Below are 115,343 nucleotides of genomic sequence, written 5' to 3' on the forward strand. Positions count from 1 at the left end.
CGTCTGGGCGAAGGTGCGCCAGGTCTCGGCCGGGAGCAGGGTCAGGTTGCGGGTGGTGCCGGCCGAGTCGGCCAGGCGGCCGGCGGCGCGGCGGGAGGCGTCGCTGTAGGCGTAGATGGCCGAGCGGAGGTCGGTGCAGACGCGGTCGAGGTCGGGCCAGCGGGTGAGGATCGTGGTGTGCAGGCTCTGGGCCCGGCGGGCGATCTCCTCGGTGCCCCACAACTTGGGGGCCTGTTCGCGCAGTTCCTCGATGGTGCCGGTGGTCAGGGTCACGAGTTCGAGGGCCCACAGGCGGAAGGCGCGGGCCAGCATGTCGGCCGAGCGGCGGGCCTGTTCCATCGTGGTGCGGGGGCCGGCGACCGTGAGGTCTTCGAGGGCGAGCAGGCGGTGCATCTCGCTCTGGCCGCCGTCGTCCATCATGCGGCGGATGAACATCAGGCCGACGACGGAGGTGAACGACGCCCGGTAGCGCAGCTGGTTGGGCTTGGGGAACACCTCGCGGATCGCGCCGAGGCCGCGCAGCACGCGGAGCCGGTTCTCGAACTGCTCGACCGGATGGGCGCGGCACGCGTGGCGCATCTGCTCGTGGGTCAGCCACTCCTCGCCCGCCTCGGCGAACGCCGCGAACAGGGTCTCGGCGATGTCGACCAGGGCGGGGTCGTCGACGACGGCGCCGCTGTCGCGGGCCAGCGCGGCGAACATGCGGCGGTAGGTGACCAGCACCGCCTCGTCGGACAGCGCCGAGTCGAGCGTCTCGGGTAGCACGCGCCCCACCGTAGGGCACCCCTCCGACATTCCGTGTTCCTAGGATCGTTCCGTGAACGATCCATGGCCGAGACGGGCCGCCGCGCAGTTGTTCGACCGGCCCCGCACGACCGTGCCGGAGCTGGTGCGCGCGCTCCTGGCCGTACAGGCGCAGGATTCGAAGGCGGCGGCGCTGGCGCTGCGCGCCCGGGGCACCGGGTTCACCAGAGCGGATGTCGAACAGGCCATCCGGGCCAAGGAGATCGTCCGCGCCTGGGGGCCGCGCGGCACGCTGCACCTGATCGCCGCCGACGACCTGCCCTGGCTGCTCTCCCTCACCCGGCCCTCGACGGCCACCATCGCCCGGCGTCTCACGCAGCTCGGCGTCACCGGCGACGACCTGGCCGGGCGGGTCGAGAAGGCCACCTACGGGCAGGGCCCGCTCACCAAGGCCGAGCTCGGCGAGCGGCTGCGGGCCGAGGGGCAGGCGATCATCCATCTGGCCGCGCTGGCGGCCGAGCGGGGGCGGCTGGTGCTCGGGCCCGACAAGGGCGGCAAGGCGACCTACGTGCACGCCGCCGACTGGCTGGGCGCGCCGATCGCCTTCGAGCCCGATCGGGACAAGGCTCTCAAGGAGCTCGGGACGCGCTACGCACGGGCGCACGCCCCGGCCACGCCCGAGGACCTCGCCTACTGGTCGGGGGTGAGCCTGAAAGAGGCGCGGCGGGCGCATCAGGACGTACCGGAGAAAGAGCCGTGGGAAGGCACCCGGCTGGTGCCCGCCTTCGATGAGTTTCTGCTCGGCTGGAAGGAACGTGCCCCGATGACCGTTCCAACGGCGACGATCGTGCCGGGCGGGGGAATGATCCGCCCGGCCGTTGTCAAGGACGGGAAGATCGTCGCAACGTGGTCGCTCGGTGGAAATGATCGCGAAATTCGAGCCGATGAGGAATTCGCGGACATCGCGAATTTCCTTCACATCACCAGCAAATAGCCGCCGTATCCCAATGCCACCACTGACACCACGAAAAACAGAAACACCCATAATGCGCCGGGGACCCGCGTGAGCCGGGCGAGCTGGTCGGCGTCGGAGTCGGGAGCCCGCCCGCGCCGCCGCTTGCGCTGGAGTTCGAGGATGGGCCGCACCCCGCCGAGCATGAGGAACCAGGCCGCGCCGTAGGCCACCACGCCCTGCACGTCGGGCGTCGCCAGCCACGACACGCAGAACACCGCGCCGCCGACCGCCAGCAGCGAGACCACCCCGAACACGTTCCTGATCAGCAGGAGCATGCAGGTGAGCAGCACGAGCACCAGCCACAGCAGCAGCGTCACGTGCCCGGCGTCGGTCAGCCACGCGGCGCCCAGCCCGACGAGCGAGGGGGCGATGTAGCCGGCCGCCGCCGTCAGCACCATGCCCGGGCCGGTCGGCCGGCCGCGCGTCAGCGTCACCCCCGAGGTGTCGGAGTGGAGCCGGATGCCACGCAGCTTGCGCCGGGTCAGCACCGCCATCAGGGCGTGCCCGCCCTCGTGGGCGATCGTGATCAGGCCGCGCGACAGATGCCAGGTCTGCGGATAGGCCACGATGCCGAAGGCCACGACGCCCGCGACGGCGATCACCCACAGCGGCGGCGCCGGATGGGTGTCGATGAGCTGGTTCCAGAGGGCTTTCAGGGGGCCACCTCCCGAGAGGAAGCCTAGGGGCTTCGGCGCCTCAGAGGATTGATCCGGGTATGGAGGGATAACGTCACTCTGTGGCAAAGCTGCGAATGCGGACCTGGATGAGACGAGACGCCTCCCCCGAGGCGTCGATGGACCCCCGTAAGCCTGAAGACGCGCTGGTCAGACAGAGCGTCATCGACAACGCGATCTATCTGAACGGGCACCGGATCGACTCACCCCTGTCCCTCGCGGGCGCGTTCGCCTCACTGCGCGCCAACCCGGGGTCGATGGCGTGGATAGGCCTCTATCGCCCCGAGGACACCGAACTGCTCAAGGTCGCCGAGGAGTTCGGGCTGCACGACCTCGCCATCGAGGACGCCATCGTGGCCCACCAGCGGCCCAAGGCCGACCGGTACGGCGACACCCTGTTCATGGTGCTGCGGGCGGCCAACTACCTCGACGCCGAGGAGGAGGTCGCCTTCGGCGAGCTGCACATCTTCCTCGGCCCCGACTTCGTGATCACCGTCCGCCACAGCGAGGCCCCCGACCTGTCGCTGGTCCGCAAGCGCATGGAGAACGACCCCGACCTGCTCCGCCAGGGCCCGCAGGCGGTCTTGTACGCCATCCTCGACGCCGTCGTCGACGCCTACGCCCCCGTGGTCGCCGGCCTGCAGAACGACATCGACGAGATCGAGGTGCAGGTCTTCGGCGGCGACCCGGCGGCCCCCCGGCGCATCTACGAGTTGTCGCGCGAGGTCATCGAGTTCCAGCGGGCCACCCTGCCGCTCACCCAGATGCTCGACGGCTTCATCCAGCACGCCCCGAAGTTCGGCGTCGACGAGGAGCTGCAGAGCTACCTGCGCGACGTGGCCGACCACGCGATCACCGTGACCGAGCGGGTGGCCGGGTTCCGGCAGATGCTCCAGGACATCCTGATCGTCAACTCCACCCTGGTCAGCCAGGCCCAGAACGAGGAGATGACCAAGCTCACCGGCGCCAGCATCGCCCAGGGCGACGAGGTCAAGAAGATCTCCGCGTGGGCGGCCATCCTGTTCGCCCCCACCCTGGTCGGCACGATCTACGGGATGAACTTCGACCACATGCCCGAGCTGCACTGGGCGTTCGGCTACCCGTTCGCGGTGCTGCTCATGGGGTGTGTCTGCCTGACGCTGTACGTCGTGTTCAAACGCCGCGACTGGTTGTAAATGCGTCGACACCTCCGACTATCGAGATATATCTTTGAGAATATCTAGATAGTCGGAGGTTGAGTCATGCCCGCTCCCCCCATACCGTCGCTCCTGCAGATCAGGCGCGGCAACGTCCGCGCGGCGCTGCTCGCGCTGCTCGCCGAGGAGCCCCGCAACGGCCACCAGATGATCGAGGAGATCGCCCGCCGCAGCGGCGGGCTCTGGCGGCCCTCCCCCGGTTCGGTCTATCCCTCCCTCCAGCAGCTGGAGGACGAGGGCCTGGTCACGGCCGGGGAGTCGGCCGGCGCCCGCGTCTACCGGCTGACCGACGACGGCCGGGCGGCCGCCGGCAGCCGTACCGGACCCGAACCCTGGACCGAGGTGGCCCAGGGGATGACCGAGGACCGCCACGAGATGCGGCTGCTCTGGGGTCAGCTCGCCGAGGCGTTCATCCACCTCACCCACGTCGCCACCGACGAGCAGGTGGCCCAGACGAAGAAGCTGCTCACGAGCACCCGCCGCGAGATGTTCCGCATCCTGGCCGGTGACGACGACGAGGACGGAGATCGATGAACGCCGTCGAGGTCACCGGGCTGGAGAAGTCCTACGGCAAGGTCGACGCGGTCAAGGGCATCAGTTTCGAGGTCGCGCACGGCGAGGTGTTCGGCTTCCTCGGCCCCAACGGCGCCGGCAAGTCGACCACGATCAGCATGCTCTGCACCCTGATCAACCCCACCGGCGGATCGGCCCGGGTGGCCGGGCACGACGTCGTCAGGGAGCGCGACGAGGTCCGCCGCAACATCGGCCTGGTCTTCCAGGACCCCACGCTCGACTCCTACCTCACCGCCGAGCAGAACCTCCGCTTCCACGCCGAGCTCTACGGCGTGCCCAAGGCGGTCGTGCACGACCGGCTCAAGCAGGTCATGGAGATGGTGGCCCTGTGGGACCGCCGCGACAACAAGGTGCAGACCTTCTCCGGCGGCATGAAGCGCCGCCTGGAGATCGCCCGCGGGCTGCTGCACTCCCCCCGCGTGTTGTTCCTCGACGAGCCCACGGTCGGGCTCGACCCGCAGACCCGCTCGGCCATCTGGGGCTACATCAACGAGCTGCGCCGGACCGAGGACATCACGATCTTCATGACCACCCACTACATGGACGAGGCCGAGTACTGCGACCGCATCGCGATCATCGACCACGGTGAGATCGTCGTCATCGACTCCCCCGAGGCGCTGAAGGCCAGCGTCGGCAAGGACCGGGTGCAGATCCACACCACCGACGACCAGGCCGCCATCGCGGCCCTGAAGGAACGGTTCGACCTCGACGCCGGCGTCCACGACGGCGCGGTGACCTTCGCGGTGGCCTCAGGAGAGGAGTTCGTGCCGAGACTGTTCGCCGAACTCGGGCTGCCGATCACCGGGGTCAGCGTGCACCGGCCCACGCTCGACGACGTGTTCATGAACTACACCGGCTCGACGATCCGCGACGCCGAGGAGTCGGGCGGGATGAACCAGATGATGAGAGCGAGGTTGCGCCGATGACGGCGACCGAGATCGCCGCGGTACGGCTGCCCACGGGCGGCCTGGCCCACGACGTGCGCGCCGTGAAGGTCGTGCTGCGCCGGGAGATGCTGCGGTTCGTCAACGACCACACGCGGCTGGTGTCGTCGCTGGCCCAGCCGATCCTGTTCCTCTTCGTCCTCGGCACGGGTCTGGGCTCGATCGTCCGGACCGCCATCCCGGGCCTGGACTACCGCACGTTCATCTACCCCGGCGTGCTCGCCATGACGGTGATCACGACGGCCATGTTCTCGGCCGCGTCGATCGTGTGGGACCGCGAGTTCGGGTTCCTGCGCGAGATGCTGGTCGCACCGGTCAGCCGGGGCGCGATCGTGCTCGGCAAGTGCCTGGGCGGGGCGCTCGTGGCCACCGCGCAGGGCGTGATCATCCTGGCCATGGCCGGGCTGGTCGGGGTGCCGTACGACCCCGTCCTGATCCTCACCCTGCTGGCCGAGATGCTGCTGGCGGCGTTCACGATCACCGCGTTCGGCACGCTGCTGGCCGCCGGGATGAAGAACATGCAGACGTTCTTCGGCATCATGCAGATGGCGATCATGCCGATGATCTTCCTGTCGGGCGCGATGTACCCCCTGGCCAACCTGCCGGCCTGGCTGCACGTCCTGACGGTGATCAACCCGCTGACCTACGCGGTCGACCCGATGCGCGAGGCCGTCTTCGCCCACCTGACCGTGGAACCCCAGGTCATGGCCCTGCTGAACCCCGGCATCATGTGGTTCGGCTGGCGGCTGCCGGTCTGGTTCGAGCTGGTCGTCGTGGCGGTGATCGGGTTCGTGCTGCTCCAGCTCGCGATCGCGCGGTTCCGGCGTACCGAATAGAGAATGCCCGGGACGCGTGGGGTGTCCCGGGCATTCTCACCTGCTGGTGTTACTTGACGAGCACCCAGTCGGACTTGCCGGTGCTGGGCTTGGTGTCCTTGTCGCCCGCGAAGACGACGCGCCAGTCACCCGACTTCTTGGCCGTGGCCGTGGTCGAGAACTCGCCGGAGCCGTCGGTCCAGGCGGTCTTGACGTAGGTCCACTTGCCGTGCTTCGCCTTGAACCAGACGCTGACCTTGCCCTCGTAGCCGTCCCAGCGACCGTGGTCCCAGGTCTGCAGCTCGCCGACGAGGGAGAGCTTCTTGCCCTTCTTCACCGGTTCGGGGGAGGCGTTGAAGTCGACCAGCCGGCTGGCGGCGTCGGGCTTCGGCGGCCTCGGGCGGAAGACGGTGACCTGGTCACTGTCGCTGCTCGAACCGTGGGTGAAGCCCTTGACGCCGTCGTACTCGGCCTTCCACCAGCCCGACTTCAGGGCCTTGACGCGGACCGCGAAGTCACCGCGCCAGTTGGTGCGGTCCCAGGCGACGGTCCTCCAGCGCCAGGAGCCCTTCTCCTTGAACAGGATCTTGACCCGCTGGTCCTTGAGGCCGTCGGGGCCCTTCGAACCGAAGATGAGCAGCCGGCCCGACACGGTCAGCGCGGAGCCGAACTTGGCCGGCTCGGGGCCGGCGCCGAACCTGACGATGTCGGTCGACCAGACCTGGACGACGTGGAAGCCCTTGGAGGCTTCGGTGGCGCCGGAGGGGTTGCTCGCCTTGATCGCGAGCGTCCAGTCGCCGGCGGCGTCGCCACGGCCGAACTGGTAGGTCCCGACGTACTTCTTGCTGGTGGTGATGGTCGGGACGTCGGCCTTCTCGAGCTTGAGCGGCACCGCGGCGCCGCCCTTGGGCGTGATCGTCGCCGACACGTCCGTGGCGATGTTCCCCGCGATGAAGGAGAACGTCGCGGTGACCTTGTCACGGCTGGTCACGACCACGGGACTGGGGTTGATCGTGATGTCGGACACGGTCGGCTTCTCCGCCGTGGAGGCGTTCGCCGCGGTGCCGGTGACTAATCCCACCGACGCCACGGCAGCCGCGAGAATCACGGCGCTGATGCGTTTCAACATGCGGGTTCTTTCCTTCCCCGGGTGTGTCGAACGCGACGTGAGGGTGCCGCGCTTTTGCCTTTCTAGTAGACGGCTTTTGCGGCGGAATGGTTTGATCTCCTGACATGTTGTGATGAAAACTTGTCAAATCCGGCCGGACTGCGCAAGGGGCAGGACGGCACGCACGAGGTGACGACATAATCGGGCATGTGGCGCGGGACACTGTTGAGACGCATTTCGCCGAGGTCGTCGGGGCGCTTCGCCCCCCGGCTGAGAAGGGAGACCCGGAGCGTCCAGTCCGTCCCGGTTCACCACTGACCGGCAGACAGGCCAGAAAGGTGTACGACGCCCAGCTGGCCAGCCGCCTCTGCGATGTGGCCGCGCGCTGGATGCGCGAGAACGACCTGGGCTACTACACGATCGGCTCGGCCGGCCACGAGGGCGACGCGGCCGTCGCCCTGGCCGTGCGGGCGACCGACCCGGCGCTGCTCCACTACCGGTCGGGGGCCTTCTACCTGGCCCGGTCGTCGCAGGCGGGCCGGGTCGCCAACGAAGGGCTGCGCGACATCCTGCTCGGCCTGGCCGCCTCGGTCGAGGAGCCGATCGCGGGCGGGCGGCACAAGGTCTTCGGGCATCCGTCCCTGGCGGTGATCCCGCAGACGTCCACGATCGCCAGCCACCTGCCGCGCGCGGTCGGCGTGGCGTTCGCCATCGAACGGGGCCGCCAGCTCGGCGCGTCCGGCCCGTGGGAGGCCGACGCCATCGCGGTCTGCAGCTTCGGCGACGCGTCGGTCAACCACGCGAGCGCCCTGTCGGGCTTCAACACGGCCGCCTACGGCGCCTACCGGGGCCTGTCGCTGCCGGTCCTGTTCGTCTGCGAGGACAACGGCATCGGCATCAGCGTGCGCACCCCTCCCGGCTGGGTCGAGGCGTCGCGGCAGTCGCTGATCGAGTACTTCACCGCCGACGGCTCCGACGTCGCCGAGACCTACGCGGCCGCGCGCAAGGCCGCCGCCCACGTCCGCGAGACCCGGTCCCCCGCCTACCTCCACCTGAAGACGGTCCGCCTGATGGGCCACGCGGGCTCCGACGTCGAGATCGGCTACCGCACCCGCCGCGAGATCGCCGCCGACCTGGCGCACGACCCGCTCGTGGCGACCGCCCGGCTCCTGGTCGAGGCGGGCCTGGAGACCCCCGACGGCCTCCTCTCCCGGTACGAGGCCGAGCGCGACCACGTGCTCAAGCTCGCGGCCGAGGCCGGCCGCCGGCCGAAGCTGACCAGCGCCCGCGAGATCATGGCCCCCATCTCCCCGCGCGACCCGCAGCGTGTCGCGGTGGAGTCGGCCCGCCCCCCGAAGGGCCGCGAGGAGCTGTTCCGCACCCTCCCCGAAGACGAGGGCCGCCTCACCCTGGCCCAGGCGATCAACCGCACCCTCGCCGACCAGATGCTCGACGACCCCGGCCTGATCGTCTTCGGCGAGGACGTCGCCCGCAAGGGCGGCGTCTACGGCGTCACCCGCGGCCTGGTCCGCCAGTTCGGCACCGAGCGCGTCTTCGACACCCTCCTCGACGAACAGGCGATCCTCGGCCTGGCCCTGGGTTCGGGCGTCTCCGGCCTGACCCCGGTCCCCGAGATCCAGTACCTGGCCTACCTGCACAACGCCCTCGACCAGATCCGCGGCGAGGCGTCGTCGCTGAGCTTCTTCTCCCAGGGCGCGTACCGGAACCCGCTGGTCGTCCGCGTGCCGGGCCTGTCCTACCAGAAGGGCTTCGGCGGGCACTTCCACAACGACAACTCCGTCGCCGCCCTCCGCGACATCCCCGGCCTGGTGATCGCCGCCCCCGCCCGCCCCGACGACGCCGCCGCGATGCTCCGCACCTGCCTGGCCACCGCCCGTGCCCAGGGCACGGTCTGCGTCTTCCTCGAACCGATCGCGCTCTACCACACGCGTGACCTGTTCGACGAGGGCGACAACGGCTGGCTGGCCCCCTACGCCCCGCCGTCGCGGTGGACGGAGACCCATGTCCCGGTGGGCCGCGCCCGCTCCTACGGCGACGGCCGCGACCTGACGATCGTGACCTTCGGCAACGGCCTCCGGATGAGCCTGCGCGCGGCGGTCCGGCTGACCCAGGAGGACAAGAGCTGCCGCGTCCTCGACCTGCGCTGGTTGTCTCCGCTGCCGATCGACGACCTGATGCGCTCGGCGGAACTGACCGGCAACGTGCTGATCGCCGACGAGACCCGCCGCACGGGCGGCGTCTCGGAGGCGATCGTGACGGCGCTGATCGACAACGGCTTCACCGGCCGCATCGCCCGGGTGACGTCACAGGACAGCTTCGTGCCGCTGGGCGCGGCCTCGGAGCAGGTGCTGCTGAGCGAGCAGGAGATCGAACACGCGGCGCACAAACTCCTCTCCTGACCGGCCCGCGGGCCTCAGCGCAGGGTCGAGCCCGCTCTTCCCTTGTGGACGCGCAACTGGGCCGGGATCCGGACCCGGAGTTCGGCGACGTGGCTGACCACGCCGACCGCGCGCCCTCCCTCGCGCAGGGAGTCGAGGATGTCGAGGACGTCGTCGAGGGTCTCCTCGTCGAGGGTGCCGAAGCCCTCGTCGACGAAGAGGGTGCCGATCTCCGCGCCGCCCGCCTCGGCCGCGACCACGTCGGCCAGGCCCAGAGCCAGCGCCAGTGACGTGATGAAGCTCTCGCCGCCCGAGAGGGTGGCCGGGTCGCGGTCGACGCCGGTCCAGGCGTCGAGGACGCGCAGCCCCAGGCCGCCGCCCGAGCGGCCGCGGTGTCCCGCCGTCTTCTTCACGTCGTACTGCAGCAGGTAGCGGCCGTCGGACATGTGGGTGAGGCGCTCGTTGGCGGCGTCGGCGACCTGGCGCAGGCGTTCGCCGAGGACGTAGGACGACAACGGCATGTCCCACTGATTGTCGGGCGAGGTGCCGTTGGCGAGTTCGGCCATCCGGCGGGCCAGCCGGTGGCGGCGCTCGGCGGGGGCGCGGCGGGCCTGCGCTTCGGCGAGTTCGGCCGCCAGCGCCCTGAGCTGGGTGAGCCGGGCGACGGCGCCGTCGCGCGCGGACACCTGGACCGACCGGGCCGCGTCGGCCTCGTCGTGGGCCTGTTGCAGGCCGGGGAGGTCGGGCGCGGGCTGGGCGGCGGCGGCCTGCAGTTCGGGGTCGGCGAGGGTGCGCACCACGGCGGCCAGTTCGTCGCCCAGGTCGCGCAGGCGGCCGCCCATCTCGTCGATCTCGGCCGGGGTGCGGCGCGCGGCGGCCAGGTCGTCGAGCCCGGTGAAGCCCGCGTCGACGGCGGCGGCCAGCGCGGCGTTCCTGGCGGCGGCGAGCTCCCGCCCGGCCTCGTGGAGCGCTTCGGAGACCTCGGCGGCGCGGCGGTAGGCCTCGGTTTCGGCGCGGAGGCGTTCGACCCGCTCGTAGATGGAGGCGTCATCGCCCCGCAGCCGGTCGAGCCGGGCCTTGAGGTCGGACTCCTCATGGGCGAACCGGCCCCGGGCGGCCCGGGTCTCCATGAGCAGCGTGGTGTCGGCGCTCTCCTTGACCCTCAGGCCGCCGACCTCGCGGGTCAGGTGCTCGACGGCATGCCGGGCGGCGAGACGGCCGTCGAGAACGACGGTGAGCTCCTCGACCGCCTGCCGCGCCTGGGCGAGCAGGGCGTGCGCGGCCGGAACATCGGGCCAGACCGCCGGTTCGGGCGGCAGCCGCTTCGCGTCCACGCCCAGGGAGAGGACCTCGCTCGCACCCCTGCCGAACCGATCCGCAGCTGCGAGGGCCGAGCCGCCACCATCGGCATCGCCAGCTTCACCAGCCTGATGCAAGCCCGTGAAGCTCGAGCCCCCACCACCACCACGATTGGGGAACTCCAGATCGGTGCCCCTGGTCATGGCCGCGACCTGGTGGCGCGCATCCGTGAGGAGGCCCGTCAGGGCGGTCGCCCTCGCCTCCGCTGCCAAGGCCGCGCCGATCGCCGCCGCCTCTGTCGTCAGGCGGGTGCGGCGGGAGGAGACCGTCTCGCCCGGATCGAGCGCGGCGGACAGGCGGACCTCGATGCGTTCCTCCTCCGCACGGGAGGTCTGCTGCCTCGTCTGGAGTTCCCGCAAGACCAAGGCGGTTTCGGCCTCCGCTTCGCGGACGTCGCCGAGGGCCGTCTCCAGGCGGGTGACCTCGTCGCGGTGGGCGGGTTCGCGGGCGGCGGCGGCCTCCACAACCGCCAGGTCGGTTCGGGCCTCCTCGCGGGCCTGTTCGGCTTCGGCCTGGGACAGGCCGTCGGCGGTGTCGGCGGCGCGTTCGTGCCGGCCCTCGAGGGTGGCGACCGTCGACTCGGCCGCCTCTCTGGCCGACTGGGCCGCGTCGGCCTCCGCCTGGGCGGCCTCCTCGTCGTCGGCGGTGGCCATCTCGGACGACGGCTCGGCCGGAGCGGGGTGGTCGGGGGAGCCGCAGACGGCGCACGGGTCGCCCTCGGCCAGGCGGGCGGCCAGCTCGGCGGCCATGCCGTCGATTCTGGCCTGGCGGATCTCGTGGAGGCGGTCGACGGCCGACTGGGCGGCGTCGACGGCGACGCGGCGGGCGTCTTCGGCGGCGGCCAGGTCGGCGGCGAGTTCGTCGCGGCGGATCACCGCTTCGAGCCGCTCCTCGGCCGCGACCAGGCGTGATCGGGCCGAGGGCAGGGCGGCGGCCTGTTCGCGCGAGGTGGCCAGGCGGGCGGCGGCCTCGGCCAGGAGGCCGGGCAGGGTGGTCAGGCGGTCGGCGAGTTCGGTCTCGACGCCCGCCAGGCGGGCGGCTTCGGTTTCGGCGGCCTCGCGGTCGGCCCGGAGCGCGGTCAGGCGTGACTCCTCGCCGTCGAGGGCGTCGAGGCGGGCGAGTTCGTCGCGGCGGTCGCGTTCGAGGGTGGCGAGCTCCGGCTCGGCCAGGCCCGGGTGGCCGGCCGCCACGCGGGCGGCCGCGGCCTCGGCGAGGTCGGCGGTGATCGTGTCGCGGCGGCGGACGGCTTCGAGCAGGTCGGCCGCGCGTTCGCGGGCGGCCTCGGCGCCGGGCAGGGCGGCTTCGGCGACCGTGGCGGCGGCGCGGCGCTCTTCGGCCTCGGAGAGCTCGGCGGTGGCGGCCTCCAGGCGGTCGGCCGTCTCGCGCAGGCCCTTCTCCAGGGTCGCGATCTCGTCGTTGAGGTGTTCCTGCTCGCGGATCACGCCGTGGAGGCGGGCCTCGTCGCCGAGGGCCTCTTCCAGCCGGACCAGTTCGTCGCGGCGGGTGCGTTCGGCTTTGCGGTGGTCGGTCTCGGCGAGGCCCGAGGCGCCCGCGTCGAAGGCCGCCGACGCGGCCGACGCCGTCTGCTCGCGGGCCGTCAGCTGGTCGAGCAGCGGGACGACGCGGGCCGCCGCCGCGGCCTCGGCCAGGATCGTCTCCAGGTCGGCGCGTTCGTCGGCGCGGGCCTCCAGCTCGTCGTGGCGGATGCGGGCCGCCGTGTGGCGGCGCCGGCGGTCGGCCAGGTCGCGGGCTTCGGCCAGGCGGTCGCGGGCCTGGCGGAGGGCCTCGTCGGAGACCGCCGCCTCGGCCGAGGTGACGGCGGCCGAGGCGGCGGCGAGCAGGGCCGACGACCAGTCGAGCGGGTCGTCGGCTTCGCCGGCGAGCGCGGCCAGTTCGGGGCCGGCCGCGCCGCGCATGCGGTCGGCGCGGGCGCGGACCTCCTCGGCGAGCCGCTCGGCGACCCGGCCGGTCTCCCGGCGGTGGTCGGCGAGCCACTTCTCCATGTCGGTGAACACCCGCACGGTGAACAGGCGCTCCAGCAGCTTGCGGCGGTCGTCGCCGGAGGAGCGCAGGAACCTGGCGAACTCGCCCTGCGGCAACATGACGACCTGGCCGAACTGCTCGGCGTTCATGCCGAGCAGGCCGCCGATGAAGTCGCCCGCCTCGTCGATCCGGGTGGTCACCGGGGCCCAGTCGCCGTCGCGGAGCTCCTGGACGATCACCTTGGCCTGCTCCTGGGTGGTGCCCTGCCCCCGGAGCTTGGGGCGGGCCCACGCGGGCGAGCGGGTGACGCGCAGGGTGCGGCCCCGGATCGTGGTCTCCAGCACGACCTGCGGCCCCCGGCCCGGGGGCGCGTGGTCGCAGCGCAGCGACCGGGCGTCGTTGCGCTGGCCGGGGACGACCCCGAACAGGGCGCAGCAGACGGCGTCGAGGATGGTGGTCTTGCCCGCCCCGGTGGGGCCGTGGATCAGGAAGAGCCCGGCCTCGCCGAGCCGGTCGAAGTCGACCTCCTCGGCGCCGGGGAAGGACCCGAAGGCCGAGATCGTCAGCCGGTGGAGGCGCATCAGGCCATCGTCTCCTTGATGCGGCAGGCCATCGCGGCTTCTTCGAGGACACGTCGCTCGTCGGGGTCGGCCGCCTCGCCGCGGACCTCGCGGACGAAGTCGAGCGCCACGTCGATCTCGGGCCGCCCGGCCAGCCGGGGGCGCGCGGGCGCGGCCTCGGGCGCGTCGTCGGGGGCGAACTGGAGGTCGACGGTGTGGGGGAAGCGGGCCCGCAGCCGCTCCATCGCGGCCTTCGGCCGGACCGGGTCGGTGAGGGTCGCCTGGATCCAGTCGCCGGACGGCGGGAGCGCCAGCAGGTCGTCGATCCGGCCCCGGAGCCGGGCGAGCCGGCGCGGCACCGGCGCGGGCACGAAGTCGATCGGGCCGCCGAGCTCGACCAGCCACGACCCCTTCACGTGGTCGGTCTCGGAGAAGGAGTAGGCGATCGGGGAGCCGGAGTAGCGGACCGTCTCGCTCATGGTCTGGCGGCCGTGGAGGTGGCCGAGGGCCGTGTAGGCGGCCCCGTCGAAGACCCGCACGGGCACGTGGGCCACCCCGCCGACGGTGATGTCGCGCTCGCTGTCGCTGGCCGCTCCCCCGGTGACGAAGGCGTGGGCCAGCACCACCTTGGCGGGGGCGGCGTCGTCGAGACGTACCCGATCCATGACGTGGGTCATGGCGGCCGTGTGGGTGCGCTCGGGGAGGTTCCACGGAGTGCGGACGAGCTCGGGCTCCAGGTAGGGAATCCCGTAGAAGGCGACGTCGTTCACGACGATTGGGGACCATGCGCGGTGGGGGTCGGTGCGCAGGTGGATGCGGTCCATCAGGCCGGCGCCGAAGCCGAGCCGGACGGGCGAGTCGTGGTTGCCGCTGATGATCACCGTGTGCACGCCGAGACCGCGTAAGCGGCGCAGCGTCTCGTCGAACAGGGCGACCGCGTCGACCGGCGGAAGCGCCCGGTCGTAGACGTCACCGGCCACCAGCACGACGTCGACCCGCTCGGACCTGGCGGTCTCGACCAGGTGGTCGGCGAACGCCGCCTGGGCCGGGAGCAGGCTCTCGCGGTGGAAGGACCGGCCCAGGTGCCAGTCGGACGTGTGCAGCAGCCGCATGGCGCACGAAGCTAACAGGTCTCACCGACAAATTGGGCCTCCCCTGAGACAACGGGATCACGTAATGACTTAACCTGGCGACCAGGGGGCATCGTAAGGAGGAAGGCACGACTCGGAATATGGACCATCCATCGGGGAGCGGCCTGATGACCGTTGGGCGGGGCACGCTGACGATCTTCGCCGGCGTCCTCGTGGCGCTGCTCGGAGTGATCGGCTACCTGCTGCCGCCGCCCGCGTTCGATCCGCCGCCCCTGGAGCCCCCGGCCGCCTTCCGCGACCTGCCGGCGCAGCCGTCGGCCGAGACGCGTCCTCCGCCGACGGTCTATCCGGTGACCACCGAGACGATCACCGTGCCGGTCCGGGGCGACAACCTGGTCACCACGATCCGCACCCCGCAGGGCCCCGGCCCGTTCCCGGCGATGGTGTTCGTGCAGGGCTCGGGCTCCGGCGACCGGGGCGAGTTCACCTCCCAGGCCGAGTGGCTGGCCCAGCACGGCATCGTGACCCTCGCCTACGACAAGCGCACCCACGGCTACTCCTTCCGCAGCCGTGACTTCGGCCTGCTGGCCGACGACGCGGTGACCATGATCGAGCTGCTGCGCCAGCGGCCGTCCACCGACTCGGCGCGGACCGGCCTGTGGGGGGTCAGCGAGGGCGGCTGGGTGGTGCCGATCGCGGCGTCCCGGCATCCCGACATCGCCTACACGGTGCTGGTCTCCTCCCCCAACGTGTCGCCGATGCGGCAGGTCGCCTGGGCGCTCAACGAGCAGCTCCTGCGGCTGCACGCGCCGACCGGGGTGCGCGACCTGCTGACCCGGGCCATGGGCGGGGTGGGTTTCGACTTCCTCCGGTACGACAGCGCGCCCGCCCTCCACGGCATGCGGCAGCCCACCCTGGCCCTCTACGGCACCGGCGACCCGTCGATCCCGTTCGTGGAGAGCACCCAGACCCTGATCGACGCCAAGCCGGTCGACAACTACACGATCCGCTTCCTCGCCGGGGCCGACCACGCGATGCGGCGGCACGGCGGGCCGTTCGTGCCCGGCTACCTGCCGACTTTGGCCAACTGGATCACCGGCCTGCCGTCCCAGTCGCCGGTCAAGATCGCCGGCGCGAAGCCGGTCCAGCGCTTCGAGGCCACCGACGTGCCCGCCGCCCCCTGGTACGGCGCCAGCACCTTCCTCGGCCTCACCCTGACCCTGGCCGCCTTCGGCTACGTCGCGGCGCCGGTGACCGAGATGTTCGTCCGGCTGCGCGGCCGTGACCTGCGGCACCAGACCAACACCCACGTGTGGCCGCCGATCCGGCGGCGGCTGTGGCGGATGATCTGGACCAGCCTGGCGCTGCTGGCCTCGGTGCTGGCGTTCATCATGCTGATCGTGTTGTTCTCGGTGAACCAGGCCGGCGCCTGGCCCGCCGTGCAGGCGGGCTGGCTGGTGGTGCGGGTGCTGGCGGTGGTGATACTGGCCCAGGTGGTGGGCGCCACCGGCGCGGTGCTCGTGGGGCTGCGCGACGGGTGGGAGGTGACCCCGTCGCAGCAGGTGTCACTGACGGGCGTGCTCGGCGGCACCGCTCTGATGCTGGTCACCGCCGCCTATTACGGCCTGTTCGGCTTCCCCTGGTAGGGCGTAGGCCAGCCAGCGGTCCATCTCGTCGAACACCTGCTTGCGCACCGGTTCGGCCGACAGCACGAGGTCGTGGACGCCGCCCGCCACCCGGACCACCGTGACGCGGGGGCCGATGCGGGTGGCGTACCGGGCGATCTGCTCGACGTCCAGAACGGTGTCGGTGTTGCGGACCTCCGGCGCGAAGTCCTTGACCCGCAGGCTCTGGTCGGAGCAGAGCACGAGCACCGGCGCGTCGACCCTGAGGCCGCTCTGCAGCCGGTGGTGGGCGCGGCGGATCGCGGCCAGCCAGGCGGCGTGCACGGGGAAGCCGCCCAGCGGCTTCCAGTCGAGGTCGTAGTCCCATTCGCCCTCGCGCGACAGGTGGATGCTGTCGCCGTAGACCGTCGAGGCGCCCACCGGCAGCACCGCGCGGGCGGGCAGCCGCGCGAACACCCCCTTCAGCGCGTCGGCGACGCCCTTGACCAGGACCGGCACGTTGAGGTCGAGGAACGGGCTGTTGAGCAGGAGCGCCTGGACCAGCCCCCGGCCGCGTACCCGGTCGGCCCACAACGCGGCGACCAGCCCGCCGGTGGAGTGGCCGTTGACGACCAGTTCGTCGTGGTCGGCCCGGATGATCGCGACGGCGGCGTCGATCTCGGGGAAGTACTCGGTGACGCTCCGCACGAATCCGCGCGTCTGGTAGGGCAGCAGCGACCGGCCGTACTTGCGCAGGTCGAGCGCGAAGAACGAGACGCCCTGGGCCACGTAGTGGTCGGCCAGGTGGGCCTGGAAGAAGTAGTCGGTGAAGCCGTGCAGGTAGAGCACCGCGCGGCGGGCTCCCGGCACGACCCGCCGGACCAGCGTCGCGACGACCTCGCCCTCGTCGTCGGGCGGCAGGGGGATGGCGACGACGTCGTAGTCCGCGCCCAGGATGTCCTCCGACATGGGGTCAGAGTACGCGAACCGGGTGAATCGGCTACGAACTCGCCGGTGTCTGGAAGGTAAAGGCGTTCGGCCCCCTCGGACGGTTCAATGTAATCGTGGCGACACGGTCCGTGACCACGTAATCGAGCATCTTCGGGGATGGGCGTGCGGAAACCAGGTCAGGTGATCGGATGGGTCGCGTTGTCGGTGCTGTTCCCGGGGGTGGCCCATCTGCGGGCGGGCTGGCGGCGCACCGGCGCGTCGGTGCTGGCGGTCTATCTGTCGGGCGTCGCGGTGGTCATCACGGTGGCGGCGCTCGCGGGGGCCGATCTGGCCGGGCGGCTGATCGGCCGTCTCGGGCTGCTGGCGGTCATGTCGGGCACGCTCGGCGTGGCGTGGTTCGTGCTCGTGGTGCACTCCTACGTCGTCCTGCGGCCCGGGCGGTTGTCGATGCCGGGCCAGTTGGTCTCAGGGGTGCTGACCGGCGTGCTGGCGGTCGGGTCGGCGCTGCCGTTCGGGCTGACCGCCCACTACGCGGCCGTCTCGCAGCGTACGCTCGACGGCCTGTTCAAGAGCTCGGGCGAGATGCCGACGGGCGAGCCGTTCGGCGGCCGCGACCGGGTCAACATCCTGCTGCTGGGCGGTGACCTGGCCGGCAACCGGGTCGGCGTGCGGACCGACAGCATCAACGTGGCCAGCGTCGACGTGCGCACCGGCCACACGGTCATGTTCGGGCTGCCGCGCAACCTCGAAGGGGTGCGGTTCCCGCAGGGCAGCCCGATGTACAACCACTTCCCCTTCGGCTTCCGGCTGCCGAGCGGCCCCGACGGCGCGCGCGAGGACCTGCTGTTCTCGGTCTGGGAGTACGCCGACCAGCACCCCGAGGTCTTCGGCGGGCGCACCGGCATGGGCCCGGCCACCCTGAAGGAGACCGTCGGCGAGATCCTGGGGCTGCACGTCGACTGGTACACGCTGGTCAACATCGGCGGCTTCGCCAAGATCATCGACGCGATCGGCGGCCTGGAGCTGACCGTCGCCGACAACGTCGTCTACGGCCGCCGCAACGAGGGCCTCATCCCGGCGGGCACCCGCAGGCTGACCGGCGAGCAGGCGTTGTGGTTCGCCCGCTCGCGCACCTTCTCCGACGACTACGCGCGGATGAAGCGGCAGAAGTGCGTGTTCGCGGCCCTGCTGGCCCAGGCCGAACCCGCCACGGTACTGACCCGCTTCACCGAGATCGCGGGCGCGACCGAGGGGCTGCTGCAGACCGACATCCCCGCGCCGATGCTCGAACACCTGGTGCCGCTCGCGGCGAAGACCAAGAAGGCCGGGGTGACCAGCATCCAGTTCGTGCCGCCGATGATCAGCACCGCGTCGCCCGACTGGACCCTGATCAGGAACACCGTCGCCCGCGCCCTCACGGGCGGGGGCGGCGCCTCCAGCAGTTCACCGAAGGGCCCGAAACTGGCCGAAGGCTGCTAGCGCAGGGCGAAGCTGTCGCGGGCCATCCGCCTGACCCGCTCCTCGTCGACCGTGTGGCCGAGCCCCGGCTGGGTCAGCGGGATGGCCACCACTCCCCCCGACGCGCCGACCGGCGGGTCGACGATCTGGGCGTTCCTGGGCGGTTCGGTCACGTCGCTCGGCAGGGTGCAGCCCGGCAGGGCGGCCACGGCGACGGTGGCCGCGCGGGCGAGGCCGGCCCCCCGGCCGTCGGCGCAGGTGATGTCCCAGCCGGCCCGGCGGGCCCGGTCGTGGGCGGTCTTCACGGCGGCCAGCGAGCCGAAGAGCGAGGGCCGGAGCATGAGGGCCCGCCCGGCCCGCGCCGCGATGGCCTCGTCGAGCTCGGCCAGCGACCGGGCCTCGACGACGACCGGGATGGTCAGCCGCGACTGCAGCTCGGCGCTCAGGTCGAGGTCGTCGCAGGGACGCTCGATGCCCGCCAGGTCGTATCCCGCCAGCGACTCCAACTGGCCGATCTCCGTGTACGCCCGCCGCGCGTCGACCGTGATCGCCAGCGCCGGGTAGGCGGCCCGGATCGCGCGCAGCGGCTCGACATCCCAGCCCGGGTGGATCTCGACGGTGACGTGGCCGTAGCCGGCTCCGACGAACCGGTTGACGCCGTCGACCGCCGACTGCAGCGACCGTACGGCGGGCAGCCGGACGGTGGCCATGAGCGAGGTGCGGGTGCCGCCGATCGCGTGGGCCAGCGGCACGCCCGTCATCCGGGTCGCCAGGTCCCAGCAGGCCATGTCGGCCGCGGAGCCCAGCTCGGGCAGGTCGTGGGGGGTCTCCCAGTCGACCCCGATGAGGATCTGGGCGAGGGTCTCCTCCAGCGTGGACCAGACCTTGGGATCGGGGTGGACGACCTCGCCCCACCCGGCCATCCCGCCGTGATCGGTGAGCTTGACCAGGATGCTCTCCGGTCGCCTGCCGTAGGGCAGGACCAGCCGGAACACATCGACCTCACGGACACGCGGCACGGACGGCTCCCCTCCTTCTCGCTCTCAGACCTCCATGGTGACACGCCGGGACAGCAGCGCCCCCGCCAGCGCCATCACCACGAGCAGACCGAAGCAGACGGCATAGGCCCCGGTCGAGGTGAGGATCGCGCCCGTGACGGCCACCGCGACCACGGTCACGCCCGACTCGCCGACGCTCAGCGAGGCGCTGTTCTTGCCCTCCTCGCCCGGCCTGGACAACTCCAGGACCAGCACCGACAGCGTCGGGTAGATCATCCCGATGCCGAGCCCGCAGACCACCCAGCCCAGGAACGCCACCCAGATCGGCACGGCGGGCAGGAACGCCAGCGCGGTCACCGAGATCCCGGCCACGACCAGCAGGTGGCCGCCCCAGAGCCGGAGCACCCGCCCGCCGGGGTACCTGCCCTGCAACCACGACCCGGCCGACCAGGCCAGCGCGCCGCCGGTGAGGACGATGCCCGCCTGGGTCAGCGTCAGGCCGCGCTCCCGCACCAGCATCAGCGGCACGAGGACCTCGGCGGCGAAGAACGCGCCCATGCTCAGGCCGCGCAGCGCGACCACGGTCGGCAGGCCGCGGGAAGCCTTCATGGTCCCGCCCGGGACCAGCATCGGCAGGGCGACCAGCAGCACGGCCAGGCCGACCGCCATCAACACGTAATTGGACTCACCGGAGCCGTACTGCAGCACCGCCGCGCCCACGGCCGCGCCGCCTCCCCAGGCGAGCCGCGCGGCGAACGGGCCGGTGTCGGCCCGTTCCTCCTGCTCCGTGTACGGCTCCCGGGAGGCCAGGCCGCGCCAGAAGATCGCCGCCGCCGGGAGCGCGATCACCGCGACGCCGAGGAAGACGGCCCGCCAGGTCCACGTCTCGGTGACCGTGCCGGTGATGGCCGGGCCGACCACCGACGGCAGCACCCAGGCGGCGGCCAGCAGCGAGAAGACCTTGGGGTGCATCGCGCCCGGGTAGACCCGCGCGACCAGGACGTAGATGGCCACGTTGAACAACCCGCCGCCCAGCCCCTGGAGCAGCCGCCCGGCGATGAAGACCTCCATCGTGGGGGCCAGCCCGGCGATGACCAGGCCGGTCACGAACAGGCCGAGGCCGGTCCAGAGGGGCTTGTCGGGGCCGGAGAGGTCACCCCAGCGGCCGCCGGCGACGGTGCCGACGAGGGTCGCGGCGACGGCGCCGCTGAAGGCCAGGCTGTAGAGGCCGAACCCCTGCAGTTCCTTGCCGATCTCGGGCATGGCTGTGGCGACCGCGAGGTATTCGAACGCGACCAGGACCATGAGCGCGGTGATACCGGTGCTCAGAGCGCGGTAGCGGGTCGAGAAGACCGCCGGCGGCGGTGAGGTTGATGTCATCAGGGAAGCCATGTTTCGGACATTACGGAAGGAGAGCGTAGCGGGCATCGGGCCCTGGCCCGAGGAGGCGTGGGACCTTGGTCCGACGTCCTCGGGGCCGGTCTTCGTCGTCACGGGGCGGGGCGGGAGCGGGTGGTCGCCGCCGGATGCGGCGGGCGCCGGGGGCGGCGGTCGGGGCCGGGGTGGGCGGAGCCGTAACGGATCAGCTGGTCTGTTTGCCTTCGCCCAGGTTGCGTTCGGCCCAGGCGGTGATGTCGCGGCGTTCGATCGCGGCGGCCATGAGGTCGGGGAAGGCGTCGGGGGTGCAGGCGAAGGCCGGCACGCCCATCGCCGCGAGGGCGGCCGCGTTCTCGTGGTCGTAGAAGGGCGCGCCCTCGTCGGACAGGGCCAGCAGGACGATCACCTGGACGCCGGCCGCCGTCATCGCCGCCACGCGTTTGAGCATCTCGGCCCTGACCCCGCCCTCGTAGAGGTCGCTGATCAGGATGAAGATCGAGTTGGCCGGGCGGGTGATGAGGCCCTGCGAGTAGGCGATGGCGCGGTTGATGTCGGTGCCGCCGCCGAGCTGGGTGCCGAACAGCAGCTCGACCGGGTCGTGGAGCTGGTCGGTGAGGTCGACGACGGCGGTGTCGAAGACGACCAGCGACGTCTTCAGCGACCGCATCGAGGCCAATACCGCCCCGAACACGCTCGAATAGACCACCGAGGCGGCCATCGAACCGCTCTGGTCGATGCACAACACCACCTCGCGCTGCACCGACTGCTGCTTGCGGGCGTAGCCGACCAGGCGCGACGGCACGACCGTGTTGCGGTCGGGCAGGTAGTTCTTGAGGTTCGCCCGGATGGTCCGGTCCCAGTCGATGTCGGCCGGTCGTCGCGGCCGGTTGGTGCGGGCGGCCCGGTTGAGCGCGCCGGTCACCGCCGCGCGGGTGCGGTGCTGGAGCTTCCTCTCGAGCTCGTGGACGACCTTGCGGACCACCACCCGGGCCGACTCGCGGGCCTTCTCGGGCATCACCCGGTTCAGCGACAGCAGGGTGCCGACCAGGTGGACGTCGGGCTCCACCGCCTCGAGCATCTCGGGCTCCAGCAGCAGGCGGCTCAGGTCGAGGCGGTCGATCGCGTCCTTCTGCATGACCTGGACGACCGTCGACGGGAAGTAGGTGCGGATGTCGCCCAGCCACCGGGACACCCGGGGCGCGGAACCGCCCAGCCCGGCCGAGCGGGGCGCGCGTTCGCCGTCGCCGTCGAGGTCGTAGAGGGCGGCCAGGGCGGCGTCCATGCCGGCGTCGTCGCCTGCCAGGCCGCCGAGGCCGCCGCCGGGCGCGTTCTCGGCCTCGCCGCCCAGGACCAGCCGCCAGCGGCGGGCCCGCTCGTCGTCGTGCACGTCCATCAGCCGCTCCCCAGGATGCCCATGACGGTGCGCACGGCCGGGGCGGCGCGCTCGTCGTCGTACACGATGTCCTTCTCGGTGGCCGCGCCCGAGCGGACGCGGCTCGCGATCGAGCGCCGCTCGGGCGGCGCGAACGAGCCGAAGGTGCGCCGCAGCAGCGGCAGGACCTCCACGAACGCGTCGCCGCGCAGGCCCACGAGCCAGTCGTCGACCATGGCCAGCAGGCGGGGGTCGTGCACCAGCAGCAGCCCGCCGCCCGACAGGAACCCCTCGATCCAGGCCGCCGCCCTCGCGGGCGGATGGGCCAGCGAGACGGCCCGCGACATGCGCGCGTCGGCGTCGCCGAGCCGGTCGCCGTCGAACAGGATCCGGACGATCCGGCCCTCGATGATCCCGGGCAGGCCGGTCCGGTCGGCCAGGGCGCGCAGCGCGCCCAGCCAGCGTTCGCGGCCCTCGTCGAGCAGCGCCGACGCGCCGGTCACGGCGTCGATGTGGACGACCATGCCGCGCGCGTTCTCGTCGTCGAGCCCCGACACGGCGGCCGACAACCCGGCGCAGATCCGGGCCAGCAGCGACGTGGCGATCACGGCCAGCCCCTCGGCCGGGGTGCCCCGGACGTCGCCGTAACGCTGGGCCCGCACCAGCGCGGGCAGCGCGGCCATGAGGTGGCGGATGTCGGTGTCGACGGCGGCCCGGTCGCCGATCGCGGCCAGCACGGCCGGCAGCGACCCCGGCAGGTCGGCGAGCAGCGCCCGCTCGACCAGCCCGGTCAGGTCGGCCAGCGCCGCGCCCTCGCGGCCGGCCACTTCGGCGATCTTCGCGGTCGCGGCGGCCGGCACGGTCACCCCGAGCGGCGCGGCCTCGATCAGGGAGATGTCGAACTCGGGCCGCCACTGGAGCGCCCACGCCTCCTTGAAGGTGCCCTTGCCCCGGGTGTGGCGGGGCTCGCCCCACGGGACGTTGAGCAGCCGGAGCCGGTGCAGCAGGCGGCTGCGGTCGAGGTCGAGCGGCTTGCGCAGGTCGAGTTCGAGTTCCCGGTCGAGCGCCTCGGGCTTGAGCCGGAGCCTCCGCTGCTCCTCACGCAGATGGCGCTGCAGCGGGACCATCGGCGTCGAGTCGGGCACGTGGCCGAGCCGCTCCCCCACCACCATGCGCCGCTGGATCAGCTCGACGGGCAGTTCGTCGCCCTCGCACAACACGGCCCTGGCGGCCTCGGTGACCTCGGCGAGCCCGGCCAGCGGCCGGTCGCGGACGACCGCCAGGCTCTGGGCCAGCCGGACCGACTCGATGACGTGGGCCGAGGAGACCGGAATCCCCTCATCGCGCAGCACTCCGGCGGCGGCCGCCAGCCATCGCTCGACCGGGCGGTCGGGGGCGGCGAACAGGTGGGCGTACCAGCCCGGCGAGGTGACGCCCGCGCCGTACCCGCTCCAGTGGGCGAGCCGGCCGTGGGTCCACGGCACCCAGGTCATCTCGGCCTTGACCTTCGGCAGGCCCTTGAGGATCCGATCGTCGGCGGCGGCCGGGCCGATCGTGGTCAGCGCCGGGACGTGCCACGCGCCGCACACGACCGCGATGTTCTCGAAGCCCTCCTTCATCGCGACCCGGACGGTCCGGCGCATGTACGCCTCCCGCCGGGCCTCCCGCTCGTCGGGGGTGTAACCCTCGCGGACGGCGGCCATGGCCTCGGCGATGACCTCGAAGGGGGTGTCGCCGCGGTGCTCGACGGCGTCCTCCCACCAGCGCTCGGGGTCGTCGTAACCGGCGGCGGCGGCCAGCGAGGCGATCGGGTCGACCCGGACGGCCTGGGCCTGGGTGAGATCGGCGGCCGGATCGGGTGCGGCCCGGTCATCCGGAGCCTTGCCCGCCGGGGCGTCGTCATCCGGAGCGTCGTCGGGGGCGGCGTCCTTCTCCGCGAGCGAGTGGGCTGCCGGAAGGTCGCAGAAACGCGCCGGGATGCCGACCTCCGCCGCGTAGCGGAGGGCCTGCCATTCCGGGGAGAAGGTCGCGAAGGGCCAGAAGGCCGCCTTGGCCGGGTCGCCCGGCACGTGGGCCAGCAGCGCCACCGGCGGTTCCATGCCGGGGTCGGCCGCCAGGGCGACCAGGCCGTCGGCCTCGGGCGGGCCCTCGATCAGCACGAGGTCGGGTTTCAGTCGGGCGAGTTCGGCCACCACGGCGCGTGCGGAACCAGGGCCGTGGTGGCGGACGCCCAGCAGGGTGATGGTCATCGCTCAGCCGGCGTCCCGGCAGGCGCGGTAGAAGTCGCGCCACTCCTCGCGTTCCCGGACGACCGTCTCCAGGTATTCCTGCCAGACCACCCGGTCGGACACCGGGTCCTGCACGACCGCCCCGACGATCCCGGCCGCGACGTCGGAGGGCCGCAGCACCCCGTCGCCGAAGTGGGCCGCGAGGGCGATCCCGCTGGTCAGGACCGAGATCGCCTCGGCGGTCGACAGGGTGCCGCTGGGCGACTTGACCTTGGTGCGGCCGTCGGAGGTCACCCCCGAGCGCAGCTCGCGGAAGACCGTGACGACGCGGCGGATCTCCTCCAGGCCCGCCGGGGTCTCGGGCAGTTCGAGCGACCGGCCGAGCTGGGCGACCCGGCGGGAGACGATCTCCACCTCCTCCTCGGCCGAGGCCGGGACCGGCAGCACCACCGTGTTGAACCGGCGGCGCAACGCGCTCGACAACTCGTTGACGCCCCGGTCGCGGTCGTTGGCGGTGGCGATCACGTTGAAGCCCTTGGACGCCTGCACCTCCTCGTTGAGCTCGGGGATCGGCAGCGTCTTCTCGGACAACACGGTGATCAGCGCGTCCTGCACGTCGGAGGGCATCCGGGTCAGCTCCTCGACCCGGGCCAGCCGCCCTTCGGACATGGCCCGCATCACCGGGCTGGGCGTCAGTGCCTCCCGTGAGGGGCCCTCGGCGAGCAGGCGGGCGTAGTTCCAGCCGTAGCGGACGGCCTCTTCCGCCGTTCCGGCGGTGCCCTGGACCAGCAGGGTCGAGTCGCCGGAGACGGCGGCGGCCAGGTGCTCGGACAACCAGGTCTTGGCGGTCCCGGGCACGCCGAGCAGCAGCAGCGCCCGGTCGGTGGCCAGGGTGGCGACGGCGACCTCGACGATGCGGCGCGGGCCGATGTACTTGGGCGTGATCACCCCGCCGGGGTGGCTCGCGTCGCCCAGGATGTACGTGGTCACCGCCCAGGGCGACAACCGCCAGCCGGGCGGGCGGGGCCGGTCGTCGTGCTTGGCCAGGACGGCCAGTTCGTCGGCGTACTGGTCTTCCGCGTGGGGCCGCAGGACGGTGGGGGTCGTCACGAGAACTCCTTGATCATGTCGGAACGGAAGCGGAGCAGGGCGGCGGCGGTCTGCAGTTCGCCGGTGTCGGGCAGTTGATCGAGGTCGTAGTCGCCGGCCGGATCGAGCCGCTCGCCCGCCAGGCGGGCCAGTTCGCCCGCGTTCCACGGCTGGCTGGAGGCGATGTCGGCGACCCGCTGGAGCACGGCCGCCGCGAGCGGCCCGCTCCACGGCCCGGGCACCCCGCCGAGCATCATGATCAGTTGGCCGTCGACGTTCCCGGCCCGGACGATCTCGGCGGCCCGCCACGACCGCTCGTCGGGCGGCAGGACCGCCAGCAGGTCGGTGAGCGGCTCGACGTCGAACAGGGCGCGGGCCCAGACGGGGTCGTCCTGCAGGATGGCGGCCCGGATCCAGCCCATGTGGATCTCCCGGGCCCAGTCGCCGATCGTCATGCGGACCAGCTCGGCGGGCTCGGCCCCGAGGTGGCCGGGCCAGAACCGCAGCGGCGTGTGCGCGATGACCTGCTGCAACCACCAGCTGCGCGGCCCGGTGCCGGCCGGCGGCCGCGACCGCACGCCGTCGCGCTCCATGACGGAGTCGCAGGCCGTCGGCGCGACCGCGCTGAGCCGGGAGCCGTCGCGCACCAGCAGCGGCGCGGCCCGCGCGGCCATGCGCTGGCCGAGCCGGGAGTCGGGCAACTTGGTGAGCAGGTCGGCGGCGGCCTGCCGGACCTCGCGGCGGCGGTCGTCGAGCGCCTGCTCCAGGAACGGCTCGTCGGCCATGGTCAGCCCGTCGGCCAGGACCGCGACGAAGGCGGCCCGGTCGTCGGGGTTCTCCTTCGGCCAGGTCACTTCGAGCAGTTCTCTGGCCTCGTCGGCGGAGGCCGCCCGCAGCGCGGCGAGGAACGCCTGGCGGTCGCCGCGGGTGCCGAACTCCCACGGGCCGTGGTCGAGCCCGGCCGGCACGTCGCCGGAGCTCTCCTGGAGGAGGTAGCCCCACTCGGGGTTCAGCTGGGCCAGCCAGCGCCCCCGGGCGCCCGCCACGACCGCGAGGTCGGCCCGGATCGACCGGTCGCGCGCCCCGGCCGCCAGCAGCTGCGGCAGCAGCCGGGCCGGGACCCGCGACGACCGGCGGGCCGCCAGGCCCAGCCATTCGGGCAGCACCCGGGAGAACTCCCCGGCGAGCAGCCGGGCCAGCCGGTCGGCGGCCTTGGCCGGCACCGGCGGCGCGCCGTCGCCGGGCGCCTCGGGGAGCGGGCTGCCGCCGCCGGGCCGCTCCCCGGCCCTGCGGGCGACCACCTGGGCGGCGGCCTGTTCGAGCAGGTCGAACGGGGAGTCGAGGCCCCGGCGCTCGGTCCCGACGAGAGCGGTGGAGACCAGTTCGTTCCACCCGTTGCGCCGATCGAGTCTCACAGGACCACCACCTCGTCGTTTTCGTCCCACGTCGTGAGAGGACGCAGGCCGTCGGGAGTCCATTCCACGGCGGCCGTCACCGGGCGGCCGCCCGAGACGGCGACCAGCTTCCACGGGTCGCCCGCCGAGGGGTGGAGCCGCAGGCCCTGCCCCGAGTCGCCCACCAGGCACCACTCCTTGCCGTCGCGCCCGACCCGGGCGCCGGTGATCACCAGCGGCCACGATTCGGTCCACGGGTCGCGGGTCAGCACGTCGGCGACCAGCTGCGGCACGCCCTCGACGGCCACCCCCGAGGCCGGGGCCCTGGCGGGCACCGCCGCGCCGTAGCGGTCGGCGATCAGGGCCCGCAGCGGCGCCGCGCCCGGGTAGTAGGAGACGTCGGCGTCGACCCGGGTGCCGAGCACCAGCGACGCGTCGAGCGGCTGGCCGGGCGGCGCGAACGACAACACCAGGGCCACCCGGCCGGTCGCCCGGCCGTGGAGCCAGACCCGCCGCGACAGCAGCCGGTCGCGTTCTTCGTCGCGCAGCGCGATGACCTGCCATTCGTCGCGGATCGGCGGCAGGGCCAGCACGGTCTCCCTGGCCACCTGGTAGCCGACGCGCTGGCGTACGGTCTCGCGCAGGTCGCCGGGCAGCTCGGCGGCCCTCCGGTGGGCCACGGCCAGCAGGTGGACCATGGCGTACTCGCCGAGCAGCCGCCCCGGCCAGTTCTCGTCGCGGAAGACCCGCGTGAGGCCGGAGAAGGTGCCGGCCAGCCCGGGGGCCTGTGCGTCGACGAGCCGTTTGGCCAGGTCGCTCCACTCGGCCAGGCCGGTCTGGCGGGCGTCGGACAACCCGCTCGCGACCTGGTCGGACAACCAGCGTTCGAGCTCGGCCAGGCCGGCGGTCACGCGTTCTTCGCGCTGCCGGGCGCGGCCCTCGTCGGGCTTGCCGGCGGCGGGCTCGGCCTTCTTCTCCGCCGCCTTCTCGGCCTTCGCCGCACGCTGGGCGAACCACTCGGCCGCCCAGGGGGCGAGCTCGGCGGCGGGCGGCACCCCGTCGGCCGACCACAGCAGGAGCAGGCCCAGGGCGTGTTTGCACGGGAACTTGCGGCTGGGGCAACTGCACCGGTAGGCGGGCTCGGACAGGTCGACGCACGCCTGGTAGGGCTTCGACCCGGACCCGGCGCACTCGCCCCACAACGCCGAACCGTTCACCCCCATGGCGGACCACTTCCTGGGCGCGCTCACCCCGCCGGCCGCCTTCTGCGAGGCGGCGTCGGGCGCGAGCGCCAGCACCTGGTCTCGACTCCATCGTTCGGTCACGCGCCGCACCCTAGCCGCGCCGGGCGACAAAACGTGCAAGATCACGAAGAGGGCCCGGGGTTCTGTCGGTGTGACGTGCCATACTCGCAGCGTGGTGGGCCGAAAGACACAAACCGGGCTTGTCGGGCGGGGGTTCCAGCTCGACCGGTTGTCCCGGGTGCTCGACGCCGCGATCGGCCGCATGGCCGGGGTGGCGCTCGTCGGCGGCGACGCCGGAATCGGGAAGACACGCATCGTCTGCGAGCTGAGCACGATCGCGCGGGAGCGCGGTTTCACCGTCCTGGTCGGGCAGTGCGCCGAGCTGGGCAACGCGCTGCCCTATCTCCCGCTCGCCGACGCGCTGCGCAGCGCCGATCTCCGGTCGGCGCTCGAATCGCGGCCGGTGCTGCGGAGGTTGCTGCCGGGGGCCGACCCCGACGGGTCCGACGCGCTCAGCGGGGCGCTGGCCCAGCAGCGGCTCTTCGGGGCGACGCTGAGCCTGCTGGGCGAGCTGGCCGACGAGCGGCCGGTGCTGATGGTCTTCGAAGACCTCCACTGGGCCGACCACTCGACGCGAGACCTGCTGGTCTTCCTCACCCGCATGCTCCAGCGCGAGCGGGTGGTCCTGGTCGGCACCTACCGGACCGACGACCTGCACCGCCGCCATCCGCTGCGGCCGGTGCTCGCCGAGCTGCAGCGGTTGCCGCTGGTCGTGCCGGTCGAGCTGCCGCCGCTCGACGACGAGGCGATGGCGACCCACCTGACCGCCCTCGGCGGCGGGAACGCGGGCCTGATCGGCGGGGTCGTCGGGCGGGCCGGCGGGAACCCGTTCTTCGCCGAGGAGCTGCTCCAGGCGGCCTCGAGCGGCGACCGGCTGCCCGCGACGCTGGCCGACCTGCTGATGGCGCGGGTCGAGGGGCTGTCCGACACGGCCCAGCAGGTGCTCCGGGTGGCGGCCGTGGCCGGGCGGCGGGTCGACCACGACATGCTGCGCGCGGCGGCGGGGCTGGCCGACCGGCCGCTCGAAGAGGCGCTGCGCGAGATCGTCTCGCGCGGGCTGCTCACCGTCGACCAGCACATCGGCTACGACTTCCGCCACGCCCTCCTCCAGGAGGCCGTCTACGACGACCTGCTGCCGGGCGAGCGCACCCGCCTGCACATGACCTTCGCGGCCCTGCTGACCGAGTCGGGCGGCCGGGCGGCCGAGCTGGCCCACCACTATTCGGCCGCCCACGACGTGCGGGGCGCGCTGATCACCTCGCTGGAGGCGGGCCTGCGGGCGACCCAGATGGGCGCCCCGGCCGAGGCCAACCGGCACTTCGACCGGGCGCTGGAGGTGTGGGAGCAGGTCCCCGACGCCGACACGCTCACCGGCACGACCCGGGCCCGGCTGATCCTCGACAGCGCCGCGGCGGCGGCCGACAGCGGCGACAACCACCGGGCCATCGCCCACCTGCGGCGGCTGCGCCAGCTCGTCACCGAGCCGCAGCTGGTCGCCGAGACCAACGAGCGGCTGGCCTGGTACCAGGCCGACGGCGACGACTTCCACGGCATGGCCGAGGCGGCCCAGGCGGCGGTCGACGCCGTCGGCGACGGCCCCGAGACCCCGATGCTGGCCCGCGCCCTGGCGACCCACGCCCGCACCTTGTGGATCGCCGAACGGGTGATCGACGCCCAGGAGGCCGCCGCCCGCGCGCTCGAGGTGGCCCGGCGCACCGGGTCGATCGAGGCCGAGTCGGCGGCGCTGGTGTCGCTGGGCATCCAGCAGGAGTCGCTCGGCGATCCCGACATGGCCGAGGAACTGCTGTCGATGGCGGCGGCCAAGACGTCGGGGTCGTTGTCGATGGACCTGCGGGCCCGGTTCAGCCTGGCCCGGCTGCAATACGAACGGGGCGACCTCGACGCGGCGGCCGAGTCGGCCGAGGCCGGGTTGCAGGTGGCCCGCGAGAACGGCCTGATGTGGAGCACGTTCGGCACCGACCTGCGGTTCCTGCGTTACCTGATCTCGTTCGCGGCCGGCGACTGGGACGCCGCCGAGAAACGGGCCGCGATGTTCGGCGTGCGGGTCGGCACCCCTCCCGAGGCGCTGCTGTCGTCGTTCGCCCTGTTCGTCGAGGTCGGCCGGGGGCGCGCGGTGGCCGCCGAGCGGCTGCGCTGGCTGGAGCCGTTCTGGGGCGCCGACGACCTGGTGACCTACATGACCCGCGGCATGGCGGCCGAACTCGCCCTCTGGCAGGGCGACCCGAAGGAGGCGCTCGGCCACGTCGACGCGGTCGTGAAGGTGCAGCAGCCCTACGACTCGGGCCTGATCCGCGTCTCGGCCATCGGCCTGGCCGCCCTCGCCGACCTGCCGCCGGGCGACCCGGCCCGCGAACGCGCCGACGAGTTCGTCGAACGGGCGCGTTACGCCGCCACCCACGGCCCCACCGGCCCGTGGAACACACTCGGCCCCGAGGGCCGAGGCTGGGCGGCCCGCGCCGAGGCCGAATGGCACCGGTTGTCCGGCACCGCCACCCCCGAGGTGTGGGAGCGCGCACTGGCCGCCTTCGACGGCGGCTTCCCCTACGAGCAGGCCCGCAACCGCTGGCGGCTGGCCGAGACCCTTCTTGAGACGGGCGACCGCGACCGGGCCCGCGCCGAGTGGCAGCAGGCCGTCGAGGTGGCCGACCGCCTGGGCGCCGCCCCCCTCCGCCACGCCCTCGACCTGCTGGGCCGCCGGGCCCGCTTCACCACGCCCGACTCGGCCGAGCCGGTCCGGGCGAGCGTGCTCGACGCCCTGACCGGGCGGGAACGCGAGGTCCTGGCCCAGGTGGCGGCGGGCCGCTCCAACCGCGAGATCGGCGAACGCCTCTTCATCAGCCAGAAGACGGCGAGCGTCCACGTGTCCAACATCCTGGCCAAACTCGGCGCTACCACCCGCACCCAGGCCGCCGCCATCGCCCATCAGGAAGGCGTGAGACCCCCCGCCGACTGAAACCCCACGCCGCCGTCGTGGTGCCGGTCCGCTGAGCCGCCGAGGTCCCGCGCATGGTCGTTTTCGTTACGGCTCCCGCCCACCCCGAGACGCCACGACCACCCGGCACCCACATCGGGCCGGCACCGCGACCGCCCGGCCGCCGGGAAGATCGATACTCTCGGCGTGCACGTGCCGCTGGAGGGAGCCGACATGCAGAAGCCGCCGCTGGCCGAGGAACTCGGGCTGGAGCCCCATCCCGAGGGTGGCTGGTTCAAGGAGACCTGGCGGTCGCCCGTGATGTTCTCCCCCGACGGTTACGACGGCCCGAGGCACAGTGCGACCGCCATCTACTTCCTCCTCGAACCCGGCGAGGAGTCGGCCTGGCACGTCGTCGCCTCGGCCGAACTCTGGTTCTGGCACCGCGGCGGCCCGCTGGTCCTCACCTTCGGCGGCGACGGCGACCACCCGGAGACCGGGGAGAGCGTCGTCCTCGGGCCCGACGTCGAGCGGGGCCACCGGCCCCAGGTGCTCATCCCGCCGGGCGTCTGGCAGGCGGCCCGGCCGGCGGGCGACGAGGGCGTGCTGGTCAGTTGCGTCGTCTCCCCCGGCTTCGAGTTCGCCGACTTCCGGCTGGCCGACTAGGCACACCCCACGTCGCCGGCCTGGCCTTCTTCCGGCCGGCCGGCAAAGCACACCGCACGTCGCCGATCCGGCCTCGGCCGAGGAGCACCCGAGGCGATGACCCGCTATCCGCGGGGGGAGGACGGGCGGCTCGTGATCTGGGCGTGCAGGTGCATGTCGTGCCAGCCGTTCGCGTGCAGCAGGGCGCTGTGCAGGATGCCCTCCAGCACGAAGCCCGCCCGTTCGGCCACGCGGCACGACGCCGGGTTGGCGATGGCGTGGCGGAGTTCGAGGCGGTGCAGGCCCAGGTCGTCGAGGGCCCAGCGGGTCACCTCGGAGACCGCCGCCGTGGTGCCGCCCCGGCCTCGGCCTTCGGGGAGGGTCCAGTAGGCGATCTCGCCCAGGCCCAGTTCGAGGTCGACCAGGCGAAGGGCCACCCGGCCCACGGGACGGCCGTCGCGTTCGACCACCCACGACGCGCCGGTCTCCAGGGTCCAGCGGGCGCGCCAGCGGGCGATCACGGTCGCGGCCCTGGCGGTGTCGGCCTCGTGTTCCAGGTTCCACAGGCGGATGTCGGGGTCGGCGAAGGCGGCCATGACGATCGGCTCGTCGCCCGACTCGCGGAAGGGGCGCAGCAGCAGGTCTGCGGTGGTCAGCGACGGCTGGGGGCGGTCGCGCATGGAACCGGCGGGGACGACCTCGGGGATGACGTACACCCGCCCATCTTGCCGCCCGGAATAGGGTGAACAGCACGCGCACGACGAGGAGGTCGCACGATGACCCGGCAGATCGTTTCCGTCATCGGAGGGAAGGACGAGCCGACCGGCACGCCCTATCTGTCCCGGAACCCCGCCCGGTTGAAGGAGGTCGTCGCCGAGGTCGCCCTGGCCGACGCGGCGACGTTCGCGGCGGCGTGCCGGAACGCCGCCGCCGCGCAGCATGACTGGGCGCGGGTGCCGGCGCCGGTGCGCGGGCGGGTGATCGCGTCGATCGGGCGGCTCGTGGAGGCCAACGCCGAGGCGCTGGCGCGGCTGGTCAGCGAGGAGATCGGCAAGCCCTACGCCGAGGCGCTGGGCGAGGTACGGGAGATCGTCGACACCTGCGACTTCTTCATCGGCGAGGGGCGGCGCCTCTACGGGCAGACCGTTCCGTCGGAGATGCCCGACAAGAACCTGTTCACGTTCCGCACCCCGGTCGGGGTCGCGGCGGTGATCACGGCGGGGAACTTCCCGGTGGCGGTGCCGTCGTGGTACCTGGTGCCGGCCCTGCTGTGCGGGAACGCGGTGGTGTGGAAGCCCGCCGAGTACGCCGCCGCCTCGGCCGCCGCGCTGCACCGGATCTTCTCGGCCGCCGGGCTGCCCGACGGGGTGTTCAACGTCGTCTTCGCCGACGGGGCGCAGACCTTCGCCGGGCTGGAGACGGCGCTCGGCGAGGGCGTCGTCCACAAGGTGGGTTTCACCGGCTCCTCCGAGGTCGGGCGCACGATCGGCGAGTTGTGCGGGCGGCACCTGCAGTCGCCGTGCCTGGAGCTGGGCGGCAAGAACCCGATGGTCGTCATGCCCGACGCCGACCTGACCCTCGCCACCGAGGGCGCCCTGTTCGCCGGGTTCGGCACCGCCGGTCAGCGCTGCACCTCGCTCGGCACGGTGATCGTCCACGAGTCGATCCACAACGACTTCGTGGCCCGGTTCACGGCCGCCGCGCAGTCGGCGTATGTCGGCGATCCGGCCCGCAAGGTGCTGATGGGCCCGATGCTCGACCAGAAGTTCGCCGACCGTTACGAGGAGTTCCTGACCTGGATCGGCGACCACCACACGGTCACCGGCCCGGTCGGCCGCATCACCGAGTCGAACCCGTGCGGCCACTTCCTCGGCGACGACCCGAACGAGGGCCTGTTCTACCACCCGGTGATCGTCGACGGCGTCCGGCCGACCGACCGGCTGTTCCTGGAGGAGACGTTCGGCCCGATCGTCGGCGTGACCACCTTCTCCACCCTCGACGAGGCGATCGAGCTGGCCAACCTGCCCGGCTACGGCCTGTCGTCGTCGATCTACACCCGCGACCCGCAGGCGGCCTTCCGCTTCCGGGCCGGGGTGTCGGCCGGGATGGTCAGCGTCAACAACTCGACGTCGGGCGCGGAGGCGCACCTGCCGTTCGGCGGAAACGGCAAATCGGGCAACGGCAGCCGCCAGTCGGGCATGTGGGTGCTCGACCAGTTCACCCGCTGGCAGGCGATGAACTGGGACTATTCGGGCCGCCTGCAGAAGGCCCAGATGGACGTGGCGGAGATCGTCCCCGACCTCGAATACAAAATCTGATTTTTCCGTTACGGCTCCGCCCACCCCGGCGCCGCCCGCCGCTCCGGCCCCGCGCCGTATCCGGCGGCAACCAACCGCTCAGCCAACTCGCCGCGACGTGAAAAGGTCCGGCCCCCACGCCGGAGCCGGACCTTTTCAGCCTGTGGTCACGCGCAGCGGGAGACCAGGTCCCAGTAGCCCGAACGGGTTTCCTGGAGGCTGCGCTGGGTGCTGCCGGTGAGGCCGAGGTAGTCGTTGGAGCCCTCGGCGTACACGAGGAAGAAGAACTCCACGTAGGCCCGGCCGGCCGAGACGTGCGTGTTGTTCGTCGCGGTCACGCACTTCTTCGCGGGCGCGGTCGGCGTCGGCGACGCCGAGGGGCGCGGCGAGGAGGTGGGGCTGGGCGAAGCCGATGGCGAGGGCGAGGCCGAAGGCGACGGGGTGGGCGTCGGCGACGGGGTGGGCGAGGGCGACGGGGACGGGGACGGGGTGGACGTGCCGCCCGACGTGTTCAGCAGGACGTTCGGCGAGCCGCTGCCCGGGTTGGTCACCGCGCCGGTCACGCCGTTCTTCACCAGGGTGTCCCTGATCTGCGCCGGGGTCGCGGTCGGCGTACCGGAGAGAACGAGGGCGGCCGCCCCCACGACATGGGGGGTCGCCATGCTCGTGCCGCTGATGGTGCTCTTGGCGGTCGGCGAGTTGTACCAGGCCGAGGTGATGTCGGTGCCGGGCGCGAACAGGTCGAGGCAGTCGCCGTAGTTGGAGTACGACGCGCGGGCGTCGTTCTTGGCCGTGGCCCCGACCGTGATACCCTCGGGCACCCGCGACGGCGACGACGAGCAGGCGTTCATGCTGCTGTTGCCGGCCGCCAGGCCGTAGGTGACGCCCGACTTGATGGAGTTCTTCACGGCCGTGTCCACGGCGGTCGAGGCCGAGCCGCCCAGCGACATGTTGGCGACGGCGGGCTTGGCCGCGTTGGCGGTCACCCAGTCGATGCCGGCGATGACCCCGGAGTTGCTGCCGCGCCCGGCGCAGTCGAGCACCCGCACGCCGACCAGTTTGACCTGCTTGGCCACCCCGTAAGCGGTGCCGCCGACGGTCCCGGCGACGTGGGTGCCGTGGCCGTTGCAGTCGGTCGCGTCGTTGTCGCCCGACACGAAGTCCTTGCCGGAGACGGCCCGGCCGCCGAAGTCCTGGTGCGTGGTGAGGATGCCGGTGTCGATGATGTACGCCGTCACCCCCGACCCCGTCCCGGAGTAGGTGTAGCGGGAGTTCAGCGGAAGGGCCCGCTGGTCGATGCGGTCGAGGCCCCACGACGGCGGGTTGGCCTGCTCGGCGTCGATCGTCACCACGGCGTCCTGCTCGACGTAGGCGACGTCGGGGTCGGCGGCGAGCGCGCGGGCCTCTTTGGCGGTGGCGTTGATGGAGAAGCCCTTGATGGCCCGGTTGTACACGTTCTTCACCTGACCGCCGTTCTCGGCGGCGAGGTCGCGGGACTGGGCGCGCACGTCCGCCGTCGGCTTCAGCACGACGATGTAGCTGCCGGGGATCGCGCCGGGGTTGTCCGTCCCCGCCACCACGGCCGTACGGGCCTGGACGGGGGCGGCGAGCGACGCGCCCGCGAGCGCGGTGGCCGCAAGCAGCGCCGCGACTCGGGGGATTCGGTGCATCGGGGGTCCTTTCCTGGGTGGCGCACGCATACGAAAGGCCCGAATGAGGGCATGACGAAACGCCAGGTCAGATAGGGCGGAACTAATCGCCTGTGCTGAGCTTCCAGGAAATTTCCGGTCAAAACCGGCGGTATATCATTTCCGGTCTGAGGCCCTGAGGGCGCGCACGACTGCTAGTACAGTCGGCAGTTCGTCGTCGTCGAGGGCCTCGACGAGGTCGCGCAACTGCTGCCTGATCGCCAGTGGATCATGTGCCAGCCAGCGCCCCCGAGGCCGCCGCGGCCCGAGCAGGGCGACGAGCGAGTCGGCCGGCAACCCGAGGATCGACTCCAGCTCCCGCACCGCCGCAAGTGAGTGCGACCGCTCCGGACGGGAGCGGCCGCGCTGCCAGTTGCTGAGGCTGGCCAGGCTGACGTGCGCGCCGCGCTCGGCGAGGCGCACGTGCAGGCGTTCCAGCGACAGCCCCCGGGCCGCGATGGCGGCCCGGAGCGCACGTTCGAACGGGCCGGTGCGGAGCAGGACGGCGAGCTCCCGTTCGGGGCCCCGCGACCGGTCGTTAATCACACATGCCACGTTTACACCGGTAAGGGTAGCTAGTCCATTACTGCCGGGTGATCTTCACATCATCGACGGCGGCCTCGACCAGTGAGGCGGTGCCGGTGTCGGCCGCGCTGACCGTGATCTGCACGTTCTGGCCCGCGAAGGCCGCCAGGTTCACCGAGGCCGTGGCCCACGCGCCGTTCCGGTTGCTGGCCGCGCCCAACTGCTGGAAGACCTGGGTGCCGTTGACCGACACGCGCAGGTAGTCGGTGTTCGAGGAGTTGCTGCCGTGGGCTAAGTACCAGGAGAACGACAACGTCAGGGTGCCCGTGGCGGGCAGGGCGATCTGCGGGGAGCGGATCGAGGTGACGCCGCCGTCGAGGTCGTAGTCGCCCGCCGAGGCGCCCGCGAGCGGGCCGGTGACCAGGTCGAACGAGCCGCTGACGGTGGTGCCGAGCTGCTTGGCGCCGCTGGAGGTGGTGGCGTCGGGGTTGGCCCGGACGAACTGGCCGATGGTCGCGGTGTCGGTGCCGAGCGGGTTGGCGGTCCAGGAGGAGCCGGCCTCGAAGTCGTCGCTGTAGACGGTGGTGACGGGCGGGCCGCCGCCGCAGTACTGCGACTGCTTGCCGATCACCTTGTAGACGCAGTCGGCGTTCTCCAGGAGCAGCAGCGTGGCCTCGCGGTTGCGGGTGGTCTGCGGCACGATCGCCTCGTCGGGCGGGTAGAAGCCGGGGTTGGACGCCACCGGGTACATCTCGAACGTGTACGAGAAGATCTTGTACGCGCCCCACATCCAGTCGTCGATCGAGCCGTCGGTGATGTAGAGGTCGCTGGCCTGCTCGGGGGTGTAGTTGTTGGTGGCGGCCATCTGCTGGCCGAGCACGGCGTGCGCGTCGCGGTCGTCCTGGGTCAGGCCGGGGGCGGTGTTGGCGGTGGTGTAGCCGTAGGGCCACAGGATCAGCTCGCCGTAGGAGTGCCAGTCGATGTGCGCCTTGATCTGCTGCGTGCCGCCGACGACGCGGCCGCGGACGAAGTCGGCCACGGCCTTGACCTCGGGCGCCGACTCGGCCGACGGGCCGCGGTAGGTGTCGGAGGAGGTGGTGCCGGACGATCCGCCGCAGCAGCCCCAGTTGTAGGCCCAGTTGCGGTTCAGGTCGGTGCCGATCGCGCTCGACCCGCTGTTGGGCTGGCGGTTCTTGCGCCAGCTGCGGTAGGAGCCGGTGGCGATGTCGTACTCGCTGCCGTCGGGGTTCATGTTCGGGACGATCCAGATCTCGCGCGAGTCGACGATGTTCGTGATGCGCGAGTCGGATCCGTAGGAGTCGGTGAGCAGGTTCATCAGGTAGATCGCCATCTCGACGGTCAGGTGCTCACGCGCGTGCTGGCTGTGGGTGAACAGCACCTCGGGCTCGTTCTCGTCGGTGGCGACGTTGTCGCTGATCTTCAGCGCGAACAGCTCCCGGCCCTGGTACGACGTGCCGATCGACACCTTGCGGATGATCGACGGGTGGGCCGACAGGGCCGCGTTCACCACCGTGTTGAGCTCGGCGAAGTTGTGGTAGGCGCTGTCGGCGGGCGGGAAGTCGAGCGGCTGCGGCACGACGGGGGCGAGCCGGTTCGGGGCGGCGGTGACGGTGTGGCCCAGGGCCCTGATGGCCGCGACCTCCTCGGCCGACGCGGTGACGACGATCCGGTCGGCGGCGACCTCGTCGATGGCGGCGCCCGTCCGGGAGACGGCGGTGCGCTGCTCCTGGGTGCTCACTCCATCGACGGTGTACTGGCGGTTGGGCGGGGGTTCGGCCCCGGCTCCGGCGCTCGTCAGGCCCGTGGTCAGGACCAGGACGATCAGCGTGAGAACGACTGTCAGGCGCTGCTTCATGTCGACAAAAGTGAATCGGCCCCGCCACGGAGGCAAGGCCGACTCACGATCTTCCGGCAAGTCCGTCGTCCCGAGCGCTCGGGACGGCGGGGGCTTGCGGCAATTCTGTGTTTTCTACTTCTCCCGGCCGTCGTATCCGAGCAACCTCATGGCCACTTCGGGGTCCATCGCGGCGGCGAGGAGCTGGGCCCGTTCGTTCGCCCGGTCCCTGGCCTCCTCGGCACGCCGCCGGTTGGCCTGCTGGGCCCGGATCACCCCGACCACGATGGCCAGGATGGCGACGAACCCGAGCAGGATCAGGAAGAACACGATGACCGTGCCGGTCGCCAGGCCCGGCACCACCTCGGTCGCGCCGTTCATGGAGCCGCCGGACACGGCGATCACCACGAGCACCAGCGCGGCCAGCGCGAGCGCCGCCCCGAACAGCCCCCAGAGCAGACCGCGTGACCGCGAGCTCTCGGGCCTGCCCGCCGCCGCGTCGGGCGGCGGCGGAGGCAGCGGCACGCCGTTGCCGTTCGTGCTCGCCCACGGGACGAAGTCGACCGACCCGTTCCCGTTGCCGTTGACCGGCACGACCTGGCCGGGCGTCGCCGGGGCGAAGACCGGGATCCCGGCGCCGCTGTGCATGAGCACCGCCGCCGGTTCGAGCGCCAGCACGCGGGACGCGGGCTGCGGCAGCGGAACCGTGACCTTGGTGTGTTCACGGTGGGCCGTGACGGCCGCCTCGTGGTAGTCCTCGAGGTCGCGCTGGAAGTCCTCGTCGGCGTAGACGGTGCCGTCGATGAGCGGGCCCGCGGTCCGCTCGATGACGGCCATCACGTCTTCGCCGTTGAGGGTCTTGTGGGTCTCCAGGGCGTGCGCGACGGCCAGCACCTCGGCGCGGTTCTCCTTGAGGAGTTCCTCGGTCTTCTCCAGCATCCTGGTGAGCAGGAACTCGATGCGGGTCGAGGCGCCGCCGGGTTCGATCTCGTTCTGCCGGTCGGACAGGTTGGGCGCGAGGAACCCGATCGTCCCGCCCGGCGACTTGCGCCGCTGGTCGGGGCTGCCGATGGAGGTGAGGCCGAGTTCCTGCAGCGCGGGCAGCGCGGAGACGCCGGCGCCCATGCCCCAGTGGGTCTCCATGAGGCCCGCGACGTAGGTCGCGCTCATCAGGTCGCCCGAGACGCCGGAGGAGTTGTCGTCGCCGAAGAACATGCGCTCACCGGCCAGCGAGGCGACCGACACCATGATGTCGCTCTCGTGCTCCGACCTCCATCGGGTGAACTGGTCCTCCGGTTTGATGCTGGAGACCATGCCCAGGTAGTCGGCGCCCTTCTCGATCGTCGCGATGTCGATCTCGAGGTGCTGGCGGGTGCGGTAGGCGACCACCGCGTGGCAGGCCTCGTGAACGGCGACCGCGTGCCGCTCGCGCTCGATGTACTCGACGTCCTCGGGCGGGCCGAGTTGCTTGAGCCGCTTGGCCTTGGTGACGTCGGCCCAGGTGATCACCTCGCGCCCGTCGCGGATCGCGGTGATCAGGGACTCGTTCACCAGGTCCTTGATGGTCGCGCCGGTGGCGTAGGGGGTGATCGTGGAGAGCTTGTCGATCTGCTCGTCGGTCAGCTCGTGCCGCACCTTGTCGAAGTAGCCCTGGTAGGTGCGGATGCGTCCGGGCTTGGACGGATAGCCGACCTTGTAGATGCGGTCGATGCGGCCGGGCCGCAGGAGCGCCTCGTCGAGCGCGTTGGGCATGTTCGTCGCCATCATGACGAGGATGCGGTACTTGGGCGGCGGCTTCGGGCGCATGCCGAGCAGTCGCCGGACGTGCCGGTTGACGATGCCGCGCGGCTTCTTCAGACCCGACAACTCGGTGAGCAGGGCCTGCAGGGTGCCCATGTCACCGCCGCCGCCCATCATGTTGCCGCCCATCATGAAGCGGCTGCGGCGGCCCGTGTCGGGCGCCTCGGCCGCACGGGAGGCGGTGAACGACTGCTGGAACAGCGTGGTCTGGGCGCCTTCGGACAGGTAGGAGAAGCCGTGGCAGGCGTCGCCGAAGGCGGGGCTGAAGCCCCGGCCGGTCTGCGGGCCCTGCTGGGCGAGTGAACCGCGGCGGCCGAGCGAGTCGGCCTCGTCGAAGAAGACGATGACGCCGCCGTACCGGAGAGCCAGTTTGCGCAGCTTGCGGAACAGCGACTTGACCTTGAGGATGCCGATGCCCATGAACATGTTCGTGAACGCGCCCGGGTCGACGAAGACGTAGGGCTTGCCGGTCTCGCCCGCGACGGCCTCGGCCATCAGGGTCTTGCCGGTGCCGGGCGGGCCCCACAGGAGGAGGCCGCTGGGCACGTAGCCGCCGCGCTGCTCGATCTCGTCGGGGCGCTCCAGGAAGACGATGTTCTCCTTGACGCGCTCGACCACGTGATCCTGGCCCCAGACGTCGTCGAAGCGCGTCTTGATGTCGTCGGGGAAGTAGGTCTCGACGCCGCCTCGGGAGAGGAACCAGAAGAGGCCGATGAACTGGAACACGATGAAGAAGAACGCGAAGGCGAGCTGCGCGATCATCGGCATCGCCTGCCACAGCAGCGCCGGGGCCTGGAACAGCGCCATGATGGGCGACACGTCCCCTGGCAGGACCTCGGCGAGGATGAAGGCGATGAGCGTGATCCAGAAGACGACCTTGATCGCCCGCGACAGCCGGTAGCGGGTCCAGTCGCTGAACCTGCGGTGCACCCAGCGGTCGAAGCCGCCGAAGATGCCCTTGGTCCACAGGCGGTGGTAGCCGGCGGAGCGTTCGGAGATCAGGAAGTGGAGCTGGCGGAGCAGGTCGATGCCGATCAGCCAGAGGATCCAGCCGGTCGCGTCGGCCTGGTAGACCAGGGCGTCCCAGAAGGTCATGACGCCTTCGAACTCACCCATCGTCTTGACGGTGAGGATGAGGAAGGCCGAGACGAGGAAGATGATGATCTTGGAGCGATCCCAGAACGCCATCTTCTTGCGGGTGCGCGGGTCCCTGTCGTCGGGACCTGATCCGGGTGGCCGGAGGCCCTCGTATTGCGGCGGGGAAGCCGTCTTCATATGGGCTCCTTACCCGAAGTTGTTCTTCACCTTGAACGACTGCGCGATCGAGTCGAGCTCGGTCTGGCGCTGCTGGAAGCAGGTCGCGGAGCACCGGATCAGGAGCGTCGAGACCTTGCCGCCGTCGGATGACACCCAGCTCGTCTGCTGGAAGGTCTGCAGGGGGCCGCCCATGTAGCGGAGGCTGAACTGCATCCGGACGCCCTTGGCGCCGTTGTCGCCTTCGAGCACGTCGTCGGCGGTGAGCTCGAAGTTCTTGTACGGATACTGCTTGTTCTCCTCGTTCGCGGCGCGTTCGGCGGCCGTGGCCGTGACGGGGAAGTTCAGCAGGGTGCGCAGGGCGTTGAGCGACACGTCCTGCTGCTGGTCGTCGGTGAGGGTCTGCACGATCGCGAACGCGAACGGTTCGTCCGCGCCTCCCGGCCCGCCGGTCAGGAAGTGGTCGATCGACGGCTGGGTGTGGCCGTCGTAGGCGGCCGTCCAGATCCGCTGTTTCAGCACCTGGGAGGTGGCTGAGGCCGGATCGCCGAGGAACGCGGCGTCGACCGACTTCTGGTCGACCTTCTGCCAGGTGTTCGGAACTTTGAAGTAGGTGCTGCCGCCCGAGTCACGGACGAATGTGTATTGCGAGCCGCCGCATCCGGCCAATCCGGCGATCATCGCGACGACCCCGAAGGCCGCCGCCGCGCCGGACCCCGCCCGCCATCTCTTCACAGGGCCATACCTCCGCTTTGCGGGTCTACGAGGTAGTAGTGCCCGTTTTCCAAGTATCCCCTTACCGGGACTGTTGTTACATCTTGGAAAACTTGACCAAATCTTGCCCGGAGCTTAGCTGCATTTGTGACGTGATCATAGAGCGGCGGGGACCGCTGGCTCGAAAAGTCAACTTTTTGCGGCAGCGTAGGCTTCATGCCGTAAGCCAGGCGTAAGCGGCACTTTCCCCCAGATCGACCGTTGATGCACGAACTGCCGAAGCCTACGTGATGCGAGCCGTCCGGACGAATCGGCACCCCCTCCGACCTGCGACGACCCGGAATCCCTGCTGATTATCGACGCCCGCTTATGCCTGCCATCTCACGATGCGGTCGACACCGGCAGCAGAAAGGCAATATCGGCCTTATCGAAAGGCAGGAATCGCGGCATACCGGAACCCCGGTAATCGACCGGCTGGGGGCGGCCGCGTAGCCCGCGAGCAGGGTGATCAGCGGGCGGCTAGGCTGCGGGCCATGCCCACCGCACTCGTCACCGGCGCGACCGCCGGGATCGGCGCGGCGTTCACCCGCCGCCTGGCCGCCGACGGTTTCTCTCTCGTGCTGGTCGCCCGCGACCGCGACCGGCTGGCCGAGCAGGCCGCGTTCCTCGGCCGCCGCTACGGCGTGCGCGCCGAGGTGCTGCCCGCCGACCTGTCGGACGACGACGGCCTGAAGGTCGTCGAGGAGCGGCTGCGCGAGGGGGTCGACCTGCTGGTGAACAACGCCGGGTTCGGCAACCGGGCGATGTTCCTCAGCGCGCCCGTCGAAGACGAGCTCACCATGATGAAGGTGCACTGCGAGGCGGTGCTGCGGCTCACCTACGCGGCCCTGCCCCACATGCGGGCGAAGGGCCGGGGCGGGGTGATCAACGTGGCCTCGGTGGCGGCGTTCTTCACCCGGGGCACCTACGGCGCGTCCAAGGCGTGGGTGGTCAACTTCAGCGGCGCGGTCGCCGCCGAGACCTCCGGCGACGGCGTGCGGGTGATGGCGTTGTGCCCCGGTTTCGTGCACACCGAGTTCCACCAGCGGGCCGGCATGGACACCACCAGCATCCCGGAGTTCCTGTGGCTGGAGGCCGACCCCGTGGTGAAGGCCGCGATGCGCGACCTGGCCCTCGGCAAGGTGGTCAGCGTGCCCGACCTGCGCTACAAGCTGGTCGTCGGCGTGGGCCGGCTGCTCCCGCAGAACCTCACCGCGCGCATCTCCACCCAGATCGGCCGCCGGTTCAGGTAGCCGGGCCCACTGCCAGGGCGATCATGACCGGGTCTCCTCGTGCAGGCGCAGGTAGAGGGCCGACACGTCGTCGACGAAGCGCGACTGCCCGAAGTAGAGCCCGGCCCGCTGGGCGGCGGCGTCGCCCAGGCGGCCCGCGTAGCCGGGGTCGCGCAGGACACGCACGACCGAGGCGGCCAGCAGCCCCGGGTCGGGGTCGGTGAGCAGCCCGGTCACCCGGTCCTCGACGACCTCGGGCACCCCGCCGACGCGCGTGGCGACCGCCGGGACCCCCGAGGCGGCGGCCCTGAGGAGGTCCAGCGGGATGCCCTCGTAGTCGCTGGTCAGCAGCATGACGTCGGCGGCGGCGTGGATGATCTCCAGGTCGGTGCGGCGGCTGAGCCAGGCGACGGCGTCGCCGAACCTGACCGCCTTGGCCCGCAGGTCGGCGGCCAGGTCGCCGCCGCCGCAGACGAGGATCTTCGTCATCGGCAGGCCGCGCAGCACCAGCGCGACGGTGTCGAGGAACCGGTCGGGCCGGCGGTTCTTGGTCACCTTCCCGACGAACGCCACCACGGGGAGGTCGGCCGGCAGCCCCAGCCGGGCCCGCGCCACCTCCCGGGCCGGCCGGCCGGCCATCCGCACGCCGGGGCGGATCACGGCGTACTGGCGCGACGTGCCGACCCCGGCGGCGAGCAGGTCGTCGCGGACGTGGGCGCAGTCGGCGATCAGCCGGTCGCTGACCCGGGCCAGCCGCCGCTCGACCGCGGCCCGGCGCGGCTGGACGTCGAAGGTGTGCACCCGCGCCGGGACCCGGGCCATCGTCGCGGCCAGCCGGCCGAGCGCGCCCGCCCTGGCGGTGTGGGTGTGCACGATGTCCGGCCGGAACCTGCGCATCTCGGTGACCAGCCGGGCCAGCGCCCGGGGGCTGTCGTCCGGGATGGTGTGCGCGCGTTCGTGCATCGTCGTGGTGTAGAGGCGCTGCTCGAACCGGCCGGGATCGAGGTGGTCGAGCAGCGTGACGGCCTGGAGCGCGGGCCCGCCCGCGTCCAGTCCGGTGATCACCCGCATGACCCTGATGCGCTCGCCCATCACTGGCCCCCGTTTCGACCCTGTTCCGGTATGTCTGCCCGGCGGGCAGTCTCGTTGAGTTGAGGCCGCTTTGGCGGCTCTGAGCAGCGCGAATGTCATGCGCTTGCGAAGGGTTAGCGGCTCGTTTGCCATGGTGGGCCGGTTCGCCCCGATATGCGGCGGGCGGCCGGGCGCGCGACGCCCGTCCCGGGTATGTGCGCGGGTCGCCAATAATCCGCAAAAGGCGGCGCAAGCCCGCGCGTGGCTGCGCCGGCCGGTGTCGGCGTCGTCTCTACCGTCTCTCTCGCCCACTGACAGCGAGGAGCACCGTGGCGCACCAACTGATCACCGGGGGCGGCGGCTTCGTCGGCTCGCACCTGACCGGGGCCCTGCTCGCCCGGGGCGACACGGTCACCGTCCTGGACGATCTGTCCACCGGGTCCCCCGCCAACCTGCGGCACCTGCGCGGGCATCCGGCGTTGCGGTTCGTCCAGGGGTCGGCGCTGGACGCCCCGCTGGTCGGCGACCTGGTCGGGGGGTGCGACGCGGTCGTCCACCTGGCCGGGGGCGAGGTGGTGCTCGACGCGGCCCGGCGGCACGACCGCAAGGTGCTGGTGGCCACCGACGACCACGCCGCGGCCTTCTCCACCGGGGAGGCGCCGCGCGGGGCGACGTACCGGACGGAGAAGGACCTGCTCGTCGTGGTGGCCCGGCTGTTCGACGTGGCCGGGCCGCGGCAGCGCGACGAGCACCTGGTGCCGAGGCTGGTCCGGCAGGCGCTCGCGGGCGTCGACCTGGTGCTGCCCGGCGACGGGTCGCAACCACGCTGCCTCACCCACGTCCGCGACGTCGTGGCGGCGCTGACGCTGCTGCTCGACGAGCCGTTCGCCCTCGGCGGCATCTTCGACGTGGGCGCCGACGACGCGGTCAGCGTGCTGGAACTCGCCAAGGCGATCGTCGAACTGGCCGGGAGCGCCTCGGGCGTCACCTTCCACGGCGGCCCGCCCGAGCCCGGCTTCCGGGTCGCCGACGCCTCGCGGCTGCGGGCGCTGACCGGCTGGCGGCCCCGGCGGAGCCTCGACGAGATCCTGCTCGACACGATCAGCGAGGCCCGCGTCCGGTGAACCCCGCGATCGTGCTCGGCACGGCCGTCTCCGCGACCGTCGTGGGCGCCCTGGCCGTCGAGCCGCTGCGCCGCCTGGCCCTGCGGGTCGGGCTGGTCGACCATCCCGGCGGGCACAAGGCGCACCGCGCCCCGACCCCGTGCCTGGGCGGCCCGGCCATCATCCTCGGCACCGCCGTCGCCGGCGTGGCCGACGACCCCCGCGTGCCCGCCCTGTTCTTCGGCGGCCTGGTGTTCGCCCTGGTCGGCCTGGTCGACGACGCCCGCCCGCTGGGCCGGCTGCCGCGCCTGGCCGTGGAGACCCCGACCGCCCTGCTGGTCGCGGTCAACGGGGTGCGGGCCGACCTGACCGGCGTGCCGTGGCTCGACGTGACGCTGACGGCGACCTGGCTGGTGTTCGCCGCCAACGCCTTCAACCTGCTCGACAACATGGACGGCGCGCTCGGCGCGGTGACGGCGGCGACCGGCCTGACCCTGGGCGCCGCCGCGCTGGCCGCCGGGAGCGGGCCGGTCGCCCTGGTGCCGTTCGCGCTGGCCGGGGCGGCGGCCGGGTTCCTCCTCCACAACTGGACCCCGGCGCGGGTCTTCATGGGCGACTGCGGGTCGCTCTTCGTCGGCTTCATGGTCGCCGGGTGCGCGCTGCTGATCTTCGACGGTCCTTTCCACGCCCCGGCCGGGGCGCTGCTGACCACGTTCACCGCGACCGTCGACACCGGCGTCGTGCTGCTCGCCCGCGCCCTCCACCACCGGCCGCTGACGCGCGGCGGCACCGACCACGTGGCCCACCGGCTGCGGCGGGTCGGGCTGCCGACGACGGTGATCGTCGGCGCGCTCGCGACCGGCGCGGCGGTGAGCGGCGCGCTCGCGGTGGCCATGACACTCGGCGTCTTGTCGCCCCTGGTCGCCCTGTTCGGCGCCGGGGCCGCGGCGGTCGCCGGGGTGCTCGCGTTCCAGCAGGTGGACGTCTACCGGACGGCGGTGACGGTATGAGGGAACATCTCCGGCTCGTCCGCCGGGGCTGGTGGATCCTGCTCCTGGCGGCCGTCGGCGGCGCGGCGGGCGGGCTGCTGGTGACCGGCCACATGCCGGTCAGGTACGCGGCGGCGGTCTCGCTGATTGTCGACCAGAAGGGCTCGGCCGACCCGCTGTCACAGCAGCGGGTGAAGTCGTACGCCCGCCTCGTCACCAGCCGCCGGGTGCTCCAGGAGGTCGCGGCGGCCGAGCTCGTCGACCCGGCCACGCTCGACGTGCGGTCGGAGGTCGTGCCCGGCACGGTGCTGCTGCGCGCCATCGTCACCGACGGCGACCCGCTCCGGGCCGCCCGCGTCGCCAACCGCATCGGCGGCGAGCTCAGCGGCCTCATCCACACGCTGGAGAAACGCTCGGTGATCGGCGTCACCGTGGTCGACCGGGCGACCCCGCCGCTCCGCCCGGTCTCGCCGCGTCCCCCGCTCAACGTGGCCGCCGGGATCCTGCTGGCCCTGGTCTTCGCCTACGGCTTCCTCATGCTGCGCTCCCGCCTCGACACCACGATCGCCGACAGCGACGACCTCGCCGCGGTCACCGGCGCGCCCACGCTGGGCGTCATCGGGCGTGGCCGCCCCCTGATCGCGACCGGCCACCGGGCCGAGGCCTACCGCGCCCTGCGCACGAACCTGCAGTTCGTGGGCGTCGACGGCCGCCCCCGCTCGCTGCTGGTCACCAGCTGCGGCACGGGCGAGGGCAAGTCGACCCTGGCCGTCAACCTGGCCCTGGCGGCGGCCCAGACGGGCTGGCGGGTCGCCCTGGTGGACGCCGACCTGCGGCGACCCTCCCTGGCCCGCTACCTGGACCTGACCGCGCCGATGGGCCTGGCCGACGTGCTCGCCGGCTCGGCACGGCTGCCCGAGGCGCTGCGGCGCTGGCGCGACGTCGACGTGCTGACGAGCGGCCGGGTGCCCACCGACCCGGGCGGGCTGGCCGGCTCGCCCGCGATGCGCCGCGTGGTGGCCGACCTCACGGCCGACCACGACCTGGTGATCGTGGACGCGCCCCCGATCCTGCCCGTCACCGACGCCGTGGCGCTCGCGACGGCGTGCGACGGGGTGCTGCTGGCCGGCCGCGCCGGCCGGACCCGCCGCGAATCGCTCGCCCAGGCGGTGGGGCAGCTCACGCGGGTGCGGGCCCGGGTGGTGGGCGGCGTGCTGACCTTCGCCCGCGTCCGCCCCCGCTCGCCGTATCCGGAGAACCGGATGACGTTCCAGTAGGCGCGACCGTTCACCGTCAGCCGACCCCAGAAAGGGTCGGCGGCAGGAAGTCCGTGCCCAGCCGATGAATTGTCCGCACCGGAGGAAACATCGCCGCAAGGCCCGGCCGTTTTGACGAAAAGCGCATGCGTCGGCGTGACGAATGCATTCCCGATGGAAATCAACGGCGCATTCGCCGGCCGGGGGGGCGCCGCGGCCGGCGAACGTCTTCATGGTGCGCCCGCCGGGGACGCCTGCCGTCAGGGAGTGGCCAGGCCGCTGTCGAGCCTGCACCCGTCGGGCGTGCGGCCGTTGTCGCACCTGTTGAGCTGGAGAGCGTCCAGCGTGTAGGCGAACGACTGCCCCGCCGGGCTCACCACCGAGGCCTGCACCCTCGCCGCCCCGGCCGGCGCGACCGCCGACACGTTGTACTCGGCCCAGTCGGGGGTCAGGGCGCTGAGCGTGCCGTCACTGCTCGACAGCGCCACGCCGGACGCGCTGTACCAGGTCAGCCGTAACCTGACCGAGCCGGAGCCCGTCGTCGTCAGCCGGGCGAAGAACTTGTATCGCAGCCCGGGCGTCACCGCCGGCCTGCGGGTGACCGACAGCACCCCCTCGGCCCACGACTGGACGTTCATCGTCAGGGACCGCCGCCCGTCGTAGTAGCGGGCCGACACCGCGTTCTCCGGTCCGGGCGGGGTGACCTGCATCCATCCGCCGCCGGACACGCCGAACCCGGCCGGGTAGGCGTAGGGAGCGTCCGCCTCGATCGTGCGCTCCTGCGCGGTCAGCAGGTCGTTGCTGTAGCCGACGTCGCAGCAGACCGGCGCGGTGAGCATGGACCAGGTGGCCAGGTTGGCCCTGCGCTGGTGCGGATAGGCGCTGGTGTAGAACAGCGCGGTGAGCTCGCTCGGGTCGTAGTAGTTGTTGAACTCCTGGTCCACCGACCAGGTGTGCCAGGGCGTGGACATGACGTCGGCGTCCTCGTGCAGGACCGCCTCGGTCACCTTGGCGTGGTCGACGTCGAACAGGTGGATGAACTCGTGCAGCATGGCGGCGCTGTCCCATTCGTCGGTGACCGCCACGCAGAGCACGTCGCAGTGGGCGACCGCCCCGCCCTGGAAGTCCTCGAACACCATGTAGGTCCGGTTGCCGGGGTCGTAGCCCGCCGCCACCAGGTCCTGTTCGATGACGTGGGCGGGGGTGTCGCCGCCGATCACGGCGTTCTCGATCTTCTCGGCGACGACGAGGGACCGGGCGAAGTCCGCCTGGCCCGACCGGCAGCTCAGCCTGACGTGCTGGTCGTAGTCGGTCGACTGGTCCAGCGACCAGTCGACGCGGTCGACGATCGTGGCGATCCGGTCGGCGAACTGCTCATAGCGGTTCCCGAACTCCTCGCTCCAGGCGTAGACGACCTGGACCGCCGGGGTGCTCCCGGTGGCGTCGGCCGGATTGGACAGGGTGGTGACACAGCCCTGCCGGGGCACCTGCGCGTCGGCCGGCTGGGTGTGGGGGACGAAGGGCTCGTCGGTGACGGGGCTGAATTCGGCATGCGCCGGATTCGCCGTCGATGTGATGGAAATCACCGCAAGGAATGCAACGATCAAATGCATGGATCGTGCGCGCACAGTTTCCTCCCATAACGGAATCGAAGCGCCTCGAAATGAAAGGAAAACAGGCTCCGGTTTCGGCGTCATTGCGCGCCGATCCTTCGGTTCATTGCGTACCGGCAACCGTGCCGTCCGGGCGTTAAAGGGAAATGACGAAACATGTCCACGTACGACTACGGACAACCGGTGGGTAAAAGGGCGCGGTACCGGGCTCCGTCAGGGGTGACCGTGCGGGAATGGGGGCGCCGCTCCCGCCATGGAGGCACCGTGAACACCAGATTCAGATCCGTCTCGCTCGTCGTCGCCCTGGCCGCCGGGCTCGTCCTCGCCGGGGCGGGACCGTCGTCGGCCGACGTCCCCGGCCGCGTCGTGGTCAGCGAGGTCAGCGACAGGAACTCCGACGACAAGGGCGCCGAGGTGCGCTGCCCGGACGGCACCCGCGTGCTCGGCACCGGGGCCGAGATCACCACCGGTGGCGGCGCCGTCATCATCGACGAGGTCATCCCGACCTCGTACACGGTCAGCGCCTACGGCGTCGAGACGCCGGCCGGCACGACCGCGGAGTGGACCATCCGGGTGTGGGCCGTGTGCGGGAACCCGCGCACGGCCACCTACATCCGCTACCAGACGACCGCGTCGCACCCCAACCCGAAGACGCTCGGGCTCGCCTGCCACGAGGGCGACTGGCTGCTCGGCTCCGGCTACCAGATGGAGGGGGCGCGGGGCAACGTGAGCGTCACCGGGCTGATCCCCACCCTCGACGACGTCTTCGTGGAGACGAAGGAGAACCACCGGGGCTACGGCGGCAACTACTACCTGCGGGTGTTCGTGATCTGCGCCGAGGACGCGCCCTCGGGGCTGCAGGTCGTGTCCGAGGAGAGCGACGAGAACTCCGAGGACAAGGGCGCCGTCAGGCCCTGTCCCGAGGGGAAGCAGACACTGGGCGCGGGCTTCTCGATCCCCGGCGCGGCCGGCGAGACCATCCTCACCTACTTCATCCCGACCAACGAGACCGCCATCGCGTACGCGCACGAGATGAGCACCACCGGCCGTGAATGGAGCGTCCGGTCGTACGCGACCTGCGCGAACGAGTGAAAAGGGCAGAGCCCGCCCGGCCGAACGGAGGGGGGAAGTCGGCGGGGCGGGCTCTGCCGGTGAAGGGGATGCCGTCAGCGGCCGACGTTGGCCGGGTGGCCGATGGACAGGCCGCTTTCGACGTCGAAGAAGTGCAGGTTGTGCGTGTCGACGACCAGCTCGATGTTCTGGCCGGGGCGCACGTGGCTGCGGGCGTTGACGCGCGCGGTCCACAGCGACTTGTCGCCCGAGAGCGGCAGGGTCGCGGCCTCTTCCTCGTCGCCGTCGTTGGCGGCGGCGACGGTGTCCTTGTGCTCGACCGGCGGGGCGTCGATCGTGAACAGGACGTTGATCTCGGAGCCGAGCTCCTCGGTCACGTTGGCCTTGACGGGCACGCGGGCCCAGCCGGCGGAGGCGCCGTTGGCGGCGACCGAGTCCTCGAAGTCGGAGGGGCGGATGCCGAGGATGATGCGCTTGCCGATGTAGCGGTCGAGGCCGGCCTTCTCGGCGAACGCCGAGTCGGGGACCGGGAGCTTGTAGCCGGCGAAGGCCACGGCCGCGCCGGCGCCGTCGCGGACGAGCTCGGCGTAGGTGAAGTTCATCGACGGGGAGCCCATGAAGCCCGCGACGAAGAGGTTCACCGGCTTGTCGAACAGGTTCTGCGGGGTGTCGACCTGCTGGAGGATGCCGTCGCGGAGCACGCAGACGCGGTCGCCGAGGGTCATGGCCTCGACCTGGTCGTGGGTGACGTAGACGGTGGTGACGCCGAGGCGCTCGTGCAGCTGGTTCAGCGAGGCGCGCATCGAGACGCGGAGCTTGGCGTCGAGGTTCGACAGCGGCTCGTCCATGAGGAAGGCCTGCGGCTCGCGGACGATGGCGCGGCCCATCGCGACACGCTGGCGCTGACCGCCGGAGAGGGCGGCCGGCTTGCGCTTGAGGTACTGCTCCAGGCCGAGCATCTTGGCGGCCTCGTTCACGCGCTTGGCGATCTCGGGCTTGCTCATCTTGCGGAGCTTGAGGCCGAAGGCGAGGTTCTCCTCGACCGTCATGTGGGGGTAGAGGGCGTAGTTCTGGAACACCATGGCGATGTCGCGGTCCTTCGGCGGCAGGTGGTTGACCACCCGGTCGCCGATGACGATCTCGCCGCCGCTGATGTCCTCGAGCCCGGCGATCATGCGCAGGGCGGTCGACTTGCCGCAGCCCGACGGGCCGACGAGAACCATGAACTCGCCGTCCTTGATCTCCAGGTTGAGGCCGTTCACGGCCTTGACCCCGCCCGCGTAGATCTTGTCGACGTTGTTCAGAACGATAGATGCCATGCCAGTCCTTCGCGCTCCGGAAGGCACGCGCGGACCCCGGCGCCGCCTTCCCCTTGAGGGAAAAGTGGATACGTTTTCATGCATCTCACCCGAACCGGACATCCGTGTCAAGCGACTCGCCCGGTTTCACCTTGTCATCGCATGTCGCGTTATGGCGTAAAGACTGGCGGTGACGATGGAATGATGATGGAATCGTTTCCATGAGCACTCCTGGACCCCGCCGCACCACCATCAAGGACGTCGCCGAACTGGCGGGAGTCGGGGTGGCCACGGTGTCGCGGGTGTTGTCGGGCGGGTCGGCGAGCGCGGAGACCCGGGAGCGGGTGCTCGACGCGGCGACCAAGCTCGACTACCGGCCGAGCGCCCTCGGCCGCAATCTACGTCAGCAGCGCAGCGGCGGGGTCGCCCTGCTGGTGCCCGACATCACCGACGGGTTCTACGCGCGCCTGTGCGACGGGGTGCTCTCGTGCGCGCGGTCCTACCGCGAACCGGTGACCATCGGGGTGACCGGCGACGACGCCGAGCAGGAGGCCGACCTGGTCGGCGGGCTGCTGGAGCAGAGCATGGACCGCATCATCGCGGTGCCCACCGGCGACGGCGAGATGTGGGCCAGCGCCGTGCGCGCCGGGCTGAACGTCGTGTTCGCCGACCGCCGCGTGTGGTCGCCCGGCCAGCACGCCCGCGCGCTCGACGAGGTGCCGGCCGTGCTGACCGACGACCGGGCGGGGCTGCGTACCGCGATCGAATACCTGACCGGGCTCGGCCACCGCAAGATCGGCTTCCTGGCCCGCCAGGGCATGTCCCACCGGGTCGCCGCGTTCCGCGAGGTCATGGGCGACCTGCTCGACGACGACCTGGTCGTGTTCGCGCGGGCCAGCCGCGACTCGGCCTACGCCGCCGCGGCCGGGCTGTTCCAGCGGCGGGCCGACCTGACGGCCGTGATCGCCGGGGGGAACATGCTCGGCGAGGCGGCCGTGCTGGCCGCCCGCGAGCTCTATGTACGCATCCCGCGCGACCTGTCGCTGATCATGTTCGACGACGTCCCGTGGGCCGAACTCTGCTCGCCCCCGCTGACCGTGATCGCGCAGCCCGCCTCCGACGTGGGCTACCGCGCGGCCGAGCTGGTCCTGCGCCACGGGCGGCGGCCGCGGACGGTGTCGCTGCCGACCGAGTTGATCGTCAGGAGCAGCTGCGCTCCCCGGCGGTGACGACGGTCCGCTGCGGCTTGGCCATCGGCTGCTCCGGCACGACCGGCGCGGCGGCCGACGCCGGTTCGACCAGCCGTAGTTCCAGGGTCCGGGTCTCCCCGGCGGCCAGGTCGAGCGTCGTGGAGAACACCGGGTGGCCGTGCTCGGTCTCCTGCCGCAACCCGGTCACCTTCCCGTCGAGGTAGGCCCGCTCCAGCCGCGACCCGGCCGAGGTGAACACCGACACCCACACCCGGCCGTCGCGGTCGCCGTTGCGCAGCGTCGCCGACACCGTGCTGCCGCACTCCGGGGACACCCGGTATTCGACGGTACGGTCGAGGTTGCGCCCGATCCCGTCGCCGCCCGCGTCGTTGACGACCAGGTAGGCGAAGGGCCCCGGCGCGGGCGTGAGCACCCCGGCGAGCGGGGTGCGTTCCAGCCGCCGCTGCTCCTCGGGGTCGGCCGACCAGATCCGGAGGTTCCCCTGGTCGATGACCTTCATCAGGCCGGGCAGCCCGGCCAGGCCCGACAACCGCGCCAGCGTGGCCGCGTCGGCGCCGATCACCCCGTCGACGGGCCGGCCGTGCAGGGCGGCCCAGATGCGGGCGGCGTACGGGAAGTGCGGCGACCGGTTCGACGCCTCGGGCGTGCGGGTCGCGTCGGCGCCGTAGCGGGAGGCGTATCCCGCGCCGAGGTCGGCGACGGGCCCGGCGGCGGCCGGCACCTCGCGGACCGGTTCGACGGTCCAGCCGGTCGGCGCGATCGTCACCACGCCGAACCCGCGCACCACTCCGCCGGTCGCCCGCGCCCGGTCGGGGCTCTGCACGGCGACCAGATAGCGGCCGCGCAGCCCGGCGAGCGCGGCCAGCGTGTCGACCCGCTGCAACGCGGTGACCTGCGGCAGCACCGCCCGCGCCGCCTGCAGGTGGCCGACCGCTCGCGGGATCTCGGCGCGGTTCTGCCGCAGCAGCAGTTCGAGGCCGGTGGCCAGGTCGAGCGCGGCCCGCGCGTAGTCGCGGACGGTCCGGGCCGGGCGGCCGGCGAAGGGCAGCGCGGCCAGCAGCGCCCAGTCACGGCCCGAGGTGTAGCGCATCGCGGCCTCGGCCCCGGCCCGCGCCTCGCCGAGCCGCGCCGCCACCTCGGGGCCGGGCGGGATCAGCCGGGTCGACCCGGCGAGCTCCTTGAACGCGTCGCGGGCGTCCGACAGATGGCGGGCGGCCGACACGCCCAGGTAGACGGGCCAGGCCACGCCCAGCGTGGTCGCCGTCAGCGCGGTCGCCACGACGGAGGTCCGCAACCAGCCCCGGCGTCTCCACGCGACGCGCGCCCAGCCGACCCGAGCCCACCGCACCCTCACGGGACGCGCCTCGCTTCGGCCCGCCTGCGCCGCCGGGCCCCGGCGGCCAGCAGCACGCCGGTCAGCGCCAGCCCCGCCGCGGCCACGGCCAGCGCCTCCAGCGGAGCCCCGGTGAACGGCAGGTCCTCGGCGACCGGACGGCGCGGATCGACGGCGGGCGACTCCCAGCCGTCGAGGAACTCGACGGTGGCCTGCTCCCCCGTCACAAAAGCGTCGGCGACGTCGTGGGAGACCGGTCCTGTGATCGGCACGGCCGCGGCCAGGCAGGTCCACATCAGCCCCACGCAGGCGAGGGCACGCGCTGCGAGCATGGCCTCCCCCGGAAAGAGCAGCGGATTCCGGCCGCAATCGGGCCGGTGCTCCTTTCCTACGAGCGCGGTCGCGCGGGCCCGCCGAGCGGCGCGCCCGCATGACCGAAACTTGCCGCCGGCGTCAGAGATTCTTCTCGATCGCCGCCACGACCTCGGCCGACTCGGGCTCGATCTGCGGGGCGAACCGGGCGGTGACCTCGCCGTCGGCGTTGACGGTGAACTTCTCGAAGTTCCACTTGACGTCCTCGCCGTCGCCGATCAGCGCGCGGTAGAGGGGGTGGCGGTCGTCGCCGTTGACGTCGGCCTTCTCCAGCAGCGGGAAGTCGACGCCGTAGGTGACCGAGCAGAACTCCTGGATCTCGTCGGCGGTGCCGGGCTCCTGGCCCATGAACTGGTTGCACGGCACGCCGATGACGGTGAAGCCACGCGGCGCGAAGGTGTCCTGGAGGCGGACCAGGCCGGTGTACTGCGGGGTCAGGCCGCACTTGGACGCCACGTTCACGACCAGTGCCGAACGCCCCTGGAGGAGGTCGCCGAGCGTGGTGGCCCGCCCGTCGAGGGTGGTCACGGGGATGTCGAGATTCGTCATGGGGCCGACTCTACCGAGCGTCACATTCGTCCCGCTCACCACGTTGTGACGACCTGAAACCCCAGGCGGGGGGCATTTCCGCGCCATCGGGACCTCTGCCGTCCGCCCCGCCCGGCCAGCGCCGGGCCGTGTGATCACCCCGGCTTGGCACGGGGTCGGCAAACAACCGTCCTCGGGGGGCCGAAGACGCGGCGGCGTGGTCGCCCCACGTACTTCAATCCGCGCTAGGACACGTCGCGGCGCCTCCTGGGGGTTGGTCTGGTTATTCCGGGAGGCCGCGCGGACCGGTGTGCGCGAGCCATGGGCGTACCGGACCCGGGGGTTTCTCCCCGGCGACCGCACGCGACCCGAGGACAAGGACCGATTTGGACAGCATCAGCGCACGTCGCGGCACCGTCGCGGCCATGCTCGCGTTCGCCGCGCTCGCCGGGGCCACCCCCGCCTCCGCCTGCCAGGGCGAGCCCGAGGGCCACTCGTGGAAACGGCGGGCCGCACCCTCGATCAAGGTGAGCAGCAAGATGTACGCCCACCGCCTGATCCTCCGCCGCGACTGGGCGCGCCGGGAGTTCCGCTGCCTCGACAGCCTGTGGACGCGCGAGAGCAACTGGAACCACAAGGCGCGCAACCGCTGGTCGGGCGCGTACGGGATCCCGCAGGCGTTCCCCGGCGACAAGATGGCCCGGGCGGGCTGGGACTGGCGGGTGAACCCCAGAACGCAGATCCGCTGGGGCATCGGCTACATCAAGGGCCGCTACGGCTCCCCGTGCGGGGCGTGGGGACACTTCCGGGCGCACAACTGGTACTGAGGGGACAACCCCCTGGCAACACGGCGCGGTGACGGCGCACACTGCCGGGCATGGACGGGATCGTCGCGGCGTGGCTGCGCCTGGAGGCACGGCGGCGCGGCCGCTCGCTGCTGATCCTGGCCCTCCTGGTGGCGTTCGGCACCGCCACCGTGCTGACCGCGGTGGCCGGGGCCCGGCGGGGCGGCGGCGCGGTCGACCGCCTGCTGGCCGTCACGGCCCCGGCGACCGCCGTCGTCGTGCCCAACCGGGCCGGTTTCGACTGGGCGGGTCTGCGAGCGTTGCCGCAGGTCGAGGCGGCCACGACGTTCCCCGGCTACGTCTCGACGGCGGTGGCGGAGGACCCGGACGACGACCCCTCGCCCTTCGTCGCCGCCGACGCCGAGGCGATGACCACGATCGAGCGCCCGGTCGTGCTGGCCGGGCGGCTGCCCGATCCGGCGAGCGCCCACGAGGCGGTGGTCACCCCGGCCTACGCGGCGCGGGGCTTCGGGGTGGGCCGCCGGGTGACCGTGCTGCTGCCCACGCCCGGCGACGCGGCGGCCGCGATCTCCGGGGCCCGCACCGGGCCGCCGCGCGGGCCGAAGGTGCCGGTCACGATCGTCGGGGTGGTGCGCTCGGCCTGGTACGCCGACGAACCGGGCGGACGCGGCCACTTCATCCCGTCTCCGGGCCTGGTGGCGGCTTATCCGGACGAGATCCTGGGGCCCGGCCGGCAGGCCCCGCTGAACGGGCTGGTCCGGGTCGCCGAGGGCGGGCTGCCCGCGCTGCGGGCGTGGCTGGCCGCACGCGGCGATGTCGAGATCATCGAGCGCGCCGACCACCTGGCCCACCTGCGTCAGGTGATCGGGTTCGAGACCGGCTGCCTGCTGGTCTTCGCCGTCGCGGCGTTCCTCACCGCCGTGGTGCTGGTCGGCCAGGCCGTCTTCCGGTACGCCACCGCGTCGGCCGCCGACCTGCGCCCGCTGACCCTGGTGGGCATGACCCGGCGGCAGGCCGCCACGGCGACGGCGGGAGCCGTGCTGCCGGCGGCGTTCCTGGGCGCGGGAGCGGGCGTGCTCGGCGCGGTCGCCGCCTCGGCGTGGTTGCCCTACGGCACCGCCGCCCTCTACGAACCCTCCCCCGGCGTCCACGCCGACCTGCCGGTGCTGCCGGCGGGCTGGGCGGCGGTCACCGCGCTGGTCACGGCGGGCGCGGCGGTCACCGCGCTGCTCCCCCGGGCCCGTCCGGCGGTACGGCGGTCGGCGCTGACCCGGCTCGCCCTGCCGGTGCCGGTGACGACCGGGCTCCGGTTCGCGCTCGAACCGGGCAACGGGGTGGCCCTGTTCGGGGCCGTGACGGGGGTGCTCGGGGTCGTGGCGGCGGCCGTCTTCGCCGCCGGGGTGGCCGACGCGGCGGCCCGGCCCGAGCGGTTCGGCCAGCGCTACGCGCTGATGGTGGTGTTCGGCTTCGACGGCCGCGCGTTCACGCCGCCGCGCCCGGCGCTGGAGTCGATCGCGGCGCTGCCGGGGGTCGCCGGGGTGCTCGACCTGCGGGTGGCGGCGGGCCGGTCGGGCCGGGTCAGCGTGGTGACCCACACCTACGACCCGGTGGGGCCGCCGGTGCCGCTCGTGCTGACCGAGGGGGCCGGGCCCGTCTCCGGCGACGAGGTGGTGCTGGCCCTGACGACGGCCCGCGACCTCGGGGTGGGCGTCGGCGACCGGATCCCGCTGACCGGCGACGCGGGCACCCGGGAGCTGCGCGTCAGCGGCCTGGGTTTCGCGGTCGAGAGCAGCACGACCCGCTACGACACCGGCGCGTGGGTCACTCCGGCGGCCTACGACACGATCTTCACCGGCTTCAAGGAGCACGGCGGCCTGGTCGCGCTCGACCCGGGCCGCGATCCCTCGGCGATGGCGGCCCGCATCTCCGACGGCTCCGGCGGCCGGTTGCTGGTCTTCCCGCCGTTCGTGCCGCCCCAGCGAGGCGAGATCCGCAACGTCGCGGTGCTGCCGGTCGCGCTCGGCGTGTTCCTGACGGTGCTGGCGCTGGGCGCGACGGCGCACGCCCTGTTCACGGCGGTCCGCCGCCGGGCCCGCGAGCTGGCGGTGCTGCGCGCGCTGGGCCTGACCCCGGGCCAGACGCGCGCCGTCGTGGTGGTCCAGGGCGGGGTCACCGCGCTGATCGGCCTGGTCGCCGGGGCGCCGCTGGGGCTGGCCCTCGGCCGGATGGTGTGGCGGGTCACGGCCGGGATCATGCCGCTGCAGTACGTGCCGCCGTCGGCGCCGCTGGTGTGGCTCGCCCCGGTGGCGCTGCTCGCGGTCGTCGGGCTGGCGCTGTCGCCCGGCCGCCGCGCCGCCCGGTTGCCCCTGGGCGCGGCGCTCCGGGCGGAGTGATCACGCCGTGCGCTGGGCGAGGCGGCCGGCGATGGCCTCGATCATCAGGTCGAGGCCGAAGTCGAACTCGGCCTCGTGGTCGCACGCCGACAGGTGCGGAGCCAGCGCGCCGATCTCGGGGAACAACTCGGGGTCGACGTCGGCCGGCCTGATGGCCCCGTGGACGGGGGCGAACGTGGGGGTGACCCCGACCTCGCGCAGGAGCGAGCCGATGACGTACGCGATGAAGACCCGGAAGATCTGCACCGCCTCGCGCTCGCCGAACCCCGCCTCGCGCAGCGTCGACAACGCCCGCTCGACCGGCAGCATGCCAGCGGCCGACTTCAGCTGGCGGCTCACCACGACCATGGTCGAGCGGGGGTGGGTGTGCGCGATCTGCCGGAACGCGCGGGCCTGCATGCGCACCCGGCCGGTCCAGGGCGCGGCGGGGTCGTCGGTGAACTCGACCTCCGAGAGGATCGCCTCGGACACCGCGTCGAGCAGGGCCGACTTGTTCGGCACGTGGTTGTAGAGCGACATCACGCCGACCTCGAGCTCGGCGGCGATCCGGCGCATGGAGACGGCGTCGGCGCCCTCGCGCTCGATCAGGTCGATGGCGGCGGCGACGATCCGGCCGCGGTTCAACGGTGGCACGCGACCAGTATTGACCGGCGGTAAGCTGCGTGTCACTGTCGAGACGTACAGCGTACGTACGGGAGGCCCACACGTGTCCACGCACGAGCTCTACACCATCCCCGCGGACATGCGGACCTGGGACGTCCAGATGGCCGGCTCGGCCCGGTTCACCTGGGAGTACGACGACGGGCGCGACCGCATGCTGGCCCTTTACCAGAAGGGCAAGGACAAGCAGTGGGACTCGGTGAAGCGGGTCGACTGGGGCCTGGAGGTCGACCCCTACGACGTGCTCGGCATCCCCGACGAGACCATCGCGATCTACGACTCGCCGCTGTGGCACCGCATGGACGACCAGACCCGCAAGGAGGTCCGCCGCCACGGGGCCGCCTGGCAGTTCTCCCAGTTCCTCCATGGGGAACAGGGCGCGATGATCTGCTCGGCGCGCATCGTGGAGTCCGTACCGGACCTCGACTCGAAGTTCTACGCGGCCACCCAGACCATGGACGAGGCCCGCCACGCCGAGACCTACGCCCGCTTCCTCCAGGAGAAGGTGGGCCTGGCCTACCCGATCAACCCCTACCTGAAGTCGCTGCTCGACTCGACCCTGAGCGACTCGCGCTGGGACATGCCCTACCTGGGCATGCAGGTGCTGATCGAGGGCCTGGCCCTGGCCGCCTTCGGCGTCATGCGCGACATCACCACCAAGCCGCTGCCGAAGCAGATCCTCGCGTACGTCATGCAGGACGAGGCCCGCCACGTCGCCTTCGGCCGCATGGCGCTGCGCGACTACTACGCCGGCCTGTCGGAGGCCGAACGCCGCGAGCGCGAGGACTTCGTGATCGAGGGCTGCTGGCTGATGCGCGACCGGCTGCGCGGCCGCGAGCAGTGGGAGGCCCTGGGCCTGTCGAAGACCGAGGTCGAAGAGGCCCACAAGCTGGTCGACGAGTCGCGCTACCTGCGACTGTTCCGCTCGTTGTTGTTCAGCCGCATCGTGCCGTGCGTGAAGGACATCGGCCTGTGGAGCCCGCGTCTCCAGCAGGCCTACGTCGACATGGGCGTGCTCGACATGGCCGGCCAGAACCTCGACGACCTGATGCGCCAGGACGAGGAGATCGCCGAGAGGCTCGACGCCGAGCGCTTCGCCCAGGAGGAGGCCGAACGCGCCGTCGAGGTCGCCGAGACCATCGCCGCCGCCACGAGCGACTAGCGCCGCACGACCACCTTGCCGATCGTCGAGCCCGAGGCGACGGTCGCGTGCGCCCGGCGCAGCCCGGCGGCGGTGAAGTCGTCGATCTCGGTGGTCAGCGTCGAGCGCAGGCGGCCCGCGTCGAAGTGGGCGGCGGCCTCGTCGAGCAGGCGTCCCTGGCTGCCCATGTCGGGGGTCTGGAACATGGCGTGGGTGAACATGAACTCCCAGTGCCAGGCGATGCTCTTCGCCTTGAGCGGGAACAGGTCGGGGTGGTGGTCGTCGATGGCCACGACGTGCCCGAACGGCTTGACGATCTCGGCATAGGCCTCGATGTTGCCCTCGGAGAACGGCGAGAACACCGCCTCGACCCCGTCGGGCGCGAGCGCCCTGACCGACTCCACCAGCGTGTGGCGGTCGACGGTCGCGTCGGCCCCCAGGCGCGTCACCCAGTCGTGGGTCTCGCCGCGCGCGGCGGTGCCGATCACCCGGAGCGAGGTCAGCTGCTTGGCGAGCTGCACCAGCATCGACCCCACCCCGCCGGGCGCGCCGACGACGAGCAGCGTGCCCGTGGTGCCCGAATGGGCCCCCAGGTGGGTGAAGAGCGACTCCCAGGCGGTGATCGTGGTCAGCGGCACGGCCGCCGACTGGGCCACCGACAGGGTGCGGGGCCGGTGGCCGACGATCCGCGCGTCGACGGCGTGCAGGTCGGCGTTCGCGCCCGGCCGGGTGACGTCGCCGGCGTAGTAGACCTCGTCGCCGGCCTGGAACCCGGTGACCTCCGGGCCGGTCCGCACGACGGTCCCGGCGGCGTCGAAACCCAGGATGCGCTGGTTCTCGTCCGCGCCGGCGGCGATCTTCACGTCGACGGGGTTGACCGAGACGGCCTCGACCCGGACGAGCAGGTCGTGCGGGCGGAGCTCGGGCTCGGGAACCTCGACGTCGACGAGCCCGGCCGCGCTGGTGGCGATGGCACGCATACCCAGCAGGTTATGGACCGGACGGTCACCGCCCGGCAAAAGGGGTCAGAAGACCACGAAAACGAAGCCGCCCACCACCGCCGCGAGCACCCCGAACCACAGGGTCAGGGCGTCGCCGCCGTGCTCGAACGGGCGCTGCTGGTGCAGCGCCTCCTGCACCTGCCGGAACCGCCGTCCGGTACGAAGGAGCGTGACCGCCCCCATCAGCGCGGCGATCCCGAAGAACACGATCGCCGCGACGTGCCCCGACGACCGGGCCGTCACGCCCGCCCCGCCGAGCCCGAAGGTCGCCAGCGCGGTGGCGGTGCGGACCCACGCCAGCCGGGTCCGTTCGCTCTGCAGGCCGGGGTCCCAGCTCTCAGCCGACAAGGATCAGCACCAGCGCCAGCACGGCGACCCCCGCCACGCCGTACCCGAACAGGGGCGCGAGCCTCGGCGGCGGGAGCGGTTCCGCGCGGCGCAGGGCCGTCTGGACCTTGCGCCAGCGCGGATAGGCGAACGCCGCCGCCATGGCCGAGAGCAGCACCAGGACGACGGCGAGGGTGGTGCGGACCCAGGGGACGAAGAGTTCGGGGGGCACCGCCGCCATGGCGACTCCCCCGGCGCACAGCGCGAGGGAGGTGCTCAGCCACGTGAGGTAGGTGCGTTCGTTCGCCAGGGTGAACCGGGGGTCCGGTTCTTCTCCGTCCATACCGAAAAGGATATTTCACCGCAATTCCGGCATGGCTTGCCGGAATAAGCTACTCCCCGGCGCAGGCGGACGTGAGGGTCTCGACCCACCCGACGGAGTCGGCGGCGAGCTTCTGGAGGGCGTCGACGGCGTCGTTGGCGTCCTGCACGTTGAACGCGTCGAGCTTGCCCGCGATGTCGTTGGCCGCCTCGGACAGGGTCGTGTTGGCCGCGTCGTTGGCCAGGTTCTCCAGCTTGCTCGCGCCGTCGGCGAGAGCGGTCTCGACGGCCTGCGGGTCGCTCGCGAGGCCGGTCACCTTCTGCACGGTCTCGGTCACGATGCCGGCGGCCTGGATACACTGCTGCGTCTTGTCGATCGCCCCCGTGATCTCGTTGAGCTCACCGCAACCGGTGAGCAGAACGAGCGACAGCGGAACGGCGGCAAGAGGGAGGAGTCGCATGGCCTGGAGCCTAATGCACGCGAACCTGCCCTAAGCGCCCCGTCGCAAAGGGGCAGGTCGGAATGTGCCGGATGCGGCGTCGTACGATCAATTACATGGGAATGTGCGAACATCTGCAGGTCGCCGGGGACCCGAAGCCGACCTCCCCGCAGGGGTGCGAGGAGTGCCTGCGCGAGGGCACCCGGTGGGTCCACCTGCGCAAGTGTCTTGACTGCGGGCATATCGGCTGCTGCGACTCCTCGCCCCGCCGGCATGCCACCGCCCACTACAAGAACTCCGATCACCCGGTCATGCAGTCGTTCGAACCGGGTGAGGCGTGGAAGTGGTGCTTCATCGACAACGTGATGGGCTAGTCGCGTTCCAGGGTGGCCTCTTCGAAGTCGAGTTCCGCCATGATCCGGCGCAGCACCTCGTCGTCGATGCGGCGCTGGTCGCGGAGCCTGATGAAGACCGCCCGCTCGGCGGCGAGCATCTCCCGGCGCAACCGCCGGTAGACACTCGCGGGCGTCTCCTCGCCCTCGGGCCCGGTGCCGCCGCCGAGCCGCTCCCAGGCCATGCGGGCCACCCGCTCCGACCGGTCGCGGAGGCCCTGCACGACCTCCTCGTGGATGTCGAGCACCCCTTCGGCCACCAGCTCGTCGAGCCGGGCCGTGGCCGCCGCCGCCGCGGCCTGCTGCGCGGCCGCCTCGGACAGGTCGTCCTCGAACCGCTCGCGCTCGTTGGAGATCCCCAGCTTGCGGATCAGCCAGGGGAACGAGAGCCCCTGGACGACCAGCGTGCCGATCACCACGGCGAAGGTCAGGAACAGCAGCAGATCGCGCTGCGGGACGTCGGCCGGCAGCGCGAAGGCCGCCGCCAGTGACACCACGCCCCGCATCCCGGCCCAGCTGAGCGTGGCCACGTTCTGCCATGGCACCTTGGGCTCCCGGGCCCGGACCTTCTTCGACAGGATCCGCGGCAGGTAGGCGCTGGGCACCATCCAGAGCACCCGGCTCAGCACGGTCACGCCGAACAGCACCAGGGCGTACATGGCGACCGTGGCGGGGTCGTAGCCCTCCAGCCCGGCGATCAGCGGGAGCAGCTGGAGCCCGATCAGGGCGAAGACGATGCCCTCCAGCAGGAAGTCCATCACCTGCCACACCGCGGCCGACAACAACCGGGTGCCGTAGGAGGTGCGGCTCATCTGGTGGCCGAGGTAGATGCCGACCACGACCACGGAGATCACGCCCGAGGCGTGCACGACCTCGGCCGCCAGGTAGGCGCCCCAGGGCACCAGCAGCGAGATCGAGTTGGCCACCAGGGCGTCGGAGACGCGGGTCAGGATGTAACCCGCGACGTAGGCGATGGCCAGGCCGATGGCCAGGCCGACGCCGGCGGCGAACAGGAACTGCCCGCCCGCCGCCAGGAAGCTCACCCCGCCGCCCGCGATCACCCCGATCGCGACCCGGTAGGCGGTCAGCGCGGTCGCGTCGTTGAACAGGCTCTCGCCGATCAGCACGGTCATCACCCGGCGGGGCAGGCCGAGCTTGCGCCCGACGGCCACGGCCGCCACGGCGTCGGGAGGGGCCACGATCGCGCCGAAGGCGATCGCCGCCGGGATGGTCAGCTCGGGCACCAGCAGGTAGGTCACCGAGGCGACCACGGCGGTGGAGAACAGCACGAGCCCGATCGACAGCAGCATGACGGGCCGCTTGACGTCGCGGAGCCGCAGGTAGGAGCTGTCGAGGGCGGCGGAGTAGAGGAGCGGGGGGAGGAATACGAAGAGCACCATTTCCGGGCTCAGTTCGTATTCGGGCACGAAGGGGAGGATCGACGCGATCAACCCGGCGAGTACGAGAAGCAGAGGGACATTCCAGTCCATCCGCCGGGCGAGCGCGGAGACCGCGAGCGCCCCGGCGGGAAGGGCCAGCAACTGGAGAATTGTGATCGCTTCCATCAAGCGGTCATCGTATGTCCCTCAGCGACTAGCTCCAGTCACGCCTCTCGTCGGCGCCCTCGGGACGGACCCGCTCGCCCGTGGAGTACATGGGGGGCTGCTGCCCCTCCACGTAGGGCCGCGAGACCGGGCCGAGGCCCAGCGGGTCGTTGGGGTCGACGCCCTGCTGCGGCTGCTGCTGCTGGTAACGGGGGTCGGCGTACTGCTGCGGCGGATACTGCTGCTGCCCCGGCGGCACCTGGAACGACGGGTCGGTCGAGTAGACCGCGCCCTGGGCGTACCCCTGCGGGTAGCCCTGGGGGTCGCCCTGGCCGAACGGCTCCGGCGGGAACGGCGGCGGCGCCTGCACCAGGTGGGGGCGCTGCGGCTCCGGCGGGAAGGGCGGGTAGCCCTGCTGCGGCGGCATCTGCTGCTGCGGGGGCATCTGCGGGGCCATCTGCGGCGGCATCGGCGGCTGCTGGACCTGCGGAGGCTGGTAGCTGCCGGTCTGGTAGACCGTCGCGTCGGCCTGGTAGACGTCGCCGGCGAAGGGCTGCTGCTGGTGCTGGGCCGCCTCGGGCTCGGGCTCGGGGTCGAACTGGTAGGCCGGACGGCCGGGGATCGGCGACGGGAACTGGTAGACCGGCTCGGCCGGGACCTGCCCGTCGAACGGCGGGAAGTCCTGCGGCGGCGGGGCCGCGCGGCGCGGCCGCTCACGCGGCGGGGCCTGCTGGTCGACGGCGACGAGGCGGTCGCGGGTCGGGGCGCCCCGGGCGACCAGCACGTCGTTGGGGCCCAGCGCGGCCGGGGCCGCCGGGGCGGGCTGGCCGTAGGCGGGGGTGGCCTCGGGGTAGGGGCCCGGGTCCCAGCCGGCCGGCATCGGCTGCTGCTCCTGCGGGAAGGGCGGGAACGGCTGCTGCGGCGCCATCGGCGGCTGCTCGGGGGCGGGCGGGCGCGAGTACTGCCCCGTGCCGGGGTATTCGCCCGGATAGTCGGCCAGGTCGGGCGCCGGGAACGGGCCCGTGCCGGGCTGCTCGGGGCCGCCCGCGGCCTGCCCGGTGGCCTCGGCGTAGCCGACCTGGAGGGTCTCCAGGAGACGGCCGACGTCGTCCATGGGCATGCGGAAACTGGCGGTGCACATCTCGCCCCGCCACAGGCTGAGGACCAGGGTGCCCTCGTGCCAGGTCACCCGCAGAACGCGGTCCTGACCTCGGGCGTCAAAGAAAACCTCGCCGAAGGATGGCAGCGGGACGACTTCCGACATGACAGACATAGTGCCTTTACCTGCCCTTATCCGTCCACTCGACCTCAAGAAACCCTACAGAAACGCCCGTCTCGGATTGATCGGGTCTCCCCTTTTGCCCGAGGTAGATCGTCTTTGACCCAGCGCCCCGTGTGGCCAGTGTGCCATGGGAACTCCCCTTCGCACCCCCGAACTCCGGGATGTGGTCCGGCGGTCACGGTCCGATAACAGCACGCTGTTGTCGGTGGCGGGCGCTAGCCTTTCGGGGTGCCGAAATCCGACCTGCCAACTGTAGAAGAGCTGCTCACGATCGCCGTCAGGGAGCTCGGCGGCGCCGAGAGACCGGGGCAGGTCACGATGGCCACGGCGGTCCAGAAGGCGCTCGACAAGCGCGACCATCTCGCAGTTCAGGCGGGCACCGGCACCGGCAAGTCGCTGGCCTATCTGGTGCCCGCGATCCGCCACGCGGCGATCTCCGACAGCGCCGTCGTGGTGTCCACGGCGACCATCGCGCTGCAGCGCCAGCTCGTCGACCGCGATCTTCCCCGGCTCGCCGACGCCCTCGAAAAAGAACTCCCGCATCGACCGGAATTCGCCATTCTTAAGGGCCGTCGCAACTATCTGTGCCGATACAAGTCAACTGTCGGCATGCCCGAAGACGAAGCCGATCAGCTTTTCGACCCCCGCGAAGTGAGCGCCACGGGCCGCATGGTCCAGCGCATCCAGGAATGGGCCGAGGAGACCGAGACCGGCGACCGCGACGAGCTGGTGCCTGGGGTGAGCGAGATCGCCTGGCGCCAGTTCTCGGTGTCGGCGCGCGAGTGCCTGGGCGCCCAGCGCTGCCCCAGCGGCGGCGAGTGCTTCGCCGAACTGGCCCGCGAACGGGCCGGCCTGTCCGACGTGGTGGTGACCAACCACGCCCTGCTCGCCATCGACGCGATGGAGGACTTCCAGGTCCTCCCCGAACACGACGTCGTGGTCGTCGACGAGGCCCACGAGCTGGTCGACCGCGTGACGTCGGTGGTCACCGACGAGTTGTCCGAGTCGACGGCCGGGCTGGCCGCCCGCCGCGCCGGCCGCCTCATCGAGCAGGGCCTCGCCGACCGGCTCCAGGAGGCGGCCGAAGACCTCGGCTCCCTCCTCACCGCCGCGCCCGCCGGCCGCGTCGACGAGCTGCCGCAGTCGCTCGGGCTGACCCTGGCGCTGCTGCGCGACGCCGCCTTCGCCTGCATCACCGCCCTGGGCTCCCGCAACGCCGACAAGGACGACCCCGAGGGCGCCGGCGCGAAGAAGGCGGCGTTCACCGCGCTCGACGAGGTCCACGACACCGCGCAGCGCATGCTCGACGCGTTCGGCGCCGAGTCGGAGGTCGACCGGGCCGAGGTGGTGTGGCTGGAGGAGGGTTCCGGCCGGGTCCCGCCGACCCTGCGGGTCGCGCCGCTGTCGGTGGGCGGCATGCTCCGCGACAAGCTGTTCGGCGACCGGACCGTCGTGCTGACCTCGGCCACCCTCGCGCTCGGCGGCACCTTCGACGGCATGGCGGCCCAGTGGGGCCTGGGCAAGAACGACGACTGGAGCGGCCTCGACGTCGGCTCCCCGTTCGACCACGCCCGCGCCGGCATCCTCTACGTCGCCAAGCACCTCCCCCAGCCGGGCCGCGACGGCCTGCCCGACGCCTACATCCAGGAGATGGTCGAGCTCGTCGAGGCCGCCGGCGGCCGCACCCTCGGCCTGTTCTCCTCGATGCGCGCCGCCAAGGCGGCGACCGAGGCGCTGCGCGACCGGCTGTCGGTGCCGTTGTTGTGCCAGGGCGACGACTCCACCTCGCTCCTGATCAAGCAGTTCGCCGCCGACCCCGAGACCTGCCTGTTCGGCACCCTGTCGTTGTGGCAGGGCGTCGACGTGCCCGGCCCGTCGCTGACCTGCGTCATCATCGACCGCATCCCGTTCCCCCGCCCCGACGACCCGCTGACCTCCTCGCGGCAGCGCCACGTGGCGGCCAAGGGCGGCAACGGCTTCATGTCGGTCGCGGCCACCCACGCCGCACTGCTGCTGGCCCAGGGCGCCGGCCGACTGCTGCGCTCGATGGACGACCGGGGCGTCATCGCCGTCCTCGACCCCCGCCTGGCGACCGCGCGCTACAGCGGCTTCCTGCTGAACTCGCTGCCGCCCTACTGGCGCACGACCGACCCGGCGGTGGTCCGGGCCGCGCTGAAGCGGCTCACGTCCTGACGACCGGGTCGCCGATCGCGATCTCGCCGAGGTTCTTCGGCACGAGCCGGATGCCGAACCAGGTCTTGCCGTCCCACCGGCGATGCTTGGCCAGCGTGCGAAGGGGTTCCTTGCCGCGCTCCCGGGTGTCGGGGTCCCAGAGGGTGACGAAGCAGCGGTCGCACAACTCGGAGACCCGGAAGTCGACCTCGCCGATGCGGACCGACGTCCAGGTGTCCTCTTCGAACGGTTCGAACCCCTCGACCACCACACTCGGCCGGAACCGGGCGACGTCGAGCGGCCCGGGGGTCTCCTCCTGCCGCTCGATGGCGCCCTCGGCGATCCAGTCGTCGAGACGCCGCAGCGAGTCGCGGGTGACCAGCAGCAGCGGGGCGTCCCAGGCGAAACTGACCACCTCGCCCGGCAGCCCGCCGTGGTAGTCGACGATGTGCCGGCGGTTGGGGTCGTCGAGATAGACAAGTCTGGCCGGTTTGCCCAGGAGCCGGGTGAACCATTCATGCGCGTCGTCGTGCGCGAGCATGGCCTCGTCGAGCCCGTGGAAGTAGACGGGCACGAGCGGCCCGTCGGCGGGCGGCACTTCGAGCTCGTCGAGCCCCGGCGCGGTGAGCACCAGCCCGCCCTCCGGGGTGTTCACGGCCCGCACGGCGAGGTATTCGGGGTTCTCACCTGACCAGTAGCCGTCCCCCTTGTCGTCCACGACGGCCCACCGGCGGTCGCCGTCGAGGCCCCACGGGAGGACCTTGGCGTGGTCGACCCGGATACCGGTCGTCGACTTGACGGGATAGATCCGGATATCGGAGAGCTTCATCAGTCGACTGTACGAGAAAGCGCTCTCTCGATCACGCGGGAATCAGCCGGGGTCGGCGTGGCGGGCGGCGCGGGCTTCGAGGGCGTAGCCGATACGGACGGAACGATATCGCTGACCCTCCGTGACATTTTCGGGGAGATTCTCCCGGTTGGTGCCGGAGGCGGCTTGATCGTCACCGTGGAACTCGACGTGGTTCTCAGGCGCGACCCTGACATCGAGCTCGTCGGCCTCGATGTCGGCGGCGACCACGATGTCGGCCCGGGCGATCTCCTCGTCGCTGGGACGCCCGCTCACGGCGGTCTCCCCAACTTGCCGAGGCGGCGCATTCCGGCGAGCAGCGCGGCGTGGCGAAGTTCCTTCAACGCCCCGCCGAGCGTCTGGCCGGCCCGGTCGGGGCGTTCCCGCCGCCAGTGGTCGGCTTTCTCTTGGGCGTGGTCCTTGCCCTTTGGCTTTCCGGCTTGGCCCTCATCCGTGGGTTTGCCCGTCTCGGGCTCACCTTCAGGCTTCCGCGCCTGGCTCTCGTCTTCGGGCTTCGGGGTCTGGCCTTCCTCGTGCCGCTTACCGGTCTGGCCCCCTGTTGCCGGGGCTCGGCCTTCCCGCTGCGACTGGTCGCTTTCCCCGTCATCCTGCGGCTTCTCGGCGTCGCCCTCACCTTGCGGCTTCTCGGCATCGCCCTCACCCTGCAACTGTTCGGTCTCGCCTTCGCCCTGCGGCTCGGTCTCCCCTTTCTGCGGCTTCTCGGCGTCGCCCTCACCTTGCGGCTTCTCGGCATCGCCCTCACCCTGCAACTGCTCGGTCTCGCCTTCGCCCTGCGGCTCGGTCTCCCCTTTCTGCGGCTGCTCTGCATCGGCCGCATCGGTCAGGTTTTCGGGCGGGCCCGCATCTGGCGTCTTTTCAGCCTGGTCTCCTGGTCGTGGCGTCTCATCCACGCCTTCTGCTCCTGGCTGATCAGCCTGGCCTCCGCCTTGCCGCCTCTCAGTTCCGCCTTCTCCTTTCGGCGTCGCAGGTCGGCTTTCTGCGCCTGGATCCGCCGTCTGGCTGCGGCTTTTGGGCTCTCCGGCGTAGTCCTCTTCTTCGGAGTCCCCGGGTCGGCCTTCCACGCTTGGTCTGTCGGCATCGCCCACGCTTTTGGACAGCTCGCCTGAGCCTTCTCCGGTCCGGTCTTCTGCCTTTGGGCTCCCCCGCTGGCCACCGGTTTTCGACCCCTCGGCACGGTTGTCCTCTGCGGAAATCTCCGCCTGGCTTTCCGCGCTGGGCTGCTGGTCGCCCTCGCCTTCCTCGGCCCGGTCTCCTGGCAACGCCTCTGCCGGTTCATCACCGGCGCGGTCACCGGTTTCCGGCCGGTCGGTCCGGCCTTCTTCTGTCGTTTCCCCTGACCCCGCCTCATTCGGCGAGCGGCCTGATGGGGTTTCGGAGTCGGCTTGCCGAGACCCGTCGCTTGGGACATCACCCTGGGCTGATGCAGGTGACATATGGTCTGTCCGCTCGCCATGACCGGGATCTGCCCGCGCCACACGCCTCACCGGCGGGCGGGAAACGCTCTCTTGGCCAGGCCCCTTCTCACGACCGGACTGGGCGCCGACAGAAGGCTGCTGGTCTCCGACGACAGTGCCGGTGAGCACGTCCTTTTCGTCCCCGCCGACACCGGGCTGACCAGCTTGATCGGCCCCTTCTTCGGTCGGCTGTTCCGCTTCCTCCGGTCCGGCATCATGCACCTGGTCGGCTTCTGTGCCTTTGTCGAGATGGTCGGTGCCCCTCGAAGCCTCGCCTCCATGCGAGTCTCCGCGGTCGGCATCCACACCAGCCTGACCTGCTTCTTCGCCGACCTGGCTGACACCGGCCGCAGTTCCGGCGCTCTCACCGGCCTGGGTTGCGGTCCGGCCTGTTTCCTCGGTCGCCTCACCGGCGAGCTCGCCGACACCGGCGGCGGTTCCGGCGCTCCGACCGGCCTCCGTTGCGGTCCGGCCTGCCTCCTTGGTGGCCTCACCGGCAACCTCGCCGACTTCACCCGTGGCCTGGCCCGCTCCCGAGCCGACCGTTTCGGTCGCTTTCCCCGCACCCGCGCCGACCCTGCTGACCGCTCCACCGGCACCTTCACCGATCTCGCCAGCTGCGTGACCCGCTCCCGAACCAACGTCGCCGACCGCCTCACTCGCGCCCGCGCCGACGTCGCTGACCGCATGACCTGCGCCCGATCCAACGTCGCTGACCGCTTCGCCCGCACCCGAACCGACATCGCTCACCGCGCGACCCGCACCCGAACCGACGTCACTGACCGCCTCGCCCGCACCCGAACCGACATCGCTCACCGCGTGGCCCGCGCCCGAACCCACGTCACTCACCGCGCGACCCGCACCCGAACCCACGTCACTCACCGCGTGGCCCGCGCCCGAACCCACGTCACTCACCGCGCGACCCGCACCCGAACCCACGTCACTCACCGCGCGACCCGCGCCCGATCCAACGTCGCGGACCGCGTCTCGTGCTCCCGAGCCCACGTCGCTGACGGCGCTGCTGGCTCCCTTGCCCAGCTCGCCGACCGCCTGGCCCGCGCCGCTGCCGATCGATTCGGTCGCGTTGCCCAGGCCTCTGGTCAGGTTCTCCAGGATCTGCGGGTTGTGGTCCAGAGTCTGCAGGACGTCGCCGACGATTCTGGCGACGTTGTCCAGGCGGACCTTCAGCGTCGCCTGCGCCTGGACGCCCTTGATGCCCAGGTCGACCTCGCCCAGGCTCACGTCGGCGCCGACGTTGAGTTTCAGCAGGTCCAGCACCTCGGCGCTGACGCTGACGCGGGCTTTGAGGTCGGCCACCCGGAGGGTGATCTCGTCGACGCTGAGGTTCGGTACGTCGAGGTAGACGTCGGGGTCCTCGTCAGCCACGTGCGCTCACCTGGCCCTCGGGGACTCTCTCCTCCTGGTCCTCCGGCTCCTCCTCGGGCTCTGCTGATTCTTCTCCCTCCTTCGGCGCCTCGGGTTCCTCTCCCGATCCGGGCGGGGGCGCCTCGGGGGCTTCGGTGTCCTGCTCCTCGGCTCGCTGGTCTTCGGTCGGCGCCTCCGAGGTGACCTCGCCGTCGTGGATCTCGCCGCGCCAGCCCTGTACGTCGTCGGCGTGCAGGAGGGTCTGGTTCATCACCTGGCGGCGGAAGTGCTTGAGTTCCAGCCGGGCGCGGCGGCCCTGGGCGCGCCAGATGTTGCCCGTCTTCTCGAACAGGCCCTGCGGGTGGTATTCCAGCACGACCAGGACCCGGGTCAGGTTCGGCGCCAGGCCGCTGAAGGTGACCGCGCCGTCGACGTGGCCCTTGGCTCCGTGGGAGCGCCAGACGATGTGCTCGTCGGGGACCTGTTCGATGATGTCGGCCTGCCAGGTGCGGTGCGACCAGAAGACCTGGGCCTTCCACGTCAGTTTGGTGTCCTCGTCCTGGCTGACGCGTTCGACCTTCTTCATGAACGACGGGAACTCCTCGAACTGCGTCCACTGGTTGTAGACGACCTCGAGGGGCGCGCCGATGTCGATCGACTCGACGATGTTGGTGACCTTCCGGTTGCCCTTGCCCTTGCCGCCCTTGCCGGTGAAGGCCTTGAACAGTTCGGTGACGCCCTTCACGCCGTGGCCGAGGCGCTTGAAGAAGCCCTCCTTCTTCTCCTCGCCGCCGTCGCCCCGGTCCTTCTTCTCGGCGCCGAAGCCGAGGTCGCTGAGGCCGCTCTTCTCCCCGGTGGCGTATTCGGTGAGGCGGTCGGTGAGGTCGCCGACCTTGCCCTTGATCTTGCCGGTGACCTTCCCGGTCAGCTTGGAGGCGCCGCGCTTGCCGGCCGCGCCGATGATGCCGCCGACCTCTCTGCCGAGCCGGCCGAGGGGTGACGCCGTCTTGGTGTCCGTCATGAGTCCTCCCCATTGGAGGTCGTCTCCGTGGAGGTCTTCTCGGCGGTCTTCGTCTTGGTGCCGAGCGGGCTGCGCAGCCGCTCCGCCTTGTCGTGGATGCGGTCGCTCAGCTGGTTGATCGGGCCGGTGGTCGCCGCGGTGGCGGCGGCGCGGCCGGCCTCCATGAGGTCGGTCTGCAGCTTCCCGGCGAGTTCTTCCAGCTCGGGCGAGCCGAGGCTCTTGAGGCCCTTGCCCAGCAGGCTCTTGGGCCGGAGCGCTCCGGCGAGGCCCCCGACGGCGACGGCGGTCGCGAGCGCGAGTTTGTGGTTGCGGCCGAAGTAGTAGCCGAGGGCGATGCCCACCGCGAGTTTGGCCTGACTTGGCTTCATCACTGTCCCCCTTCCGGAATTCCCCTCCCCGGAAAGCGGACAGCGCATCTCAAGAGCAGGCCAAATTAGTCGAAAGGCGACAAATCGGGGCGCTTGGCGGTGACGTTGTCGCCCGACGACGTGCCGCGCAGCCGCCGCAGCAACCACGGGGCCAGGTGTTCGCGCAGCCACTCGGCGTCTTCGCGGCGCTTCACCCGGGGGTCGATCTTGTCGCGGGGCGGCCAGGTGTACCGCCATTCCTGTCCCGGTACGCCCAGCACGTCGAGCACCTTGGCGGCGACCAGACGGTGGCCGTGCTCGTTCATGTGGAGCCGGTCGTCGCTCCAGGCCCGCCAGTCGCGCAGGCCCTGCATCGACCACTGGTCGACCAGGCGGCAGCCGTGGAGGTCGGCGATCGAGCGGACGTGCAGGTAGAAGGTGGCGAACGTGCCGCGGGCGCGGCGCATGATCGGGGTGTCGCGCGGGTCGACTCCGGTGAAGACGACCACCTCGGCGCCGGTCTCGCGCAGCGCCCTGACCGCCCCGGCGAAGGTCTTGGCCATCTGGTCGGGGTCGCTGCCGGGGCGCAGCAGGTCGTTGCCGCCGGCGCAGAAGCTGACCAGGTCGGGACGCATCTCGATGGCCCTCGGCACCTGTTCGGCCACCACCTGGTCGAGCAGGCGGCCGCGGACCGCGAGGTTGGCGTACCCGAAAGAGGGGTTCTGGAGAGCCAGGGTCTCGGCGACCCGGTCGGCCCAGCCACGATAGGAACCGTTCACGCCCGGGTCGTTGAGGCCCTCGGTGAAACTGTCGCCGAGGGCGACGAACGACCCGTACATCTCACATCTCCGCGATGGCCCGCAGGGCAAGGACATAGGACTGGACGCCGAAACCGGCGATCGTGCCGTTGGCGACGGCCGCCACGACCGAGGTGTGGCGGAACTCCTCCCGGGCGGCCGGGTTGGAGATGTGCACCTCGATCAGCGGCGCGGTGCGCTGGGCGAGCGCGTCGCGCAGCGCGTAGCTGTAGTGGGTGAACGCCGCCGGGTTGAGGATCACGGGGGTGCGGGAGTCGGCCGCGCCGTGGATCCAGCGCACCATCTCGGCCTCGTCGTCGGTCTGCCGGACCTCGACCGACAGGCCCAGGTCACGACCAGCGGTCTCGCAGATCAGCACCAGGTCCTTGAACGTCGTGGCGCCGTAGACGTCGGGTTCGCGGGTGCCCAGCCGGCCCAGGTTGGGGCCGTTCAGCACCAGGACGTCACGCATGGGGGCCTCCGCTCACCGCCTGGTAGGCGGCCTCCAGCAACTCCTCGGACGGATCTTCGAGCCGGGACGGCTCGGCCAGCCCGTCGAGCACGACGAACCGGAGCTTGGCCCCCCGGGCCTTCTTGTCGATCTTCATGTGCTCACGCAACCGGGGCCAGGCGTCTTCACGGTAAACCGTGGGCAGACCGACCGAGGTCAGAATGGAACGGGTGCGCGCCACCAGGTCGGCCCGCCCGGCCAGACGGCCGAGTTCGGCGGCGTAGACCAGGCCGATCGAGACCGCCTCGCCGTGGCGGATGGTGTAGTTCTCGACCCGCTCGATGGCGTGGGCCAGGGTGTGGCCGTAGTTGAGGATCTCGCGCAGCCCGCTCTCCTTCAGGTCGGCGCCGACGACGTCGGCCTTGACCTGGATCTTGCGCTCGATCAGCTCGCGGGTGTGGGCGCCCTCGGGGTGGCGGGCGGCCTCGGGGTCGGCCTCGACCAGCCGGAGGATCTCGGGGTCGGCGATGAACCCGCCCTTGATCGTCTCGGCCAGACCGGCGACGTAGTCGTCGCGCGGCACGCCCACCAGCGTCGCCAGGTCGCAGAGCACGCCCGCCGGGGGGTGGAACGACCCGACGAGGTTCTTGCCCTCGGGGGTGTTGATGCCGGTCTTGCCGCCGACGGCGGCGTCGACCATGGCCAGCAGCGTGGTCGGGACCTGGACGACCCGCACCCCGCGCAACCACGTGGCGGCCGCGAAGCCGGCCAGGTCGGTGGTGGCCCCGCCGCCGACGCCGACGACGACGTCGGTGCGGGTCATGCCGTGGCGGCCGAACGCCGACCAGAGCGACGAGAGCACGTGGACGTCCTTGGCCGCCTCGGCGTCGGGCACCGGGATGGCCAGCACGTCGTATCCGGCCTTCTCCAGCACGCCCGTGACCGGGCCCGCGAGCTCGGGCAGGGTGACCGGGTGGACGACGGCGACCGTGCGGGCCTGCTCGCCGACCAGGCCGGGCAGCTCACCCAGCACGCCGGTGCCGACGACGACGTCGTAGGGGCTGTCGCCGAAGACGGGGATGCGGGTGACGGTCACTCGGCCTCCGGCTTGAGCTCGGCCACGATGTGGTCGGCCACCACGTCGGGTTCCAGGTCGTCGGTGGGGACGGTGAGGACCGCGAGGGTTTCGTACAGGGGACGGCGTTCTTCCATCAGCTTGCGGAGCTGGCTGCGGGGGTTGAGCACCAGCAGCGGGCGGGCCGAGGCCAGGCCGACGCGCTTGACCGCCTGGTCGAGGCCGACCTTCAGGTAGACCACGGTGTGCCCGGCGAGCAGCTCGCGGGTGGCGGGGTCGAGGATCGAGCCGCCGCCGAGCGACAACACGCCCTCGTGCTCGGCCAGCGCGGTGGCGACCGCCGCCGCTTCGAGCGCGCGGAACGCCTCTTCGCCGTCTTCGACGAAGATGTCGCCGATCGGCTTGCCGGCGACCTGCTCGACGTCGGCGTCGGTGTCGCGGAAGCCGACGCCGAGGCGTTCGGCCAGGAACTCGCCGGTGGTCGACTTGCCGGACCCCGGCGGGCCGATCAGCACCACGACAGGCATGGTCGCTCCCCCTACTTGATGATCAGCGAGGACAGGTAGCCGGAGACGTTGCGGGCCACCTCCTCGACGGAGTCGCCGCCGAACTTCTCGGCGGCGGCGTCGGCCAGCACCAGCGCGACCATCGCCTCGGCGACGATCGCGGCGGCCGGCACGGCGCACACGTCGGAGCGCTCGTGGTGGGCCTTGGCGGCCTCTCCGGTGACCACGTCGATGGTGGCCAGCGCCCTCGGCACGGTCGAGATCGGCTTCATCGCGGCGCTGACCCGCAGCGGCTCGCCGTTGGTCATGCCGCCCTCGACGCCGCCGGCCCGGTTGGTGATGCGCCGGACGCCGTTCTCGGTGTTCTCGATCTCGTCGTGGGCGCGCGACCCGGGACGGCGGGCGGTCTCGAAGCCGTCGCCGACGCCGACGCCCTTGATCGCCTGGATGCCCATGAGGGCGGCGGCGAGGCGCGCGTCGAGGCGGCGGTCCCAGTGGGTGTAGCTGCCCAGGCCCGGCGGCAGGCCGTAGGCGACGACCTCGACGACGCCGCCGAGGGTGTCGCCCTCCTTGTGGGCCTTGTCGATCTCGGCGACCATCGCGGCGCTGCCCTCGGGGTCGAAGCAGCGGACCGGGTCGTCGTCGATGCGGGCCAGGTCGGCGGGGGCCGGCAGCTCGGCCGACGGGGTCACGGCCGACCCGATCGACACGACGTGGCTGACGATCTCGACGCCGAGGGCCTGCTTCAGGAAGTTCTTGGCGACCTGGCCGAGCGCGACGCGGGCGGCCGTCTCACGGGCGCTGGCCCGGTCGAGGACCGGCCGGGCGTCGTCGAAGCCGTACTTCTGCATGCCGGCGAGGTCGGCGTGGCCGGGACGGGGCCGCGACCGGGGCGCGTTGCGGGCGAGCCCTTCGAGGACGGCGGGGTCGACCGGGTCGGCCGCCATGACCTGCTCCCACTTGGGCCACTCGGTGTTGCCGACGCGGATGGCGACCGGCGAGCCGAGCGTGCGGCCGTGGCGGACACCGCCCGAGATGGTCAGTTCGTCCTGCTCGAACTTCATGCGGGCGCCGCGCCCGTAGCCGAGACGCCGACGGCGCAGCGCCTCCTCGAGCTCGGATGTGGTGATCTCCACCCCGGCGGGCAGGCCCTCGAGGATCGCGATGAGTTCGGGGCCGTGGGACTCCCCGGCGGTCAACCAGCGCAGCATGGGACCAAGTCTTTCAGATGTGCGGTTAAGCTCCCGCCAGCAGTGCCGCCAGCGCGCCCGCGATCATAGCCGGGCCAAAGGGGAACTCGCTGGTCCGGGTGCCTTTTCGGGTGATAAGCAGCCCTAATGCCCAGAGCCCGCCGAGCAGTTGCCCGCCCACGCCGGCGATGATGGCGGCGTCGACGCTGACCGCCCCGGCGACCAGCCCGACGAGCCCGGCGAGCTTCACGTCGCCGAACCCGATTCCCGAGGGCCGCCCGAACCACAGGATCAGATAGATCCCGGCCATCGCCAGCCCGCACGCGGTGGCGACCAGCAACCGCCCGGTGGGGACCAGCGCGAGCAGCAACACCGGATAGGCGGGCAGCGTGACGACGTCGGGCAGCCGCCAGGTCCGCAGATCGGTGATCGTGAGCACGACCCCGGCCCAGGCGGCCAGCAGCAGCGCCGGGATCAGCGCGGACGTGTCGGCGTATCGCCAGGCGAGGACCCCGAACAGCAGGCCCGTGACCGCTTCGACGACGAAGGGCCTTCGCGGGACCGGCACGACCGCGACGGCGTGGCGTAACGCGGCCAGGGCCTCTTTGCGCGTGTCGTCGGGCTCGGGCACGAAACCCGCGGCGAGCTCACGCGCGTAACGCCCGGCGACCACGCCGAGCAGCGCGAGCAGCCCCCAAGACAACACGCGGCCGACCCTAACCCGTCATCGGGCCGCGCGGTCCCGATGCGTGTTACGGGTGTGGAAATCCCTACCGGCGCCACCAGCTCTTCTTCTTCGGCGGCGCGGTCGCCTCGAAGCGGGCCACCGTCACCCCCGGCACGTCGACGTCGAGGTTCTTGCGCGCGGCCACGTCCTCGATCGCGGCCATGGCGTGCAGCATCGACCCCTCGACCGCGAACGGCGCCGGGCCCGCGACGTCGATGACGACGGCCGCCGCCTGCTCATGCACGGCCGCCTTGCAGACCTGCGGCGCGGACGCCTGGATGGGCCGCGCGTCGGCCCGCCACCGCGCGAGCGCCTCGACGCCGGTGAAGGCGAGCACGGCCATCCGGCCGTCCTGCCCGACGAGCTTGGGCAGGGCCATCTCGCTCTCCTTCTCCCGCTTGAGCCCGTCGTCGCCGACCTCGGCCTCGGTGAGGAGCGCCACGACGGGCACGAGCAGCCGGGCGGGCCCGAGTGCGGTCAGCACGTCGGCGACGGTGGCGGCCCCGGTCTGGAAGCCGGCCAGCGTCTCGGCCAGCGCGGCGTCGGCCCGCCCGTCGTCGTCGGGCACCAGGGGCTGCGGAATCGAAGGCACGAAGGGCGAGGATACCCGCCCGGCCACGGCCGCCGCCCTGCCCGGACGCGGTTTTCCACAGGGCACGGGCATGGAGACGAAGAACGTCAGCCGCAGGGGCGACCATGAGACCGACCCGGGTGGGTGGGCCGTCGCCGACCGCCAGGCGCGGGATCGGCTGGTGAAGCCGCCGGGCATCGGCCGTGGCGGCGCCCGGCCGCAGCGGGTGCGGAGCGCCGGGCGGCCGCCCGCCATCGGTTGCGGCGGGCGGTGCCAGGGTGGGCGGAGCCGTAACGGAGCGCAATCCCAGGCGGATCGGAGTGGAACCCGGTCAGAGCGGAGATCAGCCCAGGTCGGCGATGGCGATGACCGGCCCGCCGCCGCTCGGCCCCTGGTGGACCGCCGCCACGCTGACGAAAACCGCCGGGTCCCCCGTCACGCTGGCCGCCACCCCGCCCACCGTCGCCTTGATCTGGCGGTGCCAGTGGACGTCGCTGTCGTCGAGCATGATGTTCCGCCGCCCGCGCACGCTGCCGGTCGGGTCGGCCTCGCACTTCATGAACAGGTTGACCAGACGCCCGCCCAGGTCGCTCGGGTGGGGGCGCTCGGGCAGGTCGATGCCCGCGTCGCGGATGGCCTCCCAGATGCCGTCGGTGTCGAGGGCGTCCTTCATGACCGAGTGGCCGGCGCGGTAGCGGCCGCCGATGCCGCGCACGTTGCCCACGACCACGATCTGGGCCACGTCGAGCTCCACGCCGCTGGAGCACGACGCCACCGAGGAGTAGAGCGACAGGTCGCGGTGGATCTGGTCGGCCGTCGGCATCTCGATCTCGCCGAGCGCCACGGCGATGCCGAGGGCGGTCGTGGAGTTGGAGATGTCCATCGACGGGCCGGTGTCCTCGGTGATCACGTCGTGGCCGCGCGACTTGGCGTCGTTGATGGTCGACAGGGTCAGCAGCGGGGTCTTGGTCTGCACGTAGTGGACGTCGCGGGGGTCGTCGATGCCGGCGATCTTCATCGCCTCGCGGACGCCGGCCGCGACCTTCTCGACCATGGCCGGGCGGCCGATGTCCTCGGGGAGGATGACCTCGCTCATCGCGATGCCGACGCTCAGCCTGGGCTCGTCGCTCTGCGGCGCGGACGCGGGGTCGACCGTGGCGAAGATCGTCGCGTGGGGCGACAGGACGCCGTCGGTGCCGCCCGACCAGACCAGCGGCACGCTCTCGGGCGACGGGTGGCCCCTGCCCGCCAGGACCTCGCGGAAGGCGCGGTCGGCCAGGATGCGCGTGTAGTCGTTGACGCCGCCGTTGCCCTCGGTCTTGCCGATGACGGCCAGCACGCGGGCGGCCTCGATCACGCCGTCGTCGATCAGCTTCGCGAGCCCGGACGCGTCGGTCACGCTCTCGATGGCGACCTTGCGAACCTCGATGGGGTCCGGCATCTAACTCTCCCGGTTAACCGTTGTACCGATATTTCCTGAAATGGCGGCGGCGATGTTGTCCAGCGACGTGATCACCGACGTCGTGCCGCCCTCTTCCACAAAACGCAGCGCGGCCTCGACCTTCGGGCCCATGCTGCCGCTGGCGAAGTGCCCCTCGGCCTGCAGCACCCGCATCTCCTTCGGCGTCACGTTCCCGATCGGGCGGGCCTCGGGGGTGCCGTATCCGGCGATGGCGTGCGGGACGTCGGTCGCGATGACCAGGATGTCCGCCCCCACCGCCTGAGCCAGCGCACAGGCGGCGTGGTCCTTGTCGATCACCGCCTCGACGCCGTGGAGCCGGCCGTCGGCGTCGCGCACGACCGGCACTCCCCCGCCGCCGGCCGCGACGACCGTGTACCCGGCCTCCATCAGCGCCACGGCGGGGGCCGCGTCGAGGATCTCCACCGGCCGCGGCGAGGCCACCACCCGCCGCCAGCCGCGCTCGAACTCCCGCCAGGTCTGGCCGAGCGCCTGGAAACGCCGGGCCTCCACGACCGAGAAGTACTGCCCGATCGGCTTGACCGGGTCGCCGAAGGCGGGGTCGCCGGGGTCGACGAGGGTGCGGGTGACCACGGTCGCCGACGGGATCGGGTCGAGGGCGTTCATGATCAGGGCGCCCAGGGTCCCCTGGGTCTGGGCGCCGCACCAGTCGAGCGGCACCGGGGGGACCACGTGGGCGGTGAGCTGGTTCTTCAGCAGGATGTTGCCGACCTGCGGGCCGTTGCCGTGGGTGATCGCCACCCGGTGGCCCTGGCCGATCAGGTCGGCGACGTGGGTCATGGCGCGCTCGATCGCGCGCTTCTGGTCGGCCGGGGCGGCGGAGCCGTCCGGCGCGGTCATCGCGTTGCCGCCGAGGGCGATCAGGACACGCTCACCCGTCACACGGCGAAACTATCCGCCGGTCATCTCCCCGGCATTGGCGACTCTCGCCGTCGAAGGTCATGACCCTGGGCAAGATTCACCAAGTGCGCCGGCCGCACGGCCCGCCCTCGGTGGCCCGCACCTCGCCGTTCTTCAGGTCGAGCTCGACCGTCGCCAGCGTGATGTGGTCGTCGTCGTGGCCGGGCTCGGTGTGGTGGCAGACGCCGCCCGCGTGCCGGGCCATCACCTTGCGGACCGTGGTCGCGTCGGGCCGCGACGTGTGCCTGCGCAGGCCGCGCCGGAGCTGGTCGCGCCGGATCAGGGTGCCCGGGTGGAGGCGCGGATAGGGGTCGCTGGGCACCACGCGGGGGTCGAGGAAGTGGTTGGTGTGGACCAGCATGCCGTCGTCCTCGGGAACGGTCCACCCGGGCCCGCCCGGGTGGAGTTCGCAGGTCACGGCCGCGTTTCCGGCGGGACCGTGGGCGACGAGGTTGAGCGAGGAGGAGGCGGTGACGGGGGCCGTGGTGAGGGTGTAGGCGGCCGAGGTGACCGAGTCGCACTCGTCGAGGACGCGGCGGGCGGCCACGTGGACCGGCAGGCCGATCCCGTCGGCGCCGTCGTCGTCGTGGTGGAGGCGGGTGAACAGCAGGCCCAGGCCGCTGCGGTTGACGCCGATCTTGCCGACGACGCCGTATTCGGTGAGGGTCGTGGTCACCCGGCCGTCGGGGAACGGGATCGTCCAGACGAGCCAGCCGGCCGCCATCTGGCGCATCCAGTCCCACGTCTGCACCGCCACGGGCGGGGCGTCCTCGTCGTCGCCGAGCAGGACCACGGCCGAGCACTCGCTCTCCCGCACGCCGCCCAGGTAGGACAGGATCTCGGTCCGGGCGTTGATCGCGGCGAGGTCGGTCACGGGCAGGCGGGCGCCTTCCGCCATTCCCGTGATCTCTTCGGCGAGGTCGGGCGCCCACGCCTCGATCGCCTTCATCCCGAGCTTGCCGAGTTCGGTCAGATCGGGCTGCCGCCCCCCTGCCTTGTGCCGGAACACCTCGGTGTAAATGGCGATGGTGCGGGCGATGTCGGCACTGTGTGCCTGCCCGAATTCATGGCCGCGGTCGAAGGGATCACTGACGGTAGAGGTATAGGCGCGGGTCACGGTATTGAGCATCTCATTCGTGGATCGTTCCATCTGGCTCCGAAATGTGATCCTCATCACCTGGGAGCCCACGGGTCTCGCCGTAATCTGCCCGGAATTCGACGAGTTAAATGCCCGATTTCTCCGTTACGGCTCCGCCTACCACACCCCCGGCCGCCGCCCCGGCGAGCGCCGGAATCCCGGCGCTCACCGGCCGCTCAGCCCAGCCGCCGCGACGTCAGCCGCCCGACCGCCTCGTCGATGACCTCGTCGCGTTTGCAGAACGCGAACCGCACGTAGTGACGCCCGACCTCGGCGTGGTCGTAGAAGACCTGCGTCGGGATCGCCACCACCCCGGCCAGCTCGGGCAGCCGCCGGGTCAGCTCCAGCCCGTCGGTCAGCCCCAGCGGCCGGATGTCGGTCTGCACGAAATAGGTCCCGGCCGTCTTCAGCACGCCGAACCCGGCCTCGGCCAGCCCCGCCGAGAGCCGGTCGCGCTTGGCCTGGAGCCGGTCGCGCAGGTCGCGGGCCCAGCCGCGCTCGTGGCGCAGCGCGTGGGCGACGGCCAGCTGCCAGGGCACGGCCGAGGTGAAGGTGAGGAACTGCTTGACCGCCGTCACCGCCGTGACCAGCTCGGGCGTGGAGCAGATCCACCCCGTCTTCCAGCCGGTCACCGAGAACGACTTCCCGGCGCTGGAGATCCGGACCGTGCGCTCGCGCATGCCGGGCAGGGTGGCCAGCGAGACGTGCTCGACGCCGTCGAAGGTCAGGTGCTCGTAGACCTCGTCGGTGATGGCGATCAGATCGTGGTCGCGGCAGAAGGCCGCGATGGTCTCGAGCTCGGCGGGCGTGAACACGGTGCCGGTCGGGTTGTGGGGCGAGTTGACGATGATCGCCCGGGTCCTGGACGTCGCGCGCAGGTCGGCCGGGTCGAAGGTGAAACGCCCGTCGACCGGGCGCAGCGGCACCGCCCTGCGAGTGCCCCCGGCCAGCGCGATGGCGGCCGGGTAGGAGTCGTAGTAGGGCTCGAAGACGATCACCTCGTCGCCCGGCTCGATCAGGGCCAGGACCGCCGCCGCGATGGCCTCGGTCGCCCCGACGGTGACCAGGATCTCGGTGTCGGGGTCGTAGGAGAGGCCCTGCGTCTCCTTGGCGTGCTCGGAGATCGCCTGGCGCAGCTCGGGCACGCCCAGGCCGGGGGCGTACTGGTTGCGGCCGCCCAGGATCGCCCCGGTCGCCACGTCGAGCATCGCGGCGGGGCCGTCTTCGTCGGGGAAGCCCTGGCCCAGGTTGATGGCGCCGGTCCGGACGGCCAGCTCCGTCATCTCGGCGAAAATCGTCGGGCCGAATTCCCTCATACGTCCAACTAGCACCCGCACAATTTACTCTGTTCGCATGGCGAGGATCCGGGAGCTCGACGCCCTGCGGGGGTTCGCGGTCTGCGGGATCATGCTCGTGAACACCTGGCAGCACGTCGACCCGCGCCCGGTGGAGGGCGCCGCGTTCATGGCGTTCGTCGAGGGCCGCTTCTATCCGATCTTCTCGTTCCTGTTCGGCGTGAGCTTCGCGCTGTTCCTGCGCTCCCACGACGACCGGCTGATCATGCTGCGGCGGCTGGCCGTGCTGGCCCTGTTCGGCGCCGGCCACTGGTGGCTGATGCCGGGCGAGGTGCTGCTCCCCTACGCCCTGCTCGGCGTGGGCGTGCTGCTGCCGGCGAGCTACCTGCCGAAGTGGCTCAACCCGGTGCTCGGCGTGGCCGTGCTGGGCTGGGCGGTGGTCCAGGCCAGCCCGTGGATCCTCATCGGCGGCCTGTTCCTGCTGGGCCTGGCCTGCGTCGACCACGGCGGGCCCAAACCGAGCCTGCTGGTGTTCTTCTGCAGCGTGGTCGCGCTGGGCGTCTTCTGGATGTACGGCGGCTTCCCGGCGGCGCTGGCCGGGGCGGCGGTCTACGCGTCGGGTTTCCTGCTGCTGAGCCCCCGGGTGTTCGAGCCGCTGGGGCGCATGGCGCTGACCAACTACGTGTCGAGCTCGTTCGTCATCATCGCGGCCCAGGCCGAGTCGTTCCGCGCGGTGGTCGTGGTCACGGTGGTGACGCTGGTCGTCCAGTGGTGGTTCTCGGCGTGGTGGCTCTCGCGGTTCCGCTACGGGCCCCTCGAATGGGTCTGGCGGTGCCTCACCTGGATGAAGGCGGTCCCTAACAGGCAGACTGTTGCGGGTGACCGTAGTAGCGCTGGGGCAGATCCCGATCGACCGCGAGCCGAAGAAGAACCTGGAAACCGTGCGTGAGGCGATGGCCTCGGTGGAGGCCGACCTCGTCGTCTTCCCGGAAGCCACGCTGAGCCGCTTCGGCCGCCACATCGGCGAGGTCGCCGAACCCCTCGACGGCCCCTTCGTCAACGGGCTGCGCCAGATCGCCCGGGAGAACGGCACCGCCCTGATCGCGGGTGTCTGGGAGCCCGACGGCGGCCGCGTCGCCAACACCACGCTGGCCATCGACACCGGGGGGTCGATCAAGGGGACGTACCGGAAGATCCACCTGTTCGACTCCTTCGGCTCACGCGAGTCGGAGTTCGTCAGCCCCGGTTCCGAGCCGGTCGTCGCGGAGCTCGACGGGCTGCGCGTGGGCCTGGCGACCTGCTACGACGTGCGGTTCCCCGAACTGTTCCGCAAGCTGGTCGACCAGGGCGCCGACGTGTTCGCGGTGATCGCCGCCTGGGCCTCGGGGCCGCTCAAGGAAGACCACTGGACCACCATGGTCCGGGCCCGGGCGATCGAGAACACCACCTGGACCGTCGCGGTCGGCCAGCCCCCGCACAGCGACGGATTCGGCGTCGGCCACAGCATGCTCGTCGACCCGATGGGCGTGGTGACCAGGGACCTCGGCCCGGCACCGGCGGTGGAGACGGCCTACATCGATCCCGGCCGATCGGACGCGGTCCGGGCCGCGCTGCCGTCGCTGACACACCGGCGATTCACAATCGGGGACATTGCCGGGTGAATCCCTCCTAAGGGGAGGTGAGGAAGTCAATCGCTCGTAAACTGTCCCCCATGAGTGAGCCAGGGCAGAGCACACGCATGCAGAAGGTGATCCCACCGCGCCTGCTCGTGCCATACCTGGCCGGACGGCGCACCGTCATCTCCGGTTACGTCTACCGGGTGCAGGACTGCGAGCGGCTGACCACCCCCCGGGCGATCGTCGACGCGCTCGACCTCTCCTTCGAGGGGTCGGAGCTGGTCCCGGGCGTACCGGAGCTCTACATCCTGCGCTGGCTGGCGCGGGAGATCGACACCTACGTCGTTCCCTACGGCCCCCACATGGGCGGCGACTGGAGCGATTCGCCCCCCTTCGCCGGAAACGGCTTCACCGCCTCGCGGGAGCACGTCGTGCCGCAGTTCCACACCATGCCCATGCCGATCCCGGCGGGCGCCGAGATCGTCCACCTCACCCGGCAGGGCGAGCGCCTGTTCGCGGCCTTCGACGGCCTCTCGTGGCGGCCAGCCGCATGAGCGGCGACGTCGAACCGGTCGGCCTCGGGTTCATGGCGACCTACCGGGGCCGCAACTACCCGGCCGCCATCGGCCCCGGCGGCGACGACGTCGTGCTCTTCAGCGAGTCGGCCGAACCGGGCTTCGAACGGGGGCGGGGCTACCACCGCCTGGCCGTCACGACCAAGGAGCTCGACCAGCTCGTGCTGCTGCGCACCGTCGGCGAGTTCGGCGGCGAGCCCTGCCTCGTCCTCGACGAGGACGACGGCGAGGAGGGCGGCCTCCACATCGCCTACACGGGCCACAGCGGCATGAAGGCCGAGGCCCTGGGCTACTGGCTGGTCGACCACGGGGCCTACGAGGTCGTGGTGCCCCGGGAGGAGGTGCACTCGATCAGAGTCGAGCGCATCGCCATCCCGCTCACGTCGGGCTGAACCGGCCTTCCACAGAGCCGGGTCGGCCGCATCGAAAACGTCGGACCCGGGTGGCACCATGAGCTCGACCCCGGGTGGGCGGGCCGGGCTCAGCCCGTCCCGACGGCCCGATAGCGGGCGATCCGGCGGTCGACGCGATCACCGGCCGGTTCGGCCAGGAGTGCGGCGATCTCCTCTTCCAGGGCGCGGGCGACCCTCTTCGTGAACGCCGGCTGCTCGTAGACCGCGTCGGGGCACTCCGCGATGATCCGGTCGACGATGCCGTCCCGCTTCAGGTCGGCCGCCCGAACCCCCTGCGCCTGGGCGATCTCGGGGGCGAAGTCGACCGTGCGGTAGAGGATCGCCGAGGCGCCCTCCGGGGGCAGCGGCGACAACCAGGCGTGCTGGGCGGCCAGCACGCGGTCGGCGGGCAGCAGGGCCAGGGCCGCGCCGCCCGAGCCCTGGCCGAGCAGCAGGCAGACCGTCGGGGCGTCGAGCATGACCAGGTCGGCCAGCGATCGGGCGATCTCGCCCGCCAGGCCGCCCTCCTCGGCCGCCTTCGACAACTCGGCTCCGGCCGTGTCGATGACGGTGACCAGGGGCAGGCCGAGTTCCTCGGCGAGTTTCATGCCGCGCCGGGCCACCCGCAGCCCGGCCGGGCCGATCTTCAGGCCCGCGCGCGCGCCGCGCCGGTCCTGGCCGAGCACCACCGCCGGGGCGCCGCCGAACCGGGCCAGGGCGAGCAGGAGGCCGGGGTCGCTCTCGCCCGCGCCGGTGCCGTTCAGCGGGGTGACGTCGGTGGCGGCCAGCTTCAGCAGGGTGCGGACGCCGGGCCGGTCGTCGCGGCGGGAGCTGACGATGGCGTCCCAGGCCGGGACGTCGGTCCGGGGCTCGGGCTCGATCGTCGGCGTGAGCGGCGGCAGGTCCTTCGGCGCGCAGAGCACGCCGAGCGCCCGGATGGCGATCTCGCGCGCCTGCGCCGCCGGGACCACCGCGTCGACCAGTCCGTGGGCGAACAGGTTCTCCGATTCCTGCACACCCTTGGGGAAGCGGTAGCCGTACAGGGACTCGAAGACGCGCGGCCCCAGGAAGCCGATCATCGCGCCCGGCTCGGCGGCGGTGACGTGGCCCAACGACCCCCACGACGCGAACACGCCTCCGGTGGTCGGGTGGCGCAGGTAGACGACGTAGGGCAGTCCGGCCTCCTTGTGCGCCGTCACCGCGGCGGTGATCTTGACCATCTGGACGAACGCCAGCGCCCCCTCCTGCATCCGGGTGCCCCCGCTGGCGGGCGCGGCCAGCAGCGGCAGCCCTTCGGCGGTGGCGCGTTCGACGGCGGCGACCAGGCGTTCGGCCGCCGCGACGCCGATCGACCCGGCCAGGAACGAGAACTCCCCGGCGACCACGGCGACCCGGCGGCCGTCGAGCCGCCCCGAACCGGTGATCACCGACTCGTCGTAGCCGGACGCGGCGCGGGCGGCCGCCAGTTCGGCGGCGTAGTCGGAGCCGGGCGGGGCCGTCTGGAGCGGCGGCCGGTCCCAGGAGACCCACGAGCCGGGGTCGAGCACGACCTCGATCAGGGTGCGCGCGTCGGGTCTCTCGGGGCTCACGTCGCCTCTCTCCCCGTGAGCCAGTCGACGACGGCCTCGTTGTCGGCGCCCAGCGCGGGCGGGGCGGTGTGCTCCCCGGCCGGGTGGTGGTCGAAGCGCAGCACCGGTCCGGGCAGCCCGATCGGGCCGAGGGCGGGGTGGTCGACCTCGATCAGCAGCCCCTGGGAGAGGGTCTGGTCCCAGGCGTAGACCTCGTCGACGGTGCGGATCGACCCGGCGGGCACCCCGGCCTCGGCGAGCCGGCCGAGCCAGTGGTCGCGGGTCTGGGTGGTGAGCGTCTTCTCCATCTCGGCGACGAGTTCGTCGCGGTGGGCGAAGCGGTCGCGGTTGGTGGCGTACTCGGACCGGTCGGGGTCGACGCCGAGCAGCGCGGCGACCTTGCGCCACTGGCCCTCGTTGCCGGCCGCGATCTGGATCATGCCGTCGGAGCAGCGGAAGGCCCCGAAGGGCGCGATCGAGGAGTGGTGGTTGCCGTTGGCCTTCGGGACCTGGCCCGCGACCGTCCACTGGGTGCCGTGGTAGGCGTGCACCCCGACGACCGAGGCCAGCAGCGAGGTGCGCACCACGCCGCCCTTCCCGGTGCGCTCGCGCTCGTAGAGCGCGGCGGCGACGCCGTAGGCGCCGTGGATGCCGGCCAGCAGGTCGGCGATCGACGGCCCGGCCCGGTGGGGCTGCCCGGGCGGCCCGGTGATCGACATCAGCCCCGCCTCGCCCTGGGCGATCTGGTCGTAGCCGGGACGTCCGGCCTCGGGCCCGTCGTGCCCGAACCCGGTGATCGACAACACGACCGTGCGCGGGTTGAGCTCGGCGATCGTGTCGGTGGAGAACCCGAGCCGGGCCAGCACGCCGGTCCGGAAGTTCTCGATCAGCACGTCGGCCTGCCGGATCAGCCGGGTCAGCAGTTCCTTGCCGCCCGGGTCCTTGAGGTCGAGCGTGATCGACCGTTTGTTGCGGTTGGCCGACAGGAAGTAGGTCGACACGTCGCCCACGAAGGGCGGCCCCCACCCGCGCGACTCGTCCCCGCCCTGCGGATGCTCGACCTTGATCACGTAGGCCCCCAAGTCACCGAGCAGCTGGGCCGCGTGGGGGCCGGCCAGCGCCCGGGACAGGTCGAGCACCACGACACCGGTCAGGGGTCCCTGCACGATCGTCCTCCGATTTCGATGGGGAGCCCGCAGGCTACCCGTACCAACGGGGGCTGGCACGATCGGGGCATGCCGACCATCGCCGACCTGGCCGCCCGGATCGCCCTGCTGGAGCCGTCGTGCGGCCCGGCCCGGCTGGTGGCCGTCGACGGCCCGGGAGGCTCCGGCAAGACGACCTTCGCCGGCCTGCTCTCCGGGGCCCTGGACGGCGCACCCGTGGTGCACAGCGACGACTTCCCCATCCCCTGGGACCAGGGCCCCGAATCCTGGTTCTCGCATCTCACCCGAGACGTGCTCGAACCATTGCGAAGTGGCGCGAAAGCCTCTTTTCTCCGGTACGACTGGCGTCGTGGCGTTTATGCCGAACGGGTCGAGGTGCCACCCGTGGCAGTGGTCATCGTCGAGGGCGTCAGCGTGGCACGGGCGGAGTGCCCGGCGGCGCTGCGCGTGTGGGTGGAGGTCCCCCGGGAGGTCCGGCAGGCCCGCGTCCTGGCCAGGGACGGCGCCGGCCACGCCGACGACTGGGTGACGTGGACCGCCGCCGAAGACGCCTGGTTCGCCCGGCACCCGGTCACCGCCGACGCCCACGTGGACGGGGTCACCTTCGAGGTCGTCTGGCCGTAGGTTGATGGAATGGACCCCGAAGCCCGCGCCTCCGACCAGGACCGGGAATCGACCGTCGCCCACCTCAAGACGGCCTACGCAGACGGCCGCCTCGCCCCGGGGGAGATGGAACAGCGCGTCGAACGCGCCCTGACCGCCGTCTCCCACGGCGACCTGGCCGCCCTCACCGCCGACCTGCCCGAACGCCCGGGCGAGACGGTGACCATCCGCACGAAGTCGAGCCGGATCGTCCGCAAGGGCGCCTGGCGGGTCCCCCGGACGTTGCGGGTGGAGGCCGAATACGCCCACCCCCACTTCGACCTGTCGGAGGCGGTGATCGACCACGCTCAGGTCGACGTCGACCTCGACCTCGCCTACGGCAGCGCCACGATCATCCTCCCGACGGGGGCGACGGCCGACGCCGACGGCGTGCAGACGGAGTGGGGCGGGGTCTTCTCCAAGGTCCCGGGCACCCCCGTGCCAGACCGCCCGCACGTCCGAGTGACGGGCCGCTTGGGCTACGGGAGACTGCGCATCCGCTACCGGACCACGGGACGCTTCCGCTGGTTCGGCAACTGAACGCGGGCATGGGATCTGATGCGAGGCCGAGCGTATCGTGGAGGCATGGAGCATCAAATGGTCCGCCATGTCTAGAAACGCCGATGCCAATTCTGGCGTAATTCAGACCGACGGCCATATCCACGCCATACTCCTTGTCATGCGTGCCCCCAAACGCAAGCGCCCGCTGCTCCGCAGCCTTCAAACATCATCAGAGGGCGTGTCACTCGCCAAGGTCGCCCAGCGAAGCACGTACGTTGGGAGCGCCGAACACAAATCGTTCCCCTCGTTTGCCGGGCATCCCCGGCTGAGATCGGATGCGAGTAAGTGCGACCCCAAATTCACTGATCTCGCCGAGATCACGACATTTCTGCAGCTCGCGATCGCCGCCGGAAACGTGGGCACTCACTGGGAAGGCGATTTTCCGCGCTACGTCTGGCACGTCATCGATGGCGTAATATACGAGGCCAGGTTGGTCAATCAGGAGCTCGGCCAATACAAGGGCTATCCGCTCCGCCACGGTGAGCACCCCGAGCATCTGAACGAGGTAGGGGAGAAGCTCGAATGACGGCAACTCTCGATCTTGGTATTCGCTGGGACTGGGAACCTGCCCCCTCCGTGAGAGCAGCCGAACTCAAGGCGACGTGGGCGCGCATCGAGATCAGCGTCGGGCCAGACCACGTGACCCTGGTCGAAGACCATGCGACCGGCGCCTCCAGAAGGTCGATCTACTGCCCGCTCTATCCATTGGCCGAATGGATCGCCTACAACTGGTGGTTCATTCAGGCTGACGCACGACTGGCCCGGAACATTGCCGTAAGCCGCCCCGAGAAATTTACCTCCCGCGCTTTCTTCCGACATTCGATGCGAGGTAGTGGCGACGGATTTCTCTGGCCGAACCTCATCATCATTCCCGAAGGCGCCGGCAAGCGACTGCTGTGGTATCGCGACCGTGGAGGTACGACCGCGCAGAGTCCGATCCGCTTTCTGGCCGAAGGTGAAGCGACCCTGGACGGCGAGCAGGTCAACCAGGAGCTCTCTCGCGTTGTCTCCGCCGTGCTGACCAGGCTGAGAGAACAGGGCGTCACCGGGACTCCGCTGGAGAAGGAGTGGGAGTCGATCGAAGAGACCTCGCCGGACGAGGCGGCATACTGCAGGGCCGCCGCCAGGCTCGGCCTCGACCCCTATTCGGAGGCCGAACCCTACGAAGATCTCATCATCGAGGCGGCCGACCGGCTTCAGGGACATCTACTCGGCGACTTCTATGACGCGGTTGAACCTGACCGAATGAACGACGCCCTGATCTGGCTGACGCAGGCGCAGTCGACCATCGAAAAGATCACTGGCCCGGCCGACGCGGTGTCTCTCCGTGCCGACCTCGGCCCCCTTGACGATTTCCCCGGCGACCGAGCTTGGGAGATCGGATGGAAGCAGGCCCGCGCGGTGCGTCGATCGCTTGGACTCGACGACACCGACCTGTTCCTGACCACAAGGTTTGTCACGAATGTCAGCGGAACCGCTGTCGATCCGGGCCTGCGTGCGGTCGGCGGCGCGCGAGCAGGGTCCGGCCCGGTCGCGGTCATCCGTTCAGGACTCGAAACGGCCTCCCGGCGATTCACCCTGGCGCGGGCGTTGTGGCACTTCTTGAATGAATCGGACTCGCTTTTCCTGATCACCAACGCTCACACCGATCGGCAACGCATGGAGCGAGCCTTCGCGACCGAACTTCTGGCGCCCGCCAAAGGGATCGCCGAGATGCTCGGCCGTTCCCCCGATTCGGTCGTCTTGGACGACATCGAAGAATTGGCCAGCCGATTCCAGGTTTCACCATCTGTGATCAAACACCAGCTGGAGAACCAGGTCATCGGACCATGAGGCCGGGCGTCAGCCCGGACTGCGCCAGTAGGCGAGGTGTCCGCTCGCACTGGACCACGTGTGGCTCCAACTCGTCTTGGGGCCAGATCTGCAGCAGGTTGACCTCGTTGGCGGCGTCATCCATGCCGTGGGCGCGTGACAGCGCAGCCGATACGCACCCCGATCGGGCTGGCGGCGAGTGGGGCTGCTCCGCAGGACGTTCAGCCGGACCGTGACACCGTCGTGGTCGAAGCGCTCCAGGAGCCAGGTCAGCACGGCCCTGCCGAGGCCCCTGCCCTGGTGGCCGGGGTCGACGTGGAAGTGTTCCAGCCAGGCGTCCCGGTCGGGCGCAGGGCGACGCAGCGGACGCGGTGGGCGTCGCGGCGGCCGAGGCGTTCGAGGTCCGGTCTCAGAACGACGGCGCGGAGTTCGGCCACGGTTTCAACGTCCTCGGGAAGGGTGATCACGGGCGCACGTCGACCTCCGCGTGGGGCAGGCCGCCCGACAACTTCGGGAAGCCCGGCCCCCGGTCGAAGAACGCCTCCTGCGGCATCCGCGACTCCGCCCGCAGCGCCTCCGTGGCCGCCTCGTCCACCTCCAGCCCCTCCGAGAACACCACCCCGTAGTCCTCCCGCGCCGCCTCCAGCGACACCTTCCCGTCGCGCACGTCCTCGGCGACCCGGGACGGCTCCCGGTCGAATGGGGAACCCCACCCGCCGCCGCCCGTCGTCCGCACCCGGACGATCTCGCCCTCCCGTACCGGGAAGTCGTCGACCAGGCCCTCCATCTCGACGCCGTCGACCGTCACCACGAACGGGCGGCCCGCACGGCCGCCGTTGACGCCCCAGCAGCTGAGGATCGAGCGGTCGGCGATGCTCATGAACGACGCGTCGCGGAGCAGGCGGATGTGCTTGTCGTAGCCCAGGCCGCCCCGGTAGCGGCCGGGGCCGCCGCTGTCGACGGCCAGGCCCAGGCGTTCGACCCGCAGCGGCCAGCGGGCCTCGGCGAACTCCACCGGGATGTTGCGGGAGTCGGGGACCACGTGGATGGTGTCCTCGCCGTCGGCGTACCAGCGGCCGCCCGAGCCTCCGCCGAGGACCTCGCGCATCAGGTAGTCGTTGCCGGCCGCGTCGTGGCCGTAGACGCCGGTGTAGCGGATGGTCTCCTGGTCGGCGGGCATGCGGCCGCCGGTGGCCTTGGCCAGCACGCCGGCCAGCACGCCCAGCAGGCGCAGGATGACGAAGGTGCGGGCGTTGGTCGGGGCCGGGAAGACGGGCGTGAGCAGGGTGCCCTTCTCCGGGAAGACCATCTTGATCAGGGGCACCACGCCCTCGTTGACGTCGAGTTCGGCCATGCGCTCGGGGGTGTCGGCCAGGTTCCGCAGGATCGGGGCCAGCCACTTCTTCAGGAACACCCCGTCGGCGTAGTCGCCCGCGTGGTTGATGGGGCCCTTGGCCTGCGGTGAGGTGCCGGTGAAGTCGATCACCAGCGGCTCGGGGGCGGCGTGGTCGACGGTCAGGGTGATGCGCTGGGCGTGCAGGCGGGGTTCGTCGACGCCGTCGTGTTCGGCGTAGTCCTCCCAGACGTGCACGCCCTCGGGGATCTTGGCCAGGAGCTCGCGGCGGAAGGTCTCGGTCGTCTTGGCCAGGATCGCGTCGAAGCACGCCTCGACGGCCGCGCGGCCGTAGCGGTCGAAGAGCTCGCCGAGCCTCCTCGCGCCCATCAGGCAGGCCGAGCACTCCGCGTCGAGGTCGCCGGCCAGGGAGTCGGGCATGCGGGAGTTGCGCGTCATGATCCGCAGGGCGGCGTCGTTGGGCACGCCCCGGTCCCAGAGCCGGATCGGGGGCACCATCAGGCCCTCCTCGAACACGCTCCGCGCCCCCGAGGGCATCGAGCCGGGGCAGGCGCCGCCGATGTCGTCGTGGTGGCCGAACGCCTGCACGAACGCCACCACCTGCCCGTCGTGGAAGACCGGCACGGTCACGCACAGGTCGGGCAGGTGGCCGATGCCGCCCTCCGACAGGTAGACGTCGTTGTGGAAGAAGACGTCGCCCGGGTTCATCGTCTCGATCGGGAAGTCGCGCACGATCGGCTGCACCAGGGCGCTGTAGGAGCGCCCGGTCAGCTTGCGCAGCCGGACGTCGTGGATGCCGGCCCGGAAGTCGTGCGCGTCGCGGATCATGGGCGAGCGGGCGGTGCGGGCGATGGCGGTCTCCACCTCCATCTCGACCGACGCCAGGGTGCCCTCGACGATCTCGATCAGGATCGGGTCAGCCAAGCTCACGGCGCACCTCCAGGTTGCCGTAGTCGTCCATGGTCGCGGTGAAGCCGGGGTGGACCGGGAGCGTGGAGCCGTACTCCTCGATGACCGCCGGACCGGGCACGACGGCTCCGGCGCCCAGGTCGCGGCGGCGGTAGATCACCGTGCGGGCCCAGCCGTCGAAGTGCACGTCGCGGGTGCAGATCGGGGTGGGCTCCTCGAACTGCGCGGGGCGGCGGGCCAGCGCCGGGCGGGTGATCGGGCCGACCCCGCTGACGCGCAGGTTGACCCATTCGACGGCGTGGCGGGGGTCGTCGCGGTAGCCGTAGCCGTAGAGCCTCTGGTGGGCCTCGTGGAAGCGGGCCTCCACGTCGCCGTCGGCGGGCACCCGCACCTCGTAGGCCTGGCCGTAGTAGCGCAGGTCGGCGGTGCGGACGTAGACGTGGTCGGTGAAGCCTTCCCGGTCCAAGGCGAGAGCGGCCTGGGCCTCCAGATCCCGGAAGACCGCCTCGATCTCGTCGGGATCGGGGGCGGTCGTCACGTGAGTGCGGACGTAGTCGTTCTTCACGTCCACCGTGAGCAGGCCGAAGGCCGACACGTTGCCCGGGTCGGGCGGCACGATCGCGCTCTTCAGGCCCAGCACGTCGAGGAGGCGGCAGACCAGCAGCGGGCCGGAGCCGCCGAAGGCGACCATCGGGAAGTCGCGCACGTCGAGGCCGCGCTTCACGGTGATCTGGCGGATCGCGTTCGACTGGTTGAAGGCGCTGATCTCCAGGATGCCGGTGGCGCAGCGCTCGGGGGTGAGGCCGAGCTTGGCGGCCAGGCCCTCGATCCCGGCCCGCGCCGCCGCCGCGTCGAGCGGGATCTCGCCGCCCAGCAGGTGGGGCGGGACCCGGCCGAGGAACACGTGGGCGTCGGTCACGGTGACCTCGGTGCCGCCCTTGCCGTAGCAGATCGGGCCCGGGTCGGCCCCCGCCGAGCGGGGGCCGACCTTCAGGGTCCCCTCGGGCGAGATCCACGCCACCGAACCGCCGCCCGCCCCGACGGTGACGATGTCGATCATGGGGATCTTGCAGGGGTAACGCCCGATGGAGCCCTCCGTGGTCTGGGAGGGCTCCCCGTCGACGATGACGGCGACGTCGGTGCTGGTGCCGCCGCCGTCCAGGGTGATCACGCTCGGGTGCCCGGCCGTGCCGGCGATCAGGGCCGCGCCGAGCGCGCCCGCCGCCGGGCCGGACAGGACGGTGGTGATGGGCTGGTTGACGACCTCGGCCGCCGACAACACCCCGCCGTTGCTCTTCATCACCGAGAAGCCGCGGCCGAGCCGCTCGGACAGGTTGCCGATGTACGTCCGCATGATCGGCTTCACCGCGGCGTCGACCAGCGTGGTGACCGAGCGCTCGTATTCGCGGTACTCCCGGAGCACGTCGCTCGACAGGGACACCACGGCCTCGGGGTGCTCGCGGGCCAGCACGTCGCGCATGAGGCGTTCGTGCGCGGGGTTGGCGTACGCGTGCAGGAAGCACACCCCGATCGCGGTGACGCCCTGGTCGCGGAGCCCGCGCGCGGCCTCGGCGGCGGCCGCCTCGTCGAACGGCCGGACCTCCGCGCCGGTGTGGTCGAGGCGGCCGGGCACGGTCCGCACCCGGTGCACCGGGACGATCCGGGGCGGCTTCACCCAGAAGTAGGAGTTGCCGTAGCCGTCCGGGACGCTCTGGCGGGCGATCTCCAGGATGAACTCGAAGCCCTCTGTGGTGACGAAGCCCAGATGGTCCGACCGGTCGGGACGGTCTTCCAGGAGCTGGTTGGTGGCCACCGTGGTGCCGTGGACCAGCGCCGAGACGCTCGCCAGGTCGACCCCGCCGCCGTGGAGCTCCAACACCTTCGCGACGCCCGCCAGGAACCCGTCGGCCGGATTCGACGGCGTCGACGGGGTCTTGGTCGTCACGATCTGCCCGGTGCGCTCGTCGACGAGCACCACGTCGGTGAACGTGCCACCCGTGTCGACACCGATTCGGACGCTGTACATGCCCCGTTTCTACCGACCTGCCCGACGTGGGGAATCAGCGGGTTGTGCCGAAGAATCCCAAAATACTCGTCACAGCCTGCCCGGCCGGGTCGTGAACCCCGACCTGGCCGGGCTCGTGTGACCCCAGGTCAGCCCGGCTTTCCGCTCCATTCAAAGACCTGAGCCGGGCTCGGATACGGTCGGACCCAAACGGTGTTCAGATGAGGCAGTAGCCGTCGGCGCACGCGTCGCCCCGGGGAACCGACAGCGGCTCGCGCTGCTCGACCTCCCGCAGCGCCCCGACCAGCACGTCGACGGGCTGGGCGCCGGAGACGGCGTACTTGTCCTCGAACAGGAACAGCGGCACACCCGAGATGCCGAGCTCGCGGGCCCGGTCGAGGTCGGCCTTGACCTCCGGGGCGCCTTCGCCGGTGTCGTCCACCCCCACCTCGGCGGCGAGCTTGGCCAGCACGGCGGCGTCGCCGACGTCGAGGCCGTCGGTGAAGTGGGCCCGGAACAGGCGGTCGGCCATCTCGGGGGCCCGGCCGTCGCGCTGGGCCAGCCAGATCAGCCGGTGGGCCTCGGCGGTGTTGGCCCCGATGGCCTGGTCGTACTTGAGGTCGAGACCGTCCTCGGCCGCGACGCCGACCACCCGGTCGATCATCTGGAGGGCCTGCCCGCCGAACCTGCGCTCCAGCCAGGCCGTGAGCGGGGTGCCGTCGCTGACGGCGTCGGGAGACAGCTGGAACGGCCGGTAGGCGACCTGAACGGGCTTGCCATAGGCGCGGACGGCCGCGCGGAACCGCGTGTGCCCGATGTAACACCACGGGCAGACGACGTCGGAAAAGATCTCAACCTTCACATGGCTGTGCAACCCTTACGGCCCGCACCCGAATTCCCGTCAACGTGCCAGATCGTGCAGCCGTTCGGTCAGCTGGTCGTGGTGGCCGTCGACCAGCGCCGACACCGCGCGCCACCAGGCGAACCACTCGGCGCTGCGCCACATCCAGTCGAGGCGCTCCACGGCCGCCACGACGTCGCCGACGGTCTGCCAGGCGGGCCCGGTCTCCTCGGTGGTGGCGCCGTGGCGGATCGTCCACTCGCGCAGCACATGACCGGTCTTCGGGTCGATCTCGGTGTCGTACGGGCTGGGCTCCTCCCCCGGCAGCGGGTGCGGCCCGAGGCCGGCGGCGACGCCCCACGACCACTGGGCCTCGGCCGGGCGGGCGTAGCGGAGGGAGTTGAAGTCGAGGTTGGTGCCGAGTTCGTCGTCGAGGCGGCGCACCACGACGGCGTCGAGCCGGCCGCCCGCGTCGAACGAGACGACCAGCTTGGCCCCGGCCTTCGCGCCGGGGGGAACCGCGACCCGGTCCTCGGCCTGCCAGGAGTTGAGGTCGGCGGTGCCGACGGGCGCGCCCCACAGGGTGTCGGCGACGTCGTCGGAGACCCACGCGGCCAGCGTCTCGAGGACGGTCAGGTCACCCCACGGCTCAACCGGCTGCGCCTTCACCAGCGCCTCTTCCGGGGCGGGCAGCTTCCCGTCGCGGCTGACGGTCCACCAACCGCCGCCGAGCTCATCGGTCCCGACGAGGAGCGCGGCGACGGCCGCCAGTTCGGCTGAGCGCCGAGTCAGTGGGGCGAGACGGACCAGGTCCGCCACGCGGCGGGTGCGTTCGCGGCCGAGCACGGCCTGCGCCTCCCTCAGGAGGGTGGCCGCCGTTGGACGGTCCTCTCCCAGCAGGTCGGTGGTCAGCCGTCGTGCCTCTGCCCGAGCGTCCTCCGCGTGCGACTCCCGCATGCGGACAAGTTACGCCCAAAGATCGCCCGATCGCTAGCGTTTCCCGGCACGACCGAGAAGCCAGCCGATGACGGCACTTCCCAGGGCGATTCCGGCGCCCATCCCGAAAGCGGCCAGAAGCGGCCACGCGCGCGGCCCCCGGTCACGTCCGCCCCTGGTCGCCGGGGTCTCGGCACGGGTGAAGACGGCCGCCTCCCCCACCGGCTGCCCCTCGACGAGGACCGGCGCGCCAGGGAAGATCGCGGGCACCGCGAGGATGTCCTTCTCCACGGCGGTGAAGAACTCCCCCGCCATCTTCTTGGCGACCGAGGTGAGCATGCGCTGCCCGACCCCGCCGACCATCCCGCCGACGACGGCGTCGGCGTCGTAGTCGATCCGGGTGCCGCCGTCCTCCTCGGTGAGCCGCACCCGCACGGTCGCGTCGACCGTGCCGGGCGCCCCCTGCCCGCGCGCCTTCAGCACGAAGGCCTCGGGCTCCTCGGGGTCGGTGAGCGCGACCTGCCCCTGGTAGATCCCCTTGATGGACGCCACCCCCGCCGAGACGGTCATGGTGTAGACGTCGCTCCCGACCGCCTCCAGGCGCTGGCAGCCGGGGATGGTGCGCACCAGCACGGCCGGATCCTGCAGAGCGTCCCAGACCTTCGACCGTTCCGCCCCGATCAGGGCACTGCCGACGACCTTCACGGCCACCTCCCTCGGTTGCCGAGCACACTAGAGAATCCAGGCGACCGGCGAGTACGGCAACATCTGCCGCCCGGAGGCCCCGGCGCCGTGCAGATGTTCACAGCGTAGACCGGACGTCACGGAGTGAGGACGATCCGCCCGGCCAGGTCGCGGCTCCGCATGCGCTCGTGCGCGGTGGCGGCCTCCTCGAACGGCAGGATCTCGATCCCGACGTCGCCGAGCCCGGCGGCCACGACCTCCAGGGCGGCGTCGAGGGCGGGCCGCACCACCTCCGGATGGGCGGGCAGGTACGCGCCCGCGTTGAAGCCGGCCACGGTGACGCCGCCCAGCCACAACCGGTTGGTGTCGACCTGGTGGTTCCAGTCGCCACTGGCGTTGCCCGCCACGATCACCCGCCCGCCGGGCCGCACCAGCGAAAGGCTCCGGGTGCGGACCTCCCCGCCGACGGCGTCGACCACCACATCGAACCTCTCGTCGCCGAGCGCGTCCGGCAGTTCCGCGGAGTCGACGATCAGGTCGTAGGGCAACGTGGTCGCGGCCGCGTGCGGGAGCCTTCCGGTCCGGACGGTACCGACGACCCGGGCGGCGCCCAGCCGGCGCGCCATGCCGGGGAACGCGGCCGCGAAGCCGCCGAGCGCCCCGTGCACCAGCACGCTCTCGCCCTCCGCCAGGTGGGCCACGCCGGTGAGCGCGGCGTAGGCCATCGCGGCGTTCGGGACGACCGCGACCGCCAGGGCGGGGGCGATGCCGTGGCGTTCGGTCGAGGCGACGAGCGCGGCGTCGGCGACGTAGACCGCGGCGTAGCCCCCGGCGCCCGTGGCGGACATGGAGACGACCCGCTCCCCCACGGCGAACCCGGTGACGCCCGCGCCGAGGGCGCGCACCGTGCCCGCGACCTCCAGCCCGGGCACGAACGGCGGTCGCGGCAGGCCCGGACGGTCGCGGTAGAGGCCCTGCCGGAGGAACAGGTCGACCAGCCCGACCGCCGAATGGGTGACGTCGATCGTGAGCTGCCCCGGACCCGGCTCCGGGTCGGGCAGTTCGGTGATCGACAGGACGCTCGGGTCCCCGAACGCGGTGGCGTGGACGGCTTTCACGTGGTGTCGCCTCTTTCGCAGACTTAACGCACCCAACGATGCGTTAAATCGATGATAACGCACCCCACGATGCGCTAAGCTCGCCGCATGCGTCAGAGGGCCCGGTCGGCCGGGGACAAGGAACGCCGCGCCGAGGAACTCCTGAACGCGGCCGAGGCGCTCGCCCACGACCTGGGCGGGGTCCGCCACGTCACCCTGGCCGCGGTCACCGAACGGGCCGGCCTGCACCGGACCGGCGTGCGCCGCTACTACGCCGGCAAGGAACAACTGCTGCTGGAGCTGGCCGAGCGCGGCTGGGCCCGGTGGCGCGACGCCGTCGAGCAGGAGGTCGCCGGCCGCACCGGCCTGAGCCCCGCCGAGATCGCCGCCGTCGTCAGCCGGACGCTCACCTCGCTCCCACTGTTCTGCGACCTGCTGACCCACGCCACCCTGCACCTCGAGGGCGACGCCGACATCGAGAGCGCCCGGCGCTACAAGACCGCCGCCTTCGCCGCCCACGACGGCATCGCGGCCGCCCTGGTGAGGGCGGGCGACCTGACGGCCGAGCAGATCGGGCAGTTGCTGACCGTGGCGGTCCTGCTCGCCGCGGGCCTCTGGCAGTCGTCCCACCCGACCCCGACCCTCGCCGCGCTCTACGAGCAGGTGCCGTCGTGGGGTCACGTGGCCCTCGAATTCGGCCCACGGCTCGACCGCCTCCTCGGCACCTTCGCCGCCGGTCTCACCACCCGGAGCTAGGATTGCGCGTCATGCGCCGGGCCGTCACGATCACCCTCTCGGCCCTCGCGCTGAGCGCCTGTTCGACGCCCGGGGCCGCTCCCCCGCCGCCGCCCGTCGTCCCGCCGGCCGCCTCGCCGGCCGCCTCGCCGTCGCCCTCTCCCTCGCCGTCGCCCACGCCCAGCGGGTTGCCGGCCCCGGGTGAGGTCGCCCGCATGAAGCGCGACGGGTTCCCCGTCGTCAGCAGCGTGCCGACCAAGCGGAAGGTCGTCTTCCTCACCATCGACGACGGCTGGGAGCAGGACCCCGGGTTCGCGCGCATCGTCCGCGAGCGCGGGATCCCGATCACCGTCTTCCCGACCCGCGACGCCGTCGAGGCCAAGGGCGGCCAGGAGGGCGGGCCGGGCTGGACGTACATCGGGGCGGGCGGCTGGCCCTACTTCAGGGACCTGGGCGTGCCGATCGAGAACCACACGCTCACCCACCCCGACCTGCGCACCCTCGGCCCCGACGCGCAGCGGGCGGAGATCTGCGGCGCGGCGAAGGCGATCGAGCGGCACGTCGGCCGGGCGCCGGAGTTGTTCCGGCCGCCCTTCGGCTCGTGGAACGCCGCCACGCTGACCGCCGCCGAGAAGTGCGGCATGCGCGCGATGGTCCTGTGGACGGCCTCGGTGCAGACCGACGCGCGGATCGCGTACCAGACCCCCGACAAGCGGCTCCATCCGGGCGACATCCTGCTGCTGCACTTCCGGCCGCCGCTGGCGAAGGACTTCGCCCGGCTGCTGCGGAAGATCGACAAGCGCGGGTTCTCGATCGGCGACCTGGGCGCCTACCTGGACGACCTGCTCCCCGCCCCCTCCTGAGCCCTCATTCGCCGGCCATGCGGAAGGCGCCCTGTTCCAGGCGGTCGAGGAGGCGCCGGGTCCAGGCGGCGCGGCTGTCGGCGGTGTGCAGCCACAGTTCGATGACGGCGCCGGTCGGGCCCCATTCGTCCAGGTCGGAGTCGGGCGGGAGGTGGCCGGTGATCGCGGCGCGCCAGTCGGCCATCGCGCGGGCCCGGCGGCGGAGCAGCTCGACGGCCTCGGCCCGGGGCAGGTCGTCGACGAAGCCGACGGCCGCGGCGAGCAGGTCGAGGCGCGGATCGCGGCTGGAGAGGGCCGTGCGGAGCAGGGTGAGGTAGGCGTCGTCACCCTCAGGGGTGATCTCGTACTCCATCCGGGGCGGGCCCCCGGCCTCGCTGGGGCTGGTCTCGTGGGCGCGCAGCAGGCCCTGCTCGCTCATGGCCTTCAGCGCGTGGTAGATCGACCCGGGGGTCGCGTTCGACCATTCGTGCGCGCCCCACGACTCCAGGTCGGCGCGCACCTTGTAGCCGTGGGCGCGGCCGTGCCGCCGGACCGCGCCGAGGACGAGCAGCCGGACCGCGGACACGATCACCCCTGCCCGGCCAGGTCGTCGAGGGCCGCGCGCTGGGCCTCGGAGAGGGGCAGCGCCAGCGCCCGGTCCAGGCACTCCCGGGCGCGGGCCTGGTCGCCGGTGCGCACCGCGAGTTCGGCGCGGTAGGTCAGCGCCTCCACCAGGTCGGCCGCCGGGGCGGTGTCCTGGTCGCGCAGGAGCGCGGCGTCGAGGATGCGGGCCGCCTGCTCGTCGTTGCCGTGGGAGTCGCCCATGACGACCGCGCTGCGCAGGCTCCTGGCCAGGGTGCCCGAGGGCTCGTCGGGGGCCTGTTCGGGCGCGCCGGCCGTGATCCTGATCCAGTTGCCGCCGGGGTCGACCACCGAGAACCCCGTCACGCCGTCGGCGTTCTTCCGGCTGCGCGGCCGGGTCATCCGCGGGATCCCGGCCACCAGCACCTTGCCGTACGCCGCCCGCATGCCCGCCGCGAAGGCCGCGTGCAGCGCCGCGATGTCGGGCACCAGCACCACGCAGGTCCCGTAGGAGTCCTCCGGCTTGAAGTCGGGCATGCCGAAGAAGCCCAGGTGCAGGTCGTCCCGCCGCAACGCGACGTAGGGGTTGGGCCGGACCTGCCGGTAGGTCCGGACGAAGCCCAGCGCCAGGTAGAACTCCTCGATCTCGTCGATCGATCCGCACGGCAACAGCGGCACGGTCTTCTCTCCGGCCATCTCGCCTCCTCCACTAATCAAATTTGACTAGCAGCCTAGGGCATCTCACCCGCGCGGTGTACCCCCCGATCAGCCTCCCGGCGGACGCCCGCGGGCCCGCCGGTGCGGGACATTCGGTGGCAGCGGAAATCCCGTGCGGACAGGGCGCTCGTCCCTGTCGGCCGGGACACCCGGCGCGGCATTCTCGGTACCGCAACGGGGGTTGTGCGCACCGGGATCCGGGGGTTGGGAGAGCTCCGGATCCCGGTCGGCCACGCATGTGACGAAGATCGCAGCAGACACCGGAGGTTGAGCTCTACAAGCTGTAGTACTACTTGAAGTAGCACTACGCCCCGTAGAGCATCCGGAGGGGGACCGACCATGGACGCTTTGGACCTGGCACGGTGGCAGTTCGGGGTGACCACCGTCTACCACTTTCTTTTCGTACCGCTGACCATCGGGCTGGGCGTGTTCGTCGCCGGCCTGCAGACCGCCTGGTATCGCACCGGCAAAGAGCACTACCTGACGCTGACGAAGTTCTTCGGCAAGCTGTTCCTGATCAACTTCGCGATGGGCGTGGTCACCGGGATCGTGCAGGAGTTCCAGTTCGGCATGAACTGGAGCGAGTACTCGATCTTCGTCGGCGACGTCTTCGGGGCGCCGCTGGCCCTCGAGGCGCTGCTGGCGTTCTTCCTGGAGTCGACGTTCCTCGGCTTGTGGATCTTCGGCTGGGACAAGCTGCCCAAGAAGCTCCACCTGGCCACGATCTGGGCGGCGGTCATCGGGTCGAACCTGTCGGCCTACTTCATCCTGGCCGCGAACGCGTGGATGAAGCACCCGGTCGGCTACGAGGTGGTCGACGGCAAGGCCCGGATGACCGACCTGTGGGCGGTGCTGACCAACTCGACCGCGCTCGCGCAGGTGCCCCACGTGGTGGCCGGGTCGTTCGTGGTGGCGGGCGGGTTCGTGCTGGCGGTGGCGGGTTACCGGATCCTGCGGGAGCGCAACGCCACCGGGCTGATCCCCCGCAGGAAGGACTTCGCCGACGTCACCGCGCCGATGCGCCGCGAGGTGGACATGTGGCGGGCGGCGCTGCGCGGCGCGCTGGTGATGACCGCGATCGCGGGGGCGATCGTCGCGCTGACCGGGGACATGTCGGGGCAGCTGCTGCACACGCAGCAGCCGATGAAGCTGGCCGCCGCCGAGGGGCTGCGGCACGACACCGCCGGGGCGCCGTTCTCGCCGGTGCCGGGGATCGAGATCCCCAACATGCTGAGCCTGCTGTCGGCGCACGACCCGAACGCCGTCGTCCAGGGAATCGACGACATCCAGCAGCGCCTGGTCGCCCAGTTCGGCCCCGGCGACTACGTGCCGAACCTGCCGATCGTCTACCTCTCCTTCCGGGTGATGATCGTGTTCGGCCTGGCCACCGTGGGGCTGGCCTTCCTCGGGCTCTTCCTGACCCGCGGCCGGGGCCGCCGCGCCCGCCCGGTGCCGACCTGGTTCGCCCGGCTCTGCGTGCTCGCGCTGCCGCTGCCGATCGCCGCGATCATCTCCGGATGGCTGCTGAGCGAGATCGGCCGCCAGCCCTGGACCGTCCAGGGCGAGCTGCTCACCGCGGCGAGCGTGTCGCCGGGCGTGAGCCTGACCGAGGTCGCGATCTCGCTGGGCCTGTTCACCCTCGTGTACGGCGTCCTCACGGTCGCCGAGGCGATCCTGCTGATCCGGCACGTCAAGGCGGGCCCCGACGAGCCGATGCCGGCCGTGGTGTCCGACGACACCGAACGCCGCGTCCCGACCCTGATGTACTGAGGTGCCCGACATGACCACGTTCTGGTTCATCGTGATCGCCTTCCTCTGGACCGGCTACTTCGTCCTGGAGGGCTTCGACTTCGGGGTCGGCGCGCTGATGCCGGTCCTGGCCCGCGGCGAGGCCGAGCGCCGCCAGGTGCTGCGGACCATCGGCCCGGTCTGGGACGGCAACGAGGTGTGGCTGATCACCGCGATCGGCGCCATGTTCGCCGCCTTCCCCGCCTGGTACGCCGGCTTCCTCAGCCAGTTCTACCTGGCGGCCGTCATGGTCGTCCTGGCGCTGATCGTGCGCGGCGTGGGGCTCGAATGGCGCGGCAAGGTGCGCGCCAGGGAGACCCCGCTGGTGGACGCCGCGATCGTCACCGGCAGCGTGCTGCCCGCCTTCCTGTGGGGGGCGATCTTCGGCAACGTGCTGTTCGCCTCGGCGTTCGCGACCGTCATGGGCGGCCTGCTGTCGCTGGGCCTGGCGCTGGTGCACGGCGCGGTGTTCGTCGCGCTGAAGACCAAGGGCCCGGTCAGGGCCCGCGCCCGGGAGCTCGCCTGGGTGGCCGGCGTGGTGCTCGTGCCGGTGGTGGCCTTCGCCCTGTGGCGGCTGGACGCCTGGCCGGCGTACGTCGCCATGGCGACGTACGCGGCCGGGGTGGCGCTCGTCTGGGGCGGGCGCGAGGGGTGGGCGTTCGCGTGCACGGCGGTCACGATCGTGGCGACCACCGCCGCGACGTTCCTCGCGCTGCACCCCGAGCCCCTGCCGGGGCTCACGGTCGAGTCGGCCGCCTCGGCCCCCTACACGCTCACGATCCTCACGTGGATCGGCCTCATCGCGCTCCCCGGGGTCATCGCCTACCAGGCGTGGACCTACTGGGTGTTCCGCAGGAGGCTGACCGCTCCGGAGGTCCTGCTGGAGTCGCGCAGCGCGTAGAGGTCGGACGGGGAGATCGGCATCTTGTCGATGACGATCCGCTCGGCGTCCTCGACCGCGCCCGCGATGACCGCGGAGACCGGGATGACCCCGGCCTCGCCGGCCCCCTTGATGCCCAGGGGGTTGAGCGGGGACGGGGTCTCCAAATGGTCGGTCTCGATCGTCGGGATCTCGGTGACGTAGGGCATCAGGAAGTCCATGAACGAGGCGTTGAGCAGCTGGCCGTACTCGTCGTAGACCATCTTCTCGTAGAGCGCCCCGCCGACGCCCTGGGCGACGCCGCCGTGGATCTGCCCCTCGACCAGCATCGGGTTGATCATCTTGCCGCAGTCGTGGACGACGGCGTACCGGAGGATCCTGATCTCGGCGGTGTCGGGGTCGGTCTCGACGATGGCGGCGTGCATGCCCGACGCGAAGGTCGAGCGCACCGGCGAGTAGTAGTCCTTGCCCTCCAGGCCCGGCTCCTGGCCCTCGGCCACCGGGGGTTTCTCCATGCTGCCGCCGGTGGCGAACTGGGTGGCCCGCTTGGCCTCCTCGTCGAAGGCGTACCGGAGCGGGTTGGAGAGCACCGCGACGGTGGCGAGCGGGATCGAGGCGCTGGGGGCGCCCACGACGTGCACCATGCCGTCGGTGATCTCCAGGTCGGCCGGGTCGGCCTCCAGCGCGTCGGCCGCGATCTGCAGCGCCTTCTCCTTGACCTTCCGGCACGCCAGGGCGATGGCGTTGCCGCTCATCACGGCGGCCCGGGAGGCGAACGTGCCGACGGCGTAGCCGAACCGCCGGGTGTCGCCGGTGACGACCGACACCTTCTCGATCGGCACGCCGAGCTCGGTCGCGGCGATCTGGGCGAACACCGTCTCGTGGCCCTGCCCCTGGGAGGTGAGCCCGGTGGAGACGTGCACCCGCCCGTCGGAGGTCACTTGGACGTGGCCGCCCTCGTAGGGCCCGACGCCCGTTCCCTCGACGTAGCAGCCGACCCCGATGCCGATCCGCCTGCCTTCCGCGGCGGCCTCGGCCTGCAGCGCGGGGAAGTCGTCCCAGCCGATCAGGTCCTTCAGCTTGCGCAGCGACTCGGGGTAGTCGCCGCTGTCGTAGATCAGCGGGCGGCCGTCCTGAAAGATCATCTGCTGGTCGTAGGGGAACTCGTCGGGCTGGATGAAGTTCACGGCCCGCACGTCGGTCCGGTCCTTGCCGAGGTACTGGGCGATCTTGTCCATCGTGCGCTCCATGCAGAACACGCCCTGCGGGCGCCCGGCCCCCCGGTAGGGGGTGACCTGCACGGTGTTGGTGTAGACGGAGAAGAACTCGACCCGGTAGGAGCCGATCTTGTACGGCCCCAGCAGCTGCGTCGAGGTGATGATCGGCACGATGATGCCGTAGGGCGTGTAGGCGCCGTGGTCGTGCAGGATCTCGACGTCGAGCCCGAGGACGCGGCCCTCGTCGTCGAACCCCACCGTGACGTGCTGCACCTGGGCCCGCTCGTGGGCCGAGGAGACGAAGTGCTCCCGCCGGTCCTCGGTCCACTTGACCTCGCGGTTCAGCAGCCGGGCCGCCCACGGGACCAGGATCTCCTCCGGCCACGGGTGCACGATCTTCACCCCGAACCCGCCGCCGACGTCGGGCGCGATGACCTCGACCTTCGGCAGGGGCAGCCCGAGCTTGGCCGCGATGGCCATGCGCACGCTCGTGGACGTCTGGGTGGAGCTGTAGACGCGCAGGGAACGGTCGTCGGCGTCCCAGCGGGCGTACACCCCCTTGCCCTCCATCGGCATGCACGCCGAGCGCTCGATGTCGAGCCGGAACGTCAGCGTGTGGGGCGCGGCGGCGATGACGTCGCGGGTGGCGCGGCCGTCGCGGTGGGCGACCTCCTGCACCAGGTGGGCCCCGACGTTGCCCGGCACGTCGTCGTGGACCAGGTTGGGCCCCTCGACGGCGTTCTCCAGCCCGACGACCGGCTTCAGGAACTCGTAGGAGACCTGGATCCGCTCGCAGACGTCCTCGGCGACGTACCGGTCGGTCGCGACGACCATGACGATCGGCTCGCCGACGTGCCGCACGACGTCCTTGGCCAGGCAGTAGGCGGTGCGCCCGTGGGTCAGCGCCGGGTGGGGGATCAGCAGCGGCAGCGGCTCCCGCACGCCCTCGGGCAGGTCCTCCCACGTGTAGATCGCGACCAGGCCCTCGACGTCGATCGCGTCGTCGACGTCGATGCCGGTGATGCGGGCGTGCGCGTGCGGCGACCGGACGAACGCCACGGCCAGCGCGCCCGCGCCCAGGTCGTCGAGGTAGCGGCCGTTCCCGGCGACCAGCCGGGCGTCCTCCCTGCGGCGGACCGGCTCGCCGAACAGCTTGGTCGTCACGGGCCCTCCTCGGCCATCAGCTCGGCGGCGCGGTGCACCGACTTCACGATGTTCTGGTAGCCCGTGCACCGGCACAGGTTGCCCGCCACCGCCTCGATCGCCTCGTCGTCGGCGGGCGCGGGGTTCTCCCGCAGGAACGCGGTCACCGTCGTCAGGAACCCGGGCGTGCAGAACCCGCACTGGAGGCCGTGGCACTCGGCGAAGGCCCGCTGCACCGGCGACAACCGGTCGCCGTCGGCCAGCCCCTCGACCGTGGTGACCTCGTGCCCGGCGACCGACGCCGCGAAGGTCAGGCAGGCCCGCACCGGCCGCCCGTCGAGCAGCACCGTGCAGGCCCCGCAGACCCCGTGCTCGCACCCGACGTGGGTGCCGGTCAGCCCGAGGTCGTGGCGGAGGAAGTCGCTCAGCAGCCGCCGCGCGGGCACCCGCGCGTGCCGCGGCACCCCGTTCACGATCAACGTCACGTCATGCATCGGCGGCCTCCTTCAGCGCCCGGGCGGCCAGCACCCCGGTCAGGTGCCGCCGGTAGTCGGCGGTGGCGTGGATGTCGGCCTCCGGCTCGATCCGCTCCTGTACGAGTTCCGCCGCCCGCGTCCAGTCGCCCTCGGCCTCGGTGACGTCGACGACCACGGGCACCGCCCCGACGCTCAGGCAGGCGACCCGGGCGTGGCCGGGCGCGACCAGCGCCGCGACCCCCGCCATGGCGTAGTCGCCGTGCCGCCGCGCCACCTCGACGATCGCGGTCCCGCCCTCGGCGGACGGGAAGAACGCCGACACGGCCAGCTCCCCGGTGCGCAACGACGACTCCATCGGCCCGGTGAAGAACTCGGCGGCCGGGATGTCGCGTTCCCCGCCGGCCCCGCGCACCCGCACCGACCCGCCGAGCAGCGCCAGCACGGCCGGCATCTCGGCGGCCGGGTCGGCGTGCACGATGCTCCCCACGGTGGTGCCCCGGTTGCGGACCGCCGGGTGGGCCACCAGCCGCAGCGCCCGCCGCACGAGGGGCTGCGCCGCGAACGCGGTCTCGCTGGCCTCGACCTCGGCGTGCCGGGCCAGCGCGCCGACCCGGACTCCCCCGGCCTCGGCGGTGATCTCGCCGAGCCCGGCCACGTGGTTGATGTCGACCAGCTGGCCGGGCGCGGCCAGCCGCATGTTCATGAGCGGGATGAGGCTCTGGCCCCCGGCCAGCACCTTCCCGTCGGCTCCCGCCGCGGTGAGGGCCTCGACGGCCTCGGCCACCGTGGCGGGAGCGTGGTAGACGAACGAAGGAGGCTTCACTTAAACCGTTCTACTCCCCGACAGGGCTCGAAGCAGGTGGTATCCGCCCAGGACGACCACCGTGCCCAGGGCGATGCCGCCGAGGTCGAAGCCCTCGACGATCTGCATGTTGACCGGGCCGATGGCCAGGATGATGCCCGCGCCGATCGGGACCATGTTGACCGGATCGGCGAAGTCGACCCGGTTCTCGATCCAGATCTTGGCGCCGAGGAGGCCGATCATGCCGTACAGGATGACGGTGACGCCACCGAGCACGCCGCCCGGGATCGCGTAGACGAGCGCGCCGAACTTGGGCACCAGGCCCAGCAGGATCGCGATGACGGCGGCGATGTAGTAGGCCAGCGTGGAGTAGACGCGGGTGGCGGCCATGACGCCGATGTTCTCCGCGTAGGTGGTGGTGGGCGAGCCGCCCACGGCCGAGGTGACCACCGTGGCGACGCCGTCGCCGATGATGGCCTTGCCCATGACCGGGTCGACGTCGGCGCCGGTCATCTCGCCGACGGCCTTGACGTGGCCGATGTTCTCGGCGATGAGAGCGATGACCGCCGGGAGCACCACGATGATGGCCGAGAGCTTGAAGTCGGGCGCGTGGAAGTTCGGCAGGCCGAACCAGGCCGCCTGCTCCACGCCGCCGAAGTCGACCCGGAAGTGACTGGTGACCTCGCCGGCGCCCGTGGGGGCGGTGATCTGGCCGAAGACCCGGTCGGCGACCCACGAGAGCACGAAACCGGCGACGAGGCCGATCAGGATGCCGAGCCGGCCGACGAAGCCGCGGAACAGGGCGATGATCACGAAGGTGACGAGCATCGTGATGAGGGCGATCCACTGGTCCTGCGGCCAGTAGATGTCGGCCACGACGTAGGCCAGGCCGAAGCCGATGAGCATGACGACCGCGCCGGTCACGACCGGCGGGAAGATCCGGTTGATGACCCCTATGCCGAGGAAGTGGATGACCACGCCGCACAACGCGAGCACGACGCCCGCCACCAGGATCGCGCCCGTGATCGTGGCCGGGCTGCCGCCCTCGGCGGTGATCGCGGCCGCGCCGCCGACGAACGACGCCGACGTGCCGAGGTAGCTGGGGATCTTCCCGTTCACGATGAGCAGGAAGATGATCGTCGCGACGCCGCTCATCATCACCGCGACGTTGGGGTCGAGCCCCATCACCACCGGGAAGACGAACGTGGCGCCGAACATCGCGATGACGTGCTGGGCGCCGAACCCGACCATGCGCGGCCACGACAACCGCTCGTCGGGCTTGACGACCTCGCCGGGGGCGAGCGTGCCCTTTTCTCCGTGTACCTTCCACCCGAAAGCCATGTGAGCCCCTTTGCAACGGGCCGACACCTGGTGGCCACCCCGCAGGCATCCCAGCGCGGCAAAACATTCAGCAGCCCTTCTACCTGGGCTGTTGCGGGCACATTAGGCCCGTGATCTCTGTAGCACACGGGCAGCATGTGCCAAACAACCGACCTCAGATGCCGCGCATGTTGAGGACATGGAGCGCCAGCGTCAGATTGAGACGCAGGTGGGCGTCCTCGGTGAAGTTGCCGACCAGGCGTTCGAGGTTGCCCAATAGACGGGCGCTAGATACCCCGCATGTTGAGGACATGGAGCGCCAGCGTCAGATTGAGGCGCAGGTGGGCGTCTTCGGTGAAGTTGCCGAGCAGGCGCTCGAGTTTCCCGATGCGGTAGCGCAGGGTGTTGTAGTGGAAGTGCAGCCGCCGGGCGGTCTCGGCCACGTTGAGGTTGGTCTCCAGCAGGACGTGGAGGGTGCGGCGCAGGTCGGCGTTCTCGGCGTCGTCGTCGCCGGCCAGCGCGCCCAGGGTCTCGCGGACGAAGGCGTGCAGTTCGGCGGTGTCGTTGACGAGCGACAGCAGGCGGTAGACCCCAAGTTGGTCGAAGTGCGCGACCGCGCCGTTGCCGTGGAGCTGGCGGCCCACCCGGGCGGCCTTGAGCGCCTGGGCGTAGGCGTCGGCGAGCCCCTCGGCGCCGGAGGCGATCCGGCTCATGCCGGTGGAGAAGGTGCACTCGGCGAAGGCGGCCTGCGCGGCGGTGGCGAGCCGGGCGGTGTCGGCCCCGGCCCCGACGATGACGACGACCTCGTGGGAGAACCCGGCGACCGCGCCGCGCGGGTCGTGGCGGCGGACGGCGGCCTGCCAGACGGCCAGCAGCCGGTCCTGCGCGGTGCGCTCGTCGCTCTCGGGGTCGAGTTCGGCGACCATGACGCTGACGGGGCGCTCCAGGTCCCAGCCGAACGCCTTGGCACGTTCGGCGATGCGCCCGCCGCCCCGGCCGGTGAGCACGTCGCGCAGGAAGTCGGCGCGGTACTTGCTCTCGACGGCGTTGACCGCCTCCTGCTTGGTGATGACGAGCGCGGCGACGGTCGCGGCCCGCTCCAGGATCCGGATGTCGCTCTCGCGCAGCGTGCCGGCCTGGCTGAAGGCGACGATGCGGCCGTGGTGGTGGCCCCCGGCCACGATCGGCACGACGGCGTAGTGGCCGTCGGCCCGCACCATCGGCTCGGGCTGGTCGCGCCCCGGCCCGCTGATCATGTACGCGTCGCGCAACATCGCCACCTGCTCGGAGCCCCCGGCGGCGGCCAGGGTCGCGCCCGAGACGTCCATGGCGGCGACGGCGACCTCCAGCAGCCCGGCCACCTCGGCGGTCACCTCGCGCATGCCGCCGCCCGCGAGCACGATCTGGACGAGGCCCCGGTGGGCGTCCTCGGCGCGGGCGAGGATGGCGGCCTGCCGGTTGAGGATGTCGGTGAGCACCTGGTTGAGGATGTCGTCGAACCCAACGTCGTTCGGCAGGATGATCAGCGGGAAGCCCAGCCGGTCGGCCTGCTCGATCATCTCGGCGGGCAGTTCGTCGAGGTATCGGCCCAGCTTGATGGCGAGGGCCGACAGGCCGCGTTCGTCAAGATCCGCCACAAGGCGGCCCAGCGACTGGGGAGTGTTCCTGAGCGGGTAACCGGTCGTGAGCAGCAGTTCGTTGGGCTTCACCCACGCCAGGATGTCGGGCACCTCCATGACGTTGAGGCGCTGGACGATGCGGTCGAGCCCGGTCTTCCCGGCGATGAGCCGCGCCCCGGCGAGGGTGGAGACTCCCAGGACCTCTCCGACCGTCACCCCGTGGATGATCGTTCCGGTGCTGGCGAGCCGCATGGCGGGTGCAGCGGGATCCGTCGACATGGTGCGCTCCGGGGGGATTTGAACGTTCTCCGCAAATTGTGCCTGACTGGGCGACTGTCAGGAAGAGCCAAGCATTTGGCCGACTGTTGGCAGATTTCCCCGTACGGACCCCGGGGGTCGCGTTCTAGCGTCCCTTCTAATGGGGGTTCGGATGAGGGAGGACTCGTGGCTGTAGGTACACGCCCTCGAAGCCGCCGCCCGGTGCAGACGGCGCAGCCCGAGGTCACGTACCTGTCCGGGGCCGCCGCCACCAGTCTCCGGCCGCTTCTGGAGGCCCCGCGCCGCCCCGCCCGGGTGCTGGCCGCCTTCCCCTTGGCGGTCTACCTGGAGGTGCGGACCGAGACCGAGCCGCGAGTGCTCGCTCTGGTGACGGGTGAGGCCACCCGGCTGCCCAACGCCGTTGTGCTGACCGGCTCGCTGGAGGGCTTCTCGGCCGGCGACGACGCCTGGGTCGGCGACGGGGTCGTCGAGGCCGGCGGCCGGGCCGTGCGGGTCCGCCGCTGGTGGGACCCCGCCCCGCCGCTGGGTCCCGTCTCCGGCACGGCCCTCGCCAGGACCCTCCCCGTCCTCCACGACATCTGCCTCTCCTCCCCCCGGCAGCCCGGCCTGGAGAGCGGCGGCGCGTCCGCGTTGTTGTCGGCCGGCTGCCACCGGGGCTCGCTCGTCGACGCGATCACCGCGGCCGAGCAGCTCATGGGCCTGGGGCCGGGCCTGACGCCGAGCGGCGACGACATGCTGGCCGGGCTCCTGGTCACCCTGCGCTCCGTCGGCACGGCGGCCGGGGTCGGCCGGGCCGTGTGGCTGGCCGACTGGCTGGCCGCCGCGGTGACCTTCGACGCCCGCACCCGGACCACCCCGATCTCCGCGACGCTGCTGCACTGCGCGGCGCGCGGCGAGGCGGGCCTGGAGACCCTCGCGGTGCTGCGCGGCCTCACCGGCCGGCAGCCGCTGGAACCGGCGGCGCACCGCCTGCTCCGGCTGGGGCACACCTCGGGCGCCGACCTGGCGTGGGGCATCAGGACGGGAGTGTCGGCCGTCCTCGGACTTGGTGAGAGGGACGCTGAGTGAACCTGGTGGAGATCCGTCCGGGGGTCTATCACGACTCGGTCAGCCTGATGCGGGTCAGCCAGGCGCTGACCGGCCGCCCGGGGGTCGAACTGGCGATCGTGGCGATGGCGACGGCCCTGAACGTCGAACTCGCCGCCGACGCGGGCTTCGACGTCCCGGCCGCGACGGCCGGCGACCTGCTGGTCGCGATCCGGGCGACGACGGACGCCGAGCTCCACGACGCCGCGGCCGACCTGGAACGGCAGTTGTCGGCCCGGGCCGAGACGCGCGGCCGCGAGGAGGCCCTCCCCCGCACGATCCGGGCCGCCACGCGCCTGGCCGACCCGTCGGCGGTCGTGCTGGTCAGCGTGCCGGGCGAGCACGCCTTCACCGAGGCGATGGAGGCGGTCGACGCCGGCCACTCCGTGATGATCTTCAGCGACAACGTGCCGGTGGCGCGCGAAGTGACGCTCAAGGACCTCGCCCGCGAGCGCGGCGTGCTGGTCATGGGCCCCGACTGCGGCACCGCCGTCGTCGGCGGCGCGGGCCTGGGCTTCGCCAACGTGGTCCGCCCCGGCGCGGTCGGCGTGGTCGCCGCCTCCGGGACCGGCGCGCAGCAGCTCACCACCCTGCTCGACCTGGCCGGGGTCGGCGTCAGCCACGTGCTCGGCGTCGGCGGCCGCGACCTGGGCGCCGAGGTCGGCGGCCGGTCCGCCCTCCAGGCCCTGGACGCCCTGATCGCCGACCCCGCGACCGAACTGGTCGTCGTGGTCTCCAAGCCCCCGGACCCCGGCGTGGCGGCCCGCCTGGGCGAGGCGATCGCCAAGAGCCCCAAGCCCGTCATCACGGCCCTGCTCGGCGAGGGGCAGCCCGACCTCACCGCGGCGGCCGAATCGGTGCTGCGCGCCGTCGGCGCCGCGATCCCGGTCTGGCCCAGCTGGCCCGGCAACACCGAACCCGGCGGCGGCCCCCTGCGCGGCCTCTACTCGGGCGGCACCCTCTGCACCGAGGCCCGCCTGATCGCCGGCACGGGCGACTTCACCGACTTCGGCGACGACGAGTACACCGTGGGCCGCGCCCACCCCATGATCGACCCCGCCCTCCGCCTGGAGGCCCTCGACGCGGTGACCGAGGGCGTCGTGCTCCTGGACGTCGTCCTGGGCCACGGCTCCGACCCCGACCCGGCCGCCTCCCTGTCGGCCGCCGTCGCCGCCGCGAAGTCGCGCGGCGTGTCCGTCGTGGTCGCCCTGGTCGGCACGGAGGGCGACCCCCAGAACCTCCAGGCCCAGGCGGCCCGCCTGTTCGAATCGGGCGCCGAGGTCTACACCTCGAACGCCGAAGCGGCGAGGAGAGCGGCGGTCCTGGCGGGCATGCCCGCCTCAGAACCCCGCCCGGCCACCCGGCCCAAGCCCAACGCAGGCGAAACCAGCGCGGCCGGGACCGGTGCGGCCGGGAGCGGCGCGGCCTTGAACGGCGGCGGAGCCGAGGCGCCTGGAGAGGCGGCAGCCTCTCAGGGCGGGTGGGCGGGCCATCCTCTGGCCATGCTCTCGGCGGAGCCCTCGGTCATCTCGGTGGGCGCGTCGATCCTGGCCGAGGCGCTCGACCAGCAGGCCGTGGTGCACACGTCCGTCGACTGGCGGCCTCCCGTCCAGGGGATGGCCGCCGACCTGGCGGCCGTCATGGCCGATCCGCGGCGGAAGGCGGCCAACGAGAAGGCCGTGGGCCGGATGCTCAGCGCGCGGCCGCATCTCGTGGGGGTCAGGCGGGCCGGAGACGTCCTGGACCTCCCGAAGGGGACCTTCTTCCACGCCGGGCCGCCCATCGAGTGGGAACGGGCCTCCGGGCCCATGCGGGGCGCGCTCATCGGCGGGATGTTGTTCGAGGGGCTCGCCGCCGACGCCGAGGAGGCCGAGCGGAAGCTCGCGGGGGGCGAGGTCACGCTCGACTCCTGTCACCACCACCGGACCGTCGGGCCCATGGCGGGCGTCGTGTCCCCGTCCATGTGGATGCTGGAGGTGCACGACGCCGAGAACGGCGGCACCGCCTACTGCTCGCTCAACGAGGGGCTGGGCAAGGTGCTCCGCTACGGCGCCTACGGGCCCGAGGTGATCGAGCGGCTGCGGTGGATGGGCGAGGTCCTGGGCCCGGCGCTGGCCGAGGTCATGAAGGTCACCGGCCCGCTCGACCTGCGCAACCTGATCGCGCAGGCCCTCCAGATGGGCGACGAGCTGCACAACCGCAACCGGGCCGCCACCTCTCTCATGGTCAGGGAGCTCGCCCCGGCCATCGTCGACGCCGTCCCGAACCGGGCCGCCGAGATCCTCCGGTTCGTCAACGGCAACGACCACTTCTTCCTCAACGCCGGCATGGCCGCCGCCAAGGTCGCCGCCGACGCGGCGCGGAACGTCGAGGGCTCCTCGATGGTCGTGGCGATGGCCCGCAACGGCACCGACTTCGGCATCCAGGTCTCCGGCCTCGGCGACCGCTGGTTCACCGGCCCGGCGGGCGTGCCCGACGGCCTCTATCTGGGCGCCTACGGCCCCGATGACGCCAACCCCGACATCGGCGACTCGACCATCACCGAGACCGTCGGCCTGGGCGGCTTCTCGATGGCCGCCGCGCCGGCGATCGTCCGGTTCGTGGGCGGCGACGTCGCCGACGCGGTCGCCGCCACCACCGCCATGTACGAGATCACTCTCGCCGAGCACCCCGTTTACCAGATCCCGGGTCTCGGGTTCCGCGGCACGCCCGCCGGTATCGATGTCACACTGGTCACGCGGACCTCGGTGCTGCCGGTAGTCAATACGGGTATCGCCGGGCGCGTCGCCGGAACAGGGCAGGTCGGAGCGGGTCTGGTGAGTCCCCCGATGGAGGCTTTCACCGCCGCGCTGGCCGCTTTGGCCCGGGTTTAATTCCCTTTGACCCTGGTTTGACCCTAATATCGGTGGCCAACCTCAGAAAATCGCGCGGGTATCTCGCGCGGCCCGGACGAGGAGAATTGGGGACCCCGCC

General features: G+C 71.8%; 100 protein-coding genes (1 of these 100 cut by a window edge). 36 read left to right on the plus strand and 64 right to left on the minus strand.

What is annotated here, in order from left to right:
- Window positions 1-765 carry the 5' portion of a hypothetical protein gene (locus tag AW271_RS06870; protein WP_245652967.1) on the minus strand. It extends 432 nt beyond the left edge of the window, so 765 of the gene's 1,197 nt are visible here — the first part of the coding sequence; its start codon is at window positions 763-765; its stop codon lies beyond the left edge, outside the window.
- 52 nt (window positions 766-817) lie between these two features.
- Here AW271_RS06870 and AW271_RS06875 point away from each other — a divergent pair, with 52 nt between their 5' ends.
- Window positions 818-1,738 (plus strand): winged helix DNA-binding domain-containing protein, encoded by a 921-nt coding sequence (locus AW271_RS06875; RefSeq protein ID WP_083976246.1) that lies wholly within the window; start codon window positions 818-820, stop codon window positions 1,736-1,738.
- Here AW271_RS06875 and AW271_RS06880 read toward each other — a convergent pair.
- Window positions 1,720-2,361, minus strand: coding sequence for a M50 family metallopeptidase (locus tag AW271_RS06880; RefSeq protein ID WP_245652968.1), 642 nt, complete (start codon window positions 2,359-2,361; stop codon window positions 1,720-1,722). The genes AW271_RS06875 and AW271_RS06880 overlap by 19 nt on opposite strands.
- Window positions 2,362-2,495: 134 nt before the next feature.
- On the opposite strand from AW271_RS06880, the gene AW271_RS06885 reads away from it, so the two are divergent.
- The 4 genes from AW271_RS06885 (at window position 2,496) to AW271_RS06900 (ending at window position 5,982) form a co-directional block, all read left to right on the plus strand.
- On the plus strand, window positions 2,496-3,608 hold the full coding sequence (locus AW271_RS06885) for a magnesium and cobalt transport protein CorA (RefSeq protein ID WP_245652969.1): 1,113 nt from the start codon (window positions 2,496-2,498) through the stop codon (window positions 3,606-3,608).
- A 66-nt stretch (window positions 3,609-3,674) separates the two neighbouring features.
- Window positions 3,675-4,163: a PadR family transcriptional regulator gene (locus AW271_RS06890; RefSeq protein ID WP_062333702.1), complete on the plus strand. Its 489-nt coding sequence runs from the start codon at window positions 3,675-3,677 to the stop codon at window positions 4,161-4,163.
- Window positions 4,160-5,128 (plus strand): ATP-binding cassette domain-containing protein, encoded by a 969-nt coding sequence (locus tag AW271_RS06895; RefSeq protein WP_062333705.1) that lies wholly within the window; start codon window positions 4,160-4,162, stop codon window positions 5,126-5,128. The genes AW271_RS06890 and AW271_RS06895 overlap by 4 nt, the downstream gene beginning before the upstream one ends.
- The gene (locus AW271_RS06900) at window positions 5,125-5,982 is read left to right on the plus strand and encodes an ABC transporter permease (protein ID WP_062333707.1); all 858 of its coding nucleotides are present in this window, start codon (window positions 5,125-5,127) and stop codon (window positions 5,980-5,982) included. The genes AW271_RS06895 and AW271_RS06900 overlap by 4 nt, the downstream gene beginning before the upstream one ends.
- A gap of 49 nt (window positions 5,983-6,031) precedes the next feature.
- On the opposite strand, the gene AW271_RS06905 is transcribed toward AW271_RS06900, so the two are convergent.
- A complete protein-coding gene (locus AW271_RS06905) occupies window positions 6,032-7,090 on the minus strand; it encodes a hypothetical protein (RefSeq protein ID WP_062333709.1) in 1,059 nt (352 codons plus the stop codon).
- A gap of 317 nt (window positions 7,091-7,407) precedes the next feature.
- On the opposite strand from AW271_RS06905, the gene AW271_RS06910 reads away from it, so the two are divergent.
- Window positions 7,408-9,489 carry a thiamine pyrophosphate-dependent enzyme gene (locus AW271_RS06910; protein WP_245652970.1) on the plus strand — a complete coding sequence of 694 codons (2,082 nt, stop codon included), beginning with the start codon at window positions 7,408-7,410 and terminating at the stop codon, window positions 9,487-9,489.
- A 14-nt stretch (window positions 9,490-9,503) separates the two neighbouring features.
- Here AW271_RS06910 and AW271_RS06915 read toward each other — a convergent pair whose 3' ends face one another.
- Both AW271_RS06915 and AW271_RS06920 read right to left on the minus strand, forming a co-directional pair.
- Window positions 9,504-13,391: an AAA family ATPase gene (locus AW271_RS06915; protein WP_062333715.1), complete on the minus strand. Its 3,888-nt coding sequence runs from the start codon at window positions 13,389-13,391 to the stop codon at window positions 9,504-9,506.
- Window positions 13,391-14,482: an exonuclease SbcCD subunit D gene (locus AW271_RS06920; RefSeq protein ID WP_062333717.1), complete on the minus strand. Its 1,092-nt coding sequence runs from the start codon at window positions 14,480-14,482 to the stop codon at window positions 13,391-13,393. Before AW271_RS06920 ends, AW271_RS06915 begins: the two co-directional genes overlap by 1 nt.
- Before the next feature lie 146 nt (window positions 14,483-14,628).
- On the opposite strand from AW271_RS06920, the gene AW271_RS06925 reads away from it, so the two are divergent.
- Window positions 14,629-16,107, plus strand: a complete 1,479-nt coding sequence (locus AW271_RS06925) for a serine aminopeptidase domain-containing protein (protein ID WP_062333720.1) — start codon at window positions 14,629-14,631, stop codon at window positions 16,105-16,107.
- On the opposite strand, the gene AW271_RS06930 is transcribed toward AW271_RS06925, so the two are convergent.
- Window positions 16,027-17,034, minus strand: a complete 1,008-nt coding sequence (locus AW271_RS06930) for an alpha/beta hydrolase (protein WP_062333722.1) — start codon at window positions 17,032-17,034, stop codon at window positions 16,027-16,029. The two genes, AW271_RS06925 and AW271_RS06930, sit on opposite strands and share 81 nt — an antisense overlap.
- A gap of 162 nt (window positions 17,035-17,196) precedes the next feature.
- Here AW271_RS06930 and AW271_RS06935 point away from each other — a divergent pair, with 162 nt between their 5' ends.
- Entirely contained in the window at window positions 17,197-18,495 is a 1,299-nt protein-coding gene (locus AW271_RS06935) for an LCP family protein (RefSeq protein ID WP_062333725.1), read from the plus strand.
- On the opposite strand, the gene AW271_RS06940 is transcribed toward AW271_RS06935, so the two are convergent.
- The 7 genes from AW271_RS06940 to AW271_RS06970 all read right to left on the minus strand — a co-directional run bounded on the left by AW271_RS06940 (window position 18,492) and on the right by AW271_RS06970 (window position 28,257).
- Window positions 18,492-19,493: an enolase C-terminal domain-like protein gene (locus tag AW271_RS06940; RefSeq protein ID WP_062333727.1), complete on the minus strand. Its 1,002-nt coding sequence runs from the start codon at window positions 19,491-19,493 to the stop codon at window positions 18,492-18,494. The two genes, AW271_RS06935 and AW271_RS06940, sit on opposite strands and share 4 nt — an antisense overlap.
- A gap of 24 nt (window positions 19,494-19,517) precedes the next feature.
- Window positions 19,518-20,852 carry an MFS transporter gene (locus AW271_RS06945; protein ID WP_245652971.1) on the minus strand — a complete coding sequence of 445 codons (1,335 nt, stop codon included), beginning with the start codon at window positions 20,850-20,852 and terminating at the stop codon, window positions 19,518-19,520.
- A gap of 202 nt (window positions 20,853-21,054) precedes the next feature.
- Window positions 21,055-22,242: a VWA domain-containing protein gene (locus tag AW271_RS06950; protein ID WP_062333733.1), complete on the minus strand. Its 1,188-nt coding sequence runs from the start codon at window positions 22,240-22,242 to the stop codon at window positions 21,055-21,057.
- Window positions 22,242-24,470: a DUF5682 family protein gene (locus AW271_RS06955; protein WP_062333735.1), complete on the minus strand. Its 2,229-nt coding sequence runs from the start codon at window positions 24,468-24,470 to the stop codon at window positions 22,242-22,244. The genes AW271_RS06950 and AW271_RS06955 overlap by 1 nt, the downstream gene beginning before the upstream one ends.
- 3 nt (window positions 24,471-24,473) lie before the next feature.
- Window positions 24,474-25,559, minus strand: a complete 1,086-nt coding sequence (locus AW271_RS06960; protein ID WP_062333737.1) for an ATP-binding protein — start codon at window positions 25,557-25,559, stop codon at window positions 24,474-24,476.
- A complete protein-coding gene (locus AW271_RS06965; protein WP_157553945.1) occupies window positions 25,556-26,953 on the minus strand; it encodes a DUF5691 domain-containing protein in 1,398 nt (465 codons plus the stop codon). The genes AW271_RS06960 and AW271_RS06965 overlap by 4 nt, the downstream gene beginning before the upstream one ends.
- Window positions 26,950-28,257 carry an SWIM zinc finger family protein gene (locus tag AW271_RS06970; protein ID WP_062335256.1) on the minus strand — a complete coding sequence of 436 codons (1,308 nt, stop codon included), beginning with the start codon at window positions 28,255-28,257 and terminating at the stop codon, window positions 26,950-26,952. Before AW271_RS06970 ends, AW271_RS06965 begins: the two co-directional genes overlap by 4 nt.
- A gap of 91 nt (window positions 28,258-28,348) precedes the next feature.
- Here AW271_RS06970 and AW271_RS06975 point away from each other — a divergent pair, with 91 nt between their 5' ends.
- Window positions 28,349-31,210 carry a helix-turn-helix transcriptional regulator gene (locus AW271_RS06975; protein ID WP_062333739.1) on the plus strand — a complete coding sequence of 954 codons (2,862 nt, stop codon included), beginning with the start codon at window positions 28,349-28,351 and terminating at the stop codon, window positions 31,208-31,210.
- Window positions 31,211-31,375: 165 nt separating this feature from the next.
- The gene (locus tag AW271_RS06980) at window positions 31,376-31,834 is read left to right on the plus strand and encodes a cupin domain-containing protein (protein ID WP_245652972.1); all 459 of its coding nucleotides are present in this window, start codon (window positions 31,376-31,378) and stop codon (window positions 31,832-31,834) included.
- Window positions 31,835-31,938: 104 nt separating this feature from the next.
- Here the strand turns inward: AW271_RS06980 and AW271_RS06985 are convergent, their stop codons facing one another.
- Entirely contained in the window at window positions 31,939-32,529 is a 591-nt protein-coding gene (locus AW271_RS06985) for a GNAT family N-acetyltransferase (protein WP_245652973.1), read from the minus strand.
- A 60-nt stretch (window positions 32,530-32,589) separates the two neighbouring features.
- On the opposite strand from AW271_RS06985, the gene AW271_RS06990 reads away from it, so the two are divergent.
- Window positions 32,590-34,131, plus strand: a complete 1,542-nt coding sequence (locus AW271_RS06990; protein ID WP_062333741.1) for an aldehyde dehydrogenase family protein — start codon at window positions 32,590-32,592, stop codon at window positions 34,129-34,131.
- Between the two features lie 146 nt (window positions 34,132-34,277).
- Here the strand turns inward: AW271_RS06990 and AW271_RS06995 are convergent, their stop codons facing one another.
- The 5 genes from AW271_RS06995 to AW271_RS07015 all read right to left on the minus strand — a co-directional run bounded on the left by AW271_RS06995 (window position 34,278) and on the right by AW271_RS07015 (window position 41,967).
- A complete protein-coding gene (locus tag AW271_RS06995; protein WP_063817898.1) occupies window positions 34,278-35,780 on the minus strand; it encodes a S8 family peptidase in 1,503 nt (500 codons plus the stop codon).
- 135 nt (window positions 35,781-35,915) lie between these two features.
- Window positions 35,916-36,353 (minus strand): hypothetical protein, encoded by a 438-nt coding sequence (locus tag AW271_RS07000; protein WP_218007991.1) that lies wholly within the window; start codon window positions 36,351-36,353, stop codon window positions 35,916-35,918.
- A gap of 28 nt (window positions 36,354-36,381) precedes the next feature.
- Complete coding sequence (locus tag AW271_RS07005; protein WP_062333743.1) at window positions 36,382-38,199, minus strand: M14 family metallopeptidase; 1,818 nt, start codon at window positions 38,197-38,199, stop codon at window positions 36,382-36,384.
- 114 nt (window positions 38,200-38,313) lie between these two features.
- Entirely contained in the window at window positions 38,314-41,253 is a 2,940-nt protein-coding gene (locus AW271_RS07010) for an AAA family ATPase (RefSeq protein ID WP_062333748.1), read from the minus strand.
- Between the two features lie 9 nt (window positions 41,254-41,262).
- Window positions 41,263-41,967: a hypothetical protein gene (locus AW271_RS07015; RefSeq protein ID WP_062333751.1), complete on the minus strand. Its 705-nt coding sequence runs from the start codon at window positions 41,965-41,967 to the stop codon at window positions 41,263-41,265.
- A gap of 512 nt (window positions 41,968-42,479) precedes the next feature.
- On the opposite strand from AW271_RS07015, the gene AW271_RS07020 reads away from it, so the two are divergent.
- The gene (locus AW271_RS07020) at window positions 42,480-43,238 is read left to right on the plus strand and encodes an SDR family NAD(P)-dependent oxidoreductase (RefSeq protein ID WP_062333753.1); all 759 of its coding nucleotides are present in this window, start codon (window positions 42,480-42,482) and stop codon (window positions 43,236-43,238) included.
- Between the two features lie 21 nt (window positions 43,239-43,259).
- On the opposite strand, the gene AW271_RS07025 is transcribed toward AW271_RS07020, so the two are convergent.
- Window positions 43,260-44,309 carry a glycosyltransferase gene (locus AW271_RS07025; protein WP_062333756.1) on the minus strand — a complete coding sequence of 350 codons (1,050 nt, stop codon included), beginning with the start codon at window positions 44,307-44,309 and terminating at the stop codon, window positions 43,260-43,262.
- A gap of 308 nt (window positions 44,310-44,617) precedes the next feature.
- On the opposite strand from AW271_RS07025, the gene AW271_RS07030 reads away from it, so the two are divergent.
- The 3 genes from AW271_RS07030 to AW271_RS07040 are packed head-to-tail and all read left to right on the plus strand — an operon-like array spanning window position 44,618 to window position 47,657.
- Window positions 44,618-45,412, plus strand: coding sequence for an NAD-dependent epimerase/dehydratase family protein (locus AW271_RS07030; protein ID WP_245652974.1), 795 nt, complete (start codon window positions 44,618-44,620; stop codon window positions 45,410-45,412).
- Window positions 45,409-46,401, plus strand: a complete 993-nt coding sequence (locus AW271_RS40575; RefSeq protein WP_062333759.1) for a glycosyltransferase family 4 protein — start codon at window positions 45,409-45,411, stop codon at window positions 46,399-46,401. The genes AW271_RS07030 and AW271_RS40575 overlap by 4 nt, the downstream gene beginning before the upstream one ends.
- The gene (locus AW271_RS07040) at window positions 46,398-47,657 is read left to right on the plus strand and encodes a tyrosine-protein kinase domain-containing protein (protein ID WP_062333762.1); all 1,260 of its coding nucleotides are present in this window, start codon (window positions 46,398-46,400) and stop codon (window positions 47,655-47,657) included. The genes AW271_RS40575 and AW271_RS07040 overlap by 4 nt, the downstream gene beginning before the upstream one ends.
- 239 nt (window positions 47,658-47,896) lie before the next feature.
- Here AW271_RS07040 and AW271_RS07045 read toward each other — a convergent pair whose 3' ends face one another.
- A complete protein-coding gene (locus AW271_RS07045) occupies window positions 47,897-49,222 on the minus strand; it encodes a hypothetical protein (protein WP_062333765.1) in 1,326 nt (441 codons plus the stop codon).
- Between the two features lie 291 nt (window positions 49,223-49,513).
- Here AW271_RS07045 and AW271_RS07050 point away from each other — a divergent pair, with 291 nt between their 5' ends.
- Entirely contained in the window at window positions 49,514-50,341 is an 828-nt protein-coding gene (locus AW271_RS07050; protein WP_062333768.1) for a hypothetical protein, read from the plus strand.
- A gap of 74 nt (window positions 50,342-50,415) precedes the next feature.
- On the opposite strand, the gene AW271_RS07055 is transcribed toward AW271_RS07050, so the two are convergent.
- A complete protein-coding gene (locus tag AW271_RS07055; protein WP_062333771.1) occupies window positions 50,416-51,639 on the minus strand; it encodes an ABC transporter ATP-binding protein in 1,224 nt (407 codons plus the stop codon).
- Window positions 51,640-51,839: 200 nt separating this feature from the next.
- Here AW271_RS07055 and AW271_RS07060 point away from each other — a divergent pair, with 200 nt between their 5' ends.
- Window positions 51,840-52,847: a LacI family DNA-binding transcriptional regulator gene (locus AW271_RS07060; RefSeq protein WP_062333774.1), complete on the plus strand. Its 1,008-nt coding sequence runs from the start codon at window positions 51,840-51,842 to the stop codon at window positions 52,845-52,847.
- Here the strand turns inward: AW271_RS07060 and AW271_RS07065 are convergent.
- From AW271_RS07065 to AW271_RS07075, 3 genes are all read right to left on the minus strand, one after another.
- Window positions 52,819-54,183, minus strand: a complete 1,365-nt coding sequence (locus AW271_RS07065; protein WP_169806292.1) for a DUF4012 domain-containing protein — start codon at window positions 54,181-54,183, stop codon at window positions 52,819-52,821. The genes AW271_RS07060 and AW271_RS07065 overlap by 29 nt on opposite strands.
- Window positions 54,180-54,494 (minus strand): hypothetical protein, encoded by a 315-nt coding sequence (locus tag AW271_RS40580; protein WP_169806293.1) that lies wholly within the window; start codon window positions 54,492-54,494, stop codon window positions 54,180-54,182. Before AW271_RS40580 ends, AW271_RS07065 begins: the two co-directional genes overlap by 4 nt.
- Before the next feature lie 121 nt (window positions 54,495-54,615).
- Window positions 54,616-55,083 (minus strand): glutathione peroxidase, encoded by a 468-nt coding sequence (locus tag AW271_RS07075; RefSeq protein WP_062333782.1) that lies wholly within the window; start codon window positions 55,081-55,083, stop codon window positions 54,616-54,618.
- Between the two features lie 365 nt (window positions 55,084-55,448).
- Here AW271_RS07075 and AW271_RS42220 point away from each other — a divergent pair, with 365 nt between their 5' ends.
- Together AW271_RS42220 and AW271_RS07085 are read left to right on the plus strand one after the other, a co-directional pair.
- Window positions 55,449-55,889: an aggregation-promoting factor C-terminal-like domain-containing protein gene (locus AW271_RS42220; RefSeq protein WP_245652975.1), complete on the plus strand. Its 441-nt coding sequence runs from the start codon at window positions 55,449-55,451 to the stop codon at window positions 55,887-55,889.
- Between the two features lie 50 nt (window positions 55,890-55,939).
- Window positions 55,940-58,261, plus strand: a complete 2,322-nt coding sequence (locus AW271_RS07085) for an FtsX-like permease family protein (protein WP_062333786.1) — start codon at window positions 55,940-55,942, stop codon at window positions 58,259-58,261.
- Here AW271_RS07085 and AW271_RS07090 read toward each other — a convergent pair whose 3' ends face one another.
- Complete coding sequence (locus tag AW271_RS07090; RefSeq protein WP_062333790.1) at window positions 58,262-58,894, minus strand: TetR/AcrR family transcriptional regulator C-terminal domain-containing protein; 633 nt, start codon at window positions 58,892-58,894, stop codon at window positions 58,262-58,264.
- A 73-nt stretch (window positions 58,895-58,967) separates the two neighbouring features.
- On the opposite strand from AW271_RS07090, the gene AW271_RS07095 reads away from it, so the two are divergent.
- Window positions 58,968-60,083 (plus strand): ferritin-like domain-containing protein, encoded by a 1,116-nt coding sequence (locus AW271_RS07095; protein ID WP_062333793.1) that lies wholly within the window; start codon window positions 58,968-58,970, stop codon window positions 60,081-60,083.
- Here AW271_RS07095 and AW271_RS07100 read toward each other — a convergent pair.
- The 4 genes from AW271_RS07100 to AW271_RS07115 are packed head-to-tail and all read right to left on the minus strand — an operon-like array spanning window position 60,080 to window position 62,172.
- Window positions 60,080-61,042 carry a zinc-binding alcohol dehydrogenase family protein gene (locus tag AW271_RS07100; RefSeq protein WP_062333795.1) on the minus strand — a complete coding sequence of 321 codons (963 nt, stop codon included), beginning with the start codon at window positions 61,040-61,042 and terminating at the stop codon, window positions 60,080-60,082. The genes AW271_RS07095 and AW271_RS07100 overlap by 4 nt on opposite strands.
- 45 nt (window positions 61,043-61,087) lie before the next feature.
- Window positions 61,088-61,411: a DUF202 domain-containing protein gene (locus AW271_RS07105; protein ID WP_062333799.1), complete on the minus strand. Its 324-nt coding sequence runs from the start codon at window positions 61,409-61,411 to the stop codon at window positions 61,088-61,090.
- Complete coding sequence (locus AW271_RS07110) at window positions 61,401-61,733, minus strand: YidH family protein (RefSeq protein ID WP_062333802.1); 333 nt, start codon at window positions 61,731-61,733, stop codon at window positions 61,401-61,403. The genes AW271_RS07105 and AW271_RS07110 overlap by 11 nt, the downstream gene beginning before the upstream one ends.
- 49 nt (window positions 61,734-61,782) lie before the next feature.
- Complete coding sequence (locus AW271_RS07115; protein ID WP_062333805.1) at window positions 61,783-62,172, minus strand: DUF8711 family protein; 390 nt, start codon at window positions 62,170-62,172, stop codon at window positions 61,783-61,785.
- A 95-nt stretch (window positions 62,173-62,267) separates the two neighbouring features.
- Here AW271_RS07115 and AW271_RS07120 point away from each other — a divergent pair, with 95 nt between their 5' ends.
- Entirely contained in the window at window positions 62,268-62,525 is a 258-nt protein-coding gene (locus AW271_RS07120) for a ubiquitin carboxyl-terminal hydrolase 14 (protein WP_062333808.1), read from the plus strand.
- Here AW271_RS07120 and AW271_RS07125 read toward each other — a convergent pair.
- A complete protein-coding gene (locus AW271_RS07125) occupies window positions 62,522-64,108 on the minus strand; it encodes a Na+/H+ antiporter (protein ID WP_062333810.1) in 1,587 nt (528 codons plus the stop codon). The genes AW271_RS07120 and AW271_RS07125 overlap by 4 nt on opposite strands.
- Before the next feature lie 28 nt (window positions 64,109-64,136).
- Complete coding sequence (locus AW271_RS07130) at window positions 64,137-65,351, minus strand: hypothetical protein (protein ID WP_157553948.1); 1,215 nt, start codon at window positions 65,349-65,351, stop codon at window positions 64,137-64,139.
- A gap of 246 nt (window positions 65,352-65,597) precedes the next feature.
- On the opposite strand from AW271_RS07130, the gene AW271_RS07135 reads away from it, so the two are divergent.
- The gene (locus tag AW271_RS07135) at window positions 65,598-67,562 is read left to right on the plus strand and encodes an ATP-dependent DNA helicase (RefSeq protein ID WP_062333815.1); all 1,965 of its coding nucleotides are present in this window, start codon (window positions 65,598-65,600) and stop codon (window positions 67,560-67,562) included.
- On the opposite strand, the gene AW271_RS07140 is transcribed toward AW271_RS07135, so the two are convergent.
- From AW271_RS07140 to AW271_RS07220, 16 genes are all read right to left on the minus strand, one after another.
- On the minus strand, window positions 67,552-68,370 hold the full coding sequence (locus AW271_RS07140) for an MOSC domain-containing protein (protein WP_062333820.1): 819 nt from the start codon (window positions 68,368-68,370) through the stop codon (window positions 67,552-67,554). The two genes, AW271_RS07135 and AW271_RS07140, sit on opposite strands and share 11 nt — an antisense overlap.
- 42 nt (window positions 68,371-68,412) lie before the next feature.
- Complete coding sequence (locus AW271_RS07145) at window positions 68,413-68,664, minus strand: hypothetical protein (protein WP_062333821.1); 252 nt, start codon at window positions 68,662-68,664, stop codon at window positions 68,413-68,415.
- Window positions 68,661-71,249 (minus strand): hypothetical protein, encoded by a 2,589-nt coding sequence (locus AW271_RS42800; RefSeq protein ID WP_157553949.1) that lies wholly within the window; start codon window positions 71,247-71,249, stop codon window positions 68,661-68,663. The genes AW271_RS07145 and AW271_RS42800 overlap by 4 nt, the downstream gene beginning before the upstream one ends.
- Complete coding sequence (locus AW271_RS07160; RefSeq protein WP_062333831.1) at window positions 71,242-72,249, minus strand: SRPBCC family protein; 1,008 nt, start codon at window positions 72,247-72,249, stop codon at window positions 71,242-71,244. The genes AW271_RS42800 and AW271_RS07160 overlap by 8 nt, the downstream gene beginning before the upstream one ends.
- Window positions 72,246-72,617 (minus strand): hypothetical protein, encoded by a 372-nt coding sequence (locus AW271_RS07165; protein WP_157553950.1) that lies wholly within the window; start codon window positions 72,615-72,617, stop codon window positions 72,246-72,248. The genes AW271_RS07160 and AW271_RS07165 overlap by 4 nt, the downstream gene beginning before the upstream one ends.
- Before the next feature lie 65 nt (window positions 72,618-72,682).
- A complete protein-coding gene (locus tag AW271_RS07170; protein ID WP_062333837.1) occupies window positions 72,683-73,435 on the minus strand; it encodes an SGNH/GDSL hydrolase family protein in 753 nt (250 codons plus the stop codon).
- A 1-nt stretch (window position 73,436) separates the two neighbouring features.
- Window positions 73,437-73,865, minus strand: coding sequence for a type II 3-dehydroquinate dehydratase (aroQ, locus tag AW271_RS07175; RefSeq protein ID WP_062333840.1), 429 nt, complete (start codon window positions 73,863-73,865; stop codon window positions 73,437-73,439).
- Window positions 73,858-74,940, minus strand: coding sequence for a 3-dehydroquinate synthase (gene aroB, locus AW271_RS07180; RefSeq protein ID WP_062333843.1), 1,083 nt, complete (start codon window positions 74,938-74,940; stop codon window positions 73,858-73,860). Before aroB ends, aroQ begins: the two co-directional genes overlap by 8 nt.
- Complete coding sequence (locus tag AW271_RS07185; protein ID WP_062333845.1) at window positions 74,937-75,446, minus strand: shikimate kinase; 510 nt, start codon at window positions 75,444-75,446, stop codon at window positions 74,937-74,939. Before AW271_RS07185 ends, aroB begins: the two co-directional genes overlap by 4 nt.
- An 11-nt stretch (window positions 75,447-75,457) precedes the next feature.
- A complete protein-coding gene (gene aroC, locus AW271_RS07190) occupies window positions 75,458-76,636 on the minus strand; it encodes a chorismate synthase (protein ID WP_062333848.1) in 1,179 nt (392 codons plus the stop codon).
- 25 nt (window positions 76,637-76,661) lie between these two features.
- Window positions 76,662-77,321, minus strand: a complete 660-nt coding sequence (locus tag AW271_RS07195; protein ID WP_062333851.1) for a prepilin peptidase — start codon at window positions 77,319-77,321, stop codon at window positions 76,662-76,664.
- Window positions 77,322-77,385: 64 nt separating this feature from the next.
- Window positions 77,386-77,934, minus strand: coding sequence for an SseB family protein (locus AW271_RS07200; protein WP_062335263.1), 549 nt, complete (start codon window positions 77,932-77,934; stop codon window positions 77,386-77,388).
- Window positions 77,935-78,256: 322 nt separating this feature from the next.
- Entirely contained in the window at window positions 78,257-79,354 is a 1,098-nt protein-coding gene (bar, locus tag AW271_RS07205; RefSeq protein ID WP_062333854.1) for a barbiturase, read from the minus strand.
- On the minus strand, window positions 79,355-80,275 hold the full coding sequence (locus tag AW271_RS07210; protein ID WP_245652976.1) for a carbamate kinase: 921 nt from the start codon (window positions 80,273-80,275) through the stop codon (window positions 79,355-79,357).
- A gap of 76 nt (window positions 80,276-80,351) precedes the next feature.
- Complete coding sequence (locus AW271_RS07215; protein WP_169806294.1) at window positions 80,352-81,410, minus strand: C45 family autoproteolytic acyltransferase/hydrolase; 1,059 nt, start codon at window positions 81,408-81,410, stop codon at window positions 80,352-80,354.
- 197 nt (window positions 81,411-81,607) lie between these two features.
- Entirely contained in the window at window positions 81,608-82,771 is a 1,164-nt protein-coding gene (locus AW271_RS07220) for a pyridoxal phosphate-dependent aminotransferase (protein WP_275935757.1), read from the minus strand.
- Between the two features lie 13 nt (window positions 82,772-82,784).
- On the opposite strand from AW271_RS07220, the gene AW271_RS07225 reads away from it, so the two are divergent.
- From AW271_RS07225 to AW271_RS07240, 4 genes are read left to right on the plus strand one after another with little or no spacing between them, the layout of a single operon-like run.
- Window positions 82,785-83,675 (plus strand): DUF418 domain-containing protein, encoded by an 891-nt coding sequence (locus AW271_RS07225; protein WP_062333862.1) that lies wholly within the window; start codon window positions 82,785-82,787, stop codon window positions 83,673-83,675.
- Window positions 83,605-84,387, plus strand: coding sequence for a carbon-nitrogen hydrolase family protein (locus tag AW271_RS07230; RefSeq protein WP_062333866.1), 783 nt, complete (start codon window positions 83,605-83,607; stop codon window positions 84,385-84,387). The genes AW271_RS07225 and AW271_RS07230 overlap by 71 nt, the downstream gene beginning before the upstream one ends.
- 50 nt (window positions 84,388-84,437) lie before the next feature.
- Window positions 84,438-84,896, plus strand: coding sequence for a hypothetical protein (locus AW271_RS07235; RefSeq protein WP_030454273.1), 459 nt, complete (start codon window positions 84,438-84,440; stop codon window positions 84,894-84,896).
- Window positions 84,893-85,309: a hypothetical protein gene (locus AW271_RS07240; RefSeq protein WP_062335265.1), complete on the plus strand. Its 417-nt coding sequence runs from the start codon at window positions 84,893-84,895 to the stop codon at window positions 85,307-85,309. Before AW271_RS07235 ends, AW271_RS07240 begins: the two co-directional genes overlap by 4 nt.
- 89 nt (window positions 85,310-85,398) lie before the next feature.
- Here AW271_RS07240 and AW271_RS07245 read toward each other — a convergent pair whose 3' ends face one another.
- Complete coding sequence (locus tag AW271_RS07245) at window positions 85,399-86,898, minus strand: carboxyl transferase domain-containing protein (RefSeq protein WP_062333869.1); 1,500 nt, start codon at window positions 86,896-86,898, stop codon at window positions 85,399-85,401.
- Window positions 86,895-88,043, minus strand: a complete 1,149-nt coding sequence (locus AW271_RS07250) for a CaiB/BaiF CoA transferase family protein (RefSeq protein WP_062333872.1) — start codon at window positions 88,041-88,043, stop codon at window positions 86,895-86,897. The genes AW271_RS07245 and AW271_RS07250 overlap by 4 nt, the downstream gene beginning before the upstream one ends.
- Before the next feature lie 69 nt (window positions 88,044-88,112).
- On the opposite strand from AW271_RS07250, the gene AW271_RS07255 reads away from it, so the two are divergent.
- From AW271_RS07255 to AW271_RS07270, 4 genes are all read left to right on the plus strand, one after another.
- Window positions 88,113-88,667, plus strand: coding sequence for a uridine kinase family protein (locus tag AW271_RS07255; RefSeq protein ID WP_062333875.1), 555 nt, complete (start codon window positions 88,113-88,115; stop codon window positions 88,665-88,667).
- A gap of 9 nt (window positions 88,668-88,676) precedes the next feature.
- The gene (locus AW271_RS07260) at window positions 88,677-89,225 is read left to right on the plus strand and encodes a DUF1707 SHOCT-like domain-containing protein (RefSeq protein WP_062333877.1); all 549 of its coding nucleotides are present in this window, start codon (window positions 88,677-88,679) and stop codon (window positions 89,223-89,225) included.
- A 67-nt stretch (window positions 89,226-89,292) separates the two neighbouring features.
- Window positions 89,293-89,772, plus strand: a complete 480-nt coding sequence (locus AW271_RS07265) for a hypothetical protein (protein ID WP_157553952.1) — start codon at window positions 89,293-89,295, stop codon at window positions 89,770-89,772.
- Window positions 89,769-91,079 (plus strand): ImmA/IrrE family metallo-endopeptidase, encoded by a 1,311-nt coding sequence (locus AW271_RS07270; RefSeq protein ID WP_062333881.1) that lies wholly within the window; start codon window positions 89,769-89,771, stop codon window positions 91,077-91,079. The genes AW271_RS07265 and AW271_RS07270 overlap by 4 nt, the downstream gene beginning before the upstream one ends.
- A gap of 9 nt (window positions 91,080-91,088) precedes the next feature.
- Here AW271_RS07270 and AW271_RS38285 read toward each other — a convergent pair whose 3' ends face one another.
- From AW271_RS38285 to AW271_RS07300, 7 genes are all read right to left on the minus strand, one after another.
- Window positions 91,089-91,421: a GNAT family N-acetyltransferase gene (locus AW271_RS38285; protein WP_369408343.1), complete on the minus strand. Its 333-nt coding sequence runs from the start codon at window positions 91,419-91,421 to the stop codon at window positions 91,089-91,091.
- A 100-nt stretch (window positions 91,422-91,521) separates the two neighbouring features.
- Window positions 91,522-93,342, minus strand: a complete 1,821-nt coding sequence (locus AW271_RS07275) for a hydantoinase B/oxoprolinase family protein (RefSeq protein ID WP_157553953.1) — start codon at window positions 93,340-93,342, stop codon at window positions 91,522-91,524.
- Complete coding sequence (locus AW271_RS07280; RefSeq protein WP_062333884.1) at window positions 93,329-95,347, minus strand: hydantoinase/oxoprolinase family protein; 2,019 nt, start codon at window positions 95,345-95,347, stop codon at window positions 93,329-93,331. The genes AW271_RS07275 and AW271_RS07280 overlap by 14 nt, the downstream gene beginning before the upstream one ends.
- A gap of 196 nt (window positions 95,348-95,543) precedes the next feature.
- Window positions 95,544-96,188, minus strand: a complete 645-nt coding sequence (locus AW271_RS07285) for a DsbA family oxidoreductase (protein WP_062333887.1) — start codon at window positions 96,186-96,188, stop codon at window positions 95,544-95,546.
- Window positions 96,189-96,227: 39 nt separating this feature from the next.
- Entirely contained in the window at window positions 96,228-97,124 is an 897-nt protein-coding gene (locus AW271_RS07290; RefSeq protein ID WP_062333891.1) for a hypothetical protein, read from the minus strand.
- Window positions 97,125-97,157: 33 nt separating this feature from the next.
- Window positions 97,158-97,808: an SRPBCC family protein gene (locus tag AW271_RS07295; RefSeq protein ID WP_062333895.1), complete on the minus strand. Its 651-nt coding sequence runs from the start codon at window positions 97,806-97,808 to the stop codon at window positions 97,158-97,160.
- Between the two features lie 116 nt (window positions 97,809-97,924).
- Complete coding sequence (locus AW271_RS07300) at window positions 97,925-98,905, minus strand: quinone oxidoreductase family protein (protein ID WP_063817901.1); 981 nt, start codon at window positions 98,903-98,905, stop codon at window positions 97,925-97,927.
- An 87-nt stretch (window positions 98,906-98,992) separates the two neighbouring features.
- Here AW271_RS07300 and AW271_RS07305 point away from each other — a divergent pair, with 87 nt between their 5' ends.
- Both AW271_RS07305 and AW271_RS07315 read left to right on the plus strand, forming a co-directional pair.
- Window positions 98,993-99,640, plus strand: coding sequence for a TetR/AcrR family transcriptional regulator (locus AW271_RS07305; protein WP_063817902.1), 648 nt, complete (start codon window positions 98,993-98,995; stop codon window positions 99,638-99,640).
- An 11-nt stretch (window positions 99,641-99,651) separates the two neighbouring features.
- Entirely contained in the window at window positions 99,652-100,482 is an 831-nt protein-coding gene (locus tag AW271_RS07315) for a polysaccharide deacetylase family protein (RefSeq protein ID WP_063817903.1), read from the plus strand.
- Between the two features lie 4 nt (window positions 100,483-100,486).
- Here the strand turns inward: AW271_RS07315 and AW271_RS07320 are convergent, their stop codons facing one another.
- Window positions 100,487-101,047 carry a helix-turn-helix transcriptional regulator gene (locus AW271_RS07320; RefSeq protein WP_062335269.1) on the minus strand — a complete coding sequence of 187 codons (561 nt, stop codon included), beginning with the start codon at window positions 101,045-101,047 and terminating at the stop codon, window positions 100,487-100,489.
- 2 nt (window positions 101,048-101,049) lie between these two features.
- Window positions 101,050-101,739 carry a DUF8817 family protein gene (locus AW271_RS07325; protein WP_062333903.1) on the minus strand — a complete coding sequence of 230 codons (690 nt, stop codon included), beginning with the start codon at window positions 101,737-101,739 and terminating at the stop codon, window positions 101,050-101,052.
- Window positions 101,740-102,099: 360 nt separating this feature from the next.
- Here AW271_RS07325 and AW271_RS07330 point away from each other — a divergent pair, with 360 nt between their 5' ends.
- Both AW271_RS07330 and cydB read left to right on the plus strand, forming a co-directional pair.
- Complete coding sequence (locus tag AW271_RS07330) at window positions 102,100-103,530, plus strand: cytochrome ubiquinol oxidase subunit I (RefSeq protein WP_062333904.1); 1,431 nt, start codon at window positions 102,100-102,102, stop codon at window positions 103,528-103,530.
- Between the two features lie 10 nt (window positions 103,531-103,540).
- Window positions 103,541-104,449: a cytochrome d ubiquinol oxidase subunit II gene (gene cydB / locus AW271_RS07335; RefSeq protein WP_062333905.1), complete on the plus strand. Its 909-nt coding sequence runs from the start codon at window positions 103,541-103,543 to the stop codon at window positions 104,447-104,449.
- On the opposite strand, the gene cutA is transcribed toward cydB, so the two are convergent.
- The 5 genes from cutA to AW271_RS07360 form a co-directional block, all read right to left on the minus strand.
- On the minus strand, window positions 104,386-106,809 hold the full coding sequence (cutA, locus tag AW271_RS07340) for an aerobic carbon-monoxide dehydrogenase large subunit (RefSeq protein ID WP_062333906.1): 2,424 nt from the start codon (window positions 106,807-106,809) through the stop codon (window positions 104,386-104,388). The genes cydB and cutA overlap by 64 nt on opposite strands.
- Window positions 106,806-107,282, minus strand: coding sequence for a (2Fe-2S)-binding protein (locus tag AW271_RS07345; protein WP_062333908.1), 477 nt, complete (start codon window positions 107,280-107,282; stop codon window positions 106,806-106,808). Before AW271_RS07345 ends, cutA begins: the two co-directional genes overlap by 4 nt.
- On the minus strand, window positions 107,275-108,087 hold the full coding sequence (locus tag AW271_RS07350; RefSeq protein ID WP_062333911.1) for an FAD binding domain-containing protein: 813 nt from the start codon (window positions 108,085-108,087) through the stop codon (window positions 107,275-107,277). Before AW271_RS07350 ends, AW271_RS07345 begins: the two co-directional genes overlap by 8 nt.
- On the minus strand, window positions 108,088-109,407 hold the full coding sequence (locus AW271_RS07355; RefSeq protein ID WP_062333914.1) for a uracil-xanthine permease family protein: 1,320 nt from the start codon (window positions 109,405-109,407) through the stop codon (window positions 108,088-108,090).
- A 266-nt stretch (window positions 109,408-109,673) separates the two neighbouring features.
- Window positions 109,674-111,284 carry a PucR family transcriptional regulator gene (locus tag AW271_RS07360; protein WP_062333917.1) on the minus strand — a complete coding sequence of 537 codons (1,611 nt, stop codon included), beginning with the start codon at window positions 111,282-111,284 and terminating at the stop codon, window positions 109,674-109,676.
- A gap of 165 nt (window positions 111,285-111,449) precedes the next feature.
- Between AW271_RS07360 and AW271_RS07365 the strand changes: the two genes are divergently transcribed.
- Entirely contained in the window at window positions 111,450-112,352 is a 903-nt protein-coding gene (locus AW271_RS07365; protein WP_062333920.1) for an oxamate carbamoyltransferase subunit AllH family protein, read from the plus strand.
- On the plus strand, window positions 112,349-115,243 hold the full coding sequence (locus AW271_RS42230) for a bifunctional FdrA/YlbE family protein (RefSeq protein ID WP_245652978.1): 2,895 nt from the start codon (window positions 112,349-112,351) through the stop codon (window positions 115,241-115,243). The genes AW271_RS07365 and AW271_RS42230 overlap by 4 nt, the downstream gene beginning before the upstream one ends.
- Window positions 115,244-115,343 lie beyond the last annotated feature (100 nt).

It is taken from the genome of Herbidospora sakaeratensis (assembly GCF_001570525.1).
GTDB classification, from domain to species: Bacteria; Actinomycetota; Actinomycetes; order Streptosporangiales; family Streptosporangiaceae; genus Herbidospora; species Herbidospora sakaeratensis.

Excerpts from the sequence above, each read along its gene's own strand:
- AW271_RS06890 (WP_062333702.1), top strand. The coding sequence starts at position 3,675 with ATGCCCGCTCCCCCCATACCGTCGCTCCTGCAGATCAGGCGCGGCAAC.
- AW271_RS06895 (WP_062333705.1), top strand. The coding sequence starts at position 4,160 with ATGAACGCCGTCGAGGTCACCGGGCTGGAGAAGTCCTACGGCAAGGTC.
- AW271_RS06900 (WP_062333707.1), top strand. The coding sequence starts at position 5,125 with ATGACGGCGACCGAGATCGCCGCGGTACGGCTGCCCACGGGCGGCCTG.
- AW271_RS06905 (WP_062333709.1), bottom strand. The coding sequence starts at position 7,090 with ATGTTGAAACGCATCAGCGCCGTGATTCTCGCGGCTGCCGTGGCGTCG.
- AW271_RS06915 (WP_062333715.1), bottom strand. The coding sequence starts at position 13,391 with ATGCGCCTCCACCGGCTGACGATCTCGGCCTTCGGGTCCTTCCCCGGC.
- AW271_RS06920 (WP_062333717.1), bottom strand. The coding sequence starts at position 14,482 with ATGCGGCTGCTGCACACGTCCGACTGGCACCTGGGCCGGTCCTTCCAC.
- AW271_RS06925 (WP_062333720.1), top strand. The coding sequence starts at position 14,629 with ATGACCGTTGGGCGGGGCACGCTGACGATCTTCGCCGGCGTCCTCGTG.
- AW271_RS06930 (WP_062333722.1), bottom strand. The coding sequence starts at position 17,034 with ATGTCGGAGGACATCCTGGGCGCGGACTACGACGTCGTCGCCATCCCC.
- AW271_RS06945 (WP_245652971.1), bottom strand. The coding sequence starts at position 20,852 with ATGACATCAACCTCACCGCCGCCGGCGGTCTTCTCGACCCGCTACCGC.
- AW271_RS06950 (WP_062333733.1), bottom strand. The coding sequence starts at position 22,242 with ATGGACGTGCACGACGACGAGCGGGCCCGCCGCTGGCGGCTGGTCCTG.
- AW271_RS06955 (WP_062333735.1), bottom strand. The coding sequence starts at position 24,470 with ATGACCATCACCCTGCTGGGCGTCCGCCACCACGGCCCTGGTTCCGCA.
- AW271_RS06990 (WP_062333741.1), top strand. The coding sequence starts at position 32,590 with ATGACCCGGCAGATCGTTTCCGTCATCGGAGGGAAGGACGAGCCGACC.
- AW271_RS06995 (WP_063817898.1), bottom strand. The coding sequence starts at position 35,780 with ATGCACCGAATCCCCCGAGTCGCGGCGCTGCTTGCGGCCACCGCGCTC.
- AW271_RS07005 (WP_062333743.1), bottom strand. The coding sequence starts at position 38,199 with ATGAAGCAGCGCCTGACAGTCGTTCTCACGCTGATCGTCCTGGTCCTG.
- AW271_RS07010 (WP_062333748.1), bottom strand. The coding sequence starts at position 41,253 with ATGAAGACGGCTTCCCCGCCGCAATACGAGGGCCTCCGGCCACCCGGA.
- AW271_RS07020 (WP_062333753.1), top strand. The coding sequence starts at position 42,480 with ATGCCCACCGCACTCGTCACCGGCGCGACCGCCGGGATCGGCGCGGCG.
- AW271_RS07025 (WP_062333756.1), bottom strand. The coding sequence starts at position 44,309 with ATGGGCGAGCGCATCAGGGTCATGCGGGTGATCACCGGACTGGACGCG.
- AW271_RS07040 (WP_062333762.1), top strand. The coding sequence starts at position 46,398 with ATGAGGGAACATCTCCGGCTCGTCCGCCGGGGCTGGTGGATCCTGCTC.
- AW271_RS07055 (WP_062333771.1), bottom strand. The coding sequence starts at position 51,639 with ATGGCATCTATCGTTCTGAACAACGTCGACAAGATCTACGCGGGCGGG.
- AW271_RS07060 (WP_062333774.1), top strand. The coding sequence starts at position 51,840 with ATGAGCACTCCTGGACCCCGCCGCACCACCATCAAGGACGTCGCCGAA.
- AW271_RS40580 (WP_169806293.1), bottom strand. The coding sequence starts at position 54,494 with ATGCTCGCAGCGCGTGCCCTCGCCTGCGTGGGGCTGATGTGGACCTGC.
- AW271_RS07075 (WP_062333782.1), bottom strand. The coding sequence starts at position 55,083 with ATGACGAATCTCGACATCCCCGTGACCACCCTCGACGGGCGGGCCACC.
- AW271_RS07085 (WP_062333786.1), top strand. The coding sequence starts at position 55,940 with ATGGACGGGATCGTCGCGGCGTGGCTGCGCCTGGAGGCACGGCGGCGC.
- AW271_RS07100 (WP_062333795.1), bottom strand. The coding sequence starts at position 61,042 with ATGCGTGCCATCGCCACCAGCGCGGCCGGGCTCGTCGACGTCGAGGTT.
- AW271_RS07110 (WP_062333802.1), bottom strand. The coding sequence starts at position 61,733 with ATGGACGGAGAAGAACCGGACCCCCGGTTCACCCTGGCGAACGAACGC.
- AW271_RS07115 (WP_062333805.1), bottom strand. The coding sequence starts at position 62,172 with ATGCGACTCCTCCCTCTTGCCGCCGTTCCGCTGTCGCTCGTTCTGCTC.
- AW271_RS07120 (WP_062333808.1), top strand. The coding sequence starts at position 62,268 with ATGGGAATGTGCGAACATCTGCAGGTCGCCGGGGACCCGAAGCCGACC.
- AW271_RS07125 (WP_062333810.1), bottom strand. The coding sequence starts at position 64,108 with ATGGAAGCGATCACAATTCTCCAGTTGCTGGCCCTTCCCGCCGGGGCG.
- AW271_RS07130 (WP_157553948.1), bottom strand. The coding sequence starts at position 65,351 with ATGTCGGAAGTCGTCCCGCTGCCATCCTTCGGCGAGGTTTTCTTTGAC.
- AW271_RS07140 (WP_062333820.1), bottom strand. The coding sequence starts at position 68,370 with ATGAAGCTCTCCGATATCCGGATCTATCCCGTCAAGTCGACGACCGGT.
- AW271_RS07160 (WP_062333831.1), bottom strand. The coding sequence starts at position 72,249 with ATGACGGACACCAAGACGGCGTCACCCCTCGGCCGGCTCGGCAGAGAG.
- AW271_RS07165 (WP_157553950.1), bottom strand. The coding sequence starts at position 72,617 with ATGAAGCCAAGTCAGGCCAAACTCGCGGTGGGCATCGCCCTCGGCTAC.
- AW271_RS07170 (WP_062333837.1), bottom strand. The coding sequence starts at position 73,435 with ATGTACGGGTCGTTCGTCGCCCTCGGCGACAGTTTCACCGAGGGCCTC.
- aroQ (WP_062333840.1), bottom strand. The coding sequence starts at position 73,865 with ATGCGTGACGTCCTGGTGCTGAACGGCCCCAACCTGGGCCGGCTGGGC.
- AW271_RS07185 (WP_062333845.1), bottom strand. The coding sequence starts at position 75,446 with ATGCCTGTCGTGGTGCTGATCGGCCCGCCGGGGTCCGGCAAGTCGACC.
- aroC (WP_062333848.1), bottom strand. The coding sequence starts at position 76,636 with ATGCTGCGCTGGTTGACCGCCGGGGAGTCCCACGGCCCCGAACTCATC.
- bar (WP_062333854.1), bottom strand. The coding sequence starts at position 79,354 with ATGCCGGACCCCATCGAGGTTCGCAAGGTCGCCATCGAGAGCGTGACC.
- AW271_RS07225 (WP_062333862.1), top strand. The coding sequence starts at position 82,785 with ATGGCGAGGATCCGGGAGCTCGACGCCCTGCGGGGGTTCGCGGTCTGC.
- AW271_RS07235 (WP_030454273.1), top strand. The coding sequence starts at position 84,438 with ATGAGTGAGCCAGGGCAGAGCACACGCATGCAGAAGGTGATCCCACCG.
- AW271_RS07240 (WP_062335265.1), top strand. The coding sequence starts at position 84,893 with ATGAGCGGCGACGTCGAACCGGTCGGCCTCGGGTTCATGGCGACCTAC.
- AW271_RS07255 (WP_062333875.1), top strand. The coding sequence starts at position 88,113 with ATGCCGACCATCGCCGACCTGGCCGCCCGGATCGCCCTGCTGGAGCCG.
- AW271_RS07260 (WP_062333877.1), top strand. The coding sequence starts at position 88,677 with ATGGACCCCGAAGCCCGCGCCTCCGACCAGGACCGGGAATCGACCGTC.
- AW271_RS07265 (WP_157553952.1), top strand. The coding sequence starts at position 89,293 with ATGTCTAGAAACGCCGATGCCAATTCTGGCGTAATTCAGACCGACGGC.
- AW271_RS07270 (WP_062333881.1), top strand. The coding sequence starts at position 89,769 with ATGACGGCAACTCTCGATCTTGGTATTCGCTGGGACTGGGAACCTGCC.
- AW271_RS07280 (WP_062333884.1), bottom strand. The coding sequence starts at position 95,347 with ATGTACAGCGTCCGAATCGGTGTCGACACGGGTGGCACGTTCACCGAC.
- AW271_RS07290 (WP_062333891.1), bottom strand. The coding sequence starts at position 97,124 with ATGCGGGAGTCGCACGCGGAGGACGCTCGGGCAGAGGCACGACGGCTG.
- AW271_RS07305 (WP_063817902.1), top strand. The coding sequence starts at position 98,993 with ATGCGTCAGAGGGCCCGGTCGGCCGGGGACAAGGAACGCCGCGCCGAG.
- AW271_RS07315 (WP_063817903.1), top strand. The coding sequence starts at position 99,652 with ATGCGCCGGGCCGTCACGATCACCCTCTCGGCCCTCGCGCTGAGCGCC.
- AW271_RS07325 (WP_062333903.1), bottom strand. The coding sequence starts at position 101,739 with ATGGCCGGAGAGAAGACCGTGCCGCTGTTGCCGTGCGGATCGATCGAC.
- AW271_RS07330 (WP_062333904.1), top strand. The coding sequence starts at position 102,100 with ATGGACGCTTTGGACCTGGCACGGTGGCAGTTCGGGGTGACCACCGTC.
- cydB (WP_062333905.1), top strand. The coding sequence starts at position 103,541 with ATGACCACGTTCTGGTTCATCGTGATCGCCTTCCTCTGGACCGGCTAC.
- AW271_RS07345 (WP_062333908.1), bottom strand. The coding sequence starts at position 107,282 with ATGCATGACGTGACGTTGATCGTGAACGGGGTGCCGCGGCACGCGCGG.
- AW271_RS07355 (WP_062333914.1), bottom strand. The coding sequence starts at position 109,407 with ATGGCTTTCGGGTGGAAGGTACACGGAGAAAAGGGCACGCTCGCCCCC.
- AW271_RS07360 (WP_062333917.1), bottom strand. The coding sequence starts at position 111,284 with ATGTCGACGGATCCCGCTGCACCCGCCATGCGGCTCGCCAGCACCGGA.